The sequence below is a fragment of the Vibrio limimangrovi genome (assembly GCF_054064025.1).
The window spans coordinates 1-115343 of record NZ_JBSUGF010000008.1; the positions used below are offsets into that span (position 1 = coordinate 1).

97 protein-coding genes, 5 pseudogenes, 1 CRISPR repeat array, 1 riboswitch and 1 other annotated feature (1 of these 105 running past the window's edge) are annotated in these 115343 nt (G+C 44.3%); of the genes and pseudogenes, 64 read left to right on the top strand and 38 right to left on the bottom strand.

The window, feature by feature from the left end:
- The 7 genes and pseudogenes from ACWYU8_RS10770 to ACWYU8_RS10800 form a co-directional block, all read left to right on the top strand.
- Positions 1-365, top strand: a pseudogene (locus tag ACWYU8_RS10770) (hypothetical protein); the annotation flags it as partial.
- Between the two features lie 82 nt (positions 366-447).
- Complete coding sequence (locus tag ACWYU8_RS10775) at positions 448-1053, top strand: hypothetical protein (RefSeq protein WP_457519574.1); 606 nt, start codon at positions 448-450, stop codon at positions 1051-1053.
- Between the two features lie 31 nt (positions 1054-1084).
- The gene (locus ACWYU8_RS10780) at positions 1085-1342 is read left to right on the top strand and encodes a hypothetical protein (protein WP_457519575.1); all 258 of its coding nucleotides are present in this window, start codon (positions 1085-1087) and stop codon (positions 1340-1342) included.
- A gap of 55 nt (positions 1343-1397) precedes the next feature.
- Positions 1398-1625, top strand: coding sequence for a hypothetical protein (locus ACWYU8_RS10785; RefSeq protein WP_457519576.1), 228 nt, complete (start codon positions 1398-1400; stop codon positions 1623-1625).
- 102 nt (positions 1626-1727) lie between these two features.
- Positions 1728-2492: a hypothetical protein gene (locus tag ACWYU8_RS10790; RefSeq protein ID WP_457519577.1), complete on the top strand. Its 765-nt coding sequence runs from the start codon at positions 1728-1730 to the stop codon at positions 2490-2492.
- A 132-nt stretch (positions 2493-2624) separates the two neighbouring features.
- Complete coding sequence (locus tag ACWYU8_RS10795; RefSeq protein WP_457519578.1) at positions 2625-3638, top strand: phage integrase SAM-like domain-containing protein; 1014 nt, start codon at positions 2625-2627, stop codon at positions 3636-3638.
- A 194-nt stretch (positions 3639-3832) separates the two neighbouring features.
- Positions 3833-4147: pseudogene (locus tag ACWYU8_RS10800) on the top strand (NYN domain-containing protein); the annotation flags it as partial.
- A 259-nt stretch (positions 4148-4406) separates the two neighbouring features.
- Here the strand turns inward: ACWYU8_RS10800 and ACWYU8_RS10805 are convergent.
- Together ACWYU8_RS10805 and ACWYU8_RS10810 are read right to left on the bottom strand one after the other, a co-directional pair.
- The gene (locus ACWYU8_RS10805; protein ID WP_457519579.1) at positions 4407-5501 is read right to left on the bottom strand and encodes a hypothetical protein; all 1095 of its coding nucleotides are present in this window, start codon (positions 5499-5501) and stop codon (positions 4407-4409) included.
- Positions 5498-6550, bottom strand: a complete 1053-nt coding sequence (locus ACWYU8_RS10810; protein ID WP_457519580.1) for an alpha/beta hydrolase — start codon at positions 6548-6550, stop codon at positions 5498-5500. The genes ACWYU8_RS10805 and ACWYU8_RS10810 overlap by 4 nt, the downstream gene beginning before the upstream one ends.
- A gap of 506 nt (positions 6551-7056) precedes the next feature.
- Between ACWYU8_RS10810 and ACWYU8_RS10815 the strand changes: the two are divergent.
- From ACWYU8_RS10815 to ACWYU8_RS10830, 4 genes and pseudogenes are all read left to right on the top strand, one after another.
- A pseudogene (locus ACWYU8_RS10815) lies at positions 7057-7892 on the top strand (ISNCY family transposase); the annotation flags it as partial.
- 301 nt (positions 7893-8193) lie between these two features.
- Positions 8194-8535 (top strand): DUF1353 domain-containing protein, encoded by a 342-nt coding sequence (locus ACWYU8_RS10820; protein ID WP_457519581.1) that lies wholly within the window; start codon positions 8194-8196, stop codon positions 8533-8535.
- A gap of 377 nt (positions 8536-8912) precedes the next feature.
- A pseudogene (locus tag ACWYU8_RS10825) lies at positions 8913-9100 on the top strand (type I restriction enzyme subunit R domain-containing protein); the annotation flags it as partial.
- 342 nt (positions 9101-9442) lie between these two features.
- Positions 9443-10117 carry a hypothetical protein gene (locus ACWYU8_RS10830; protein ID WP_457519582.1) on the top strand — a complete coding sequence of 225 codons (675 nt, stop codon included), beginning with the start codon at positions 9443-9445 and terminating at the stop codon, positions 10115-10117.
- Positions 10118-10223: 106 nt separating this feature from the next.
- Here ACWYU8_RS10830 and ACWYU8_RS10835 read toward each other — a convergent pair whose 3' ends face one another.
- The 3 genes from ACWYU8_RS10835 to ACWYU8_RS10845 form a co-directional block, all read right to left on the bottom strand.
- Complete coding sequence (locus ACWYU8_RS10835) at positions 10224-11561, bottom strand: uracil-DNA glycosylase family protein (protein WP_457519583.1); 1338 nt, start codon at positions 11559-11561, stop codon at positions 10224-10226.
- Positions 11562-11571: 10 nt separating this feature from the next.
- Entirely contained in the window at positions 11572-11925 is a 354-nt protein-coding gene (locus tag ACWYU8_RS10840) for a hypothetical protein (RefSeq protein WP_457519584.1), read from the bottom strand.
- 118 nt (positions 11926-12043) lie between these two features.
- Complete coding sequence (locus tag ACWYU8_RS10845) at positions 12044-12796, bottom strand: hypothetical protein (protein WP_457519585.1); 753 nt, start codon at positions 12794-12796, stop codon at positions 12044-12046.
- Positions 12797-13197: 401 nt separating this feature from the next.
- Here ACWYU8_RS10845 and ACWYU8_RS10850 point away from each other — a divergent pair, with 401 nt between their 5' ends.
- The 5 genes from ACWYU8_RS10850 to ACWYU8_RS10870 all read left to right on the top strand — a co-directional run bounded on the left by ACWYU8_RS10850 (position 13198) and on the right by ACWYU8_RS10870 (position 18463).
- The gene (locus ACWYU8_RS10850; protein WP_457519586.1) at positions 13198-13374 is read left to right on the top strand and encodes a hypothetical protein; all 177 of its coding nucleotides are present in this window, start codon (positions 13198-13200) and stop codon (positions 13372-13374) included.
- A 303-nt stretch (positions 13375-13677) separates the two neighbouring features.
- Positions 13678-13872, top strand: coding sequence for a DUF6538 domain-containing protein (locus tag ACWYU8_RS10855; RefSeq protein WP_457519587.1), 195 nt, complete (start codon positions 13678-13680; stop codon positions 13870-13872).
- 177 nt (positions 13873-14049) lie between these two features.
- Complete coding sequence (locus ACWYU8_RS10860; RefSeq protein ID WP_457519588.1) at positions 14050-14700, top strand: hypothetical protein; 651 nt, start codon at positions 14050-14052, stop codon at positions 14698-14700.
- The gene (locus ACWYU8_RS10865; protein WP_457519589.1) at positions 14693-15454 is read left to right on the top strand and encodes a DUF3307 domain-containing protein; all 762 of its coding nucleotides are present in this window, start codon (positions 14693-14695) and stop codon (positions 15452-15454) included. The genes ACWYU8_RS10860 and ACWYU8_RS10865 overlap by 8 nt, the downstream gene beginning before the upstream one ends.
- A gap of 285 nt (positions 15455-15739) precedes the next feature.
- Positions 15740-18463: a hypothetical protein gene (locus ACWYU8_RS10870; RefSeq protein WP_457519590.1), complete on the top strand. Its 2724-nt coding sequence runs from the start codon at positions 15740-15742 to the stop codon at positions 18461-18463.
- A 46-nt stretch (positions 18464-18509) separates the two neighbouring features.
- Here ACWYU8_RS10870 and ACWYU8_RS10875 read toward each other — a convergent pair whose 3' ends face one another.
- The 8 genes from ACWYU8_RS10875 to ACWYU8_RS10910 all read right to left on the bottom strand — a co-directional run bounded on the left by ACWYU8_RS10875 (position 18510) and on the right by ACWYU8_RS10910 (position 31173).
- On the bottom strand, positions 18510-19658 hold the full coding sequence (locus ACWYU8_RS10875; protein ID WP_457519591.1) for a Card1-like endonuclease domain-containing protein: 1149 nt from the start codon (positions 19656-19658) through the stop codon (positions 18510-18512).
- A 196-nt stretch (positions 19659-19854) separates the two neighbouring features.
- Positions 19855-20233: a CRISPR direct-repeat array (repeat unit 35 nt; unit sequence GTCTCAACAGCCTAAGCGGCTAGTGCCATCGCGAC).
- 194 nt (positions 20234-20427) lie between these two features.
- The gene (gene cas2 / locus ACWYU8_RS10880) at positions 20428-20703 is read right to left on the bottom strand and encodes a CRISPR-associated endonuclease Cas2 (RefSeq protein WP_457519592.1); all 276 of its coding nucleotides are present in this window, start codon (positions 20701-20703) and stop codon (positions 20428-20430) included.
- Complete coding sequence (cas1, locus tag ACWYU8_RS10885) at positions 20700-23525, bottom strand: CRISPR-associated endonuclease Cas1 (protein ID WP_457519593.1); 2826 nt, start codon at positions 23523-23525, stop codon at positions 20700-20702. The genes cas2 and cas1 overlap by 4 nt, the downstream gene beginning before the upstream one ends.
- 7 nt (positions 23526-23532) lie before the next feature.
- On the bottom strand, positions 23533-24081 hold the full coding sequence (locus tag ACWYU8_RS10890) for a 3'-5' exoribonuclease domain-containing protein (RefSeq protein WP_457519594.1): 549 nt from the start codon (positions 24079-24081) through the stop codon (positions 23533-23535).
- A gap of 11 nt (positions 24082-24092) precedes the next feature.
- The gene (locus ACWYU8_RS10895; RefSeq protein ID WP_457519595.1) at positions 24093-26264 is read right to left on the bottom strand and encodes a TIGR03986 family type III CRISPR-associated RAMP protein; all 2172 of its coding nucleotides are present in this window, start codon (positions 26262-26264) and stop codon (positions 24093-24095) included.
- Entirely contained in the window at positions 26257-27693 is a 1437-nt protein-coding gene (locus tag ACWYU8_RS10900; RefSeq protein WP_457519596.1) for an RAMP superfamily CRISPR-associated protein, read from the bottom strand. The genes ACWYU8_RS10895 and ACWYU8_RS10900 overlap by 8 nt, the downstream gene beginning before the upstream one ends.
- Entirely contained in the window at positions 27690-29561 is a 1872-nt protein-coding gene (locus ACWYU8_RS10905) for an RAMP superfamily CRISPR-associated protein (RefSeq protein ID WP_457519597.1), read from the bottom strand. The genes ACWYU8_RS10900 and ACWYU8_RS10905 overlap by 4 nt, the downstream gene beginning before the upstream one ends.
- Positions 29539-31173 carry a hypothetical protein gene (locus tag ACWYU8_RS10910; protein WP_457519598.1) on the bottom strand — a complete coding sequence of 545 codons (1635 nt, stop codon included), beginning with the start codon at positions 31171-31173 and terminating at the stop codon, positions 29539-29541. Before ACWYU8_RS10910 ends, ACWYU8_RS10905 begins: the two co-directional genes overlap by 23 nt.
- 678 nt (positions 31174-31851) lie before the next feature.
- Here ACWYU8_RS10910 and ACWYU8_RS10915 point away from each other — a divergent pair.
- Together ACWYU8_RS10915 and ACWYU8_RS10920 are read left to right on the top strand one after the other, a co-directional pair.
- Entirely contained in the window at positions 31852-32466 is a 615-nt protein-coding gene (locus ACWYU8_RS10915; protein WP_457520181.1) for a class I SAM-dependent methyltransferase, read from the top strand.
- Between the two features lie 3 nt (positions 32467-32469).
- On the top strand, positions 32470-33597 hold the full coding sequence (locus ACWYU8_RS10920; RefSeq protein ID WP_457519599.1) for an HNH endonuclease: 1128 nt from the start codon (positions 32470-32472) through the stop codon (positions 33595-33597).
- A 503-nt stretch (positions 33598-34100) separates the two neighbouring features.
- Here ACWYU8_RS10920 and ACWYU8_RS10925 read toward each other — a convergent pair.
- Entirely contained in the window at positions 34101-36746 is a 2646-nt protein-coding gene (locus tag ACWYU8_RS10925; RefSeq protein WP_457519600.1) for a S8 family serine peptidase, read from the bottom strand.
- Between the two features lie 346 nt (positions 36747-37092).
- Here ACWYU8_RS10925 and ACWYU8_RS10930 point away from each other — a divergent pair.
- A pseudogene (locus ACWYU8_RS10930) lies at positions 37093-37240 on the top strand (IS110 family transposase); the annotation flags it as partial.
- A gap of 176 nt (positions 37241-37416) precedes the next feature.
- On the opposite strand, the gene ACWYU8_RS10935 reads toward ACWYU8_RS10930, so the two are convergent.
- A complete protein-coding gene (locus tag ACWYU8_RS10935; RefSeq protein WP_457519601.1) occupies positions 37417-38325 on the bottom strand; it encodes a LysR family transcriptional regulator in 909 nt (302 codons plus the stop codon).
- 139 nt (positions 38326-38464) lie between these two features.
- On the opposite strand from ACWYU8_RS10935, the gene ACWYU8_RS10940 reads away from it, so the two are divergent.
- The 7 genes from ACWYU8_RS10940 to ACWYU8_RS10970 all read left to right on the top strand — a co-directional run bounded on the left by ACWYU8_RS10940 (position 38465) and on the right by ACWYU8_RS10970 (position 46257).
- The gene (locus ACWYU8_RS10940; RefSeq protein ID WP_457519602.1) at positions 38465-38935 is read left to right on the top strand and encodes a nucleoside deaminase; all 471 of its coding nucleotides are present in this window, start codon (positions 38465-38467) and stop codon (positions 38933-38935) included.
- A 36-nt stretch (positions 38936-38971) separates the two neighbouring features.
- Complete coding sequence (locus ACWYU8_RS10945; RefSeq protein ID WP_457519603.1) at positions 38972-40339, top strand: nucleobase:cation symporter-2 family protein; 1368 nt, start codon at positions 38972-38974, stop codon at positions 40337-40339.
- A 101-nt stretch (positions 40340-40440) separates the two neighbouring features.
- Positions 40441-41505 carry a S8 family serine peptidase gene (locus ACWYU8_RS10950; protein WP_457519604.1) on the top strand — a complete coding sequence of 355 codons (1065 nt, stop codon included), beginning with the start codon at positions 40441-40443 and terminating at the stop codon, positions 41503-41505.
- Between the two features lie 264 nt (positions 41506-41769).
- Complete coding sequence (locus ACWYU8_RS10955; RefSeq protein WP_457519605.1) at positions 41770-42975, top strand: hypothetical protein; 1206 nt, start codon at positions 41770-41772, stop codon at positions 42973-42975.
- 5 nt (positions 42976-42980) lie between these two features.
- Entirely contained in the window at positions 42981-43424 is a 444-nt protein-coding gene (locus ACWYU8_RS10960; RefSeq protein ID WP_457519606.1) for a hypothetical protein, read from the top strand.
- A complete protein-coding gene (locus ACWYU8_RS10965) occupies positions 43387-44973 on the top strand; it encodes a diguanylate cyclase (RefSeq protein ID WP_457519607.1) in 1587 nt (528 codons plus the stop codon). Before ACWYU8_RS10960 ends, ACWYU8_RS10965 begins: the two co-directional genes overlap by 38 nt.
- Positions 44974-45312: 339 nt before the next feature.
- Positions 45313-46257, top strand: a complete 945-nt coding sequence (locus ACWYU8_RS10970) for a LysR family transcriptional regulator (RefSeq protein ID WP_457519608.1) — start codon at positions 45313-45315, stop codon at positions 46255-46257.
- Here ACWYU8_RS10970 and ACWYU8_RS10975 read toward each other — a convergent pair.
- Positions 46252-47376 (bottom strand): AraC family transcriptional regulator ligand-binding domain-containing protein, encoded by a 1125-nt coding sequence (locus ACWYU8_RS10975; RefSeq protein WP_457519609.1) that lies wholly within the window; start codon positions 47374-47376, stop codon positions 46252-46254. The genes ACWYU8_RS10970 and ACWYU8_RS10975 overlap by 6 nt on opposite strands.
- A gap of 215 nt (positions 47377-47591) precedes the next feature.
- Here ACWYU8_RS10975 and ACWYU8_RS10980 point away from each other — a divergent pair, with 215 nt between their 5' ends.
- Positions 47592-48998 carry an aspartate aminotransferase family protein gene (locus tag ACWYU8_RS10980; RefSeq protein ID WP_457519610.1) on the top strand — a complete coding sequence of 469 codons (1407 nt, stop codon included), beginning with the start codon at positions 47592-47594 and terminating at the stop codon, positions 48996-48998.
- 60 nt (positions 48999-49058) lie between these two features.
- On the opposite strand, the gene ACWYU8_RS10985 is transcribed toward ACWYU8_RS10980, so the two are convergent.
- Complete coding sequence (locus tag ACWYU8_RS10985; RefSeq protein ID WP_457519611.1) at positions 49059-49979, bottom strand: LysR substrate-binding domain-containing protein; 921 nt, start codon at positions 49977-49979, stop codon at positions 49059-49061.
- Positions 49980-50213: 234 nt separating this feature from the next.
- On the opposite strand from ACWYU8_RS10985, the gene mdcA reads away from it, so the two are divergent.
- The 7 genes from mdcA to ACWYU8_RS11020 all read left to right on the top strand — a co-directional run bounded on the left by mdcA (position 50214) and on the right by ACWYU8_RS11020 (position 57963).
- A complete protein-coding gene (gene mdcA, locus ACWYU8_RS10990; protein WP_457519612.1) occupies positions 50214-51866 on the top strand; it encodes a malonate decarboxylase subunit alpha in 1653 nt (550 codons plus the stop codon).
- 54 nt (positions 51867-51920) lie between these two features.
- Positions 51921-52832, top strand: a complete 912-nt coding sequence (locus ACWYU8_RS10995) for a triphosphoribosyl-dephospho-CoA synthase (protein ID WP_457519613.1) — start codon at positions 51921-51923, stop codon at positions 52830-52832.
- Positions 52833-52867: 35 nt separating this feature from the next.
- On the top strand, positions 52868-54025 hold the full coding sequence (locus ACWYU8_RS11000) for a biotin-independent malonate decarboxylase subunit beta (RefSeq protein WP_457519614.1): 1158 nt from the start codon (positions 52868-52870) through the stop codon (positions 54023-54025).
- Positions 54018-54818, top strand: a complete 801-nt coding sequence (gene mdcE, locus ACWYU8_RS11005; protein ID WP_457519615.1) for a biotin-independent malonate decarboxylase subunit gamma — start codon at positions 54018-54020, stop codon at positions 54816-54818. Before ACWYU8_RS11000 ends, mdcE begins: the two co-directional genes overlap by 8 nt.
- A gap of 5 nt (positions 54819-54823) precedes the next feature.
- Entirely contained in the window at positions 54824-56296 is a 1473-nt protein-coding gene (locus ACWYU8_RS11010) for an amidase (RefSeq protein ID WP_457519616.1), read from the top strand.
- A gap of 50 nt (positions 56297-56346) precedes the next feature.
- The gene (locus tag ACWYU8_RS11015) at positions 56347-56970 is read left to right on the top strand and encodes a malonate decarboxylase holo-ACP synthase (protein ID WP_457519617.1); all 624 of its coding nucleotides are present in this window, start codon (positions 56347-56349) and stop codon (positions 56968-56970) included.
- Between the two features lie 63 nt (positions 56971-57033).
- The gene (locus ACWYU8_RS11020; RefSeq protein WP_457519618.1) at positions 57034-57963 is read left to right on the top strand and encodes a malonate decarboxylase subunit epsilon; all 930 of its coding nucleotides are present in this window, start codon (positions 57034-57036) and stop codon (positions 57961-57963) included.
- 92 nt (positions 57964-58055) lie between these two features.
- Here the strand turns inward: ACWYU8_RS11020 and ACWYU8_RS11025 are convergent, their stop codons facing one another.
- Genes ACWYU8_RS11025 through ACWYU8_RS11035 form a run of 3 tightly spaced genes read right to left on the bottom strand, consistent with a single transcriptional unit; the run spans position 58056 to position 60467 of the window.
- Entirely contained in the window at positions 58056-58730 is a 675-nt protein-coding gene (locus ACWYU8_RS11025; protein ID WP_457519619.1) for a DUF1028 domain-containing protein, read from the bottom strand.
- A 16-nt stretch (positions 58731-58746) separates the two neighbouring features.
- On the bottom strand, positions 58747-59157 hold the full coding sequence (locus ACWYU8_RS11030) for a RidA family protein (protein WP_444492265.1): 411 nt from the start codon (positions 59155-59157) through the stop codon (positions 58747-58749).
- A gap of 59 nt (positions 59158-59216) precedes the next feature.
- Complete coding sequence (locus ACWYU8_RS11035) at positions 59217-60467, bottom strand: flavin-containing monooxygenase (protein ID WP_457519620.1); 1251 nt, start codon at positions 60465-60467, stop codon at positions 59217-59219.
- A 198-nt stretch (positions 60468-60665) separates the two neighbouring features.
- On the opposite strand from ACWYU8_RS11035, the gene ACWYU8_RS11040 reads away from it, so the two are divergent.
- Positions 60666-62171 (top strand): aldehyde dehydrogenase, encoded by a 1506-nt coding sequence (locus ACWYU8_RS11040; protein ID WP_457519621.1) that lies wholly within the window; start codon positions 60666-60668, stop codon positions 62169-62171.
- A 74-nt stretch (positions 62172-62245) separates the two neighbouring features.
- On the opposite strand, the gene argE is transcribed toward ACWYU8_RS11040, so the two are convergent.
- From argE to ACWYU8_RS11070, 6 genes are all read right to left on the bottom strand, one after another.
- The gene (gene argE / locus ACWYU8_RS11045) at positions 62246-63415 is read right to left on the bottom strand and encodes an acetylornithine deacetylase (protein ID WP_457519622.1); all 1170 of its coding nucleotides are present in this window, start codon (positions 63413-63415) and stop codon (positions 62246-62248) included.
- A 96-nt stretch (positions 63416-63511) separates the two neighbouring features.
- Entirely contained in the window at positions 63512-64378 is an 867-nt protein-coding gene (locus ACWYU8_RS11050; protein WP_457519623.1) for an ABC transporter ATP-binding protein, read from the bottom strand.
- Positions 64366-65169: an ABC transporter permease gene (locus ACWYU8_RS11055; protein ID WP_457519624.1), complete on the bottom strand. Its 804-nt coding sequence runs from the start codon at positions 65167-65169 to the stop codon at positions 64366-64368. Before ACWYU8_RS11055 ends, ACWYU8_RS11050 begins: the two co-directional genes overlap by 13 nt.
- Positions 65170-65183: 14 nt before the next feature.
- Entirely contained in the window at positions 65184-66176 is a 993-nt protein-coding gene (locus ACWYU8_RS11060; protein ID WP_457519625.1) for an ABC transporter substrate-binding protein, read from the bottom strand.
- Positions 66177-66498: 322 nt separating this feature from the next.
- Positions 66499-67491, bottom strand: a complete 993-nt coding sequence (locus tag ACWYU8_RS11065) for an ABC transporter substrate-binding protein (RefSeq protein WP_457519626.1) — start codon at positions 67489-67491, stop codon at positions 66499-66501.
- Between the two features lie 259 nt (positions 67492-67750).
- Entirely contained in the window at positions 67751-68290 is a 540-nt protein-coding gene (locus ACWYU8_RS11070; protein WP_457519627.1) for a helix-turn-helix domain-containing protein, read from the bottom strand.
- Between the two features lie 100 nt (positions 68291-68390).
- Here ACWYU8_RS11070 and ACWYU8_RS11075 point away from each other — a divergent pair, with 100 nt between their 5' ends.
- The 4 genes from ACWYU8_RS11075 to ACWYU8_RS11090 all read left to right on the top strand — a co-directional run bounded on the left by ACWYU8_RS11075 (position 68391) and on the right by ACWYU8_RS11090 (position 74998).
- Positions 68391-69584, top strand: a complete 1194-nt coding sequence (locus ACWYU8_RS11075) for a benzoate/H(+) symporter BenE family transporter (protein ID WP_457520182.1) — start codon at positions 68391-68393, stop codon at positions 69582-69584.
- A gap of 443 nt (positions 69585-70027) precedes the next feature.
- Positions 70028-71167, top strand: coding sequence for an efflux RND transporter periplasmic adaptor subunit (locus tag ACWYU8_RS11080; protein WP_457519628.1), 1140 nt, complete (start codon positions 70028-70030; stop codon positions 71165-71167).
- A gap of 2 nt (positions 71168-71169) precedes the next feature.
- The gene (locus ACWYU8_RS11085) at positions 71170-74325 is read left to right on the top strand and encodes an efflux RND transporter permease subunit (RefSeq protein WP_457519629.1); all 3156 of its coding nucleotides are present in this window, start codon (positions 71170-71172) and stop codon (positions 74323-74325) included.
- A 199-nt stretch (positions 74326-74524) separates the two neighbouring features.
- Positions 74525-74998: a MarR family winged helix-turn-helix transcriptional regulator gene (locus ACWYU8_RS11090; protein ID WP_457520183.1), complete on the top strand. Its 474-nt coding sequence runs from the start codon at positions 74525-74527 to the stop codon at positions 74996-74998.
- A 49-nt stretch (positions 74999-75047) separates the two neighbouring features.
- On the opposite strand, the gene ACWYU8_RS11095 is transcribed toward ACWYU8_RS11090, so the two are convergent.
- Positions 75048-76004: an AEC family transporter gene (locus tag ACWYU8_RS11095; RefSeq protein WP_457519630.1), complete on the bottom strand. Its 957-nt coding sequence runs from the start codon at positions 76002-76004 to the stop codon at positions 75048-75050.
- Between the two features lie 267 nt (positions 76005-76271).
- Between ACWYU8_RS11095 and ACWYU8_RS11100 the strand changes: the two genes are divergently transcribed.
- Complete coding sequence (locus ACWYU8_RS11100) at positions 76272-76517, top strand: hypothetical protein (protein ID WP_457519631.1); 246 nt, start codon at positions 76272-76274, stop codon at positions 76515-76517.
- Between the two features lie 55 nt (positions 76518-76572).
- Here ACWYU8_RS11100 and miaE read toward each other — a convergent pair whose 3' ends face one another.
- Together miaE and ACWYU8_RS11110 are read right to left on the bottom strand one after the other, a co-directional pair.
- A complete protein-coding gene (gene miaE / locus ACWYU8_RS11105; RefSeq protein ID WP_457519632.1) occupies positions 76573-77343 on the bottom strand; it encodes a tRNA isopentenyl-2-thiomethyl-A-37 hydroxylase MiaE in 771 nt (256 codons plus the stop codon).
- Positions 77344-77465: 122 nt separating this feature from the next.
- Entirely contained in the window at positions 77466-78230 is a 765-nt protein-coding gene (locus ACWYU8_RS11110; RefSeq protein WP_457519633.1) for a DNA repair protein, read from the bottom strand.
- Between the two features lie 397 nt (positions 78231-78627).
- Here ACWYU8_RS11110 and cysB point away from each other — a divergent pair, with 397 nt between their 5' ends.
- Both cysB and ACWYU8_RS11120 read left to right on the top strand, forming a co-directional pair.
- A complete protein-coding gene (cysB, locus tag ACWYU8_RS11115) occupies positions 78628-79602 on the top strand; it encodes an HTH-type transcriptional regulator CysB (RefSeq protein WP_457519634.1) in 975 nt (324 codons plus the stop codon).
- Between the two features lie 250 nt (positions 79603-79852).
- Positions 79853-81049 carry a methyltransferase gene (locus ACWYU8_RS11120; RefSeq protein WP_457519635.1) on the top strand — a complete coding sequence of 399 codons (1197 nt, stop codon included), beginning with the start codon at positions 79853-79855 and terminating at the stop codon, positions 81047-81049.
- 92 nt (positions 81050-81141) lie between these two features.
- Here ACWYU8_RS11120 and ald read toward each other — a convergent pair whose 3' ends face one another.
- On the bottom strand, positions 81142-82266 hold the full coding sequence (gene ald / locus ACWYU8_RS11125; protein WP_457519636.1) for an alanine dehydrogenase: 1125 nt from the start codon (positions 82264-82266) through the stop codon (positions 81142-81144).
- Positions 82267-82422: 156 nt separating this feature from the next.
- Between ald and lrp the strand changes: the two genes are divergently transcribed.
- The 5 genes from lrp (at position 82423) to serS (ending at position 89621) form a co-directional block, all read left to right on the top strand.
- The gene (gene lrp / locus ACWYU8_RS11130; protein ID WP_444492282.1) at positions 82423-82917 is read left to right on the top strand and encodes a leucine-responsive transcriptional regulator Lrp; all 495 of its coding nucleotides are present in this window, start codon (positions 82423-82425) and stop codon (positions 82915-82917) included.
- Between the two features lie 152 nt (positions 82918-83069).
- A complete protein-coding gene (locus ACWYU8_RS11135; protein WP_457519637.1) occupies positions 83070-86162 on the top strand; it encodes a DNA translocase FtsK 4TM domain-containing protein in 3093 nt (1030 codons plus the stop codon).
- A 75-nt stretch (positions 86163-86237) separates the two neighbouring features.
- Entirely contained in the window at positions 86238-86864 is a 627-nt protein-coding gene (lolA, locus tag ACWYU8_RS11140; RefSeq protein WP_457519638.1) for an outer membrane lipoprotein chaperone LolA, read from the top strand.
- Positions 86865-88220 carry a replication-associated recombination protein A gene (locus ACWYU8_RS11145; RefSeq protein ID WP_457519639.1) on the top strand — a complete coding sequence of 452 codons (1356 nt, stop codon included), beginning with the start codon at positions 86865-86867 and terminating at the stop codon, positions 88218-88220.
- Between the two features lie 93 nt (positions 88221-88313).
- On the top strand, positions 88314-89621 hold the full coding sequence (gene serS / locus ACWYU8_RS11150) for a serine--tRNA ligase (protein WP_457519640.1): 1308 nt from the start codon (positions 88314-88316) through the stop codon (positions 89619-89621).
- Between the two features lie 82 nt (positions 89622-89703).
- Here serS and bioA read toward each other — a convergent pair whose 3' ends face one another.
- On the bottom strand, positions 89704-90981 hold the full coding sequence (bioA, locus tag ACWYU8_RS11155) for an adenosylmethionine--8-amino-7-oxononanoate transaminase (protein ID WP_457519641.1): 1278 nt from the start codon (positions 90979-90981) through the stop codon (positions 89704-89706).
- A gap of 130 nt (positions 90982-91111) precedes the next feature.
- On the opposite strand from bioA, the gene bioB reads away from it, so the two are divergent.
- From bioB to bioD, 4 genes are read left to right on the top strand one after another with little or no spacing between them, the layout of a single operon-like run.
- Positions 91112-92164, top strand: a complete 1053-nt coding sequence (gene bioB / locus ACWYU8_RS11160) for a biotin synthase BioB (protein WP_444492288.1) — start codon at positions 91112-91114, stop codon at positions 92162-92164.
- Positions 92151-93302 carry an 8-amino-7-oxononanoate synthase gene (gene bioF / locus ACWYU8_RS11165; RefSeq protein ID WP_457519642.1) on the top strand — a complete coding sequence of 384 codons (1152 nt, stop codon included), beginning with the start codon at positions 92151-92153 and terminating at the stop codon, positions 93300-93302. The genes bioB and bioF overlap by 14 nt, the downstream gene beginning before the upstream one ends.
- The gene (gene bioC / locus ACWYU8_RS11170) at positions 93302-94108 is read left to right on the top strand and encodes a malonyl-ACP O-methyltransferase BioC (protein ID WP_457519643.1); all 807 of its coding nucleotides are present in this window, start codon (positions 93302-93304) and stop codon (positions 94106-94108) included. The genes bioF and bioC overlap by 1 nt, the downstream gene beginning before the upstream one ends.
- Positions 94105-94788: a dethiobiotin synthase gene (gene bioD, locus ACWYU8_RS11175; protein ID WP_457519644.1), complete on the top strand. Its 684-nt coding sequence runs from the start codon at positions 94105-94107 to the stop codon at positions 94786-94788. The genes bioC and bioD overlap by 4 nt, the downstream gene beginning before the upstream one ends.
- An 88-nt stretch (positions 94789-94876) precedes the next feature.
- On the opposite strand, the gene ACWYU8_RS11180 is transcribed toward bioD, so the two are convergent.
- On the bottom strand, positions 94877-95044 hold the full coding sequence (locus ACWYU8_RS11180; RefSeq protein ID WP_457519645.1) for a hypothetical protein: 168 nt from the start codon (positions 95042-95044) through the stop codon (positions 94877-94879).
- A 312-nt stretch (positions 95045-95356) separates the two neighbouring features.
- Between ACWYU8_RS11180 and htpX the strand changes: the two genes are divergently transcribed.
- The 9 genes from htpX to ACWYU8_RS11225 all read left to right on the top strand — a co-directional run bounded on the left by htpX (position 95357) and on the right by ACWYU8_RS11225 (position 102548).
- Positions 95357-96226 carry a protease HtpX gene (gene htpX, locus ACWYU8_RS11185; RefSeq protein ID WP_457519646.1) on the top strand — a complete coding sequence of 290 codons (870 nt, stop codon included), beginning with the start codon at positions 95357-95359 and terminating at the stop codon, positions 96224-96226.
- A gap of 200 nt (positions 96227-96426) precedes the next feature.
- The gene (locus ACWYU8_RS11190; protein WP_457519647.1) at positions 96427-96846 is read left to right on the top strand and encodes a nuclear transport factor 2 family protein; all 420 of its coding nucleotides are present in this window, start codon (positions 96427-96429) and stop codon (positions 96844-96846) included.
- Entirely contained in the window at positions 96843-97568 is a 726-nt protein-coding gene (locus ACWYU8_RS11195) for an SDR family oxidoreductase (protein ID WP_457519648.1), read from the top strand. The genes ACWYU8_RS11190 and ACWYU8_RS11195 overlap by 4 nt, the downstream gene beginning before the upstream one ends.
- 12 nt (positions 97569-97580) lie before the next feature.
- On the top strand, positions 97581-98873 hold the full coding sequence (locus ACWYU8_RS11200; protein WP_457519649.1) for an NAD(P)/FAD-dependent oxidoreductase: 1293 nt from the start codon (positions 97581-97583) through the stop codon (positions 98871-98873).
- A 1-nt stretch (position 98874) separates the two neighbouring features.
- Entirely contained in the window at positions 98875-99690 is an 816-nt protein-coding gene (locus ACWYU8_RS11205; protein ID WP_457519650.1) for a DUF1365 domain-containing protein, read from the top strand.
- The gene (locus ACWYU8_RS11210; protein ID WP_457519651.1) at positions 99684-100940 is read left to right on the top strand and encodes a class I SAM-dependent methyltransferase; all 1257 of its coding nucleotides are present in this window, start codon (positions 99684-99686) and stop codon (positions 100938-100940) included. Before ACWYU8_RS11205 ends, ACWYU8_RS11210 begins: the two co-directional genes overlap by 7 nt.
- A 6-nt stretch (positions 100941-100946) precedes the next feature.
- The gene (locus tag ACWYU8_RS11215) at positions 100947-101459 is read left to right on the top strand and encodes a DUF2878 domain-containing protein (protein ID WP_457519652.1); all 513 of its coding nucleotides are present in this window, start codon (positions 100947-100949) and stop codon (positions 101457-101459) included.
- Positions 101419-102015: a chalcone isomerase family protein gene (locus ACWYU8_RS11220; RefSeq protein ID WP_457519653.1), complete on the top strand. Its 597-nt coding sequence runs from the start codon at positions 101419-101421 to the stop codon at positions 102013-102015. Before ACWYU8_RS11215 ends, ACWYU8_RS11220 begins: the two co-directional genes overlap by 41 nt.
- A gap of 29 nt (positions 102016-102044) precedes the next feature.
- The gene (locus tag ACWYU8_RS11225; RefSeq protein ID WP_457520184.1) at positions 102045-102548 is read left to right on the top strand and encodes a DUF3833 domain-containing protein; all 504 of its coding nucleotides are present in this window, start codon (positions 102045-102047) and stop codon (positions 102546-102548) included.
- 117 nt (positions 102549-102665) lie between these two features.
- Here the strand turns inward: ACWYU8_RS11225 and purB are convergent, their stop codons facing one another.
- The 3 genes from purB to mnmA form a co-directional block, all read right to left on the bottom strand.
- The gene (purB, locus tag ACWYU8_RS11230; protein WP_457519654.1) at positions 102666-104036 is read right to left on the bottom strand and encodes an adenylosuccinate lyase; all 1371 of its coding nucleotides are present in this window, start codon (positions 104034-104036) and stop codon (positions 102666-102668) included.
- Between the two features lie 150 nt (positions 104037-104186).
- The gene (hflD, locus tag ACWYU8_RS11235; protein ID WP_457519655.1) at positions 104187-104804 is read right to left on the bottom strand and encodes a high frequency lysogenization protein HflD; all 618 of its coding nucleotides are present in this window, start codon (positions 104802-104804) and stop codon (positions 104187-104189) included.
- A 10-nt stretch (positions 104805-104814) separates the two neighbouring features.
- Entirely contained in the window at positions 104815-105939 is a 1125-nt protein-coding gene (gene mnmA, locus ACWYU8_RS11240) for a tRNA 2-thiouridine(34) synthase MnmA (protein WP_457519656.1), read from the bottom strand.
- Positions 105940-106129: 190 nt separating this feature from the next.
- Here mnmA and ACWYU8_RS11245 point away from each other — a divergent pair, with 190 nt between their 5' ends.
- On the top strand, positions 106130-106399 hold the full coding sequence (locus ACWYU8_RS11245; RefSeq protein ID WP_457519657.1) for a hypothetical protein: 270 nt from the start codon (positions 106130-106132) through the stop codon (positions 106397-106399).
- Positions 106400-106516: 117 nt separating this feature from the next.
- Positions 106517-107821 (top strand): inosine/guanosine kinase, encoded by a 1305-nt coding sequence (locus ACWYU8_RS11250; protein WP_457519658.1) that lies wholly within the window; start codon positions 106517-106519, stop codon positions 107819-107821.
- A gap of 128 nt (positions 107822-107949) precedes the next feature.
- On the opposite strand, the gene ACWYU8_RS11255 is transcribed toward ACWYU8_RS11250, so the two are convergent.
- Positions 107950-108357: a DNA-binding protein H-NS gene (locus ACWYU8_RS11255; RefSeq protein ID WP_457519659.1), complete on the bottom strand. Its 408-nt coding sequence runs from the start codon at positions 108355-108357 to the stop codon at positions 107950-107952.
- Positions 108358-108937: 580 nt separating this feature from the next.
- A riboswitch (Lysine riboswitch) is annotated at positions 108938-109118 on the top strand.
- A gap of 109 nt (positions 109119-109227) precedes the next feature.
- On the opposite strand from ACWYU8_RS11255, the gene tet(35) reads away from it, so the two are divergent.
- Positions 109228-110829: a tetracycline efflux Na+/H+ antiporter family transporter Tet(35) gene (tet(35), locus tag ACWYU8_RS11260; RefSeq protein WP_457519660.1), complete on the top strand. Its 1602-nt coding sequence runs from the start codon at positions 109228-109230 to the stop codon at positions 110827-110829.
- Between the two features lie 102 nt (positions 110830-110931).
- Here tet(35) and ACWYU8_RS11265 read toward each other — a convergent pair whose 3' ends face one another.
- On the bottom strand, positions 110932-113283 hold the full coding sequence (locus tag ACWYU8_RS11265) for a hypothetical protein (RefSeq protein ID WP_457519661.1): 2352 nt from the start codon (positions 113281-113283) through the stop codon (positions 110932-110934).
- 175 nt (positions 113284-113458) lie between these two features.
- A complete protein-coding gene (locus tag ACWYU8_RS11270) occupies positions 113459-114412 on the bottom strand; it encodes a sigma-54 interaction domain-containing protein (RefSeq protein ID WP_457520185.1) in 954 nt (317 codons plus the stop codon).
- A gap of 364 nt (positions 114413-114776) precedes the next feature.
- Positions 114777-114912 (top strand) — a sequence feature (His leader region).
- A 53-nt stretch (positions 114913-114965) separates the two neighbouring features.
- Between ACWYU8_RS11270 and hisG the strand changes: the two genes are divergently transcribed.
- On the top strand, positions 114966-115343 hold the start of the coding sequence (hisG, locus tag ACWYU8_RS11275) for an ATP phosphoribosyltransferase (protein WP_457519662.1). The gene runs 519 nt beyond the window's last position; 378 of the gene's 897 nt are visible here — the first part of the coding sequence; it begins with the start codon at positions 114966-114968; its stop codon lies beyond the right edge, outside the window.

Here is a 115343-nt window from a genome sequence, read left to right on the forward strand (position 1 = left end):
TACTGATCACAGTCGGTGCTGTGATTTTGCTGACGGGTGTCTATATGCCGTTAAGAGCGATAACACTGTTCCGTTGTCTTGGAATGGGCAGGACAAACGCTATCGGTGAAGTCTTTGACGAACACAATAAAGACACGTATTCCTCGTTGGCGATACCGCCGCTGCCGGTGAGTATCATGATGTTAGTGATGATGTGTTACTCACTGACTGCTTTTAGTACTTCGAATGCGCCAGAAGGGGCTAACTACCTGCTTTTCTTCCTGCCAGAAATTACCGCAGCTTTAGACATTGCGTACGTCTATCGAAACCGTACAAAGGGTGGCCCTCATTTTCACCTTAAAGACCCTGCAGCCCCACAGGCATGAACGCCTGAATAGTTTCTGAATTCGAGTGCGTGGGCCGTTCTCCCTCGCACTAGTTAGCGTTTTAAAAAAACAGGAGGGCATCATGCTTTTGGTACTCCGTATAGGGTTGACTCTCTATTGTTTTCTCACCGTGGGCAGCGTGTCTGAATGGTTGGCCATCTCACTCAGTGGCGTGCTGACGGTGCTGATTTCGCTTTTCATCATTGTGCCCAGTTTTAAGCTGTCATTTTGGCGAACCCTCCGGCAACTGGCTTGCAGTCGCCTTGTGCTGACTGGCATCAGTGCATTTGTCATCGCAACGTTTTTTTATGGGCAACTGACGCTCTTAGTCGAACTCAACCAACCTCTGCTAAAGGGGCTTCATCGTCCAGACTTTCCGGATTATTGGGCCGCAGCCCGGGCCTACGATACCTTTTTCGTTTGGGTTGGATTGTTCCTGGTCTTAACAATTTTGCTGGAAGAGTGGCTGGTACTGTTTTCCCGCCCGCCAACGTTTAACTGGTACTACTTACAGGGTGTGTCGGTAACGTTGGCGTTTGCCGTTGTGGCGTGCGGAGAATACCTCGGGTTAGCCACACAAGCCTGGTTGAGTGCGGTCGTCTCTTATGTCGTCATTGTTTTATTTCATATTGGCGGTTTTAGGTTTGAGCACAAGCAACTGAAACGAAACACACGCTGGCTGGTTTAAGCCGTTCGGTTTTTAACAAGAGAGACAGAATATGACTACGGACAGAAAAGAGACAGAAGTGCAACCAATCAAACCAGGCATCGAAATAATGGCGATTACGATACTCACGATACTGACGGTTATTTTCCTGTTAGCGAACCACATATCTGAATCAACCTTTCAGGCTCGCTGCCGGGGTCATGAAGAGCGGATTGAAAAGTCACTGAAACAAACGATGGCCGGTGAGGATGAACGTCATTTAATTCAAACCAATTTCCAGCAATACAAAAAAGATTGCAGTGCGCATTAACAGGGTGTTCGGGCGGACATGAACGAAGGTTAAACACGACAGAAGGGGAGTTTACATGACAGAAGAAGAGAAAGCGGAAGTGAAGAAACTCATCAATGAGCAAAACAAGGCTATAGACCAACGTATTGAATCACAGGAAAGAGAACTCGATGCGCTGCTTAACCGGGCACCATGGTGGCACTGCTTTTTTAACGAGACGCTTGATGTAATTTTGGCCACGCTCTGCAAAGGCATCATTTTGGGAATACTGGTGTTCTACCTGCTGATCAACCCAATTATTTAAGGTTAAAGGCGTGGGCGATAAGAGAAGCCTCGTGTTTTCTGCCTGGAAAAGAGGCTATTCGGTAAACGATGAAAGCGACCAACGTGTCGATAAGGATAGCAAATGGGACAAGGTATAACTTTAAATCGCAGCGTCTATCTGTGCCTGATAGTGCTGATACTGTTGGGTTGTAAAGTTGAGCACATAAATAGCGATTATGTATGCTTCAATGCGGATAACCACTACATTGATGGCAGTACCGGAACGTCGGCGGTATTCCGGGTCGACAGCGGGCAAGGCACCCAGATAGGCTACAGTGCAAACGGGGGACTGGTTCTGCACAGTGAATGTGCCGCCGCCCTGACCATCAGGGATGATGGTTCAACCACTTATGCCTGGTTTGAATATGGCCGTGAAGTTGAGTACGACAGTATTCAATCCCTGCGCTTTTTTACCGCGAATCAGCGCATCAACCTCCACGCACGCAGAAACATCAGACCAGGGATACCAACCGAAGAGTACTCGGAGCGAAGCTTTGATTATAACAGTCGACCACAGCGTACGCGGACGGTGTTTTATGGCGAATTTCCGTATTCAGAAATCGATGTTCGTGACCACTATGACCAGGGATCAATTCGACAAGTCTCAGCTTCAATTGGTTCAGCGTCAAAAGTCTATCGATGGAACGATAATACCGACCAATTTGATTGTCTGTATACGTCGCACACTGATACGGCATTTGATATTGGGTGTCAAAATGAAGCGAGTTTAGACCATAAATTTCTTGGTTTAAGAACGCCGCTTGAGGATTATTTTCAGTCACTGGCCGAACCATTTCTGTATGAAACGGAGGAGGCTGAAATCCAACGTCATATCGACCGTTATTAATCAAAATTCATCTTAGACGATATCCTCAATCTGTTCGATGAAGCATGCGCTCATGTTGCTCCCAAATAGTCACTGAACACAATTGTTCGTTGTGTTCTTTGCCTTACTTCCTTCCCGAAACAGGAGTAAGTCATGAGAAAAAGAAATTACGTTGGTCATCTGGCGAAGGCCCCAAGAGACTTTAATAAGCCGAATTTTAATCTGGGGTCGAGAGACATGGTTAAAGCGCTGATTAATGCCAGTTTTGAGAATCAGGGCGGCATGGTCACCAACACACACAGAGCCAGGTTGCCCGCTCTGAAGCACTTTATCTCTTTCATCAAAACCCATAAGCCTGTCAAACGGTTAAACGAGATAGAAAAGCAGCACGTGGTTAGCTTTGGCGAGTTCCTGAAAAACAACGCCGACGAAGAATTGTTATCTCCAGCAACCGCCCGCGATTATCTTTCTCATGTCAATCGAGCGCTGGCACAAGCGAGAGGGGATGAAGCGTGTGTAGTGAATGCGACACGGGATTTGGGTTTTACTCCAAAATCTGGCATTGCCACCTTAGATAGCTCAGTCAAAGAGGGACTTCATGAAAAAGTGCTACCACAGGTCACCCCTGAAGTCGGCTTTGTGATGCAATTGCAGCGTACTTTTGGTGTCAGGTTCAGGGAAGGTGCGCTTTTAGATGCGTCGAGGGTTTTAGAAGAGCTATACAGAGGACGGACACCGATGTTGCTATGTGGCACGAAAGGTGGTCAGCCGAGGCCGTTACCTGTGGACTCGGAAGAAAAGTACCGGTTGCTGGTGAGAGTTGCGGCATTTCAGCAGTCACTTGGGCAGGATTCACTTATCCCTTCCCACTTGTCCTTTAAATCTTTTCAGAGCGATGCGTGGCGACAAACCAAGCAAGCAGATACCTCTTATCTGAGCCACGGCGAACGCAAACACTTTGCTTGTGAGGCGTACTATCAGCTTATGGGCGTCTGTTGTCCGGTTAAGGCCAATGTGGCGCATGGAAAAAGGCATCATCAGTACATTGCGAGTACACTTAACATCAGCGAAGCAGAAGCGAAACAACGTGATTATGATGTTCGTCTAAAGATCTCCAAGCTACTTGGCCACCATCGAGTGAGCATCACCAATGCTTACTTGGGATAGGGGAGTTGCTGTAGTAAGTTCGAGATATACAAAAGACTTATAATCTATGTCAGTGGTGATTATATTTATTTTTCTTTGGTATTTAACAAACTATCGGCCATAAATGATTTAGTTTAATCCCACTAAATCATTTATGGCCGGTTAGTAAAAGTGGACCGCCACCGATTTCCTAGACAAATTTCGCCTATTCTTGAAAAAACTGGACAGACTCATTGAAGATAATAGACGCATTGGACCTCTTGTATAGTCAAAGGTTTGATGCTTTTGCTTTGATCTCCAGTGATAGTGACTTTACAAGTCTTACTACGAGATTGAGAGAGTCGGAGGTACACGTCATCGGTGTTGGAAAAGCGATGACACCGACTTCATTTAAAAACGCTTGTGATGACTTTGTAGCTATCGAGAACTTAAATGCTGATGCTGATATTGGAGAGGCACAATCAAGCTCTAGACACGACGCAGAACGTGAATTATGTCGATTAATGCATCAAGCTTGGCAAAATTATAAGGCTATGTTCCTCTTAAGTGTTGTTAACTTCTTTTAATTCAGTCTTTTATTGAACTCACTTACCCTAACTTGGCCAGGCTATCCTTGCTGGATGAATGAACAGTTCTGAGGCGGAATGTACGCAGGGATGAAACTGAGAAATTGGACTTTTTCAGACAGTGCCTGTCACTCCAAGGCACCTTACCTCAAGGTCCTAGCCAAATGGCTAGGACTTTGTAAGCAGCCTGATATTTCAGGCCGTTTGTTTATGCCAACAGGCGTCAGGACTGAGGCAGTTTGTCTCTCAAAGCCCTGATCTTCGCTTCCGTCTCTCGGTACTTTCCCGCTTTGTTGGTCAGCCATTCCGTCAGGTTCACATCAAAATAGAAACCATCTCCGTGTCCTCGAAAGTTATAACCAACGCTAAACGCATTGTAAAAGTGCAGAGTAGGACCATAACCAAAATCACTCACACCAACTCTGTCTGTATACACCACCGTTGCTGACATACCAAACGGTACCTTCCAGTCCCACATATTAAAGCCAATCACTTCCACACCCAGACTGAATTCCGTGCGGTGCCCTTTAACCGCATCTGGCACATTTTCGACTAATAGTGATGGGTGCAAAAAGAAGTACTGAACTTTGGCAGGCCCCGATATCGCAGACTGGGTGTAGTGTGACTTATTGAACTGGTACGATACAAACTCATCAAGAATGGTTTGTGCGCGCCCCTTTTCGTAGTAACGCTCCCAACGGGCCATCGTACCTTCCACCCGAGCATTAAGTTTTGCACTTGCTAGAACTTTCTGAGTGTTGGCATAGCCGTTGATTGCCTCACCAATTGCATCAAACAGTCTTTTGCAGTTCATTCCCATTTGCTCTGAACATGCAAAGAAGTCTACTTCTCCAGAAGCATCCCCCATCGTCAAGGTCAGCACACCATCATTTGCGGTAGAGTGAAACTCTTCAAGACGTCCCTCGGGAAAGTCAGAAAGAGAGGCAGACCATGAATTAAACACTGAGACATAGTCACTGATTGGAACCGCGTTAGAGGCATTTTCCCCAATGATTGCCTCTTGTTGTGCCAGCAATGCAGAGACTTTCCCCGGTAAAGCGCTCGCAAAGTCCCTCACGCTATCTTCATAAGAACCTTTATTTTGCCCTGTTGAGAGATACTGACTTGTACATATTGCCTGCTCAGCTTCATTGGCAAGAATAGCTATCGACTTCAAGTCAGCCTGAAGGGTCAACTCATTGTTAAAATCGGGAAACGTATTTTCCTCTGAAGGGTGGCAGCTTAGGTCTGCCGCATTTACCATATTGGCAGCAAGGAACATCAGAATCAGGGACGATTGCATGAGTCGTTTTTTCATGATGCCTCTCCCGCCTCTTTCAACGCTTTCACTGTCTCTTCGATCAAACGATATATCTCTTCGATGGATTTAATGATCTCTTCCACTTTTTCCGGTGTTTGATCATCGATCTCCAACTCTTCGACCATCTGGCGCACGTTATCAAACTTGTCGTTGATAGAGCCTACACGGTACTTGTCCTTCGCATCTTCATATTGACGGTCATAGATGAGGGGAAGCGAAGTAAACAGGTTTGTCATAAACCAGCGAACAAATTTGGGGTGAGCAACATATTGGCAGAAGTCATGAGGATTGGTGCTTTTTTGTATTCCCTGCCGTTGGTTATACACATCCCCTTTTTGGTGCGAACGGAATGGGAATGGAAGCGTGAACGGATCCAGTTCGTTATAAATATTAAGGTGTGTTGAACCAATGGCACCATTCGACTGATTATGTACATGGCTTTTCACTGGACTCACCCGTCCACTCAACAGCGACGTTAACCGCCCAACATTGGCAAACGTAATAAAATTATCGACTGCTTCGAGTCCTTTATGGCCAAATTGCCCATACATTTTGTCCAGCGCATCATGAGCAACAGCCGCCCCAAGAGAGTGTGCAATGATGGTAACTCGATTCGACTTTCTGTTTAACCTTTCGAGAACGCAAGCCAACTTCTCAGAGGTTTCCACACCTTTTGGTGTTAAACAGTAGATGATGACATCCAGCCAATGAGTATAGAAAAAGCCGTCTTTGTTTAGATCTGTGGCTTCATGAATGATATTTGCCATGATATTTGCCCATTTGGGGCCTTTTACCAGCAATTCTGCAATTTGATCTTTATCCTGTGCTTCAGAGAGTTTTTCCCTGTGTTCATCAAAGTCGTCACTGTAATTAAACTCCTCAATTACAAAACCACTTTGCTTAGATATATCGAAGTTTTTTAACTTTTCGATACCAAAAAGAGGAACCGTTTCATTAAAACAGCTAATGAAATTCTTCTTCATCTCTTCTTTTTTATGTGTCCCCATGCCATGCACAAGGAGGATGGTGTGTTTTCCTTCAGCCACAAAAGACCTCGCTATATTATATTTAAGCAATCCCCTAATAATGGAAAAGACTTTGCCTGTTAATTTGCAATTAAATCTTATCCACCATTTGCATTGAAAATTGATTCACATAATTAAGTCTATACTAGACTATATTTTGTAATATAGGTGCTTTTTGGTCCTCTAAGTATGTTATCCATACTGTAAACGTAGGGTAAGGGTTAATTAATACAGCTCCAATGCTATTTCAAATAAGCCAATACGTAATCTGCTTGCGATTACTATAAATACTGTTTCAACGATGAAAAGAATTCGTCCATAACTTTCACAGTTGGTGCTTCTCTTTGTAACGCAAAAATGTCCAGAGGTGAGTTGAGTCGGGTGAGTGGGTAGTGTGATCACCAAGCGATTCTGTCGTCCCTTAATTACCAAGCGACTTTGTCATTGCAATAATTACCGAAGGAAATTGACGGAACTCTTTAGCGTACCTTTTAAAGTAATTAAATCAGCTTTAGAGGGTGCTAAGGATGTTCTACATGGATTCAAAATCACAGTTTACCGTCGATATCATTAGCAAAGTCTTTGATGCCAAAATCACTATAAACTATAAATAGTGTAACTCAATTGCTTCAAAAATCTCGAAGAACCGTTGAGCGTTACTTAAGTCGCTATCGCAAGGAAGGTATTCGGTTTATCTTTCACGGTAACACCGGCCGTGCCCCCATCAATAAAACCCCTGAGTCACTCAAGAAAGAGGTTCAGAACAAGTACTACGACTTTAATCTTCAGCACCTCCCAGAGTTCCTGAGCGAAAATGAAGGGCTGTCTATAAAGCGTGAAACGTTACGCTCTTGAGCTCATGATATTCCCCATGTGAAGCGTTCTAAACGCCGTAGAACTCGAATAAGAAAGTATCTAGAGCGTATGTCGTCGCCTGGGCTTATGCTGCAAATGGATGGCAGTCCTCATCGCTGGTTCGGTGATGAGCGCTCATGTTTGATAGCTATCATTGTGATGCCACGAGTGATATTTATGCTCAGTTCTTCCCATCAGAGACCACGGAAGGCTGTATTAAAGTAATGCGAGCTAATATCGAAAACAAGGCATCTTCAAAATCCTTTACGTAGACGGAGCAGGGATCTTTGGTGGATTTAAACGCATTAACCTCTCGCAGATGCAGCGAGCTTGTGAAGAGCTCGGTCTCGAAATTATGTTCTCACATTCGCCTCAATGTAATGGGCGTATAGAGCGTTCTTTCGATACCTTCCAAGGTAGGCTAGTGCCAGAGCTTCGATTGCATAAGATCGCGGATACGGAAAATGCGAATCGGTATTTACAAGAAGAGTTCATTCCAAACTACTGGGTAAAACTTTTACAATGCTGCTACATTTGTACTAGAAAACTTTATGAATACTGGTAAATAAGTATATAAGTAAATATAGCGATCCAAAAATTGGTAAGTGAGTTTTAGACAGAACTCATGTAGTCGTTCGTTTTAAGGAGACTTCCCAATGGTTAAGCAATTTGATATGCCAGTGATGGTTCCCGTACCTATCAAAACGAAAGGACACTTAACGCATATTCAATTGTGGCGATGGATATCATTTGTACGCCGCTGGAGGCTAGCAGAGAATTGGTATTATGAATACTAAGGGCATCGATATGTGATTCCCAAAGGTTTTGAGTTCGACGGTGCTTCTATCCCAAAGCCACTGTGGTTTCTTTTGTCACCAACAGGTCTGCTTTTAGTACCGGGATTACTTCATGACTTTGGTTATAGATATATGTATCTTTGGGAGGTAGATAGTTCGTCTCCTACAGGATTTAAGAGAGCTAATCAGAGTAGGGATCGTTTAGAGTGGGATGCACTTTTTCATAGTGTAAGTATTGACGTCAATGGAATGTCAATAATCAGCGGGTTGGCGTTACTGGCGCTAAAAGTTGGAGGTGGGCGTGCATGGCGGCAAAATCGTGCCAAGAATAGTGATGATATATCCCCTCAGTAACCGCAATAATTCGATTTTTATACAAGTATGTCTAATCCGAAACAACTCTTATGCATTGATGACGCCAACGCCTTTCTGTCCAGAGACATCTCACGACGCCTAGTTTGGGGACAAAAGCGAGTTAGTGACGCCACACCCATTTTTATTTATTTGAGCGTTGTAACCCGATTACCTAAGCTAAATGATCTAACTTCATAAGACAGCGAGGCGTCGATTTTGACAATATTTCTTATTGTTACATTGTTTATGCTGATTTAAGCGTGGATATGTTCACGCTATAACTGGTCAAAATCTGTAATTCAACAAGCAGAACGGTTTGACGTCTGGTTAGTGATAATAGGTATAGTCATGTTTTATTATGCGGATACCGAAAAACGGAATTGCAATTGGTTATTGTGCGCGATATGTGGTTAACAGGTTTTGATGCACCTTGCTGCCTACCATGTATATCGACAAGCCAATGAAAGGTCATAATCTTATGCAAGCGATAGCTCGTGTAAATCGTGTGTTTAAGGATAAGCCCGGAGGTTTGGTTGTTGACTATATTGGTATTGCCAAAGGGCTTTGTTGCGGAATTCAACTTGAGAGCGAACACTAGCAAAATCGTTTAAGAATTAAGCATGATGGGGAGGGCATGCCTTCTCTCTGAATTAAGCAACAAAGCCACGGAGATCTCCAAACCTGTTGTCCGTCTTAAGTGTGACTTTAATACGTTTACCGTTTAAAGGCTTTAAAGCGGTTAGGCCACTATCGGGTAGCAAGCTTGCTGGCCCTTTTTACTAAAAATTATAATATTATAATTTTCGGCTATTATTTTTAGAACCGTATGGTTCAGTTCTCATATTCAAATTTGAAAGAATATTTTTCTTAACCATACTTTTATCAATGTAATTTTTGGAATAGCACTATGGTAAAGAAAAAGGATAATATTGATAAATCAGAACAACCACTTAGTTTGTGGCAGGTATTTAAAAATCTATTGCGGAGATTAGAAAACCAATGGACAAGTTATAGCTTACTTGAAAAGCTTATTTGGATTTCATCTGGAACAATAGGTGTACTAGGTATAGCTGATCTTTGGGATAAATTCGTCAAAGTTAAAGGTTATTTAAAACAAGCTGTTGAGCTCTATCATGACTATCAAATTACCATGATCTTAGCGTTAGGGGTGGAGCCTACTCCTTTTGTTATTATGAATGTAAAATTAATTTGTTTGTACTTATCTACTCAGGTATTGACCTTCAATGCCATTAAAAGCACATTGAGTAGAGAAAAAAGAAATACAGAATCTATTTTTTCTAGAGATAATAAAAAAGTAAATATTCTATTTGGGATAGTTTTTGGTTATATATTTTGGCTTTGTTTAGCGCAATTTTTTTATCAAGAGTATATACCTAGTATTCAAGAGTTCTTAGAAAGCACTCCATGGTATATTAAATTATTTGTATACTTTGGTTTGATTTATATTTCCATTGGGATTATAGATAGTGAACGCCTATTTCTTTCACTGTTTTTTGGGAATGTTGCGATATTGTATTTTATTATGATCATTATTAGCATAGTTAGTGAAAAAATAGGGTAGTTATGACAGTAGTTTGTGCATTTCCCTACATTAGATTGCTGTTGTCTAGTTGTCTAGTTGTCTAGTTGTTAGTTGTCTGCTTAGGACTTTCAGTTAATCATCAGGTTTATTTAACTTCAAGGTACTGTCTAAAAAATGAAGCTAACGGATGGTAACCAGCTGACACGTCAATAATATAAGCGATGGCAATATGCTCATTAGTTTTAATCTCAGTAGAGAACCCTTTGCTCTTAAAGTCTCGATAGTTTGAGCTTGATATATAACGAGAATCTCTACCAACCTTAATGGTCACATTTTCTAATTGTTGTACTCGGCTATCCATCTGGTTTTTATATTTTGGATGTAGACAGATGGTTAGTTTGGCGTCTTTGAGTCCGGTCAACCTACTAATGTATGCCACAACAGTGCCACCCGACGTTACGGCAAGTTCTTTCGACTGCCGTGACTTGATAGGGTTAGTGGTTAGACCTAGTTCAGACAATAACGCCCTCAATTGCTTTTCTACATCGTCTCTCATAAATCTATCATTTGGAGAACGTAGATCGCTCATTTGTTTAGCGCAGGTTGAAGTGTTCATGGTCTTTATACCTTCTGTGGGAATTAAGTTAATTTGTTTGCTCGGATCTACTTGGCTAGGTCTGGTCGTCAAGTTACCTGTATATTCAGCGCGAGGTACTTTAACTCCAAGATCTGTTAGTTGCTGGAATAACGCCGCTTTCATCTCATCCAATGTATTACTATTGGTTTGGCTCGACAGGTTTTGTTTGTCTTTTCTGCCCATGTAGTAGGCTATCCTTTCAGCGTTGGCACCTGATGGGTGCGGAATTCCAGTTAAGATCTGCTTGTGTCCAATGTAGCCCTGTTCAGCTAGATAACTAAGGATCTCTGCCGTTCCTTTGCCAAGCGGAATATACAAGACATCGGAGGATAAGGTCTGGCACTCACTCGCCAGATAGGTATCGACCATTGATTTTAAGATAGGGTGTTTAAGCCCTTGCTGCGCGGAGCTGATAGGCTCACCATTAACCAATACTGGGTAGCGAAAAACGGAAGTGCTATGCAGTAGATGTTGGTCTGTTGTAAATAACTGGCTTGCGGATGTTAAGCCCCAATGTTTGCTCAGTCCAATGTAGTCTAAAAGCGCAACCAGGTTGTTACGAAGCGTACCTGAAAAGCTAGCGGTATTTTTGGCATTCTCTAGGATCGTTGAGGTTGACGCTCCACGATTTAGCCACTCGCACGCGCACGCATTCGCATTATCAGCTTGCGTTTTCCCAGGCGATATCCCAACGATGCATATCTTGGCTCTTGGGTTTACCGCATCAAAGGGAGAGTAGTAAACCTCGATCGGTCCGTCACTCATCATTTTTAATTCAGGAGCGAAGGGGTAATTTTTGCTGTAATTCAATAAGTACGGTTTGTATGCTTCAAATTGATTTTTCATAATGTCCTACTTAGTTTCGTTTAATTTTGCCGCTAAAGTAATAGCCGCATGTAATCATTGAATTACCTTCTTCGCAGATGATTAGATAAGGAGGATGCTTTGCGCTGAGCTTATCGATTAGGTGTCTAATTGCTTTCTGTTTGCGTTTTTTAACTCTTGATGGGATTTCGTTTGAACTCCGCAGGTAGTTAAGAGCTTCCTTGAGTGCGTTCAACCACCGGCTTTTTTCTTTCTGGGAGATGGTGCAAAGAGCTGTACCTCCTTTTTGATAGAAATCCTGGCCTATGGAAGACAAAACATTAAGTTCATCTTCACTAAAACCGCGCTGGTTGGCTCTAATGCTTCCGTGCTTAGTTGTACGCATCTTGGTTCTCCTATTTTAGTCCTAGGGCTCTTAAGATAAGTGCGGCGTCTTTTGAGACTTGCTTGCTTGACGTTTGTTGTTTTGAATTAGCCATAAGTCGTTCCTGTCATAATCAGGATTACTTGCGGTTTAAGCTGTTTAGCCAACGAATTGTTTCTTCACGCGTTACGAACGTTGACCGGCCTTTTTCTTTCTTTACGACGGCAAGTTTTCGATGCTCTGGGGTTGAAGGCGAGGCGAGGTTTCTGACTGCACGCTCGGTCTGGTAGCCGCTCAATAGCGTTAGTTCACGAAAGCTAAATAATTCAGTATCGAGCCCTAAGCTTTCTACGTGTTCACAATGAAAAAACGTTTCAGGAAAATGACCATTTATGCCGTAATCTATTGAGCCATAGATAAGCTTTAAGTTCGCAAAGAACGCGATCAGCAGGCGGTGGATTTTATTGTCATCATAGTAATCTTCCATGATCCCGTTTTGGAGAAGGGATTGATAGCACAGGCATGCTGGTATTGTGTCTGCAATAAAGTCATTTAGTCCGCCAAGTACTCCTTGCGGAATGGTTGACTTCTCCAAGTAGCTCTTTTTGTCCTCTGCAATAAAACAGAATTCATACATTTGTAGAAGTCTTGAATGGAGTGAGCAGTCAGCATATTGAATGTGTTTGGTATTTTCAGGCTGAAATGGTGCCACATCCATATCTGAGCCGCTTTCTGGGTCTTTGAATAAAGACTCTGCATGCAGGTAGCCACTATTGACCACTTCAAGATAGCGATGCAGTGTTTGTCTGACGTAAAACGCCATTTCAGCTATGTCATTTTCATTAAATGCTGGATTTTCGGTGATTTCATTAACGTGTATTTTGAAAGCCATGCTAACCTCTAACAAATGGTTACATTAAGAATGTAATCTTATGATAGGTTACATTTTTAATATAATGCAAATTTAAATTACATTAAAAATGTAACTTCATAGTAAATATGTGTTTTGTATAGATAAATTATTAAAATAAAATGCGAAGGTTGGTGAATGCATTTGGGTTAAAGACCGTGACACAACCTATTTGACAGTTTACTTTTGATAGAAAATGATTGCCGTGGGGCACTGGTGAGTCAGCGTAGGTTTTGCTAATGACACCAACTAGCTCGACCCAAAACCATGTCAAAGCGAAAATAAAGCGTTACACGTTTGCTTGTTCAGTGGTTTGGTCCTAATACAGTTGTCACCTTCACTGGGAGGGAGATATTTGATAACAAACCATAAAGGGATCTAATATGAACAACAAAAAGATTTACATTGAATTGCTAAAAATCAGCATCAAGCTCGACGCGTTTACTCAGAGTATTAATGAGGAAGTTGGTCGTTTGAAAACGCTGGCGGAATCGCAAGAACCTGAGCCTCAAAAGGTAAAACCAAGGGATAAAGAATTCTACGGAACAAATATCTTATAGTTACAATTAGCACTTGCAAACTGTCCTACAAGTTCAGCGATAAGTCGAACGTAAAGGCAGGGGAGATGGTAGCCTGGATAGGTTATTTAGGGATAAATGTGAACGTAATAACAGAAATGAAATTGTATAAAATGGCGTAGAAAATAATTTAAAAATCGCCACATTTTCCTTTAAATTCAAAATCTTATTTGGTCGTTTGACGTTATCATCGCCACATTCCGTAAGCCCTTGTAGTGTAAGGAAACCTTATGCTACAGGGGCTTAGTTGTTTCTGGCGTAGCAACCTACTGGTACAAAGGGTAGGTGCAATTGAGCATTCTGACGTCTCCATACAAACACTCTCAAACGGGAGTCTATTACTTCCGTATTGCTGTTCTAAAAGCCTTAGTCCCCTTAATTGGGAAGACCGTCTTCAAGACCTCCTTAAGAACTAAAAACCTCCGTGAAGCAAAACTCCTTTTTGGTAAATCCACTGCCAGCACCACAGTATTGTATTAGTGGTGACAGCCAAGTTGGGGTCCTGACAAGATCCATAAACGTCTTCTGCCTAAATGATTAATCCCTACCCATTAGCCAAAATTGGCTAAATTTCTATTATTAGCCGAAAATGGCTAAATTTGCATTGTTAGCCAAAAATGGCTAAATTTGCATCTACGTATAGAAAGGAGTTCCAATGTGGAGACTACATATAAACCTATCGCCGTGATCAGTGGAGATATTGTTAACTCAACCAAGTTAACCTCTGAACAGTTTGAACAACTACTTAAAAGGATTAAAGATATTCAAAAATGGATCACTGAAGGACACTCATCAAATGCGCACAGTATTGAGCGTGGAGATGAGTTTCAGACCGTGATACATGATATTGAATGTGCGCTGAGATACACCATTGTTTATCGGGTTGGCATCAAAGCACTTGGCAAAGAGTTTGATAGTCGCATTAGCTTTGCGATAGCGTCTAATGCCGATCTACGTGAATCGGTCTCTGAATCTATGGGGGAAGCATTTGTCCTTTCTGGCCGTGGCCTAAAAGCTATGAAAAGTAGTAGGTTGCTTTTTACCTCGGACCGTATTGAACTCAATGAGCGCTTTGATTTGCTCTTTAAGTACCTCGATAGACAGCTAACTGACTTAACCTCACGCCAATGTGAAGTAATGCTTCCAATGCTCCGAACCAACGAAGGTTTGTCGATTACAGAGTTAGCAGAAAATCTTGATGTTGCTGACGCCACTGTCAGTAAGTCACTCAAAGCTTCAGGTTGGCCGCTGATCAGTGAGCTAAATTGTTACTTTATCAACCAGGTAACGGGACTAAAACATGTTTGATTTTTTTGGTGCTCTGATACCGTTCTTACTGATACACATCATTTGTGACTTTTACCTCCAACCAAATCGATGGGTAGAAGCAAAGAAAGAGAATACTTATCGCTCTCCTGAACTGTACTTTCACTCACTATTGCACGGTGTCGCACTCATCGTTCCTGCTCTAGCGTTGGGGATTGATTGGCAGTCAACAATTTGCTTAGTAAGCATCGTATCGGTCAGTCATTTTGCTATTGATCTGTGGAAGGCAACCACACCTAGCGGTGATAAGTTTACCTATTTTGTGATTGACCAAGCATTACATATATCGGTACTCGCGACCATAGCTTTTCATATGACAGATCGCGTAACGATTGTTGAATTGTTACAGCATGAGAAGTTCTCGGATAGTGTTATGGTGGTTTTTGCTTATTTACTCATTCTCAAGCCGACTTCGGTTATGATTGGAAGCATCTTAAGAAAATATCCAATATCAAGCACCATGGATGATGACACTAATGTTTGTGGGCTTGTCGCTGGTGGCGAGTTAATCGGTTACTTAGAGCGAGTGTTAATACTGACCTTTACGCTTGTAGGAAGCTATGCAGCGGTGGGGTTTGTATTGGCAGCTAAGTCAATATTTAGATTTGGTGAACTGAATAAATCAGATGACCGAAGTATGACTGAGTATGTGTTGATTGGTTCGTTGGTATCGGTAGTAATAACGACACTGGTAGGAACCTTAATATCTCTTGGTTTAGATGTAAAAATTAAGTGAGCCCAAAAGGTATATAGTTGTTTGTTCTTTTGGGGAGCAAATGATGCTTGCCAGCGGAACGTGCCAAACATAAGTTAATGCATACAGTTCCTCCTTCTCCCTATGACTAAAAAGTTAACAGTTGTTATTTCCAATTTATTTATAAAAAGCAAAGTCTTATAAAAGCCACTCATGCGGTGTAAATTGAACAGAGAGTTTAGACGTCAAATAGAAGCGTTAAGTTGCATATAATTAGGGATGAGTGGATAACAGATAATCTAGGTGGGGACGATAATGATAAACAACATGGATGTTGCGCTGATAGTGCCTCTTAAGACTCTTACTGGTATTGACGCACTTCATATTGCAGAGAGGAGCCGATGGAATGTACAACTCTATGCCATAGATGAACAATGGGACGCATCCTTAGATAACAGCACCATCTATCGCGTTGATCCAAACTCAATACTCTCTCGCCAGGAAGAAGCATCGAATAATGCCAAAATGCGTCTTGAATCTGTCGAGCTAGAAGATATTACTAGTCATATCATATTGAATGGTGTTCTTAATGGCACTCTTGTCCCGAAAATATGGCTGGCACAAGGCAGAGAAGTTGTTCAGCTTGCCAACGACGGGGCTATTTCACAGGCTGTATCCGATTGGCTTGCGGAGCCCTTAACTGCCGAGGAAAAAGCCGCAGCAATTTTTGAACGCGATTATATTGCTGGGCTGTCCGTCGAAGGGCTATCTTTCGAAAAAGTGCAGAAACTCGTTAATAGAAATAACTCTCTGATGTCAGTGGATGGGCAGCAAATAACCAAATCGCCAATCGATTTTCACTGCATCGACTTAGGGGATGAAATCTCACTTTATCTTGTTGATAGTACATCGATGTCAGAAACGGAATATGAATGGCACAAAAAGACATTGCTTGATGAGATCAACCTCCAACACTGCCAATCGAAAATCCAATCCGACAATGATGTATTCGCCTATGTATCCGCCGCCCATCAGCACGCACCCGTACAGATACCTACGTCCCTAGTATTATTTTGCAAGGCTGCAGATAGAGCATTGGAAGGCGAACCTCTAATGGAGAAACTCAGCCGCATCGAGCTAATAGAGTTTGTTTCATCGCAAAAAGTAGGTACAGGGTTAACGCAAATTGCCACAAAACAGCAGACGCATGGGCTGGCAAAGCTTAATGTCTTTTCAGGGAAATATAGCCACTATCTTAGAGCAGAAATACTGTCACATGAGGCAAATGATACGCGAGCCATCATTGATTTTATCGTCAATCAATTACTCGGCGTGGCACTGAAGGGCAACCGTCCTCTGTGTCATTTCAGCAGTACTTTTTACTTGCCATTTAGATTAAAGAATAGCGATGAGCTTAAAATCACCAGCGGGGAACTCGCAAAGTATGAGCAAACCATAACCTCTGAAGACGACAAAGTCGAAGAAAGCAAAAAAATAGGGGAAGAGAAAGGTGAAATTTTTAATGTTATTGCCAACGAACGAGACAGCTTTCTTTATTTCGACCCTGTTATCCGAGAGCGTTTCTTTGAATCAAATAACGACGGAAAAACACAACCCATCTACGAATGGCGAGCAAAAATTCGCGTTGGAGATGAGTTGGATAATGAGGTAGACAACTACTACTGGTCATTCGCACAGCTCGATAACAGTGGCCAAGAACTGTGGTTTCATGGCCATGTTCGTTCCATCAGACTTCTTAGGTTTTACAACGGCGTGCATATCCTTGCCGTTCAGGTCTTTAACCGATTTTTCAAACAATATAATGAAGACAATAGTACTGGCTGCACACTTACGCGCTCTTCAGATAGCTGGTGGCACGATTTATTTAACTCTGACTACAAAGAAAGAATCGAATCGTCTTACTTCTGGACGTGGTTGGATTATACCAACAAAGTTAGGGAACTGTTTCCTTCTTTCGCGGAAAGAGAGTATGACAAATCGTTTGTTTTTACCTTTGGGAAACGGGACAAAGTAGATACAGCAGGGCGGTACTCATCTATTGGAGCAGATGAAAAAGCACTTGAAAGAGATCGGAGACAACTTGATTTTGGACAGCTTGCCGACAACAAATACCTATTACCCCATGATGTAAAACAGATACTGAGTGAGATTGCCGATGTAGAGAACGTAGAGTTTAAGCCTTTTGTCGATAATCGTATGTTTGTAAGTGCGACTTATGGTTTTGCGGGCAACCCAGACGTGAATGAAACGGCGCGAGCTCATTACGATGCGTTGTTCTCCCTTGCCGCCTACGTTGACAGTAAAGGTTTTGATAGCTTGGGGGGGTACGCCTACGACCCTGATTTTGTCACCTGTCTTCTTGAAGAGCAATCATATACACGCTGGCGAGCGTTGGGAAACCAATATGCGTTTACCAACTATTCGAATGTTTATTTAGGGTGGGGGCGCACTTTTAACGAAAATATCGCACCTTGTCACGTTGCATATAACTATCAGAATATGCTGCTTATCGCGCTGTTTTATCGTGAATCGTTGCACGATTTTAGTCAGCGCGTTAGCGATTTATCAAAAGAAATTGAAACGAAATCGGCCAGTGATTTTAAGAGTGTTAGACAAGACATTATCAAATTCACCAATGTCTCTTGGTTCCAAGAAGTGTCGGCACAAATTCAGGGTAAAGAAATCTTTAGCAAACAACTCCAAGGTCTTGATGTCGAAAAGGAGTTTGAATTTATAGCGAACGAGATTGATGTTGCTTATAAACACTTTCAGGAACAAACCATGGAGCGAATAACGGTCGTTGCTGCTGTTTTGGCTTTGCTATCATTGATTTCTGGGGCGTTTTCAATATCAACTCTTCTTGGATTTGTTTCCATAGTCTTATCTATCATCCTAATTTTAGTGTACTTATTTCTGCCTACACTCGCCTGTGAAGGTATTAGGTTCATGGAGGTGTGGGTCACAGAGGTGAGGGGGAAAATACGCAAATACGATCTATTCATCGCTTTTTTCTTAAGAAAAAGTCGGTAGATACTTATCAAGTGGTACAACAGACAAGTCGGGGGGATGGCGCTCATTACCCCGTAACCTTTCCATTCGCAATGCGGCTCACACTCTGTGCAAGAGAAGGAATTTTTTTAGAATGCACCATACGAAGTCCAACCTCTGCAGCTCTTCCGTTTATGGTGCTGCCAAGGTTCCTTAACGATACCAAAAAGCCATGACAGTTGTTCCCGAGCATGCCCGATATTGAGTCTAATCGGTATAACGCCAACTGACGAGCATCCGTCGACATATTTGAGCCAGTTTTACACTCAATAACAAATAGACGGTTGTTAATGATTGCCATGACATCGAACTCATTTTTGATATGTTGTCCTCGCTGAACGCGCGAGATGATAACGCTATGAGCGACATCTTGAACATCGGTTCGGTTTTCTTTTAATTGCATCATGTACTCAAAACAAGCGTACTCCAACCAAATGCCTTGGCAGAAAGACCTAACATCATGGTCGACAAACTTGATCCTACCATCTGGTTGTTTCTGTGCTAGCCCTCTTTTCAATACATCATTAATGGTTTCTTGAAACCAAGGTGTGTTGGCTTCGCGGCTGGTAATCTGGGGGGTTATTTGTGATGAACACGCGTGAGAAGCTAAACGGTTTAGGGCTCTGAAAGCCAATAAACGTCGGTCGTTCTGCTGCGCCCAATACAGTGCTAATTCGCTTAGGCACGGCGGGCCAGGTAGACTGCGCCTTGCTTGAGAGACCTGCATTCCTTTGAGCGCGAGAAAATCTGGAATGTTAAGTTGGTCTTCAATTTCAAGTGGCGGGTGATCGACAGGTAGAACAAACCGTAATCTGTCAGTGTGAGTGTTGAGCCAAAATGTCGGTTTACCATGTCGCTGAGCCCAAAGTAGCAGCTGGCAGCATAGACCTTTTCTACCTTCAGTAAGGTTAATTGCCACCGAGGTATCGGGAGAAGAGTAATGGGCGAGGTGTTCTTCTATACAGTTTAGATCAGATTCAAGATGTATGATGCTAACCGCAATGCCTTTGCCGGATAGAAAGCGCTCAATAGATGGCAACTGCTTTTGAGTATTAAGCGGGGCCAACAAAACAAGCTGAACACACTTAATTTGCTCGTCAAGTAGTGGCGTAACAATCGGCACTGAGTTTTCTGTTAGTACTGCGATTTGGATATGAGGCTCGGCTAATAAATGCACTATAACTGCTCCGTATTCCGTTTATTAAAGTATGCGCGGAATAGGGGGAATCGGGTATCGACAAACAGGTATTGGCTCTCAAATACAGAATGCAAGATTGTGAGATTACGTCAATTGAAGGTATTTGGACAGCTCCAAACCAGCGGCTAGTGCCATCGCGACAAAATTATTCCATACCTTTTCTTATCCCACGAGGGTCTCAACAGCCTAAGCGGCTAGTGCCATCGCGACTTACTAAAAATTTTCACCGTATCTTTTAATTATTTGTCTCAACAGCCTAAGCGGCTAGTGCCATCGCGACGAAACTAAAAGTATGCGAGCTCTTTCTATACATGTCTCAACAGCCTAAGCGGCTAGTGCCATCGCGACAAACCTGAAACCTCACCAACCAAGGGGCAATGCGTCTCAACAGCCTAAGCGGCTAGTGCCATCGCGACCACTATGCTAACTGTACAAACTCTATCAGAAAACGTCTCAACAGCCTAAGCGGCTAGTGCCATCGCGACTCACTTCTTTCACCATTTCGGAGAAATGTTATGAGTCTCAACAGCCTAAGCGGCTAGTGCCATCGCGACAGCCCCTCCACAATGCCATGAATAGCAAGGTATGTAACCCCTGTTTTCGCCGTTTAGTGAATTTCAGAATATTTCACTAGTAAAAATCTTACATCCGCCTTAAATCTGGTGTGGTGTCGCGATATAAGGCGATGTTCTATAGCGGTTTCGCCGGACGAATCAGCCTGTTTACAGGTTATCAATAACTTAGCATTTTAGACAATGATGGGCGAACTGGCATCACCGGGTTTTTCTATCGACCCCATCGCTTTATGAATACAACGTTCACACAATGGATAGAATCTTATGTCATCGCCATCTTCCACTATTGCGTCAAGCTCTTCAAAAACACTAGAAGCTTCATTATTGTGTTTGAATACTACTTCAAACACTGATTTTTGGACCCGATTGCCGTATTCACCCAGTTTGTTGCCGACTTTACGGCGGATTTTGTCATCTTCAATATCAAAACAAGCTAGGACTAACATCATATTTCCCACGGAGCAAAGGGCGTGTCGTTACTCATTGCTCGGATGAGGCTTAAGTTTTGTCTGTGAATATGCTCAACGAAGGTGCCAGTTTGCCCATCGGTCTTCGATTTTATTTCTCGCATAAACTGTGCGGTGAGTTTTTGTAAATACCATTTCCTTGCTTCCTTTTCTAATGAGCATGCGCCTGAAGATTGGGTAAAGAAATGAGCATTAGTGAGTTGTTTCTTCACCAATAAAGTGGCAGCTAGTCTCTCGACTTCGTGGCGAAACGGTTCCATTAAATCAGAAGCCAAAGCCGCATGGCCCGAGCGCTCTTTATGGTAGAAACCGAGCCAGGTATATAAACCGTCGGCTCTGGCGATGCTGTCACAATAACCAAACAATAGCGTGTAACCGAGAGACAAAAGCGAGTTAAACGGATCGAGAGGAGGCCGGCGATTTCTACCGTCAAAGTTTGCCCACTCAGGCAGCAGGGTTGTGAAACTTTGAAAGTATATGTGTGAGGCATTTCCCTCTATACCATTGAGCGTTTGGCTGTTATCCGCTCTAATAATTTCATCTTCGATCCCCTGTAATGCAGAGATATCACACTTGCGTTTTCTTAGCACTTCACGTTGATTGCGTATACGGGCGACCATTAATCGTTTAGCTAAGGTCAGCGCCACTTCAGGATCGTTGAACTGTTCAATTTGTCTCTGCCAAAGCAACGGGCCATGAGGTGGTCGGCCATTTCCTGCTGTACCTATATATTGGCCCATCGTGCTCGCGAAGTGTACGGCGACGTTGTGCCTAAGTGCGGTCGTGATTGCAGGTGTGGTGATGTGATGATTACCGAAAATAATCAATGAGCGAACTTGTCGCCAAGGAACACTAGCAAGCAGTTCTTTGTCCCTTTTTATATCAAGCCTCTGGTGGTCGCATCGCAATACGCTTCTCTCACCTGCGATGCACACCATTCTCGCATGGGGAGTAAAAGTGTTGTTGTTGTTGTGCGAATGAGGTAAAGATATGGAAGGAGGTACATCATCGACTCTTGGTTTGGGCTGCAAGGTTGTATCGGTTCGCTGATATGAAGAGGACGGCTTTTCTTGTTCAATTGCGAGATCATTAAGGAAAAGGTAACCGAGAAAGTGAAAGCCTTTCTCGGCAGGGAGGATGCGAGTCTTATTCTGATTGAGTTGAAACCCATGCTCTATAAGTGAAGCTCTCGCGGCATTGAGACCTCGCTCTGCGCTGGCTTGGCTTTTACACAAGATGACAAAGTCGTCTGCATAACGAATACACTGGAAGCCTTGGTTTTCCATGTCATTATCAAAGTCATCTAGAAGCAAGTTAGCCATAAGTGGGCTAAGTGGGCTTCCTTGAGGCAGTCCTATTTGTCGTGGCGTTGGATTTTTTTCTCCGTCAATGGGGGCGCTCATCCATGCCATGATAGATTGTGTTAGCTGCTCATCATGGAATATTCCGTTGACTCGCGATCTTAATTTTTTATGGTCGACAGTATCGAAGAAACGTCGGATGTCAGCTTCCACTATCCATTTGTGCCCTTTACGAATAAGGTGGCTGATCCTGTCGCGCGCTGTAAGACGAGAACGTCCCGGTCGGTATCCGTAACTGTGATGACAAAAGAGAGACTCGCATATTGGTGTCAGTATTTTGGCTACGGCGCGTTGAAGTGCCCTGTCCTCTATGGGCGCAACCAATAACTCGCGGCTCTCTTTTCCCTCTTTATTGAGCGCAAAGCGGGTTAACACAGGTGGTGTGTACTCATTGTTCAACAAGCGGTTAGCATTGTTTTTTATTTTTTCGAGTTGTGATGTTACCGATTCTTTTAATTCTATGGGGGTGGTGGTTTTTCCTTGCCGCATATGAAGCCACGCGTCCTCAAGTAAATTGTCATCTCTGAGTTCACTCAATATGGAGTGTGCGGCTAATGGCCTACGAAAGCTTATGGCATCGTCGTGTGTTATCAATATATAGCGTCCCCAACCAAAAGAGCGGCGTGCACCTATTCCAAGGTATTGACCCAAGACAAGAAAGGGTAACCAGTCGTCTGAAATTCCTTCGAAAGGTATACTGCCGAGCAGTCCGCCCATTTTGTTGTTTTTGCCGTTGCCGTCGGTGTAGTTTACGTCCACCCAGAAACACTCACTGTGCTGTGTGCTTGAGGGAAGTGGATAGGGTATTTGGTAGGGGGAGTCTGCGCCTATCTGCCGCGTCAAATTGCTGATGGCGTTGTATACTCGTTCAACAAACAGTGACGCATCGAGATGTTGTCTGTCTCTGCAATAACGAGCTTTCCCTTTGCTTTGGTCCTTTATGCTTTTTTGGCGAGTCAACCTTGCGGGGCTTAACCACTCAATTCTAAATGACTGATACTGCCAAAGAGATGCTTCTGTTAAGAGGGTATCTTCATCGTATTCTGAAAGTTGGAAAAAGTCCTCAATAGGTTGGTCAGTGAACATGTCGTTGATAGAAATCACTGTCAGATTATCGCGGAAAGGAAGTTTGGGGCCTTTTCTTGGTGCACCAAGAGGCAGAGATGCTAGCTGTTCCATCAAATGATAGAGCGAATTGTCAGCAGGGGAAAAGGCAATGACATTAAACCGATAGTAATCCCCCGCTTTGTAGTGTATGCGAGGAGATTCGGGGCAATCGATAACCAAGCACTCATTGAAAGCGGTTTTTGCTTCGATCAATGAGCGTAAGAAAGCACTTAATGCTGGTTGGTGAAAAGGTTTGATATTTGTGTCACTTAGCCAGCGCAAAGTAACACTGATTCCTTTTATCGGTAATAATGGGCGAAGAGGGGCTACATCCATAGTATTATTAGTCCAATATTAAATTCACACATGCTTTTAGCAGCTTTGCATCGTACATGGCGTTATGCAGCACGCCAGACGGGTGCTGGTTATCGGGCAGCAGTGCAAGTCTTTCGATGTCAGGGTCGAGCCCTTTCACACGAAGCAGTGTCGCCAGATCAAAGACTTTATAGTTGACGTTTTTTGGTAGATTGAGCGAGCCACCAAAAAGCTCACAGAGCAACACCCAATCGTAAGCAGGACAATCTGCCCAAATCTCAGTACGGTCGTATACGGAAAGCCATTGGGTTAACTGCGTGGCGATCGTTTGCACGTTATGGTAAACCTCGGTGCGGTATGAGGTGGGTTGCTGTGCCTCAAAGGTTTTTTGATCTGGGTCTTTCAGCCAGTACATGTTTGAGATCACATGCTCACGAATCCAAGGGTCAAACGCCGAAGTTTGTTCACTGGCTACCTCTGCATAGAACTCGCGCCCGTTTTGGTCCACAAAAGCGAGGCTAAGTAGCCTTGCTTGTTGTGTCAAAGAGGTAAATTCGGTATCGAAATAGAGTTGCATTGGAGTCCTTATTAACGATGTTTTTTCGGTGGTGGTGTGTTGGGTATCAATGTTTCTGCACCATCCTTTGTTAGCGGTTTTAGGTACTGGCGATTAGCGTTATTACGATTGTCGTTATTGACGAACCACTTGAATAGCTCCTTTTCCGCGTGATTCCCTCTAGCGTCTATTGGGTAATGAATTGGCGTACTTACATCCTGATTTTTTAATGTCACCACCGCTAAATGGATTTGTAAGGCATCCTGATTTAAAAGTCGGTCGTCAATTTGCCATTGAATTGACGCTGTTTCGCTGACCGCTTTTGCTTCGCTAGGGAATGCGCTAGGCCAGTCACTATCACCGAGTCCATCCCCTGGCGAAAACTGGCTAAATCGATGAGTGTTTTCAAAGGCGTGGTTACTATAACGTTGTTGCCTATCGATAAAAAATGTCGCAATGATGGTGTTTTTTGCCGAACCTAGCCCCAATGGTTTTCCCAGCCCCAATTTGACCAATGCCTTCTCTTCGGGCTTGAGTTCATGATCGGTAAGGGCGGAATTGGGGTCTAACGCCGTTTTTAACAGTGTCAGCTCTGCAGTGTTTAAGTTTTCAAAATCGACAGTGTAGTAAAATTTCGCTCCAGGGTTAATCAAATTGGTTTTAAGGTGCTGATTTTTTTTTGGTTGTTCACGATCTGATTGTTCAAACAGGCGAGTACGCCAATTTGCGCTTTTATCATAACCATGCTTTTCAAACTCTTGTTCATGGTGGAGATACACTTTACGTCCGTTGGCGGTAGGCTTTTTTTGAACAAGATCGTTTTTTGCGATATACCCTGTCGCACCGGAAAAATACATTGAAGGGCTTGGAGGTTTGGGCGAGTCGAGCTTTTTCAAAACCACGCCTTTAGACAGCGAAGGCATGGACTGGGCCAGACCATCAGAAAATGTGATGCGTCCCTTTAACCCTTCATCTTTGTTCAGATGACCAAAAAGCGCTTCTGCTGGGCTAAGGAGATTGTCGTTTCTTTCTGGTAGGTAGCTGCTAGGGAACAAATCATGAGCTGTGTTGGAGAGCGTTTTTCGCCACACTTGAGAATAACTGATCTCGGATATTTGCCCATGATGGATATTAAACAGCACCAATGAGCCATCTATTGGTAAGGGTCGGTTTAGGTTATCTCGCTCCAGTTTGTAACCATGGGGTAAAGGTACGTTTTTGGATCTTTCTTCTGATTGCAACATTGCTGCACTAAATTGTTGCACAACATTTTGGGGGATATCGCGCCAGTCACTGCGTGTTTCGTGAGATTCAGGAAATGGAATAAACCAGTCATACTTGTTTTGATTTCTATTAAATTTCACGGATCCACAACGTAGAATGCCCCTCACATTACCCACGGTATCGGTTTCCTTAGGGGGCTCATATCCATCTTTCATTAGTTGTCCTAAAATAAAAAAATGTCTGTCAATTACTTCTCTCCCTCTTCTTTTTTCCTTTGTTTTTAAACTGTGTAGGAATGAATTTGATCCATTACGTGCGTTATCTTTAAGCAGATCTTTGAGGGTTTTACCCTGCAGTTGGCTATCGGCTTTGTAGTAAAATTGACGAAGGTTAGATAGGTAAGAATCTTTGTGTTTCTCATTGCAATAGCATTTAAATGCATGCTCTAGGGGGTAGTCGTCACCAAAAAAATCTACCCAGTGTTTGAGCTTAGGATCTCTGTTCCGTGTCAATGAGGGTAGTGTTAACGGCAGTAACTGCCAATGGTTGCCATCTGGTGTGCGGCGAATAAGACCAACGGCAGAAAGTGCTTGTTGGGGCTGGCTGCGCACTGAATAAAAACTGTCTTCGAGTATACGCAGTGGTGAGTCGCTAATGGCTTCTACGTTTGCGGATGTCATGCCTTTTAGTGATGTTGATGGTAACGAAACCCACTCAGCACGGTCGTCTGTTTGCATTGGGCTGATATATAGACTATTCGAACCAAACTCGTTTTCCGAACCTTGAGTGGAACTGGCAGCGATAGCTAAAGGTGTTACGTTTTCTAGTACGCACAATATGCGCCCACTGTATGCTTCTTGTGCCCAATAGTCGTGCCGTGCGGTCTCGGCCTTGTTACCGGTTTGTTGAGCATGTTGCATACTCGACGACTCTGAGTTCAGAGGAATAAATTGATAAGGATTGAAAAAAGGTTTAACCATGCTGTTCCTCCGGCGAGTCAGTTGGCAATTCGTTTGAGGCTCGAGTTGTTACTTTCTCTAGCAGCGCAGTGAAGTAATCCTCTAGGTTAGCTTTACCTACTTTTTCCACTAATGCCTGCCAGTTATCGATAACTGTGCTGTCGGGAAATATGCTAGATGCGACAAAACGCCCGTACCCTTTGGTTTGCCCCCAACCGAAGGTCACATCGCCTTCCATGATGTCTCTGAGTGTGAAATACCAAATTGCCAGATGTTCTGGCTGTGTGAAGCCTCCGCTAATATGCAGCTGAAAAGGTTGAGTTAAGGCAGACGTTGCGTTGAACAAGGCACCTTTCTTCGCTCCACCCGTGAATCTGTCTATGGCTACGAAGGTTTGATGATGTTCTTTTTTCTGTGTTAGCTCTGCTTTAATATCGCTAAAGCTGACTAATGAGGCTTGGGTATGGTCACCATACATTTCGCTTATAAGCGCGTCGGTTATTGCTGTTGCCTTTTCGGGCTCTAATGGCATGTTCTGTCGGGTAATGGTCAAGGTGATCTTTCGGCTGCGTGCTCTAAAAAGGCCTTTTGATGTTGTTCCTGGTATCAGAAGGCAATCGCCCCTTTGCATGTAATTGTGGTCTGGCCCTTCGTTGTCTTCAGATTGGGATTGAGTGCGGGCAGCATCGTTAATCAGGATAGGAGCAAGTGGTTTTACGTGTAGTTTCCATATCGGTTTTTTTCGTGCGGTATACGTGACTTGAGCGGGGGCTGGGAGCTCTTTAAATAGCGCTGAGAACTCTAGTGAGCTAACACTATCACTGAGAAGCCATGTTTTTAAATCGGTGTAGGTAATGCCTTGACGAGAAACAATGTGGATGCGCCCTTTACCATTGCCAGTAGTTTTGTTTCTTCCTAGTTGAAAGGGTTCTTCTCCTAGGTGGTTTAACAATGCGTCAAAGTGGTTAATGATGTTTTGAGTGGGCTTTTCAAGCTCAAGGGTAAACTCAAATACTGCACCAGCGTAAACTATCTCTTCGCAGTATAATGCGCCACTTTTTGCTGTGGCTGTTACGTCATTGATTGCGGTGCGCGTTCGTTTGCTGAGAGTATAATCTGATCGGCTCATTCCGTCGGACACTAGGAGAGGGCTGGCCGTTGTTTGCGTTTCTTCTGCTTTGGCTTTTGCTGCACCAAAAATGGCTTCATGGTTTGGGCCTTGGAAGTGTGCTGATAGAAGTCCGCGAAATGTACTTGAAGGAATAAAAGGATTGCCATTGTTATCGCGCACAAATGTCGAAATGTTGACTGGTTCAGTGTTAATGGCCCCATCACTGTCAGTATGATTTGTTGCATGTTGTATGTTAGTGGTGCCATCACCAATATGAAGATCACTTTCCGTTGTGAACTTTAGAGTGTAGCGTACTCTTGCATAGTGTTTTTCACTCATATCTCAACTCCTTCCACTGGTTGTACCCCTTTGAACTCTCGCAGTAAGGCAACTTCCCCGAAGCCATTACGATTGATGTAGGGAGAACGCCGCCAATGGCGGTTTTTTGGATCGTCCGATGTTGTGTTAGGGAGCGGTAAACCTACTTTGAGCCAGTGGTTAATGAGTTGTGCGACGTCGTTGTGATCGTGAGAGGAATACTTCAAGGTGAATACACTGCCAGGTTGTGTCATCCAATAGGGTGTGTATTCACCATGGTTATCATTCCCAATAAAGCGATGATAAAGGTAAGCACCACCACGTAGCGCTTGATCGGCAAAGTAACTTGATAAGGTTAGTTTTTTACCTGATACGTTTTGCCAATATTCATCGTAAAGTTTTGCTAGTTGTATTGAGCCTGCGGTTGGGGCGATGGAGTTTGCATTAATAAACAGTTGTGCTTCTGTTTGCAGCACAAGACTCACGGTTCTTGTTTCTGAATTATCATGTGTATTTTTGTTGCATTCTGAAAGGGTATCTAATCTTGATGTGGGTAATGCTAGCGCGGCGCACTCGACCGCGGCAGACGTTTTGCCTAACCCCCAGAGAGGGGCCTGAATTATCTGTTCTATTTGTTCGATGGCAAGCTCGAGTTCCTGTTGAGATAACAGGGAAAGATCTATATCTCCAAGCCAAACAAACCCTTCCGGGTCAATAAGCTCCATCGAATACAATCCTTCGTCTTCGCTTTGTCCGGTTTCGGCATGGATGGCGGTATGAAGTTGTAGCAACTTATTGGGTGCGTCAGGGCTTGCACCGATCAAGGTATTAATGGCTTGGTCGTCAGCATATTTCCAATCAACACTGAATGTTGGGAAAAGTAATGTTTCTTCACCGTTTGCCGTTTTAACGAAGGGGAGTTCGTTATACTTTACACCAGCAGCATCAAACCAGTTAGAATCCAGTTTTACATCGATGCCTTGGCCTTTAAAAATGCTGCATTGTCGGACGTAAGGCTTCGCTGATACTTGGCTTTCCCTTTTAACGGGTTTTGCTTGAGTGAATACCCAATCATCAAATCCAATGCGGTTTAAATGATCGCTCGCACTTTCTGGGTATTGTTCTCTAATTCGTTCGGCAAACAGAGCCTTTAAGCTGTTGCCACTGATGTCTTCTAGTGCCTCAAAACGGTTTGAGTTTGGTAGATGCGGTTTGGCTATACAAAATGGTGATTGCGGCAAGTACATGAAACCTATACGTGTGGTGTTAGGTTCGATTGGTATCGATTCAGCTGAAGTCGTTTCGAACCCCACTTTTTGGATTTCAGTGTTACGGATGTTACCAAATCCAATGCTTTTATATGCACCGATGGCCGGTAAGAAGTCCAGTGCTTTGTTCAACCACTTGATGCACAGATCGAGCTCTTCTTCATCTTTATGCTTCAGTACAACATGACCAACAAATTCGATCAGCTCGCCAGTTGGGTAGGGCGTATCTATGATAAGCAGACTACCTGTTTGCACAGCACCATTTTCGCCAATAGCGATACGATTTCGGCGGTGGTCACTTGCATTGTCACCGATGGTTTTACTTGCTACCCAGTGATGACCGAAAGTTAGTGTGGCTCTTTGTGGTAAAAAGCTACCTTCTTCACTGGTTTTACCAAACCACTGCGTTGAGTGTGTCCGTAATGTGGTGTCTTCGTCGCCAAGGATGTGGATAAAATCGTTAAAGACATGGCGAATAGCTCCTTTGATAAGCGTGCCTGGTAAGCACTGTTTACCATTTCTGTCGATGATGCCGGCATCTGTACCAAAGGCTAGAACGCCGGGTTTTTGACTTAAAACTGGAGCCTGAATCTCAAGTTTAACTCTTAGTTTGGTTCTCATGGTTTCCCTCCGGCAGATAGTCCCAAAACTCGATCAGATTTAACCAAGGCAAGGCTTGGTCGGTAAATGTCTCGCTGCTATCACTTGCTACGTCATCTGAGCGCTCTTTATGAGTTGCAATGTCTTTAGCTATGTCATCTTCGTTATTTCTAACCACTTCAAACGCTGATTTGACGTAGTCAATCAATGCATTGGCGTTTGATACCTCATGCACTTTCATAAAGCGTTCGAGTTGTGTATCAAAGTGGTTATGTGATGAGGAGGTTCTGAGTGCGGCGTGTACTATTTGATAGAGTTGCGCGCGGGGAAGCGCTGATTTGATTAGGCGGATGGATTCCAACCATTCAGAACCTTTAGGTTTGAGCGGTGATCGAGCAGTGCCAAGTTCTTTGTTGTAATGTGCTTTCCAAAAAGTGCGTATGTCTTCGGTGGGGTAGTCGATTGATTCAAGTACAGTTGCGTAGAAAAGGTTGGAACGAGCCTGGCTTCCACTCAGCCAGTTTTTGGCTTCTTCGGCCAATTCGTGTGCGAGCCTTTGTATTGCAAGCAAGGGGGTTTTAGCATTGCAAAATACCAGTCCTGATGCATGCGTTAGCGATATTGACTTTTCATGGCTGGTAATGCACCAATTAGCTGATTGCTCGTAAAACAAATTTAGTACTTCGAACCCCAACTCGGCAGGCACTACTATATAGAATTCGTCTCCACCCCACATGAGTACTTCTAATGGCAACGTCACATTAGTATCTGAGTTAAATGTTCTAACATGCTCTTCTACTTTTTCTATCAATGCAGCTAGGAACTCAGTACGATAGGTTTTAACTTGTTTGTCGAAGTGTACTTGAGCCTGAATTTTGTCTTGAGCACTATCAATGAGTTCTTTCTGTATTTGACCAAACTTGTTGCCATCGCTATAGAAAAGCGCGATTTTTCCTTTCAAAGGGGTGTTGGCAATACTGGCAAGTGTTTCAAGGTCATCGGTAAACGAAATGGACTTGTTGATATCCGAAAGTTTATCTTTCAACGTATGTTTGAAGCGTGAGTGTTCTGGTAGGTGCGAGAGTTCTTTGAAATAAAATGATTGGCGCTTGTCGATGCCAATTCTCCGGCGTGTTTCAACAGAAGGGCTAGTCGATTGATTATGTTCTGTTGGGTATAAGCCACTTAACTCACAGATTTGATGGGATGTTTGCTGCGTAACTTTCGGCGAAAGTCGTAAGCTTGTTTGCTGTGCAATACGGGATTTCGCGAGTAAGATTTCTTTCGCTCGATCGAATGATTGCTGTGAAGTGTGGTGAACAACAAAGGTAAAAAACTGAGTGGGTAGAGCGTCACCCAACACAGTAAAGCCTTGATTAAGGTCATCTGTAATGTCATCTATTAACTTTTGAGTGTTTGAGGGCTGGCTATTGTTTAGTCTGATTTGAAATATCCCTTCTGACGCGCCAGTTGAAATAGGCTTTAAAGTGTCCTCATATTTTGTGGCTATTCCATCTATCGCCTCTTTTAGCGTAAAACTTGCGCCTCTGGTGACACTCACCTTTGTTGTGTCGAATAGCACGCTATTTAGGTTTACCCCAGATATATAAATATATTCCAACGTTTCGGGCATTGGCTTCCTTCTCCTCAGCTCGGTCACTTGATAAGTATTCATTAAATCTAGATATAAAAACCTCAAAACACGAATATATATGATAAAGAGGAGACCATCCTAAGAAGAAGGTGAGGGCTATATTATCAATAAATAGTGTAACTATTTATATTGTGTAGTGTGAGAGATATTAGATGCACAGCTTAGTTGTGCTGTTTACAGTTGTTTGTTTGGCGATGATGTTTCAGTATTGTAAAGTCGCTTAGTAAAGTGTTTAGTCTGACCAAAAGATAAAGAATTCTACGGAACAAACATCTCTGATTTATAGTTACAGTAAGCACTTGCAACCTGTCCTATGAGTCCGGTGATAAGTCGAACTTAAAAGCAGAGGAGATGGTGGTCTCGATAGGTTATTAAGCGATAAATGTGAACGCCATAACAGAAATGAAATTGTATAAAATGGCGTGTAAGAAAATTTAAAAATTGATATATTTTCTTTTAAATTCATATGCTTAATATGGTCGTTTGACGTTCTCACTCTTTTTTTGTGTCTGAAAATCAGAAAGTCACTACGTAGCGCAACCTATCTCGATAACTTATTGTGACAAAAGTCACAATAACTCATTATTTCTTAATACTTAATCGCCTTATGCAACCAAGCTAATTATCATCATAGAGTGGTGTACGATGGCTTGGTTTATGTCGGTTAATATCTCTTATTACAATAAAAATGCTGTTGAGTTAGCAGAGCAATACGACTCTCTTTCATTTGAGTCTGTACACAATTCATGGAAACAGTATTGGCCAGAAAAAGGCGCGAATGTTCTCGATGTTGGCGCTGGTTCTGGGCGAGACGCTCAGTGGTTTTCTAAGCACGGTTGCTTTGTTGTTGCTGTTGAGCCTGCTAGTGCTCTTCGTCAATTAGCTATCTCAAACTCCTCGGAACAACTTTTATGGGTAGAGGACTCACTGCCTGATTTGGTCAGTGTTTGTGAATTACCGCACCAGTACGACCTTATTTTGTTGTCTGCAGTTTGGATGCACTTAAATACTGCTCAGAAGGTCGAATCTATGAAGTCTTTGTCGCAACTATTAACTGAAAAAGGAAAATTGGTTATTACGCTGCGTCATGGAAGTTTTAGCGATGGAAGAAAGACATACGGTGTATCTGTGACTGAAATAGAAAAGGTAGGTAGAAGCCTAGGTCTCTCTGTTTGCTATATAGCTGACGGTGAAGACTCACTAATGCGAACAGAGATTACGTGGCAAACCGTTATTTTAGAAAGCAGCAACGTTATTAACGTTGGAAGGTAAACGATGGCGCTTGAGTATTATTTAGAACGTTTCCAAAATTTAAAAATGAATAGTACTGGTGGTAAAAAGAGCCCTCATAAAGTATGCATGCTGTTAACCGTAATGGATCTTATCCAAGCAGGGCATATTGTTTCTAATAAGATTAAATTCAATAAAATACTTAAAGACCAATTTACTCGCCACTTCAACACTTTTGCACAAGATACGGATAAAAATACACCGGAAAACCCTTATTTCCATCTGAGAAGCGAAGGCTTTTGGCACTTATCTTACAATGAAGGATATGACGTAACGACCACAAGCCGTTACTCATCAAAGGCCGTAGCGTATGCATCTATCGATGAAGAGCTGTTTACATATATGAAAAGCTCTATTGTTTCTAACGAGCTTAAACAAGCACTGGTTTCAAACCTTTCAGATTTAGCATCGCTCTTTCGCCAATGGTTAGTAGATATCGGAAAGTCTGAGAAGACAGCGGTTAACTACCTTGGAGCTATTCGTGGCTCAATGTCTAATTGGTTAATTGAGGCAGGGGAAATTGATGAACCACTAACCAATATTAATTCATACCGAAAATTTCTTGATTACGAAAAAAAGGTAAGGAGGTTAGAGGCTTTTCAAGTTCGCGACGCGAAAGGGAAAGGGATGTACAGTGCCGCGCTCTCTCATTACCACAAGTTTCTCGCTGACTTATCTCAAATCGATATTAATGCTGATATTAAGCAAGTCATGTCGGACAAGACATTATCGGAAACAGAAAAAACGATTCTAGTAAATACGAGAATGGGTCAAGGGCAGTTTAGGTCAAAGTTAATTCAAATGTGGGGCGGGTGCGCTGTCACCGGATATAGAAACACACAAATGTTGTTGGCTTCTCATATCAAGCCTTGGCGTGATTCCAGCAATAAGGAAAGGCTGGACAAGTTTAACGGACTATTGCTTTTAGCTAACCTAGATAAGGCTTTTGATATTGGTTTTATTTCTTTTGATGATAGAGGCAAGGTTCTCATATCAGATTATCTCGAAGCACCTGAAGTGATAGGATTGCGAGAAGATATGTCATTCAACATTTTAAGTGAGCATAAGTCATATCTTGGTTATCATCGGGAACAATTATTTAAAGGTAGCTAAGTACTTACTATGTGTTCATAGCGATAACTCGTTTACCGAAGAGACAGTGGTGTCTTAAGAATTTTATTTGCTGATAGAGAGGAGTGGGGTTTTAGATAAAAGCCCACTTTCTGTTTTTTACAAAACATGGTCGTAACTTCTTGAGGTGTTGATCGTCATACATCCAATGAGTCCACCAGCCACATATAAAGTAACGAGTTTTTAGACTGTTTTGCCACCATTTTACTTTGACGAACAATTGTCGGTAAGAATTATTCCTTGTGATCTCGAGAATGATGTTTGTCAGATAATGGAAGCTACGGTGTTGCTATCTGGGCTTTCGAGCTAAGTCTCTCAGATAACTACCATTGGGTAGTACGTCAGTCGAGATGCATGAAAGGTCATCGGAACATTTATCGAGTATGAGTTTTATTGGTAAATCCACGTTTGAGTCACGCCTCATTTTTGGGGTCATTAATAAAAACGCCCGCTAATTCACGGGCGTTTTCACAGCTTAAAGGTAATTACCTTTTCAATGTGATTGGATGCGATTCCCAAGTTTCGATGTCTGGTGACATGTCGTTTTCACCAAGTAACTTATGGAATTCTAGCTTGATGATGTACTCTCCTGCTGGAGCATCGGTTCCATCTTCGAGTTTGCCATCCCAAATACCGAACTCTAAACCGGTACCTGCACCACTAGTACGTACCATGTACTGAACATCTTCCATCGTAACGCCTTCAGGCATGCTGCGCCAACCTAGATGAGCAATAGTCTTGCCATTGTGGTTTAGCACTTTTGCTCTAAATTTTCGCAACATAGGGAAGGCTTGTGACATCCCCATAAACACCATATCGTCTTTTGCACTGTCATTAGTAAAGTCTAAAGTTACAGGTACATCTGCACCATATGATGGCCCACAAGAGCCTGCAATATCAGCTTGGCTACAACATGGAGATTGATTCCAAGCCGGACCAGAACAATTTGGAATTGCTTCTGGACGCGTAAAGAATGAGCTCATGCTTGGGTTAATTTCGGTCATTGTCTCATTTTCTACAGGTAAGGCGTGATAGTCACCTTTCAGACCTAAATAAGGAACACGAATGATTTGCCCCGTCTCAACTGCATCAAATACGATCCAACCTGAAATCACTGAACCGTCTGGCACTTCTGTAGGCTCAGTAATACTAAAATAGACTGTACCGTTACCACTTGCAGATACTTCAATTTGATCAACGTTAAACGTTACTTCAGCAGCTTCTTTCCTTGCAATCCATCGCTGAGTCATAGGTGGCGCTGCGGTTAATGCTGCTTCATGATGAACATTGAACGTTAATGTTTGATCAGATTCGTTATTTAGCTCAATTGACCCATCAAAGCTATGTCCGTTCAAATCACCGATAGCAAATTTAGCAGGTAACGCAGTAACTTCTGTTGTCAAAGCTTGAATAGCGTTGACCATACCAGCGCCTTGCAATGCTGTTGATGCTGGTCCAACTTCACCAGTCCAACCAATGACTTGTGGCTGTGCAGTGTTCATAAGGATGTTACGAATATCGCCGGGATTAAGTTTTGGATTTGCCGACTTCATTAATGCTGTAATACCTGCTACATGGGGTGAAGCCATTGATGTTCCGGTTAAAAAGCCGTAATGAGCATACTGGCTTGGCATCGCAGAATAAATTCGTTCTCCCGGAGCCATTACTTCCGGCTTGAAGTCTAACTCGTGCGTAGGACCCCAAGTCGATGTAATTGAGGGAGTATTGGCCTGAGGGTTATCTATAGATACATAGTCACCCCAAATCACCGTTGTGTCTCCAGCTTCAATTTTGGCCTCTAATGCTGGTACATCAATAGGTCTGATCTTCGCAACGGGAATCGATAGATTTTGTTTATATGGAATCATATTGCTGGCCCAACGATACAACCAAAAGTCTGTATCATACAGCGGTTCATCCCACCAAATAATTGCCCCAGCACCTTCCCTTGCAAACAAAGCAGCCTGCTTAGAGGTACATGAATAAGGAATAGATCCTTTCGGCTTTTTAACTAGTACTGTTTTGCCTTCAAAAGGACCAACAGGTTCAACATCACAGTCGAATGCGCCATAGTTAATAACTTCGCTTTCACCACCTAGAGGAGCAGCTGAATTATTTGCAATAACAAATGGTACCTTTACGTCATCTACTTTAAACGCTAATGCCGCGTCATAGTAGCTACCAATAGCAGACGCTACCGCTGTCGACTTTTTCGCAATTGCTGGAGCTGCAGGAAGGAAAGGACCTGCTGACGCATTACCAATAGATATGACCGGCGCTATACCTTTTACCGCTAATTTATCAACCGCTTTAGGTAAAATCGACTTTTGAATAACACCACCAGCCATTGAGCCTAAACTCATGTTTACGACATCACAATCATCAGTAACAGCTTGCTCTAGCGCATTCAAAATCGTTGATGTATAGCCCCCGTATTCACCGCCAAATACTTTATAAATACGTAATTTAGCATCGGGCGCTACACCCACCATATTAGGACCATTACCAGCAAGAATACCCGCGACATGGGTACCATGGTAGCCAGAGTCTGAGTAGTCAGAATCTTCTTCGGCAAAGTCATAACCACTTAAAATTTTACCAGCGAATGCCGGATGTTCGGTATCAATACCAGAATCCACTACACAGGCAGTAATACCTTTACCGGTAAAACCTGCAGCATGAGCCTCTGGAACACCCGTAAGGTTGGTTACCGTTATGGTTTCACGGGTAGCATCAGGTACAGCTTCTTCGATTTCTTCGCCTGAGTAGTACACGTATTCAGGGTGAATAGCTTTTACCATTGACAACTTTTCAATAGCCTTAATCGTTTCAGAATTGGCTTCAATTGAAACACCATTTACCAATCGGTTAAATTTTGAATATTCTTTAAAATTAAGTTTCTTTTTCTTCGCTTCGTTACGAAAAGCGTTTTGTTCTTCTTGTATAGCTTCTAGGAGAGAGCTTTCATTCGCATCGATAACATCAGCAAGTGACTTACCTTTAAACTCGATGATATAGCGATCTTTTACACTACTATCACTGGCTATTTGATTCGCTAATGCTGTTGTTGAGCAACAAGATAGTGCAGCTATACAACTCGCTAAGCTAGCTTTAAAACTAAGACTTTCCATTTATTTTCCTAATCCATTAGTTGTCGTAATTTTGAGACCTGGGCGTAATTTTCACACCAAAGTCTATTTTTATGCTAAGGCGATATGCTAAGCCATTCAATGCATTGGAAATAAATACGTAGTGTTATGACGTAACAAAATGAGCGTTATCACAGAGCTCGATAGTGATTGCAATATGTTGCTTTAATGTAATGAACGCACCTCTCTACTAACTTTGGTGTAACAAATTACAACCAAATGAAAGTAGGATCAGCCAGCATGTCTATTAAAGTTGTTGGTATTGGAATCCACTCATCTTTCGGTCGAGCTACACTTTAGCGAGATATTTAACAAAAAGGATTTCACTATGCTGACTAAAAAAATCGTAGGTATTGCTCTAGTAAAAAAACACATTGCGGGTTTGTCATATAAGCATTCATGCTGAACTTCTCAGTAATAAAGCTATGAGTCGGCAAAAAGTAAAAGAACTTTTGGCTAAAATGAAACCGTCAGTCACCCCAAAGCGTTGAGTAGGGAGTTATTGTACTTGCGCCAGTTATTGGTTTTGCAACGAGACTTTGGCATGAAATTAAAGTAAGTGAATTAAGGGCTTAGTTGTTTCTGGCATAGCTAGCTACTGGTACAAAGGGTAGGTACAAGTGAGCATTATGACTAACTAAAAGTTGGACGATCAAGTTGATGTTTTATCAAACTGAGTCACTTCAAGAATACTTTCAATCACGGAACTGGTTTGATCATTCATTCTGATCGCCGATGGCAAGCATACACAAAGTTCTTCTACCAGACGTTTATCTTTCAGTGGCGTGAACGCCAACTCACCGTCATTCACTTGCTTTTCAATGTCATACCAAGTCATAAAGCTGACGCCCACCCCATCCCGAACCAGATTGGCAAGTAAGTTAAATGAACTACTTGTGGAAACGATATCGAAGCTACTGTTTTGCCTTAGAATCTCCGAGTAGAGACGAGTATGAACAGATAAATTCATGTCCGGAAAACAGAGTGGCCATTTGAGGCACTCTTGCAGTTCTATGGATTGGATATCTTTATCTATCAGATCGGGAAGGTGAACAAGACCAATCTTGCACTTTTTCCTCGCAGCAAAATGGATTTTTTCATTTCTGACGACGTTAAATGCAATGATGAAATCCAGTTGATTGCTCAGCAACAAATCAGTCAGCGACTGTGTATCTCCTGTCTTGAAGTGAATTCTTACGTTGCCGAATTTGGATGCGAGTGTGTGGTAAAGTTTCGGCAAAACGCTGTTACTTAGACACTCAACCGCACCGATTCGGAGCTGAATTAAATGCGGTCGGTGTTGTTCTTTTAAGTTTCTGCGAAAACGATTCTCTTCTGCAATCCATTCTCGGGCTTTCTTGTACAACGCTTGCCCTTGTTCTGTGAGTTCAATGCCATTAGGTAGCCGAAGCAAAAGCTGAGTTCCGAAATCTTCTTCAAGAATATTCATCTGACGGCTGAGAGCAGATGCTGCGATGTGCAGTTTTTCTGCTGCTTTTCGCACAGATCTTTCATCTGCAATGACAACGAATGAGCGAATTTCTTTGCTTAAAGCGGACATGGTTAATGACTAGAAGAGGAATGAGTGTTCTAAATTTTAGCACACAGTTAACTAAACGTTCTAGTTTAAACAACAGTAACTCTCTCTTATAGTGTTCATCAGGAAAAGGATCCCAAGGCATAAACAAACGGAGTTGCTTATGAAAAACGATATTGAACATTTGAAGATCACGATTAAGTTAGCGAAAGAGAGCGTGGAGAGTGGTAATCATCCTTTTGGTGCGATGCTGATTGGCCCAGATGGCGAAACTCTGATTCGCTCTGGTAACACTTATAAACAAGACAAGGGCGTTGGCCATGCTGAATCTAACGTTGCTCGTCTTGCTTCGCGCCAATACGAACCGGAATTTCTCGAGCAGTGCACGCTAGTAACTTCTGTTGAACCTTGCTGTATGTGTTCTGGTTCAATTTATTGGGCGGGCATCGGTAGCGTGGTTTTCGGCCTGACAGAAAAACGCCTCGCCGAGCTGACGGGAGATAACCCGGAAAACCTAACTTTAGATCTGGCTTGTCGGGATGTATTTATTGCCGGACAACGCAAGGTTGAAGTCCGCGGGCCGTATGCTCAATTGGAAGAAGAAATTGCCGCAGACCATATTGGGTTTTGGTAAGTAGACATATTTGGTGACAAACGGGGGAAAACCGATATGACTGCTATTTTTGATGATAAATGCGTCCAAGACGTTAACAAAGAGATCCATCCCGTTGATGAAGTGCCAGCGCTATCTCGATTAATACTGCTCGCTCTTCAGCATGTGATGGTGATGTACACCGGCGCTATTGCTGTGCCATTTATTATTGGCGCTGCGCTTGGTCTGTCCCAGCAGCAGATTGCTTATCTTATTCAGGCTGATTTGATTACTTGTGGTATCGCTACTCTAATCCAGACTGTAGGGATTTGGCGATTCGGTAGCCGGATGCCGATGATGCAGGGGTTAACTTTTGCCTGTATTTCTCCGGCCATCGCTATCGCCAGTGATCCCACACTGGCAGCAGGTGGCGTTGAAGATGGTTTACGAGCAGTTTACGGAGCTGTGATTGTTTCCGGACTGTTTGGTATTGCCATGGCACCCTTTGGTCGTTATATGGTGCGCGCTTTCCCACCGGTTGTAGTGGGTTCGGTTCTGACAGTTATCGGACTGAGTCTTTTACCTGTTGCCATCCAATACTCTGCAGGAGGCTATGTTGCAGATGCTGGTGAGCCTAAATACATTGCAATGGCTTTTACTGTGCTCGGTATCATTATTGCGGCAAACATATTTGGTAAGGGGTTTATTCGCAATATTTCCGTTTTAATCGGTATTGTTTCGGGTGTTTGTATTGCAGCTTCCGTGGGGATGCTGGACATATCCAGTGCTGCGAGTGCAGAGAGTTTTGCTCTGGTTGAACCCTTCTATTTTGGTACGCCGACATTTCATTTAGTGCCGATTCTGACCATGATTCTGGTGATCTCGATTACTTGGGTTGAATCGGTCGGTGATGCCATTGTGATTGGTGAGATGGTAGGTAAAAAACCTGATGCAGAAAAAATTTCCAGACTGATAAGAGCTGACGGTCTTTCCAGTGTTATTGGTGGTATGTTGAATTCTTTCCACTACACTGCGTTTTCAGAGAATGTAGCGTTAGTAAGTATCACGCAGGTTAAAAGCCGTTGGGTCGTTGCTTTGGCGGGTTTGTTTCTAATCTTTCTTGGGATGTCACCATGGATGGCGGCGATTGTGTCTTCGATTCCTAAAGCGGTAATTGGTGGGGCGGGCTTTATGATGTTTGGTAGCTTAGTTGTGGTGGGTATCAAGACGTTGAGTAAGATCGACTTTGAAACTAGTTACAATAACTTTGTCGTTGTTGGCCTCAGTGTTTCAATGGCGATGATCGCAATTCTAAAACCAGACTATTTCGCTTTCATGCCTGATTGGTCGCAACTGTTCTTCAAATCCCCTGTGATTATGGGAGCGCTGACCGCCATCATTCTGAACTTCCTACTCAACGGACTAGATAAGAAGCTTGCACTCTAAAGTAAAGTGGTTTCAAGTTCTTAAATCAAGGCTGGTTTACCCAGCCTTGGCCTTTAATAAACCGTTACAAATAAAAATCAAAACACTCCTAAAAGGTGCTATTGGCAAAAAGTGGCCACTTATTTGTTGCTGCCGCGGGGAATAGTGGTAGCAATAACGGTTCGACACCCGATTATCCTTCATCATTTGATTTACCTAATATCATTTCGGTCGCTTCAACGAATGCAAACGACGGTCTGTCCTCTTTTTCAAACTATGGCAGCATTGATGTTGATCTCGGGGCTCCGGGCGAAGATATCGTAAGCACATATACGATAACCGGGAAATATGAATTAGCGTCTGGCACTTCCATGGCTGCGCCTCATGTTGCTGGTGTTGCAGTATTGATAGCAAGCGAGCATTCAGGGTGGGGCTACGCAGAGATTAAGAACCGTATCTTGAGCACGACGCGGCCGCTGTCGTCTTTGTCTGGGAAAACCGTTACCGGCGGCATTCTTAATGCCTTCAATGCGGTTCAAGAACCCACCACGGCACCCGCTGCACCAAGCGCACTCTCTGCGACGGCTGTCTCCGATACAGAAATTCTGCTTGAGTGGGAAGATAACTCGGGCAATGAACAAGAGTTCCGTATAGAGCGTAATAGTGAGTATCTTGCTACTGCTGGGGCAAATGTCACTTCCTACAGTGATACGGGTTTAGCTCCTGATACCTCTTACAGTTATCAAGTCATCGCCTATAACGAATTTGGTTCCTCATATTCGAATATGGATACAGATACCACGTTTAGTGCATCTTCCGTTACGGAGCAAACCACGGTAGCCAGCAGTGAAATATTTGGTGCGGGTACAGTGAGCGGCACTTATGAGGATACTGCTGAAGCCGATGGTGTGAAAGTTCAAACCATTACCGAGCGTTTGTCCGGAAGAAAAGTAGCTTCTGTTGAGAATCAATACGTCTCTCGTGGTTGGCACAATGTTGATCTGAGTTGGGACGATCCAGAAATGAGCGTGGATATTTACCGAAATGGTGCGAATATCGCTCCTGGAGTATCTGGTGGTACTTACACCGATGCCAACATAGGTAAAGGCGGCGCTGAATATACTTATGAGGTTTGTGAAGCTGGTGGTACGGGTAAATGCTCGAATGTGGTAGTCGTGTCTTTTTAATGAGTTAAATCCATTTCTTTAATATCACGCAGAAAACCCCAGTAGCGATACTTGGGGTTTTCTTGTTTCATCAGTTTTCACGCCATAACGCAAGGCAGTCACCTGAATAATTGTACAAAAATTGTATTTATATCAGGTTGACACTCTTTAAATTTGCATAAACTAATGTACTATTTGTGGTTTTTTTATAACCGATACTTATAGAATGGTATGTCTGACCGATTTGAGGTTTGAAAGTGGTTCTAATGGGATAAGGGAGTGACCATGACGTTACCGTTACGGGGATTGCTACTTGGGGCATTGATAGTCCCATCTCTAGGCTATTCCGGTACTGATATGGTGGAGTTTCGAGGTTTTGGAACGTTAAGCGGAGCCTATTCTGATTCAACAACGTTAGGCTTTCGTCGTGATATCACACAAGAAGGTAAAACCCGACAGTTCAGCTTAAGTCAAGACTCTCTCATCGGATTACAGACCGACATACAGATCACAGATGCATTGAAAGCCTCCGTACAAATCGTAGCTAAAGACAGGGTAAACAACAGTTTAGATGAAGCTCTAACCTGGGGATACCTCAGCTATGATTTCAATAACACTTGGAATGTACGCGCTGGACGAATTGGCAGTGATTTAACGCTCATTGGTGACGTTGGGAATATCAGCTACGCCTACGATTGGGTGCGCCCGCCCGTTGAATTCTACGGTACGATTCCTTTTTATCATTATGATGGTGCAGAGATTCTGTATCGCCGCTCGCTTCAAAATGGTCACTTTTCTGCAAAAGTTTTCTATGGACGTTCGGGCAGTACCTTCAAATACGAGACTGGCGAGTCTGAGTTTGAGCTGGTTCCTTTTACAGGCGCTTCATTTCGTTATGAAAATGGTGGTTTCACTTATAGAGCCGGGTACGCCTGGACAGAGCTGGCATCTGCCCGCAGTTCTGGCGTGGATTTAAGAAGTTTCCTTGCAGAAAATTCTCATTTGCCAGGAATGCCTGAAACTATGGCTCAGTTCGCACTTGATCGCTCGCCGATACAATACTTTACCACCGGATTTGAGTATCGAAATGCAACTTGGAAATGGTTGGCAGAAGCCTCTTATATGGAGCTTGATTTAGCCACGATATTACCTTCTTTTGCTGCTTATACTGGCGTTGTCAAACGTTTCGATAATATTGCTTTTTATGGGTTAGTCGCTCACGCGCACTCGACGCATTCTCCCGAATATGCGAATCCTCAGTTGCCTGAGCCTCTGCGTCATTACCTACAGATAGGTCTGAGCGAAAGTGACGTTGAGCAAAGTTCGGCTTCACTGGGTATTCGTTGGGATGTGGCGACAAATGTTGCCATAAAAGGTCAATGGGATCATAGTTGGGTGTCGGCGGGTAAATCTGTGTTATGGGAAGGTAGTGATAGTACGAGTGACGAGCAAATAAACGTATTCACCCTGGGTGTGAATTTTATATTTTGATGCCAATGAAAAAATATCTCACTCTACTACTCATCATCTTAAGCAGCATTCCATTAAAGGGGTGGAGCCAGGATTTGGTTGTTATCGTCAATAAGGAAAACCCACTTAATACGCTCACTAAACACCAGCTCATTGATCTGTTCATGGGACGTACGCCATATTTTCCAAGTGGTGGTGCAGTGGTGAAACTGGATGCGCCAAGTTCGTCTGAGGTCCGTAAAGCGTTTTATCATTCTCTGGTGGATATGTCTCTGACGGAAGTGAATGCGTATTGGGCGAGGCTGATGTTTAGTGGCCGTGCAACGCCCCCGATGCAGGTACCTCAAGAGCAAGATATCGTCAAACTGGTGGCGAATAACTCAAACGCGATTGGTTATGTCCCCAAGGGCAGCTATGGAGAGGGGAATAACGATGTCAAAGTTGTTTTCGTTGTATCAATGGATCAATAGCCGTCTTGGGTTCAAACTGATGGCAGCGATTCTCGCTGTTGCGATCATTTTTATTCCTATCACTAGTTTTATCAGTTACCAGTATACCTATGGCGAAGTGCAGCAACTGGCCAAGGAGCGAGTGCATAGACTGGTGATGATGATCAAGTACAACGCTTCTATGGCGGCGTATTTGTCGGATACTGAATTGGCCTTGGATGTGGCTTCCAGCCTTGTTGTTAACCCGGAAATTCAGGGAGTGCGCTTTAGTGTCGATAATGACATTCTCATTGTTAAGGGGAACATCCCCCGAGACCAGAGTGACTTATTAGAAATACTCACCCCTCCATTTGGTGATGCAAAAATAGGCATGCTTGAGGTGTTTCTTAATCGCTCTTTTATTCACCAGCAGGCTCGGGACCGAGGGACCTCACTGGTTATTTGGCAATCGTTCTTGTTGGGGACGATCCTATTCTGTGTGTTCGTCATTTTTCGTCAGCTTATCTCGCGTCCGCTCAATCTACTTATCGAGCAAATTCGACATCTTCCTGTTGATAGTGGTCAATCAGAGCATGCTATTCAAATTCCATCTCGTGATGAAATCGGCTTTCTCGCCAAAAATACAGAAACTTTGATGAATCGGATCCGGCATTTTTATCTCAGTGAAGCAGAGAAAAATGAGCAAATTATTCAGTTGGAACGTCAGTTTCGAATCATCTTTGAACACTCCCATGCGGGTATTGCGCTCATTGATGACAATAATCAAATCTATCTGGCAAACCAGTCGTTTAAATCGACTTTTCAGTACGATGAGTCTTTGCAGGGCCAAGTTGTACTACCAGAGCTGTTTGACGATAAGGAAGAGTTTGAGTCATTGCTGAAAGAAGTGCGTGAAGAAAGCACCAGTTCGTTTAAAGATTTCCGTTTACATAACAAAGAAGATGTGTGGTTAAGGGTGATATGTTCTCGCGTAGCGCATCGGCGCAACCGAGAGTTAGAACGATTTATTGAGCTGGTGGTGTACGATATTTCAGATCGCGCCCACAAAGAAAAAACGTTTGTTTACAACGCCACTCACGATGCCTTGACTGGGATTTATAACCGACGTGGCGGGGATGCTCGTTTTAAAGAACTGTGTACCCAAGCCCAGAGAAAAGGCGCGCATCTGGTGATGATTTGGCTCGATTTGAATGATTTTAAGATCGTGAATGATGAGCACGGGCATGAAGCTGGCGATATCGTGTTGAAGGAATTGAGCTCTCGCTTAAGAAGTATTTCACGTCCAAATGACGTGATCGCTCGTTGGGGCGGAGATGAGTTTGTGGTTGCCATCAAATTGATGGACTTGTCTATTTTGCCTAATATTCTGATGGATATCGAACATGCTTTTACCCAACGTATTGAAATCAATGATGACCTGTCCGTTTCCGTTGGAGCCAGCATTGGTGTCAGTACATCATTAAATTCGGGCTATGATGTCGAGAAGTTACTTGTCCGAGCCGATCAGATGATGTACCGGGTCAAACGTGAAGGGAAAAACGGCACCATCGTGGATGACTTACCAATTTAGCCGATACCGTTACGTATCTTCTCCCTACACAGAACCCCAAGCCAGATGCTTGGGGTTATTCATTTTTCCCAGCTAGCTAGAGATGTTTGGGACGAACTCAAATTTAGATTCCTGAAAATGACGTTAGATGAATGTCTTTTATAGTTGGTCACTATATCGGGACATATTGCAGCATAAGTGCATCAAATTGGTGCAATATGCGAAAGGCTTTTTGGTAAAAATGAGCTATTGCATAGCTTTCGGCTATTCAATTGTGTGGCAGGGATTTTGCTTATTTGTTAATAAAATATTAATGTATCGTTTAAAGGACTGAAGTAAAGCCATCAAGGAAAATAATAAATGACCACTAAATTTACCTTAAAACAACTGAGGTATTTTGTTGTTGCAGGGGAACATCAGAGTGTTACTAAAGCAGCCGCGTTAATGTTTGTTTCTCAGCCTTCAATCTCTTCTGCGATTCAACATCTTGAACATGTTACTGGGCTACAATTGTTTGTCCGTCATCATGCTCAGGGGTTATCGCTTACGCCTCAGGGCTATCGGTTTTTCAATAAAGCCAAATCACTTCTCAGTGACGCTGACGATTTGTCTCGTTTTGCTGAAACTCTGGGAACAGAGATTTCAGGTGCCCTCAATGTCGTTGGGTTTCCGACGTTCACGTCATTGATGATGCCGTCGATGATCAAGCGATTTGTGGAAAAATATCCCGCAGTCGATGTTCAGTGCGACGAAATGCATCAACAAGATATTATTCAGGGCTTAAGTAACTGCAAATACGAACTTGCTGTCACTTATGATATGCAGTTACCTGAGAGTATCGAATTCATACCATTGATGGTGATGCCACCTTATGTAGCGGTCAGTAAACACCACTCGTTAGCAAGTCGCTCATGTTTATCGTTAGAAGAGTTGGCTGAGCATCCTATGGTGATGCTAGATTGGCCGATGAGTAAAGAGTATTTTTGCTCTTTGTTTTATAGTCATGGCATCGAACCAAAAGTGGCTTTCAAAGCTCACTCCTTGGGTATGGCGCAGGGCTTGGTAGAAAATGGGTTAGGGTACTCTCTTCTTAATACACCAATGCGTGGTGAAGACGGAGTTAACAGCAAGCTTGTTTCTATTCCCCTGAAAGGAAATTTACTGCCTTTGACCATGGGAATTGCGAAACTGAAGCAATCTCGCTTATCCCCGGTAGGAAATGCATTTGTGGAAGTTTTGAAGGACTTTAACTCTACCATTCAAAAGCAAACGCCATATTCCGTTATAACGTCACTTGCTTCATAATTCCTTCTGTTTGAGTTTTCTGAACTCGGTCGGGGCTAGCCTCGACCAACGTTTAAACGCATGACGAAAACTGGCGGTATCGCTGTAGCCTAGTTGCTCTGCGATATCTGCGATGTGGGTATCGGTCGTTTCCAATAATGTTACAGCTTTCTGGTAACGTACTTGATTAACCAGCTTTTGGAAGCAGATTCCCTGTTCTTTTAAACGTCTCCTTAGCGTTCTTTCTGTCATCCAAAGCTCTCTGGCTACGTTGGTCATAGAGTAAGATGCGGGCTCTTGCGAAACGAGATACTTGATTTTGGATGCCAAATCCTGAGAAGCTCTGGCGTGCCATTCACTCTCTTTTATCTCACATTGTCTGTACAGATCTTCGAAACTCACTTTATTCGCAAGCGGGCAGAGACTTAAGAAAGTACTCAGTTCAAACGTAATCCCATCGTATTCGCAGGGCTCTACATTACAGCCGAGAAAGGTCGCAACTTTTTGAAGATGCGGTATTGAGGAGCAGGTGAGTCTAACCGCCACAGGCTTCACTGTGTGACCGAGTAAATCTTCAATTAATGTCAGCACAGAAGAGAGCGCCATCTCGATGCTAAACTGTTTCAATTTATCTGAATAACAGTAGTCACTGATTTTAAGCGTTACGGTTCTCTCATCTGGTTCCAGCTCAATGTTGAAGTACCATCCAAGTGATAGTGGGAAAGCGATCAAACAGGATATCGCCTGAGCTACATTCTCACTGACCAACATGGCGTAACCGGGCAGGCCGAGACAGGATACTTTAATCGACCTTCCTATTTGTAAGCCCAGGATTTCACTCTGGGTAATATCCAACAGACTTTCAAACGTCGATATCTCCTGAAAACGATTGAATTCAGTTTCTGGCAAATAAAGTGATTCGCCAGTCAGGCCCGCGCTTGCTAATACATCTTGAGTGCTTATCCCATTCTGTCTCGCAAGTTCGATGGCGATAGCAATGACATGAGATGTCGCAGGTATTTGTCGCGGGTCAGTTTTGTTGATTAATACATTTTTCTCCGTATGAACATTACTCAGCATTAGCGGTGCTGAGTCTGGAGATTCCTTGTAATAGTTGATGATGACGATTCCTTTTATCACGTTGATTTCAATTATTGGGGAGCCAGTTCCTTTGAGTCCCTGTGTATTTTGTCAATATCGCATATTGTCCGAAATTATCCCATTTTTGTCCTGGTTTTGTATGACGAGATGAGCGCTAACGCAAGTATTGTGGGGGTGTTGGGTCGTTAATTTAGGTCGGTGGCTGAAATTACCCCTTGACCGGAAACAGAACATGAAAGCTAGGAGAAATTGATATGGATATTGATATGCAGTCTATGCAAAAAAACAACGAAGAGCTGCAACGTCTGGCTAAAGAGCACCTGTTGATGCACTTTACGCCGCGTAAGTACTACCATGAAAAAGCATTAACCGTGATGGATAAAGGTGAAGGCTGCTGGATATGGGATACAAACGGTAAGAAATTTTTTGATGCGTTAGGCGGGTTGTTCTGCGTGCAAGTTGGTTACAGCCATGGCGAAGAGATTGGTGAAGCCGTTAAACGTCAGATGAGTGAATTGCCTTACTTTACTAACTGGAGCGTTGCGCATGAGCCTTCCATCCGTCTGGCATCAAAAATTGCTTCTCTCGCTCCCGGTGATCTAAATCGCGTGTTCTTTACTTCCAGCGGTTCGGAATCGAATGAAGCGGCTATCAAACTCGTACGCCAGTATCATCAGGCGAAGGGTGAACCTTCAAGAAGAAAGTTTATCGCCCGACGTGTGGCATATCATGGCACCAGCTACGGCGCTCTGTCTCTGAATGGTATGACTGACCTGCGCAAAGACTTCGAACCTTTGATGTCCGGGGTTCGCCATGTGTCTAATACCAACCGCTATCGTCGTCCTGAAGGTGAAACTGAAGCTCAATTTACGGCATTTCTTTTAGAAGAAATCGAGTCTCTAATTATTCAGGAAGGTCCGAGTACGGTAGCGGGCATTTTTATTGAACCGCTACAAAACGCGGGCGGCAGCTTCACTCCTCCTGCGGGATACACCAAGGGATTACGTGAGATCTGTGACAAATATGGTGTGTTGCTTATTGCTGATGAAGTCATCTGTGGCTTCGGTCGCCTGGGTGAGTGGTTTGGTTCTAGTCGTTACGGTTTAGAACCAGATGTGATTACTTTTGCAAAAGGCGTCGCTTCTGGTCATATCCCTCTAGGGGGCGTGATTACTTCAAATAAAGTGATGACACCGATCCTTGAGAACGGCGCACAGATGTTCCTGCATGGGCTAACTTATGGTGGCCACCCTGTTGCTTGTGCCGCCGCGCTTGCGAATATAGAAATACTTGAGCGAGAAAATATCGTTGGCAACGTTAAGGAAAACTGCGAGTACTTTAAAGAGTCACTGCAGACCTTACGCAATATCGAGCTGGTTGGCGATGTACGTGGTGATGGCTACCACTACTCAGTGGAACTCGTGACTAACCAGCAGAAGTGCAGTTGGGAAGGTTCATTGACGGTAGCTGACTTTGTCGCCGAATATCTGGAGCCTGCGTTGTACGATAAAGGTCTGCTGTTCCGCGTTGCGATCGACCAGCGTGGAACGCCATTAATCCAAATGTCGCCACCATTGATCATGAAGCGCGAAGAGATCGATTGGTTGGTATCGGAGCTCAACCAAGTTCTTTCACAATTAGCGAAATTGGTCGCAGTGTAGATAGTATTGCTAATAACAAGCGCGCCTCTTTTTGATGGTGCGCTTTTTGGTTTTTGGACTCTAAGACTTATGACTGAGTGCATACAAACGGCACTCTGCGATACAACTCAAAATCCCAATTTCACGCTCTTTGGTTTTTAAGCAAACCAGCGAGACGGTTTGAGGTTCGGGCTCCGGATGGAGAGTATCGATATCAACGAACGTAACGTGTGGCTGGTATCTCTCTTTTAACCGTTCAGGAACGATGGAGTAGCCAACGCCGGATTGTATCATGTTCATCAGCGTGAAAATGTCTTCTATCTGCATGCCGATGACAGGCTTAAGGTTGTCTCTTTCAAAGCACTTGATGCAATGCTCGTAGGTTGCGAAGCCCGGAGATAGGGTGATGAGCTTTTCATTGGCTAATTCTTCCAGCGCTATTTTCGGCTTTTTTGCAAGCGGAGAGGCATTGGAGAGCGCAATCACCATATTATCTTGATAGATCGGCATGATCGTATACGTGCTACTGACTCCGGGATGAGGCAGTGCAATCAGCGCGACGTCTATTTCCATTTTGTCTAGTTTCTGTAATAGCGCTTGGTTCGAGCCTTGAGTAATTGAAACTTGCAGCTCAGGTCGTCGCTTCTGCAGCCCTGAAACGACAGTCGGAACAAGGTCGTAAGTCAAAGAGTACAAGCTACCCAGTGCCAGCTTATCGGACTGAATCCCCAACTGGTCTTTGGCTTCTTTGATGGCGGAATCCAGCTCGGCCAATAATTTTGCTGAATACGCGTAAAAAGTTTCCGCGCTTTTCAGCGGACGGAGAGAACGGCCTTGAGTTTCGAACAGTGGGCATTCCAGCGCTTCTTCCAGCGAATGCAAAGCTTTATGCACACTAACGACACTGATATCTAATTTCTGTGCAGCATCTTTCATACTACTATTTTTCATAAACTCATGAAAAATAGTGATTTTCTTTAAAGTGACACCGTCGTTAATCATGTTTATTCGAATCCGTTTCAATAATATAGCAACATTATCATTGTTAACTTTGGGTTAATAGTGTGACTAGTCAGTTAATTGAATGTGATCTCATTCGCGAGTAGTTTGAAGGTATGGAGCATTTCAGAGCGTTGTCACTGACATGAGTTCAAGGAAAGCAATGCCATGGAATAGCAGGTTATTTTTAAATCGTAAAAATAACAGCGTGATTGAAATATATCGTGAGGCACTTTTATGACCGAAAAAAAGAAGTGGGATATTAAGCGCACCTTAAAGAAGGAGCGAATTAATTCAGTTAACTCAGTAACGGAAGGTAAAGTGATTCCAACTTCAAATATTGTTGAAGTGATGGAAAAGATAATCCGACCGGGTGATCGAGTTATTCTCGAAGGTAATAACCAAAAGCAGGCTGACTTCTTAGCCCGTAGTCTGGAAAAAGTGAACCCAGATGTTGTCAATAATCTCCATATGATTATGCCGAGCGTGAGCTTGCCAGAGCATATGAATATTTTTGAAACGGGAATAGCCAAAAAGCTCGATTTCGCCTACGCCGGCAAACAAAGTGTGCGTATTTCTCAGATGCTCGCGGATGGGATACTCGAAGTCGGTGCCGTGCATACCTATATTGAGCTCTATTCGCGTCTCTATTGTGATTTGATTCCGAATGTGGCACTCGTTGCAGGTTATACCGCAGACAAAAAAGGCAACTTATATACCGGCGCATCAACGGAAGACACGCCTGCGCTGGTGGAAGCGCCCGCTTTTAAAGATGGTATCGTCATCGCTCAGGTAAACAAGATTGTGGACAGTGTTGATGATCTGCCCCGTGTCGATATTCCCGGAGATTGGATCGACTTTGTCGTCGAAGCTGATAAAGATTTCTTTATCGAACCTCTATTCACTCGCGATCCGCGCCTGATTAAAGATACGCATATTTTGATGGCGATGATGGCGATTAAAGGGATTTATGCCAAACATAAAGTCCAAACGTTAAACCACGGTATTGGTTTCAACACTGCAGCTATCGAATTGCTATTGCCTACCTACGGCGAAAAGCTGGGGCTGAAAGGCAAAATTTGTAAGCACTGGACATTGAACCCTCACCCGACACTTATTCCGGCAATAGAATCTGGCTGGGTTGAGAGTGTGCACTCGTTTGGTGGCGAATTGGGTATGGAAGAATACGCTCGTCATCGACCAGATGTGTTCTTCACAGGGTCAGATGGCTCTATGCGTTCGAACCGAACCATGTGTCAGATGGCTGGCCAGTTTGCAGCAGATATGTTTATTGGTGCAACGCTGCAAATGGATGCGGAGGGCAACTCCTCAACCGTGACTCATGGTCGTCTGTCAGGCTTCGGTGGCGCGCCAAATATGGGACACGATCCCCGCGGACGTCGACACGCCAGTGATGCATGGCTGGATCTCATTACCGATCACGACAAAGACATCCTCAAAGGTAAAAAGCTTGTGGTGCAAATGGTCGAGACATTCCAAAGCGGTGAAAAACCAACCTTTGTCGATAAGCTTGATGCCGTTGACGTTGGTCAGCACAGCAATATGCCCATTGCCCCTGTCATGATTTATGGCGATGACGTTACTCACGTATTGACCGAAGAAGGTATTGCTTACTTATACATGGCTAAAGATCTGGAAGAGCGTAAACAGATGATCGCAGCGGTTGCTGGTGTTACCCATTTGGGGCAAACCGTAACTAAAAGTCAGATTGACAAACTTCGAGCCGAAGGCAAGGTCGCCACACCTCAGGATCTGGGGATTAAACGCTCTGAAGCAACCCGGGATTTATTGGCCGCGAAAAACATGAATGAACTTGTCCAGTGGTCTGAGGGCCTATACGAGCCGCCAGCGAAATTCCGTAGCTGGTAGGTTCCCTGGTCTATAACGAGATCCGGAGCAGGTAAATAGGAAGAGGATTATTCAATGTTGCACATCGCTCAGCAAATCCGCCCAAATTGGCAGGAGTATGCACCGCTTTCCCCATTGGCGGATCAGATTGGTTTATTGGCTCGCGATGCACTTATCGCAGAAGTGATGCTATCGCCAAAACCTGGCTTAGTTGACCAGTGGAATACGGGATCACACCGCGACCTGACTGTCGACTTGATGGTGCGCTCGGCCAACTGTCTGGCTCCTTATTTTGCGCAAATGGCGGCTGAAGGGCAAAGACATCAATCTCGTCAGTCGTTGGATTCTTTAATCCCTTTAAGAGAGCAAATCGGCCACATTGGCCGGGAAGCCGAGTCCCAAATGATGAAAGTGACAGATGGTGTGAATACGCATCGTGGTGCGATTTGGGCGCTTGGTTTGCTTGCTACATCCGCTGGGATGCTGGGCGAAAACGCGACTTCAAATGATCTGTGTACTGTCGCTGGACGCATTGCTTGTTTGCCGGATCAATTCGTCAAACAGACGTGGAGTAAAGGACTTAAGGCGACTCGCCAATATCAAGTCAATGGCGCTCGGGAGCAAGCTCAGAATGGGTTTCCTGCTATCGTCGATATCGCGCTTCCTGCTCTCCTCTCTAGCAGACAGAAGGATCACTCTGAATCTCATGCTCAGTTGAATTCGCTAGTGGCACTAATGGCAAATCTGACCGATACGTGCGTGTTATCCCGAGCAGGTATGGCGGGGTTAACGCTCATGCAACAAGGCGCGAGTGACATCATTCAGGCCGGAGGTGCTGCAACGGAAGTCGGTTTCAGCAAGCTTATCGAACTAAACAAAAGCATGGTTGCTATCAATGCTTCACCGGGAGGCGCAGCAGATCTGTTAGCGGCGACACTCTTTGTCGATGCAGTCGCAAATCGTAGCATCATTTTGGTTGATCAATGATTCATTTCATTGATGTATAAAGGAGATTATTGGCAATGGAACAACTGCAATTTACTTATCCTGGCCAGCACTCAATTTCGAAAAACGTGCGGGTGGGGAATGTGGGGTCTGGCGACTTAGAAGTTTTGCTACAACCAAACTCAAACTCACAAATTGACGTGAATATTTCAACCTCAATTAACCATCGCCATGAAGTATGGCTGGTGATCTTATCTCGTGCGTTTGAAGAGGTAGGTGAAGCAATGAGTGTCACCATCAATGATTTTGGTGCGACACCAGGAGTGATTAACCTCAGATTGGCACAAGCGTTAGAACAGTTAGAGGAACAGCAGAGTCTTGCTGCTGGAGAGATCACGCCTTTTGGTCGCTCATTCGTGGAAATGTCGGTCCGTCAGCGCTGTCAGTTCCTGTTTGATGAAGGCTCCGCTCAGGAGCTACTCGGTTGTGAAGCTCAGCTCACTTCACCATGGTTACCTAAGCAAGGCATCGTCGCTCAAAGTGATGATGGCGGTATTGTTATGATCGGAAAGATCGATGGTCAGCGCGCCGTTGTGCTTGGTATTGAAGGTGGTTTCCAGGGCGGTGCTATCGGTGAAGTTTCTGGCGCAAAAATGGCTGCAGCGCTCGATCTGGCTCTGCAAGACAATCAACGCGGAATTAACACGCAAGTTATCTTAGTGCTGGAAACTGGTGGCGTTCGATTACAGGAAGCTAACCTTGGACTTGCTGCCATTGCGGACATTCACTCTGCCATTATTTCACTCAACGAGTATGTCCCAGTGGTCGGTATTGTTGCCGGAGCCGTTGGCTGTTTTGGCGGCATGTCGATAGCCGCAGGTCTTTGCAGCAAGCTTATTGTCACCCGTGAAGCGAGATTAGGCCTGAATGGCCCTGCTGTTATTGAACAAGAAGCGGGCATTGCAGAATACGATTCGTCTGACCGACCTTTTATCTGGGGAATCACGGGCGGAGAGCAGAGATATCGTAGCAAGCTGGTGGACCATTTAGTCGAAGATGACGCAGGTTCGATCAAATCTCAGCTTGTTGACGCTCTTCAGTCAGGTAAGCCAGAAACCACCAGAAGTGAGCAAGTTGAGCATTATTTATCGATTTTGAATCAGGTGGATACCTCTGTTCAGGCAACGCCTACGCAGGTATGTTTAGATTTAGCAGGAGGAAAGGCTGATGAGTAAACGAGGTGATATTTGGATGAAGTCGCTGGCTTCTGATGGTCAGGTTGTTGCTGGATTTACGCCATCAGTACAAGTTGTTGACGATCAATTTAATGGTCTTCCGGTTCGTTATATTAATGTGACTCAAGATAGCAACAATGCTTTCCCGCGAGCGAGAAATGGTGAAGTCGGGTTGCTGGAAGGGTGGAACATCGCGAAGGCGGTGAATGAGGTCGTCGAACGCGATAAAGACAGCCACTCAAAGTCTATTATCGTGGCGATTATCGATGTTCCTTCACAAGCGTATGGTCGTCGTGAGGAAGCTTATGGTATTCATTTATCTTTGGCGGCAGCGGCTAATGCGTATGCTCAGGCGCGTAACGCTGGCCATCCTGTTTTAGGCTTGATTGTTGGCAAAGCGATGTCAGGAGGATTTCTTGCACATGGTTATCAGGCTTCTCGACTGATTGCACTGGATGATGAGCAGTGCAGCGTGCACGCGATGGGTAAAGCCTCTGCGGCGAAAGTGACACTACGAACAATAGATCAGTTAGAGTCACTGGCAGCCGAGCATCCGCCGATGGCGTACGACATCAACAATTACAATACACTGGGACTACTTTGGGAAATGGTCACCGTGGAGAATGCCGACCAGCCTACCAATCAGGATATTGACCGAATCCGCTCTCTCTTTTCTGCTGCATTGGAAGACATCAATATCAAAGGGAATGAATGGTCACATCGTTTGCAAGGCGAAAATCGACGTGCGACACGTGATATTCGCGAGCAGATGCAAAAAGAATGGATTTATTAGGACTTATGGATAAGAAATTGAATTCAATCGTAAAGCTTAACGCCACCGAACTGTCTGAACAGATTCACAATGGGTCATTAAGCTGCGTTGAGGTAATGAACGCATATTTATCTCACATTAAACATATTAATCCGAAGGTTAATGCTATTGTTGGGATGCGTGATGAAGCGTCTCTGCTGCAGGAAGCAAAAGAGAAAGATGAATTGTTAGCGCAGGGCATCGACCAAGGCTTTCTGCATGGATTCCCCATGTCGGTCAAAGATCTCGCGCCAGTAAAAGGGATGCGAACTTCAATGGGGTCGCCAATATTTGCAGACTGGGTTCCGGAACATGATCAGATACATGTAGAGCGAATGAGAGAGGCAGGAGCAATCTTCATTGGTAAAACCAATGTCTCTGAATTTGGTCTGGGGTCACAAAGTTATAATCCGGTTTACGGCACAACCAAGTCGGCGTATGACACCTCGAAAACTGCAGGCGGCAGTTCTGGCGGCGCGGCTGCTGCGGTAGCGGCTAAGTTAGTGCCGGTCGCTTGTGGTTCCGACATGATGGGTTCGTTAAGAAATCCTCCTGCTTACAACAATGTGTACGGTTTCAGACCTTCGCAGGGGCGAATTCCTTTTGGTCCCGCAGGCGAAGTCTACTATTCGCAGCTTGGTATTGAGGGGACTATCGGGCGCAACGTTAAAGACATCGCGATGTTATTGTCTATTCAGGCTGGCTATGATGCCCGGGCTCCGTTATCTATTAAAGAAACCGGAGAGCAGTTTAGGCAGGATCTGGCGGCCGATTTTAAAGGCGTGAAAGTTGGCTGGCTGGGTAACTTCAGCAACCGAATAGAAATGGAAGATGGCGTTTTGGATCTTTGTGAAGAATCGCTGGAGGTGTTCGAAAAACTAGGATGCCAGGTTGAAGCGGTTGACGTTGATTTTGATCTGAATGAACTGTGGCAAAGTTGGCTGCATTTGCGCAACTTTAATGTCGCTGGTTTGCTCGCGCCTTTTTACCATGACCCGGTTCAACGTGAGTTGCTGAAGAAAGAAGCGGTTTGGGAAATTGAAAGCGGCCTGAAATTATCTGCGATGGATGTGTATCAGGCATCGGTGATTCGCTCCAAATGGTATGCCTACGTATCGTCTCTCTATGAGCAGTATGATTACCTGCTGCTGCCAAGTGCTCAGGTCTTTCCTTTTGATTCGAATTGTCACTGGCCGCAAAGCATTAATGGCAAACAAATGGATACCTATCACCGCTGGATGGAGATCAGCATCATGGGGACATTGGCGGGTTTACCTGTCATGAATGTACCGGTTGGATTTAGCGATAGTGACTTGCCGATGGGGTTACAGATCATGGGACCGTATCAGCAAGACCTTTCAGTGCTGAAATTGGCCTACGCGTATCAGAATAAAACGCAGTGGCATGAAGTAGAACCTTCGATTCTGTTGTCCAAAAGTGAACTGGCTATTGCTGACTGAAATAGCCTAAAAGCTTCACTTTCTGCAACTGGATAACAAGGAGTCTGTTTATGTCCTATAACGCTCATGATTTACTGTGGGTCGATGAAATAACCCTGGAAGGGAATGATTCTCCAAGCTGGTACGCACGCCACAATAATTCACTGCCTGTTGTTGTCCGTCGGGCTAACCGTCACACCCTAATTCCTGTTGGTGTGAGAGGCAGAACCCGCAGCGAGCGTTTGGCTGCGTGGGTATGTAAATCATCGGTCGTGAGATCTGTGACGCCCAGACAACTTGCTCAGTCCAAGCATTCTCGGGCCTATTGGCAGTCGAGTGATTTAGTGTCATTTCAAACTCTTACGGATGTCGCCACGATATGTCAGACGCACGGTATTGAGTGGGGTGTGACAGGAAGCCTGGGCTATGAACTTGCGACGGGAATGGAATGTGCTCATCAGGACAGTGATATCGACATTACCGTTTACTTGCCGGAGCCGTTACCAATTAGAGTGTTAGAGTCCCTAAACCATCAATTAGATGATTTACCTTGTAGGGTCGATACGCAGATAGATACGCCATCAGGCGCTGTAGCGCTAAGAGAATGGGTCTCGCGTCGTGGGCAGTCTAAAGTATTGATAAAAACGGACACCGGTCCACAACTTACCGGTAATCCTTGGGCATGCAGCCCTTAATTTAATCCTCTTATCGCCCAGCTAAGTCTGTTTGGCTGGGCTTTCACTCGTAACAGAGAAAACATGATTATGAGTATTCTAATGACATTTCCCGGGCAGGGAACACAACGTCCAAACATGATATCTCAGTTACCTAGTCACTCCGAAGTAGAGTCTGCTTTGCAGCAGATTGAGGCGATATTGGGTTACTCTCCTACTAAATTCGATGATCTTGATGAGACTAGTTCTAACAGAGATGTTCAGTTAGCACTTACTATTGCTGGATATGTGCAGTATCGCTACCTCAAAGCGCATGGTGTGAAGCCTAACTATATGATGGGGCTGTCAATTGGTGGTTTTACGGCGGCGATTTGTAGCGGCATTTTAGATTTAGAGCAAGGGCTCAATATTGTCGCTCTCAGAGGCGAACTGATGGCTCAGGCTTATCCACACGGCTATGGCATGGCAGCGATAATTGGCCTGCCACTAAATCAGGTTAACGAACTGGTATTACATGCGAGAGAGCAGGGATACAGTGTTTACGTTGCTAACATCAATTCAGAGAATAAAACCATTGTCTCGGGCAAGATAGATGCTCTGGAATATGTATGCCAACAAGCGATAAAAGTACAGGCTCACAGTGCGCGACGACTCAATGTTTCGGTACCTTCTCATTGCGATTTACTCGCCTCTCAGGCAAACGTTTTGTATGAAGCTATGCAAAAGGTGACCTTTAACCGACCTAAGTGTGTCTATGTCAGTGCGAATCGTGCTCGGGTGATGAATGATGTTGATAGTATACGCCATGACTTAGCATTCAATATGAGTCAAACCGTTAACTTGTGGGACACCTTGTCTATGATGGGGCAGCGTGGTGTGAAATTAGCGATGGAATGTTCTCCGGGTGCGGTTCTCACGTCACTTTGCCAATCATCAATGAACCAGACTCAATGCATTAGCTTAGACAGTACCAATTTGGACAATACTCTGGAATGGGTAAAACGGGCGAGTTAACTCACGGTCCCTTTTAAGTAGGGTCGGTAAATTTAGTTAAAAAAGCCAGAGGGTCCACACTCTGGCTAAATACAGGAAGAAATAAAGCCCAACTATTCGTTGCCAGGCACTCCATAATTGGGTGCATTGTCTGGGGCATCGGCTCGTAAAATGTAGTCTTCAATCTGGGGCTTATATATTTTCCAGGCTTCTTTAAGTGCCTGAATGGGAGATTCGTTCCAATCAACTCTCAAATCAACTTCCGGCCAAGAGTGATCGATACATACCATTAGGCCGGCAGATTTAAGCTCTCCTAATTCTCCCCCTTGCTCAACGCCTGCACTTAGGGCGTGGATAAGTCGAGAGCCCAAATCCATGTCAGCACTGGACTCAAACGCGTCAATCATAGCTTGAGGCACTTGCTCATTTGCCAGCAAATTGCCCATGGCGATGCAGTCATTTCCTTGGCTGGTACTAAAAATACCAAGCGCTTGTTTCCCGCTGAAGGTTGCCCCGTTTCCGGACGCATCCAACACTCCAAGCTGACGGTACTCAATATGATCATCGGCAAGTTTGAGTTGTTCGAGGGCTTGTGACGCAGTCGCTCCCTCGCTAAGTAGCAACAGGCCTAGCGGGCCCAAAGCCGGATTGGTGACATTTTGCGTTAATGTTACACCGGTCTTGGCTTTTACAAAAGCGCAGCGGCTTGCCACGCTGATGCTCGATGAGGAAATAGCACAGCCAAACGTTCCAGTTTTGGCGCAGTAACCTGCTATTGAAATGGTCATAAACTCTCCTGTGCCATTATTCTGGAATGACGGCAATAACATCAATTTCCATTAGCCACTCAGGTTGCGCTAATCCAGCAACCACAAGTCCGGTAGAAATTGGGTAAACGCCTTTCAACCATTTACCGACTTCGCGATAAACAGGTTCACGGAATCGAGGGTCGGTAATGTAGGTGGTGGTTTTCACGATGTGGGTCAGGTCTGAACCACATTCTTTTAGGAGCTGTTCCACGTTATGCATTGCTTGTCGTGCTTGTGCTTCTGGGTCGCCAAGTCCGACGAGCTTACCTTCGAAATCAGTACCTACTTGGCCACGAACATAAATGGTATTGCCAGCAATGACCGCTTGGCATAAATCGTTATCAAGCGATTGATTTGGGTATGTCTCTTTGGTGTTGAACATGCGAATACGAGTATGTGTTGGCATAGATAAATTCCTTTTTATTTCTGGTACTTATTAGACTTAATTTTATTTAACGAGTTGATTTACAATGCGTAATCTTCGTAATTACGTTGGGTGTCGATATGACCGGCAATGTATTTTGCATCATGCCAAACACCCCAGATAAAGCTTGAACCTCTGCGAGATAGCCAAGGCAGACCAAGGAAATATACGCCTCGAACCGGAGAAATACCTCGCTGATGAACTGGGTAACCCCGTTCGTCTAGTACCTCACATTTGAGCCAGCTGTAATCGACGTTGAAGCCCGTCGCCCAGATGATGTTGGTAATGCCGTTTTGCTTTAAATTGAGCGACACAACGGGGTTTGTCATGCATTCAGGATTGGTTAAACGAGTTCGTGCCTCTGGTTCTTGTGGAAAGTCCAGACCGTTTCGCTCGATGTAGGCATCCGCTTCGTCCAACAACGACAGGTAGTTTTCGTCACCTTGAGCGATGTTTTGATTTAAGTCACCAGCAAAGGTGAGTACGCCATAGTCGAACGATTCGGTTCTGCCTAACAGGGTGATACCGTCGTGGGCTAGCTCGCGGAAATCAACCGTCTTACCACCTTCAGCGCCACTCACTGCAATGGTTACGTGCTCCAGACCTGGTTCCATGGCTGCTTGATCCCACTTACCAAGTACGCCAAGCCACCATACAAAGTCCTTTCCTCTGTACGCACGCGGTGGGCGATCGTGAGGGCCAACAGAAAGGAATACGTCTTTCCCTGCCTGTCGTAACTCTTTGGCGATTTGAACGCCAGAGGAGCCCGCACCAACAACCAGTACGGCACCGTCATTTAGTTGCTCTGGGTTTCGGTACTGAGAAGAGTGTATCTGTTCTACTTCTTCATTCGGCACAATAGCTGGGATAGATGGCAACTGAAATGCGCCTGTAGCAGAGACGACTCGCTGGGCAATGATGTTGCCTTGAGATGTCTCGACCAAGAAGCCTGGTGAGCTTTTCAGCGGGGTTACTTGGGTGACTGTAACTCCTGTGTGTACTGGTGCCGAAAATTTTTCCGCGTACTTTTCAAAGTAAGCTGCAATCGCGTCTTTGTTAACAAAGCTGTCTTTGTCGGCATCACTAAACTCAAGGCCTGGAAATCGGTCATGCCAGGCTGGACCATTTGCAACCAAAGAGTCCCAACGCTGTGTTCTCCAGCGTTCAGCAATTCTGTCTCGCTCAAGAACTAAATGGGAAATATCGAGCGCACTCAAATGTTCACTCATTGCAATGCCAGCCTGACCGGCACCGATGACTACCGTATCTACGTTTGCATTTTCAAATATCACTATTCAATCCTTTTAATGACTAGGCTTTCTCCATGGGGAAATAGTAGGGCAGTCATTTAGAGTGATAAAATAATATAAATTAAACCTCTACATAAAAAAATACTATCCAATAAAGTCATCGGTTAAGTTTAACTAATACTCTATTTACGGTATTAATAATAAGCGAGAAAGTACTGTTGATATTTCAGTTTTAAAGGAATGAACGAGGAGAATATCTTGGATAAATATACCAAAGGCTACTGGACGGATAAGCTATTAACTATTGAATTAAAAAATAAAGCCTATATTAACGGAAACTTTGTCGATGCGACTGATGGTGGCACTTATGAAGTGGTTAATCCTGCAACCGGACGAATATTGGCAGAAGTGACGGCGTGTACATCACAAGATGTTGATGCTGCAGTTACAGCAGCACGTCAGGCATTTGAGCAAGGTGTCTGGTCAAAAAAATCACCTCGTGAACGGAAGCAGGTCATTAAAAAACTGGCTGAGTTGATATTAGAAAACCGTGAAGAACTCGCGTTGCTGGAAACACTTAACGTGGGCAAACCAATCATGGATGCATTCAATGTTGATATCCCCGGCGCGGCAGGTTGTTTTGAATGGTATGCAGAAGCGGTGGACAAAATCTATGGTGAAGTCGCGCCAACCGATGGAAACAATATTGCCATGATCACGCGCGAAGCCATCGGTGTCGTCGCCGCCATTATTCCGTGGAATTTCCCGTTAGATATTGCCGCGTGGAAATTAGCGCCAGCTTTGATTTCAGGTAACTCAGTGGTACTTAAACCTGCAGAACAGTCACCGCATAGCGTGTTACGTCTTGCCGAGTTGGCTCAGCAAGCGGGTTTGCCAGATGGTGTACTTAGCGTAGTGACGGGGACTGGTGAAGTGGTTGGTCAAGCGTTAGGACGACACAATGACATCGACAGCTTAACGTTTACTGGTTCTACCGCAACGGCAAAGCGTCTGATGTCTTACTCTGCTGAATCGAACATGAAACCAGTATGGCCGGAGACTGGTGGTAAGAGCCCAAATTTAATTTTCTCTGATTGTGATTTGGATGCGGCAGTGCAACATGCTGCTGCAGGTATTTTCTTTAACCAAGGTGAGGTTTGTTCGGCTAACTCCAGAATTCTTGTCGAACGCAGTATTCAAGAGGCGTTTACGCAGAAATTTATCGAATATACTCAAGAGATGAAGCAGGGCGATCCACTGGATCCGCAAACCCAGATTGGTGCGTTGATCAGCAAAGAGCACGCACAAAAAGTTCGTAGCATGGTTGCAGCAGCCGTAGATGCGGGCGCAACATCGGTTTGTGGTTTTGAGAAAGCGGATGTCACTAGTAACTTTGTTGAGCCTACTATCCTAACCAATGTTACGCCAGAGATGACCATCGCCAGAGAGGAAGTCTTTGGTCCGGTTGTAGTGATCATTCCGTTTGATACGCAAGAGCAGGCAATTGAGATAGCGAACAATTCAATTTATGGTTTGGCTGCATCGGTATGGACAAAAGATCTAACGCGAGCGCATTCGGTATCAAAAGCGTTGAGAGCCGGAACCGTGTCAGTGAACACCATGGATGCGTTAGATTTCTCTACGCCTTTTGGCGGTTATAAACAGTCTGGTTTTGGGCGTGATCTTTCGCTGCATGCGTTTGATAAATTCACTCAGCTAAAAACAACGTGGATTAAATTAAATTAATTCAACGTGTAATAGTTAATAAAAAGGAAGCATCTCAAAAGTGCTTCCTTTTTTAATTTCACTTCATTGAATGATTAAATGAAATTATCATTAGATAAAGAATGAGCAAGCGAATGAATAAATGCTTCAGCTTTCTCTAATTGTTCATATGTAATATATTCATTTGGTTTGTGACCTTGCTCCATATTACCAGGCCCACAAACTAATGTTGGTATTTTAAGCTGTTGTGAGAATAAACCACCCTCAGTGCCGAAATTGACTCGACTGATTTCAAAGTCCTGAGCGAGATTTTGTACATAAGTAATCAGACGAGTATTTTCAGATGTGTCCAAACCTGGGTATTCGGTCAGAATATCGATACTGATATCACACTCTTCGCTCACTTTACGCATTTCTACCACCAGTTGCTGCGCATACGTCTGAAACTCACTGAGTATTTGTACTGGATCGTCGCTGGCGATATTTCGCATTTCAAAATCGAATTGGCAAAGATCTGGGACGATATTCAGAGCTTGACCGCCATGGATTGTCCCAGTGTGAATCGTGGTATATGGGATTTCATACTCAGAGTTAAATGGACCGTGGTCTCGTTTTGTCAGCGCCATATTCTCCAACCAGTTAACCAGCCGAGCTGCATAGTTGACGGCGTTAACGCCATATGGAGCCATACCCGAGTGGCAAGATTTACCTGTTATTGTTACTTTTGCCGCCAGTTTTCCTTTATGGCGAGTGGCGACTTTCATTGAGGTTGGTTCACCGACAATACAGGCTGCAGGCTTGATGGTCAGGTGCTGAAGCTGTTCAATTAATCCTCGCACGCCCAGGCAGCCAATTTCTTCATCATAAGAAAAAGCAAAATGAACCGGGTAGTGGAGGGGACGAGCTAAAAAGTCGGGAATCGCGGCTAAGACTACAGCGAGGAATGACTTCATGTCAGTTGTACCACGGCCAAAGCAGCGTTCGCCGTCTATGACTAGTTCGAACGGGTTTGTATCCCATTGCTGGCCTGTCACTGGCACGGTATCGGTATGTCCGGATAGCATAATTCCGGCTTTGTCTTTGGGACCGATAGATGCAAATAAGTTGGCTTTGTTTTTGTCGTGATTAAAAACTAACGTTGATTCGATTCCGTAATCACCCAAATAGGTTTGAATGTAATCGATAAGCGGCATGTTGGAATGTGCGCTGGTGGTATCGTAGCTAATAAGGGTAGAGAGAATGTCCAGTGTGTTTTGATTTGGCATAGAAAATACAACTCGCCTCCATGTGATGAATATTGGTATAAGGCGAAACCCCATGATACCCAACGAGCAGGATATCATGGGTTGAAGAGAAAAAAATTAATGTACTTCGAGCAAGTCGTCGTGCAGCAGTGACAATATTTCTTTCTTCAATGTCAGGAATTCGGGTTCCATCGCCATATCAAGTGTTCTTGGATGGGGGATATTTACATCCAGAATTTTTTGTATACGGCCAGGCTTCGAACCCATTACAAACACTCGGTCACCAAGCATGATAGCTTCATCAATATCGTGAGTAACGAACACAACGGTTTTTCTGCTTTTTTCCCAAACTTTTAATAGCAGTTGTTGCATTTGCAAGCGTGTCTGGCTATCCAGTGCACCAAATGGTTCATCCATTAGCAGGATTTGTGGGTCATTAGCCAGTGATCGGGCGATGGCAACGCGTTGCTTCATCCCACCAGAGAGTTGCTTGGGAAAATGGTTGGCGAAGTTTTCTAAACCGACTTGCTTGATGTAGTCATCAACGATTTTCTTACGCTCACTTGTCGGCATTTTCTTTTGCTTCAGGCCGAATTCAATATTCTGTGCAACGGTTAACCAAGGGAAGAGGGTATAGCTTTGGAATACCATACCGCGTTCAGCGCTTGGACCTTCAACTACTTTTCCGGCAACTCGTATTTCACCCTCTGTCGGGTTATTCAATCCGGCGGTTAAGTAGAGTAAGCTCGATTTACCGCAACCTGACGGTCCAACAATTACCACAAACTCTTCATTTTTTACTTCTAATGACAGGTTTTCTATTGCTGTGAATTCTCCGCCATCTTTGCTTGGGAATTTCAGCGTAATATTGTCAATGTGCAGTTGCGTCGGTTGATCTGATACTGATTTTAAACGTCTAAGTGATTGCGTATCGCTGCTCTCAGTGTCATGGAGAGGCGTCGTCTTTGTTGCTATTTGTCCCATGCGCTTAACCTTAATCGTAAAACTTTAAAAAATTGGTCCGTGATTAGGCCGAGTAGGCCGATGATAACAATGGCAAGGAAGATAATGTCGACCTGGAATCCTCGCATTGCTTTTAGGCTGATGTAGCCTAGGCCACTGTTTGCGGCGACAAGCTCCGCGACCACCAGGTAAGTCCACGCCCAACCGATAGTTACTCGAAGTGCATCCAGTACGCCTGGTACTGACGCTGGCATAATGATTTGTGTGAGTATCTTTTTACGGCTGGTACCCAATGTGTATGCCGCGTGAAGCAGGTCTTTGGATACACCGCGAGAGACGTCTGCAATCATGACCACTTGCTGGAAAAACACACCGAAGATAATCACCGTCACACGTTGTTCGATACCGATACCAATCCAAAGGATAAAGAGTGGTACGAAAGAAGTGACCGGTAAATAACGGATGAAGTTAACAAGCGGATCTAAGAATGCCTGTACGATACGGAAGCTACCCATAAGCAGACCCAGTGGGATTGCAACCAGTGATGATATCCAGAAGCCAATGATGACAACTTCTAAACTGGACCAGATATGAGTAAACAGAGAGCCATCTTCTGCTAAACGCATGCCGGTTTTAAGTACGTCTAGTGGCGAAGGCAGGAACATACTTGGTACCCAACCGGTATAAGAGAGAAGTACCCAAGCGGTCAGCAACACTATCCAACTGATAGCGCCAGCACTGATGACAACCTTGTTAGGTATGTCCTCTTTTGGCGCAGTTAGCTGATATAAAGAGAATGATTGATTAGCCACGATAGATACTCCACTTATTGCTTAACGAATCGGTTGTCGACTAATTCTTCAAACGTCACCTGATAGTCTTCTTTCTTAAGTTGGCTCCAGGTTTCATTGGCCAGTTTTATCACAGGTGCGATCTCGCCTTCTTTGCCCAATTCACCAAGGAGTTTGGTACTCATATCTTGGTCATAGAAGCGCACGGTCGCCGCTGCTGCTGCAAGATCTTTTGGATCCGATAAGTAACCACCAAGCTGTTTCGCCATGATTTGATAAGCTTTTTCTGGGTTGTCTTTGGTGTACTGAACTGCTCGATATAAGCCATCGACCAACGCAGCCACGTCGTCAGGTTGGTTTTCAATCACATCACAACGCAAGTTAACTACGTCGACGATAACGCCCGGCGTTTTACTGCTATCGATGAGTATATGTCCGACATTTTTCGAGCGAGCGTAAGACAGGTTCGGTTCCCACGTCACTGCTGCAGGAACACGACCAGAAATAAAGGCGCTGGCAGCGTCATCCGCTGTCATGTTTTGTACCGTGATGTCAGACATGGTCATGCCTGCGTCTTTTAGAAGGTTTGACAACCAAAACTGAGAGACAGAGCCTTCGTTTACCGCGACAGTTTTGCCTTTTAAATCTTGAATGGAATTGATACCGTCCTGCACCAAGATTCCGTCACCACCGTAGCTATCATCCAATACAGCAACGGCTTTAAAACAGAATTTTGGACGATATTTTAATATTTCGTCGATTGTCGAAGCGGAACCATCAAGGTGACCAGATGCCGTTGCCGCCATATACATAGACGCTTCTTCTATGGTCTGAAGATCAACTTCTAATCCTTTTTCTTTGAAGTATCCCAACTCATCAGCAAGATAAAGTGTGCCGTAACCGACCCAGGTCGTCATCCCGATAGAGAGCTTTCCGGCTTGAGCTACCTGGCTAGAAAGCGCGAGTACAGACAGCACTTTCGCTGCTGTTTTGATATGTTTTTTTACCGAACTATCCTGTTTATGCATATTCAAATTCCTTTTGAACTGAAAGGTTTTTATTGAGCAGTTTCAGTAAAACATGAGTGTAATTTGTGAACAATTATTAAAAACTTGGCTTTTGGATAGCTTTTATTAATGCACAGTTTATTGTGGTTATATTTTTGATTTCATTGATATTAATTTGAATTGAGCAATGAAATTATGCCAGGTGAGTGGTAATTATCGGCTGTTTTATTGAGGCGAAAAAAATGAGCCAACGATTTCTGACTAGTAAGTCTCGTTGGCTCACTTTATACCTTCATTTCTCAGCTACATGAGCTGTATGACACCTATCAACGGATTGTTTGGGTTATTGCTTTATAAATCGATTGTCGACTAAATCATCAAATGTCACTTCAAACTTTTCTCCCTGCAGTTGACTCCAGGTTTCATTAGCCAGTTTGATAACGGGGGCGAGTTCACCCTCTTTACCATTTTCCCCCAGTAGTTTGACGTTCATCTCTTGGTCGTAGAAACGCACAGTAGCAGCTGCTCCAGCAAGGTCTTTTGGATCGGACAGGTAGCCCCCTAGTTTTTTCGCCATGATTGCGTATGCTTTTTCTGGGTTTTCTTTAGTGTATTCAACGGCACGGTATAAGCCATTTACGAGTGCAGCAACATCATCAGGTTGGTTTTCGATGACATCACAACGTAGGTTTACAACATCGACGATAATACCCGGAGTGCTAGTGCTATCGACCAGAACTTTGCCAACGTTGTTCGTGCGAGCGTAAGTCAAGTTTGGTTCCCAAGTCACAGCAGCCTGTACACCACCAGAAATAAAGACGCTTGCGGCATCGTCAGCGGTCATGTTTTGCACGTTGATATCAGACATGGTCATGCCAGCTTGTTTCAAAAGGTTAGATAGCCAGAACTGAGAAACAGAACCCTCGTTCACCGCAACAGTTTTACCTTTTAAATCTTGAATTGAGTTGATACCGTTTTGGACTAAAATGCCATCACCACCAAAGCTGTCATCCAGTGCTGCAACAGCTTTAAAACAGAATTTAGGACGATACTTGAGAATGGCATCAATCGTAGAAGCGGAGCCATCAAGATGTCCCGATGCTGCGGCTGCCATATAGGTAGAGCCTTGCTCAATCGTCTGAAGATCGACCTCTAATCCTTTTTCTTTGAAATATCCCAGTTCATCAGCGAGATACAAGGTGCCGTAACCGACCCACGTAGTCATTCCGATGGATAGCTTACCTGCATGTGCGAGTTGGCTAGACATCGCAAGTACTGACAGGACTTTAGCTGCCGTTTTTACATGTTTTTTTACTGAGTTTTGCTGTGTTCGCATATTCAATTTCCTTTTGAAAATAGTGGGCTTTAGTTGAGCAATTTCAGTTAAACATGTGGGTAAAAAGCGAACAATTATTAAAAACTTAGCTATTGGATAGGTTTTTCTTATTAATTGAATTTATAAGGCGATAGGGTAAGGACATTGCGCGTAGATAGGATAAATGTTTGTCGGATTAAAAGGGCGAGGGCTAATTTAGGAGCAATAAGCCTCTGCTTTATATAAGCATCAGAGGCAAAGTGCTTTGGCTAATTTGGGACTACCTCGGATAACAGACAATATTTTGAAACGTGGTTGTCTCGGTTGCGGCTTCGTAACCATGTGGCTGATCACTGAAAAAGCGAGTACTGTCTCCGGTTGTCAGATGGTGCCATTTATCATCGAAAAAGACATTCATTTCACCGCTTAGCACGTGGATATGTTCAATCACACCGACACCGTGAGGTGACGACATTTGCCTGTGAAAATTGGTCAACGTGATCTCAAACATTTCCAGACCAGAGTCCGCTTTGTAAGGGAAAAGTGTGTTCACTTTCATTTTGGAGTCATCCGGGAACGTAAATTCAGCAGATCGTAGCTCTGGCGCATCGGCAAAGAATGCAGAGAACGACGTTTCCAATCCACTGGCGATCTTCCACAGCGTTGAGATGGTCGGGCTTGATTCTTGTCGTTCTATTTGTCCCAGCATTGCTTTTGAAACGCCTGTCAATTTGGATGTTGCATCCAGGCTCAATCCTCTCTTTTTCCTCTCTGATTTCAGGTGTTGAGCGATCTCAGATTTAAATGCAGATTCATTCATAACCAAATACCCTGTTGTGCGTTATTACGCACAGTGTTATCTTTCCGTTGTATGTTATAGCGCACGCGTAATCTTATCACAAATCAGGGAAGAGCGAATGATGAAAAAGTTATTCAATTTAAGCCACATATCCGCCGGTTTTACGGCCGTGTTGGTTGGTTATACCAGTTCGGTCGTGATCATCATTCAGGCGGCGACGTCTGCTGGAGCAACACCGCTACAAATAGAAAGCTGGTTGCTGGCATTAGGCGTCACAATGGGTTTGACTTCCATAGCGTACTCCTGGATTTATAAAACACCGATTTTAACCGCGTGGTCAACGCCTGGTGCGGCTATGTTAGTCATCGCTTCTCAGCAGTATGAATTACCAGTCGTCATCGGTTCCTTTATTATCTCTGGTGTACTTATCTTATTAACTGGTCTCATTACGCCGTTGAGCCGGGCGCTTGAACGCATTCCACCCCAATTGGGAACTGCAATGCTGGGCGCGATTTTGCTCCCTTTCTGCCTGAATAGTTTTAAAGCGGTGAGCAGTGCACCTGTAACCTTTTTGCTTATGTTTGTCGGCTTCTTAGTCGCGAAGAAAGCAATTCCCAGATACGCGATGTTGGCGCTTCTTATCATTGGCGTTATTTGTTCTATCGGCATTGAAGATTCGGTGATTAATGTTACCGAATTATCTGTCGCTGCACCTGCGTGGGTTACGCCAAGTTTAGATATCAGTGCCATGCTGAATTTATCCATTCCGCTGTACATCATTACGATGCTTTCGCAGAATTTGCCTGGTATTGCGATGATGAAAAGCTACCAATATGACACACCGGTGAAACCCATTCTCATCGGTACAGGTATCACCAATATTTTTTCAGCGCCATTTGGAGGTTTTAGCGTCAACCTTGCCGCGATTTCTGCAGCAATTTGTATGACACCGGAAGTGGATCCTGACAAATCACAACGCTACCGCGCAGTGCTATGGGCTGGGGTGTTTTATCTGATTGCAGGTATATTCGCGACAACAGTTGTGGCGATCTTTTTGTCTTTACCTGACGAAGTAACAAAAATACTGGCTGGTTTCGCCTTATTAGGTACGTTGATGATGTGTTTGCAATCGGCGTTCCACGATGAGGGATACAGAGAATCTGCACTGTTTACTTTTCTCATCACCTTGTCTGGGATCAGTTTTCTTGGTGTGAGTGCAACATTATGGGGGTTGTTGGTGGGAGTGATGCATTTACGTTTAACCCGTAAGGTACGTCAAACAGCAGTCACAGCCGGAAAAGAAACAGCTTGCTAGTTTGATCCTGAAAAGGGTTCTGAAACTAAAAACAACAAAGAGCGCGAAATTTGAGTCATTTTTTGAGCATTAGCTAGCATTACCTGTGGCTATCTATGAGTTGTTTTTTAATCATTTAACAAATAAATGTGGACTTGGGATCAAATTTTTGCACAAATGGTTGATGTTTTCGTCATCGCATTGGCTGTTTTTTGTGCGATGTTATTGCTCACAGAAAAATGTGATTTCCAACGCAAAATAATCAATTCTGAGATCTAAAGCACACCTTGCAGACAAACGTTTACTGTGAGCGTTAGGAAGTGTAAATGTTGTTGTATGTACAACACAGGGTAATTATGATTCTAAGTAATTTTTGAATATAACTTCATCAATTATAACCACATTTTTTAGGTGTTTTTACGAGCCTAAATGGTTTTTAGAAAAAGTAAGAAGAGAGATGTTTAATGAGACGTAAAACCACGCTATCGCTGTTGATTGCGTCAAGCCTGTTTATGGCCGGATGTCAACCAAGTCAAGAAGGAACGAAGCAAGGCGGTGGTGCCGCTCCAACGACAGAAGTCGAAGTGATGACTGTTGAGCCCGTTCGTCAGATGTTAACCGTAGAATTACCGGGACGTAGCCGTGCGTTCAAAGAGGCTGAAGTGCGTCCGCAGGTTAGCGGTATTGTCTCTGAGCGTAACTTTGCAGAAGGTGGTGTTGTTGAACAAGGCCAATCTTTGTATCAGATTGACGATTCAACTTATCAAGCGGCTCTGCTTAGTGCTGAAGCAGAGTTGATCCGTGCAAATGCGACTGAAGAATCAACCTTTGCGACGGTTAAGCGCTACCGTGCCCTCATTTCGAAAAAATCAATCAGTCAACAAGATCTTGATGAAGCCGAAGCGGCTTATAAAGAAGCAAAAGCTCAGGCATTAGTCGCTAAAGCGGCAATCAATACTGCGAAAATCAATTTGTCATACACTCAGGTTAAGGCGCCTATCAGTGGTGTTATCGGTAAATCGAGTGTCACGGCAGGTGCTTTGGTTACCGCAAACCAGTCTGACACGTTAGCGACGATTCAACAGCTTGATCCAATTAATATCGACATCGTGCAGTCATCAGCTCAATTGCTGCGTTTGAAATCTGCTCTGGCGGAAGGACATATCCAGCAGGATGAGTCAGCCGAAGTGACTTTGGAATTAGAAGATGGTTCGACTTATGCCCATAAAGGCACAATGAAGTTTGTCGAAGTGAATGTCGATGAGAGCACCGGGAGCGTCACGCTTCGTGCGGAATTCCCTAACCCTGATGGACTGCTGTTACCGGGGATGTTTGTTCGCGCCACAGTCATTACGGGTGTGGACCCTGAAGCGATTCTTGTTCCTCAAAACACCGTCACTCGTGACGCAAGGGGACAAGCGACTGTTATGGTTGTTGACGCACAGAACAAAGTCGTTTCGACTCCGGTATCGACAGCGGAAGTGATTGATAATCAATGGCGTATCGTTGACGGTTTAAAAGCGGGCGACAAAGTGATCACGGCGGGTCTGCAAAAGGTAGGGCCGGGCAGTTCTGTAAGCATTCAAACTGGTGAACAGGAGTAACCATGGCACGATTTTTTATAGATCGTCCGGTCTTTGCTTGGGTTCTGGCTATTCTGACCATGCTGGCGGGGATCATGTCCCTGATGAATTTACCAGTATCGCAGTATCCAACCATTTCACCGCCGACGGTCACTATCTCAGCTCGTTACCCTGGGGCATCTGCAAAAACGGTTGAAGATTCCGTTACTCAGGTTATCGAGCAAAACATGACGGGTCTGGATTACCTGCGTTACCTTTCATCAAGCAGTGATGCGTTTGGTAATGCGACGGTAACGCTGACATTTGATAGCGAAGCTGATGCGGACATTGCTCAAGTTCAGGTTCAAAACAAATTACAGTTAGCGCTGACCTCACTACCGAGTGAAGTACAGAGTCAGGGTATTGTGGTTGAGAAATCGAATACCTCTTTCTTGTTGGTTGTTGCACTGTATTCCGAAGATCCAAACTACACGCAGAATGACATCGCTGACTATGTGGTATCCAATATTCAAGATCCAATCAGCCGTGTTTCTGGTGTCGGTAAGGTTCAGGCATTTGGTGCTCAATATGCGATGCGTGTCTGGTTAGACCCGTTCAAGCTGGCTCAGTTTAATTTGACTGCAATTGACGTTGCCAGCGCGATCAGTGAACAGAATGCTCAGGTCTCGTCAGGTCAGCTTGGCGCAGCACCGGCACAACAAGGGCAACTTTTGAATGCGACCATCTCTTCTGCAAGTCGTTTGAGCAGTGTTGAAGAGTTTGAAAATATCATTCTTAAGTCCGATACCAGCGGCGCGAACGTGTATTTAAAAGACGTTGCTCGTGTTGAACGTGGTGCGGAAAGTTACGATATCAGAGGGCAATTCAATGGTTACCCTGCATCTGGCTTAGGTCTGTCTCTGGGCACCGGAGCAAACGCGCTTGAAACTGCAGCAGCGGTAAAAGAGCGATTGGCGCAATTGCAAGAAAACTTCCCTGCTGGTTTGAAGATTTCTTATCCATTTGAAACCACGCCATTCGTTGAAGCATCGATCCATGAAGTAGTGAAGACGCTACTGGAAGCGATTGTTCTGGTGTTCTTGATCATGTATTTGTTCTTGCAGAACTTCCGAGCGACGCTTATCCCAACCATCGCGGTTCCGGTGGTATTGCTTGGTACGTTTGCAGTTTTGTATACGACAGGCTTTAGCGTCAACACCTTAACCATGTTTGCTATGGTTCTGGCAATCGGCTTGCTGGTGGACGATGCCATCGTAGTAGTAGAGAACGTTGAACGTGTGATGCACGAAGATGGGCTCGAACCGAAAGAGGCGACCAAGAAGTCTATGGGGCAGATCACTGGCGCACTGGTTGGTGTCGGTTTGACCTTGTCTGCGGTATTCGTACCAATGGCATTTATGACGGGCTCGACCGGGGTTATTTATCGTCAGTTTTCGATAACGATCGTTGCAGCCATGACGCTTTCTGTACTGGTTGCGATCATCCTGACGCCAGCTCTATGTGCGACCTTGCTGAAGAAAGGCGATGCAGAACTGTCTGAGAAAAAAGGTTTCTTCGGCTGGTTTAACCGTAAGTTTGATTCTTTAACCTCAAAATACGAATCGGGCGTAGCAAGACTACTCAAGCGCACGGGTCGTATGATGTTGTTGTTTTTAGCGTTGTCCGCAGGGGCAGGTTGGTTCTTTACTAATCTGTCGACGTCTTTCTTACCTGATGAAGACCAAGGCACTATCTTCTCTATGTCGATTTTGCCTCCGAATTCAACGCAGGAACAAACCGAGAAAACGCTCGATAAGATGCGTGAGTACTTCCTTGAAGAAGAAAAAGATGCAGTAAACTCGATATTTACCGTGGCTGGCTTTAGTTTCGCTGGTCAGGGACAAAATATGGGTATGGCATTCATTAACTTGAAGGATTGGTCAGAGCGTAAAGAGCCAGGAATGGACGCCGCGTCATTAACGGGCAGAGCGATGGGGTACTTCTCTACCATCAAAGAAGCCATGGTTTATGCCTTTGCGCCTCCGGCAATCCAAGAGTTAGGTAACGCCACCGGTTTTGATTTCTATCTTCAGGACTCGTTAAACCAAGGGCACGATGCATTGGTTGCAGCGCAAGGCCAGTTACTTGGTATGGCAGCACAAAACCCTAACTTGGTTGGCGTGCGTCCTAACGGTCAAGCGGATGCACCGATGTACCAAGTACATGTTGACCACGCAAAGCTACGCGCTTTGAATGTGAGCATTGATGACGTTAACCAAATCCTGTCTTCGGCATGGGGTGGCGCTTACATCAACGACTACATTGACCGTGGCCGTGTTAAAAAGGTGATGCTACAGAGTGATGCTGAGTTCCGTATGCAGCCTAAAGACTTTGATTCTTGGTACGTGCGTAACTCCAATGGTGACATGGTGCCATTCTCTGCGTTTGCTCATGGCGAATGGACGTACGGTTCTCCTCAGTTACAACGTTTTGATGGCCTGCCTGCGATGAACATTCAGGGGGGCGCTGCTCCGGGTGTCAGTACGGGTGACGCAATGGCAGAGATTGAAGCGCTGGTGAAACAATTGCCAGAAGGCTTCCAGGTGAAGTGGACGGGCATCTCTTATGAAGAACGTCTATCTGGTAACCAGGCTCCAATGCTATACGCGTTGTCGATCCTCGTAGTGTTCCTTGTTCTGGCTGCACTTTATGAAAGCTGGTCAGTTCCGTTTGCGGTTGTATTGGTGGTGCCTCTGGGTGTGCTTGGTGCGGTGCTTGCGGTGATGGGTCGAGGCTTGGATAACGATGTGTTCTTCCAGGTAAGTCTATTGACAACCGTCGGTCTGGCGACTAAAAACGCGATTCTGATTGTTGAATTTGCCAAAGAGTACTACGAGAAAGGCGCAGGGCTTATCGAAGCGACGTTGCATGCGATTCGAGTTCGTCTCCGTCCGATCATTATGACGTCACTGGCGTTTGGCCTGGGTGTTGTCCCACTGGCAACCAGTTCTGGTGTGGGTTCTGCGGGTCAGAACGCCGTAGGTACAGGTGTACTTGGTGGTATGGTCAGTGCGACCTTGCTAGGTATTTTCTTTGTACCGATTTTCTTTGTTGTAGTAGAGCGTTTATTTGATCGCCGAGCTAAAAAAGAAGAAAAAGTTGAACAAATTGAAACTGCCGCCAAGGAATCTGAATCCTGACAGTAAGACTTAACGGTTCTAACTAAGTTATACTACCGATAATTACGGTAATAAAAGAGCGCTTCGGCGCTCTTTGTTTATGCTCTCAATGTGACACAGCACCAACTCACTTTAGCTATCCTTAAAGTGACGAACCTCTTCTAATAAGAGCGCCATGTTCAGAAAGCATGAACCTAAGCTACAGAACGAATACACGACCATGAAAGACAATAAGATTTCTCCCATCACGATTTTGGATCAAAGTCCAATGTTTGTTTGTGGTGTCATGCAGAGAATGTATCGAAATCGCGCTCAGACAGAGTTATCTCGCCAGAATTTAATTACTTTAGAAATGGCGACTGCGTTAGCGGCAGTGGAAGAGTTTGAACCCATGTGCCAGCAAGAGTTAGCGAATGCAGTGCTGAGTGAACGCAGTGTGGCTAAACGCATGGTGGATAATTTGGAAAAGCGAGGTTTAGTCCAGGTCTCTAAATGCGAGACAAACCGAAGACTTAAGATGCTAAGCATAACGCCTGAGGGTAAAGCAGCGGTGCGGCAGGTACATCAAATCATGACCGAACTGCAGCGAGAGTTCCTTTCGAGTTTATCCAAATCAGAGTCGACGGAGTTCTTTCGCTTGGTGAGAAAGTTAACGCTTGCCAACCATGTTTTGTGGGGAGAGAACGGCCATTAACCCTAATCTTTACCGTCGGCAAGCGTGAATATACATGAGCCTAAGAACGCTATATCAACGCCAAGTAACTCAATACAATAATTCCTAAAGTACAGGTAAGAGTAGACAGCACCGTTGTCATAGCAATGATGTTTGCTGCCAGTACCGAGTTGCCACCCATAGAGCGAGCCATTACATAACTTGCCGCCGCCACCGGTGAAGCATTCATAAAGAATAAAATACCCAGCTCAATTCCACGAAATCCAACCAAATAGGCTCCCAATGTAATGACAAGTGGGGCGACGATCAGCTTGTAACTGCTGGCGAACCAGGATGGTCCTTTCTCTTGTTTCATCAATCGAAAATCTAACGAACCTCCCGTGCATAACAATGCCAAAGGTAACGTCATTCTCGAAAGGTAATTCCCTGCATCGATCGCAATTTGAGGTACCGGGATGGACACCATATAAAAGAGCATCCCCAGAACAATAGAAATAATTAACGGGTTTTTCGTCAGCGTGCGTACCATTAATTTCGCTGCTTGTGAGAGGGATGTTCCCCCTTTAGGCGATAAACAAATCACCGCTTGTACGTTGTAGATAAAGGTCGTTACCGCAACGTAAAGTGCAGCTAACGCAACACCTTGTGAGCCATAGGCGCTCGATACATAAGCGATACCAATGATGCCAGTATTCGCTCGATAGCCACCTTGTATCAGTACGCCTTGATCGGCGGACGATGGAAATATTAACTTCACGGAAATGTAGGTAAAAACAAAAAACGAAATGCTGGCAATGACGCCGAAATTAACGAAATTACTGGCTGAAGCGAAGTCATGCTCTGAAGAGACAATGCTGATGAATAGCATGGCTGGAAGCGTCACTTTAAAGACCAGTTTTGATCCCACATCGATAAAATTATTATCAATAATGCCAATTCTTTTAAAGATGACGCCAAGTACGAGCATCAAACAGATAGGGCCTGTAATTGATATAGAGAATTGCAACTGATGTAAAACCGAGTCCATTAGGTGTCCGTGGAGATATTGTTATTGTTCATCTATTAAGCCACAACTTAGGGGGTGGAGAATAGGGATGTGATGCAAATATATTTAAATTAATCATTCGGATGTAATTTGCATACCAAGGTGCGGTGAATATCTCAACGTTTCAGCAATGCTATTTGACCTCCTCTCATAAACCCTGCTCGTGCAATAACGCTGTCATGTTCAATCTATAAGGTTTGCGACGGAAATGACCGCCCCCAACCAAAAACAAATACAGATTGGATTATCATGGCACGAGCAGTAAACCCAGCCGACAAAGTCATCATCAGATTGTTACAACAGCATGGCCTAATCAAAAGTGAAGCGGAAGCGCGTTTAAAGCGTGACATTTACCGCTTACAACCAAGTGAAGTAGAAAAAGTCAAAAACTACGCTCAGCACTTTGGTATTCATGCGAAAGAGCAATTGATTGATGAAATCCTCGAACTTCGCCGTGAATCATTAATGGCGAAACTCACTCTGCAATCGAAGTAAAAAAATGCCGAACACGAATGGTTCGGCAATTCCGTTTTTTATTAGCAAATAGCCTTTAAACAGGTATACCACTGTGGAATTTGAAGTCAGTGTCAGGTGTTGAGACAAGGTCTGCTTCTACACGTCCGAAGTAGGCGATGCGTTTACTGATGTCTTTGCCTGCGATCTGCTCTGCTAATACTAAGTAATCTTGGTAGTGTCGTGCCTCTGAACGCAAAAGAGAAATGTAGAATTTCGCGATGTCTTCTTCCATGTGAGGCGCAAGCATTGCAAAGCGTTCGCATGAGCGTGCTTCGATATACGCGCCAATGATGAGCTTGTCGATGAGCGTTTCTGGCTCATGCGTTTTCATATGTGAAATAAGCCCTTTTGCGTAGCGACTGGCCGGAATATTGACATATTCGATGCCCCGGCTATCCATGATCTCGAGCACTTGATAAAAATGGTGTAACTCTTCTTTTATTAACAGAACCATTTTATCGATCAACTCTTGGCTGTAAGGAGAATTGGATTTTGCCATGATCGCTTTAGAAATATTGCTCTTACCTTTAAGTGTTTCCAACGAGCCTATATTACGGTACGCGAAATCTTCATAGGGTTTGAACCAGTCGAGCAATGCATGTGAGCTGCTTTGATCGATGGCGTATTTGCGAATCAAAAACATCGCTGATTGACCCGCCTTCAGCTCGCAGAGTAGGTGGTCTGTCAATATGGTTTGAAGGTTTTCTGGTTTCTTCGCTTCCTCAACCCACGCATCTGGGGTACGGCATTGGAGAAACTGGTTGATAGGAGTAAGAAGATCTTGGTAAGCGTCGAGATTAATCATTTTAATTCTTGGTACTTTACGTTCAAATTTGTGTTATCCAATCACTTCTCAATTTGAAGTGGATAGAAAAAAGGCTGCAAACGCAGCCTTTCAACAGATATTGGGGAATGCTGGTGGAGATATTACCACTTTTTCTTCTCACCGAAGAGCACTTGCATATCATTGTCACGCTCTCTGTTGGCCAATTGCTGCATTTCAGTGTTGCTCTGATCCTGACGTCTCTTGTCTAAATCACCCAGCATTTCTTCAAGTTTTTGCTTTGCCTGGATCGAATAAGCGTCATTTTTACTACTGAGTACGTCGATACCTTTACGCAGTAATTGCAGAGCGGTACCTGGCTGACCACGAACGATCGAGTCATTGGCTCTTTTAATCACGTTTTCAATGTTGATACGGACTTGGATTGTTTCTAATCGCGCATTCTCTGCCACGTAAGTTTGAGTGTCTAAGCGGCCTTTATTATGCTCGTTGCGAATGGTGTCTCGCAGGCGTTTGACTAGCTTAAGCATTGCGATGGCTTGCTTATCGCTGTTTGGCATTTTGAACGTTGTGCTCTCACCAGCGTGCTCGTTTATTTTTAATTGCACGATTTGCTGTTTTAAGTTGGCGATACGTTGAGCTAGCTGTTTATTTCTTGGGTCAAACTGCTGCATATTTTCTAATGCATCAAGAATGCGATTGTTCAGGCATAGCAGAAGCTCATAGCTGAAGGGGATACGGTCTACATGGCCTAATAGTTCTTCAGCACTGTCAATCACAGAAACGTAACGGGAAGATTCCTGTTTTCTGGCGGTTTCTATTTTGACCTTGTATTGCAACATGATGTTATAGCCAAGGATCAATACCAATAAAACGGCGACCAACGCGATTATTAAACCAATACTCATATCTTTGCATTTGCTTTTATTTTCTACGACTAGCTGTCAAGAATACATGAATCTCATCTTCCAAGGCAGCTTATTTGTCGGAATATTATGCCTAACGCGCGTTTTAATTTATATCGTTATCAATATTCCCAAGAGATAGGAAAACTTAAAATTCAACCATGTGCATACTCATGAGCCTTCGCGTTACATACGGGAGACTTCCTGTTTCACCCGATGTTTTTCTTGAAGTCACTCTAGTGGCAATACAAGAAATCTGACGACTAAAAGTAATTTAGGTATATGTTAGAAATTACTGTTCATTTTGCAGTTGTAGCGTTATAACTAATAATTATATCGCTCTGCAGAGTGATCAATTTAGTTACTATTTTAGTGTCTCGCGAACGAGTAAGGGATTACGATGAAACTGCAACAACTGAAGTATATTGTTGAGGTTGTAAACCATAATTTGAATGTTTCTGCTACAGCAGAGAGTTTGTACACTTCTCAACCGGGGATCAGCAAACAGGTCCGGTTGCTGGAAGATGAGTTGGGTATCCAAATTTTTGAACGTAGTGGTAAACACTTAACCCAGGTGACACCAGCTGGTGAAGAAATTGTACGCATTTCTCAGGAAATTCTTGGGCGTGTAGAGAGCATTAAAGCCGTTGCGGGAGAGCATACGCATCCAGAAATGGGGACGCTGAATATCTCAACGACACACACACAAGCCCGTTATGCATTGCCTGACGTCATAAAAGGGTTTACGACTCGTTATCCAAAAGTATCTCTGCACATGCATCAGGGGACGCCATCGCAGATGTCAGAAGCGATTGCGAAGGGCACAGCAAATTTTGCGATAGCAACCGAAGCACTGCATCTTTATCAAGATGCTATCATGTTGCCTTGTTACCACTGGAATCGTTCAATTGTGGTACCTAAAGATCATCCACTAGCGAAGAAAACCCATGTCACCATTCATGATTTGGCTTCTTACCCATTGGTGACTTACGTATTCGGTTTTACTGGTCGTTCTGAACTTGATACCGCATTCAATCGCGAAGGACTGACGCCGCGCGTGGTGTTTACGGCGACGGATGCTGATGTCATCAAAACCTATGTAAGAATGGGCATCGGTGTTGGCGTGATTGCAAGTATGGCAGTAGATGAAAAACAAGACAGTGATTTAGTTGCTATCGATGCGAGCCATCTGTTTGGTGCAAGTACGACGAGTATTGGTTTCCGTCGTGGCACTTTCCTTCGTTCTTATATGTTTGACTTTATGGAGCGTTTCGCACCACACTTGACTCGCCCGGTCGTTGAGCGTGCGATTTCTCTGAAATCGAATGCGGAGATCGAAGAGATGTTTAAAGATATCGATCTGCCAGTCAGATAACGATTAATTCCATGTACACTAAAGCGGAGTGTTCCTGAAAGGTCTGCTTACGTATATAATTCGCCCCCGCTAGTGTGGTGGGGGCTTATACCAATTTCAGCAATTTATCATCATTCTTGCTGGTTAAAATCGCCCATAGCTGCGTTAGAATTTTTATAATTAGAACCACTAGTTACTGCAAACTCTGCCTTGCTCTAAGCGATTTTTCCTGTGCAATTTTTTGATAATTAAATGACTGATATTGGTATTAATGAACACTCAATTCCAATTTATTAATGACTGCTTGATTGAACACCAATCGTTATGGCGATTCGATCCATTCCAAAGCAGTATTCATTCAGCATTACCCTGGCAAGAGCAGTACCCCAATCTTTGTCAGTGGTTAGCGACGCTTTCTCCCCTGCAAATTGAACGTTTAAAAACAAAGCCGGAACAAGCTTTGGCTGAAATCAGCCTTTATTTACCAGTACTGCAGAAACTAGCAGACTGCACCCAACTGGATGCCATATCGCTCAGTGGTTTAGAGCTCGAAAGAGGGTTAGACAGCGGTATTCCCGGACGTAAACTTGAGCAAATTGTTGCGATGGGAGAAGCGGCCATCTTGAATCATCGCGGTGAAGAATGGCTTGAGTGGTGTTCAGGTAAAGGGTATCTAGGGCGAATTCTCACCACGCAAACGGAGCAGCCGGTTACTAGCTTTGAATATCAGCAAGCGCTATGCGATTCAGGTCAGCAGATTGCGGATGAGCATCACTGGAAAATGGCCTTTATTCAAGGCGATGCATTCCACGCTTCAGCGAAAGCGGTATTTAAGCCAACACAGCATGCCGTCGCTCTGCATGCCTGCGGTGACCTGCATGTGCGTTTGCTCCAGTATGGTTGTGAAAGTGGCGTCGCGGCAATGACCATTTCTCCTTGTTGTTACCACTTGATTCAAGGGGTGGCTTATCAGGCACTGTCTGAAGCTGGTCAAACTTCAACGTTGATTCTCTCCAAACAGGAGCTTCGCATCCCGCTGCAACAAACTGTGACGGGCGGTGAAAGGGTACGCCGTCATCGTCAACGAGAGATGGTTTTCAGGCTGGGTTTCGATTTGATCACTCGGCAGGTACTGGGTTTTGATGAATATCAGCCTGTACCAAGCATTCGTAAATCGCAATTGAGTGAGGGATTTGAAGCTTTTTGCCTTTGGGCTGCTGAGCAAAAAGGAATCACGATGAATCGAAAAATCGACTTCGATCAGTTTGAAGCATTAGCTGAAGCACGTTTTTGGCAGATGGAAAGAATGAGCTTAATTCAACTGGTGTTTCAGCGACCTTTAGAGATCTGGCTTGCTTTAGATAAAGCACTTTATCTTGAAGAACGAGGTTATCGTGCCAGATTGCTGGAGTTTTGCGCTAAATCTGTTACTCCTCGAAATATTTTGCTTTGTGCATATAAGAAATAGTTATCTGTTATAGCTAAGGGTTCTATATGAAAAAGCCCACTCGGCGGTGGACTTTTGTAAACAAAACGTGACAAAGTTGATTTATTTGATCATTAACTGAACATGGCAATCGCTTGCTCTGGTTCTACGTACTCTAGACCAAAACCTTCAGCCACTTCTTTGCATGTTACTTTACCGTGGATCACGTTTAAGCCTTCAAGGAAGCCTTTATCGTCTAGAAGAGCTTGTTGGTACCCTTTGTTTGCCAGTTTCAGAATGTAAGGCAAAGTGGCATTGTTTAGGGCAAAAGTTGAAGTACGAGCTACTGCGCCAGGCATGTTGGCCACGCAGTAATGAACGACTTCATCAACGATATAAGTGGGGTCCGCGTGAGTGGTTGCGTGCGAAGTTTCAAAGCAGCCGCCTTGGTCTATAGCGACGTCAACCACCGCGGAGCCTGGCTTCATCTTTGCAATGTGTTCTTTTTTAACTAACTTAGGAGCTGCAGCGCCGGGTATTAAAACCGCACCAATGACAAGGTCCGCTTCCAGAACATGCTTCTCTATAGCGTCTTCTGTAGAATAAATCACTTTCGCTTGACCGTGGAATTCTTCATCCAGTTTACGCAGTGTATCTATATTACGGTCAAGAATTGTAACGTCAGCACGTAGACCCAGTGCCATACGAGCAGCATTCGCCCCAACGACACCGCCACCCACTATGACCACTTTTGCTGGCGCAACTCCGGGTACTCCGCCAAGCAGTAAACCACGACCGCCTTGAGATTTTTCCAACGTTTGTGCACCAGCCTGGATAGACATCCGACCTGCTACTTCAGACATTGGTGCTAACAGTGGCAAACGACCCATATTATCTGTTACAGTCTCATAGGCTATACAGACAGCTTTGCTCTTGATTAGCTCATCAGTTTGTGGAAAATCTGGTGCTAGGTGTAAATAGGTAAATAAAATTTGCCCTTCGCGGAGCATTGCTCTTTCGATTGCTTGGGGTTCTTTTACTTTTACTATCATATCTGCTTGCGCGAAAACGTCAGCAGAATTCGGGAGAATGGATGCGCCGACAGCGATGTAATCATCGTCTGAAAAACCAATGCCGGCACCTGCGTTGGTCTCAACTAAAACTTGGTGACCATGTGAGATGAGTTCTCTCACGCTAGCTGGGATCATGCCCACACGATACTCGTGGTTTTTGATTTCCTTAGGTACGCCAATGATCATCCTGAATCCTCTTTACATAATGGTTGTATTAACTGTTTGTAGGGTGTTATTGTCGAATTAATAACTAGTATAGTTATAGATTTTCAATATTTGGCACCAAATATTAAAAAGTTGTAGTATATTTCTTTGCAAGGAAGTAATAAGGTGGAATAAAAAATGGCAGACAACTATAAAAAGCCGTCCAAGGATCTAGACCGTATCGACCGCAATATTCTGAATGAACTTCAGAAAGATGGTCGTATTTCAAACGTAGAACTTTCAAAACGTGTTGGGTTATCACCAACACCATGTTTGGAGCGTGTGCGTCGATTAGAACGTCAGGGGTACATCACAGGATATACTGCGTTGCTGAACCCGCAGTTTTTGGATGCTTCACTATTAGTGTTCGTTGAAATTACGTTAAACCGAGGTGCGCCGGACGTGTTCGAGCAGTTTAACACTGCGGTTCAAAAACTGGATGACATTCAAGAGTGTCATTTAGTATCAGGTGACTTTGACTATCTTCTTAAAACTCGTGTATCAGATATGGGGGCTTATCGTCGTCTACTTGGCGATACGCTACTACGTTTACCTGGTGTAAACGACACTCGTACGTACGTTGTTATGGAAGAAGTGAAACAATCTAACCAGCTTGTGATTAAAACTCGTTAATTTCTTGCAAAGAAAGCGGTATATGCTTCCGCTTTCGACAGAGATTCATTGGGTTTTTCTCTTTGATATGGTTAAATCAATTTACCGAGCGGCTAGATGCCGCTCGGAATGTTTTGCAAATTCCTAATTCATTTCCATATTCAAGTTGATTTATGTTCAGAGAGAACGCAAAGAAAGTCGAAACCATCATCAAAACCAGTGAAGAGCCTCAGTCTTCACGTTTAAGTGGCTTCCAACGCTTAAAAGAGTGCTGCTTTATCGTTGGCGTTCTAAGCTCGATATTGCTCGCTGTCGCGTTGTTTACCTTTAGTCCGGCCGATCCTTCCTGGTCCCAAACTGCGTGGGGGGGAGAGATCGATAACGCTGGCGGCCTGTTTGGCGCATGGCTCGCCGATACGCTATTTTTTACTTTTGGCTCACTTGCCTATCCTGTGCCTTTCCTATTGGCCGCAGCTGCATGGGTAATTTGTCGCAAACGTGACGAAGATGAGTCGATCGATCTCATGTTGTGGGGTACCAGACTACTTGGCCTCACGATTCTTATCATGACCAGTTGTGGACTAGCAGATATTAACTTTGATGATATCTGGTATTTCTCATCGGGTGGTGTCGTGGGCGACGTGCTTACTAGCTTGGCACTTCCGACGCTCAATGTGTTAGGTACTACGCTTGTCCTGCTGTTTCTTTGGGGAGCTGGTTTCACCTTGTTCACGGGTATCTCTTGGTTAAATATTGTCGAGTGGTTGGGAGACCGTTCGCTAGGTATTATCAACGGGATCGCCAATACACTGCGAGGCTCTAAGCAGGAAATACTAGAACCGCAGCTTGATGCGCTTGTCGAAGACAAAGTTGTTACTAAACGCACCCTAGATGAGGTGGATGAAGAGCAACTCCCACATTTGACGGCGTATGATATTGATGAGTCGAAAGAAGAAGCGGTTCCACACGAGTATCCTATCTATATGCCACAAGCTCAAACTGAGAAACCGGTGGCAAAACGAGTCGTTGATTCGACGGTACCTATTGAAACCGCAGTGGCCGCACGTATGGCCCCTGTTTTTGCTAACACTGAGCCGCAAGTGCAGGCCATCAACACCAAAAATGTTGATCCATTGGTCGACCGCACTAAACAGCTCAATGTGACGATCGAAGAGCTTGAAGCCGCTGCTCAGCAAGCGGACGATTGGGCGACAGAGGAGCAACCCGCTCAACCATTCACTCAGACTCTTTCCTCTTATGCTGAGCCCGTCAACTCAGCTACAGAAGAAGAGACCGGAAGCGAATCAACTCATATCGAGCCTGATTACTCGCAATATGCTCAATTTGCTGCTGAACAGGAGCAGGTATCTCAATATGAAGCAGTGGCCTATGATGAGCCGATGATTGATACCTCGGCTTTGGATAACATTTCCGAGCAAACAGAACCTGGTCAGCATATTGAACCAACGATTTCAGACTTTGATCTCCTCGACGACGAAGATGAGTATGTCGCGCCGCAATCTATGCCGTTTATGCAGCCTACGCAAAGCGCACGTACATCAGCGACTCCTCAACATACACAGTATGCTGCTCAACCAGCAGTTCAGCATACGTCGACATTTGAGCCAGATCCGATGGTTGAAGTAGAAGAGGTCGATGAAAGCGATGAGGATGTGGCCGCGTTCCAGCATCTGGTTTCGAACGCACAGGCGAAAGTTGCTGCGACTCAGAACCCGTTTTTGATGAAACAAGAAGAGAACCTGCCAGTTCCGACAGAACCACTGCCGACATTAGAGCTTCTTTACCATCCAGAGAAACGCGAGAACTTTATTGATCGCGAGGCATTAGAGCAGGTTGCTCGATTGGTCGAAAGTAAGCTCGCGGATTACAAAATTAAAGCCGACGTAGTGGGTATTTATCCTGGTCCGGTTATTACACGCTTCGAGCTAGATTTGGCTCCGGGTGTGAAAGTCAGCCGTATTTCTGGACTCTCAATGGATTTGGCTCGTGCACTATCTGCGATGGCAGTTCGTGTAGTCGAAGTGATTCCAGGTAAACCTTATGTCGGTCTGGAACTGCCAAACATGAGTCGCCAGACGGTATATCTTTCAGATGTCATCAGTAGCCCACAGTTTGCGCAAGCTAAGTCGCCGACGACTGTGGTACTTGGTCAGGACATCGCTGGTGAAGCTGTGATTGCCGACATCGCCAAAATGCCACACGTGCTGGTTGCGGGTACGACAGGTTCTGGTAAATCGGTCGGTGTGAACGTCATGATCCTGAGTATGCTTTATAAGGCATCTCCGGAAGATCTGCGCTTTATCATGATTGACCCGAAAATGTTGGAACTTTCGATTTACGAAGGTATACCTCATCTTCTGTCTGAAGTTGTAACCGACATGAAAGACGCCTCAAACGCACTACGCTGGTGTGTGGGTGAGATGGAGCGTCGTTACAAATTGATGTCAACGCTAGGCGTGCGGAACGTAAAAGGCTTTAACGAGAAGTTGAAGATGGCCACAGAAGCGGGACATCCAATTCACGATCCATTCTGGCAAGAAGGCGACAGCATGGATACTGAGCCGCCGTTGTTAGAAAAATTACCTTACATCGTTGTGGTTGTTGACGAATTCGCTGACCTGATGATGGTCGTCGGTAAGAAAGTCGAAGAACTGATCGCGCGCTTGGCTCAGAAAGCACGTGCGGCGGGTATTCACTTGATTCTTGCAACTCAGCGTCCATCGGTTGATGTTATTACTGGTCTAATCAAAGCCAACATTCCAACGCGTGTTGCATTTACCGTATCGACTAAAACTGACTCGCGCACAATCCTGGACCAAGGTGGTGCAGAATCGCTATTGGGTATGGGTGATATGCTGTACCTGCCTCCGGGTTCGAGCCATACGACACGTGTACACGGAGCATTTGCCTCGGATGATGATGTTCACGCCGTTGTGAACAACTGGAAAGCACGAGGCAAGCCAAACTATATCGACGAGATTATCAGTGGCGACCAAAGTCCGGAAAGCTTACTACCAGGTGAGCAAATGGAGTCAGATGAAGAAGTGGATCCATTATTTGACCAAGTTGTCGAACATGTGGTTCAGTCTCGCCGTGGTTCGGTTTCTGGTGTGCAGCGTCGATTTAAGATTGGCTACAACCGAGCTGCGCGAATCGTTGAACAACTAGAAGCTCAAGGCATTGTCAGTGCACCAGGTCACAACGGTAACCGTGAAGTTCTGGCTCCAGCTCCGCCAAAAGATTAATGAACTTGTCCTACTCACCTCAGTCCAAAAGAGGTGAGTAACTTTAGGTCTTTCGACCCCGTGATAGGTATTTGAATGAAAAAACGATTTTCAGCGAAACTGTTCTCTGCGCTTGTTTTAAGCTTTTCTCTTTTCTCAGCTGCCAATGCAGCGTCTCCAAAAGCGGAGTTAAGTAAGCGTTTATCAATGAATGAAGGGTTTAGTGCTACTTTCTCTCAGCAAGTTATCAGCCCTGAAGGTGAGACGGTAATGGAAGGCGAGGGTACCGTTGAAATTGCTCGTCCTAGTCTTTTCCGCTGGAGCACCACACTCCCAGATGAAAACCTGTTGGTTTCTGATGGTAAAACATTATGGTACTACAGCCCATTTATTGAACAGGTCAGCATTTACTGGCAGGAACAAGCTGCCGAGCAGACACCATTTGTGCTGTTAACACGTAATCGTGCCAGTGATTGGGATAATTACACGGTTTCACAGAAAGGTAACGACTTTACTCTGATTCCTACCGCCGTTGACTCCACACAAGGCCGTTTCCAGATCAATATTGATGCAAAAGGTATTGTGAAAGGCTTCAATGTGATTGAGCAAGATGGTCAGAAAGGTTTGTTCAAGTTCAGCAATGTGAAGCTTGGAAAACCAAAAGCAAACAGATTTACATTCACTATTCCAAAAGGTGTGGAAGTGGATGACCAAAGGAACTAATTGGTCGTGTCAAATTACACATTAGATTTCTCAGGGGACGAAGATTTTCGTCCCCTTGCTGCGCGTATGAGGCCCCAAACCGTGGAGCAGTACATCGGGCAGCAGCATATTTTAGGTCATGGAAAACCATTGCGTCGTGCGTTGGAAGCGGGGCATATCCACTCGATGATTTTGTGGGGGCCTCCAGGAACGGGCAAAACTACGCTAGCTGAAGTTGCTGCCAATTACGCCAATGCAGAAGTAGAGCGTGTTTCTGCCGTTACTTCGGGTGTGAAAGAAATCCGCGCTGCGATTGAAAAAGCGCGTGAAAATAAAATGGCAGGTCGCCGCACTATCTTGTTTGTCGACGAGGTGCATCGCTTCAACAAGTCTCAGCAAGACGCGTTCCTACCTCATATCGAAGATGGCACCGTTACCTTTATTGGCGCGACAACTGAAAACCCTTCGTTCGAACTCAACAACGCTTTGTTATCACGGGCTCGTGTCTACAAGCTCACCTCATTAGACAAAAGTGAAATCTTGCTCGCGTTAAATCAGGCGATAGGTGACAAGCAACGAGGGTTAGGCGATATACCTGCTCATTTTGCCGATAACGTTCTAGAAAGGCTTGCCGAGTTAGTCAATGGTGATGCGAGAATGTCGCTCAATTACCTTGAACTGCTCTACGATATGGCGGAAGACAATGCTCAGGGTGAAAAAGAGATTACGCTGAAGTTGTTGGCTGAAGTTGCAGGCGAAAAAGTTTCTCGCTTCGATAACAAAGGGGATATCTGGTACGATTTGATATCTGCGGTTCATAAATCGATTCGTGGTTCCAACCCGGATGCGGCGTTGTATTGGGCTGCGCGGATGATCGCAGCAGGCTGTGACCCGCTGTACATTGCGAGACGATTATTAGCGATAGCTTCGGAAGATGTCGGCAATGCGGACCCTCGTGCTATGCAAGTGGCGCTCTCTGCATGGGACTGTTTTACTCGTGTTGGTCCCGCTGAGGGGGAGAGGGCGATTGCTCAAGCGATCGTTTACCTAGCCTGTGCGCCTAAGAGCAACGCCGTATATGTGGCTTGGAAGCAGGCATTATCAGATGCGCATAACTTGCCAGAATACGAGGTGCCTCATCATTTGCGAAATGCACCAACAAGTTTGATGAAAGACATGGGTTATGGCGCTGAATATCGCTATGCTCACGATGAACCTGGCGCATACGCCGCTGGCGAAAAGTATCTGCCGCCGGAAATGGTGGAACGTAAGTACTATCAGCCGACGAATCGCGGTCTCGAAACCAAAATCGGCGAAAAGTTAGATTACTTGGCTAGTTTAGACGCAAATAGCCAACAAAAGCGCTATGAAAAGTAGGCGTTTTTGGATACATTTATTCGGTAAATTTTTATAGCGTACCAGCAAGATGTTGGCACGCGATTTCACAACTACAAAAGCATAGGATTAACAATGCTGGATTCTAAATTACTTCGAACTGAGCTGGATGAAACAGCTGCAAAACTTGCGCGTCGTGGCTTTAAGCTAGACGTAGAAACTATTCGTAAACTTGAAGAACAACGTAAGTCCATTCAAGTAGAAGTTGAAAATTTACAATCCACGCGTAACTCCATCTCCAAGCAAATCGGCCAAAAAATGGCGGCTGGCGACAAAGAAGGCGCAGAAGAGATCAAGAAGCAAATCGGTACACTAGGTAGCGATCTTGATGCGAAAAAAGTTGAACTTGACCAAGTAATGGCTCAATTAGACGAGATCACGCTTTCTGTTCCTAACATCCCTGCGGATGAAGTGCCGGATGGTAAAGATGAAAACGACAACGTAGAAGTTGCTCGTTGGGGTGAGCCGAAGACTTACAACTTTGAAGTAAAAGACCACGTTGACCTTGGTGAAATGGGTGATGGCCTGGATTTCGCAAGTGCAACTAAGATCACTGGCGCTCGTTTCATCGTCATGAAAGGCCAGTTTGCACGCCTACACCGCGCAATTGCTCAGTTCATGCTAGATCTTCATACAGAAGAACACGGTTATACTGAAATGTACGTACCATACTTAGTAAACGCTGACAGCCTGTTTGGTACAGGTCAGCTACCTAAGTTTGGTAAAGATCTGTTCCATACTGAGCCGCTAGCTGAAAAAGTAAGTGATGAAGAGCCACGTAAATTGTCTCTGATCCCTACTGCAGAGGTGCCAGTAACGAACCTTGTTCGTGACACTATCACTGATGAAGCTGATCTACCGCTTAAAATGACAGCGCACACGCCATGTTTCCGTTCAGAAGCGGGTTCTTACGGTCGTGATACTCGTGGTCTGATTCGTATGCACCAGTTCGACAAAGTTGAGCTAGTACAAATCACTAAGCCAGAAGATTCAATGGATGCTCTTGAAGAGCTAACTGGTCACGCTGAGAAAGTGCTTCAACTTCTGGAATTGCCTTACCGTAAAGTGGTTCTGTGTACAGGCGATATGGGCTTCGGTGCTCGTAAGACTTATGACCTGGAAGTTTGGGTTCCTGCTCAAGAAACTTACCGTGAAATCTCTTCATGTTCTAACATGTGGGACTTCCAGGCTCGTCGTATGCAAGCGCGTTTCCGTCGTAAAGCTGAGAAGAAACCTGAGCTTGTACACACGCTAAACGGCTCTGGCCTTGCGGTAGGTCGTACAATGGTTGCTATCCTTGAAAACAACCAAGAAGCAGACGGCCGCATTGCGATCCCAACTGTACTTCAAAAGTACATGGGCGGCGCAACGCACATCGGTTAATTCATTAACCAATAGAACATCAAAACCCAGCTTTCGAGCTGGGTTTTTTAATATTTAGTGATCCAAAACCGCTGTGTTGTGGTTATACAAAGCAGTTTTCATTTTGAAGCGCCGCTTCAATCGCATTCACCAGTTTTTCAATGTGCTGTGGTTTGCTGATAAACGGCGGCATCATATAAATCAGTTTGCCAAAAGGACGAATCCAAACCCCATGCTCAACAAACAGTGCCTGAATCGCTTCCATGTTGACGGGGCGGTGAGTTTCTACAACGCCTATTGCTCCGAGCCAACGAGTATTTTTTACCAAATCGTATTGCTCCAACTTGGGTAACAATTCAGAAAATAGTGTCTCAATTTGCTTGGTTTGCTGTTCCCATTCTCCTTGCTCAATAAGTTCCAAACTTGCCGTTGCTACAGCACAAGCGAGAGGGTTACCCATGAATGTCGGACCATGCATAAAGCAGCCAGCTTCACCACCACAAACGGTATCAGCAATATGCTTGGTTGCAAGGGTGGCTGATAGCGTCATGTAGCCGCCAGTCAGCGCTTTGCCAACGCAGAGGATGTCAGGCTGGATTGATGAATGCTCACAAGCAAATAGCTTTCCGGTACGCCCGAAGCCAGTCGCTATTTCATCTGCAATCAATAACAGACCATACCTGTCACAGAGTGCTCTGACACCTTTAAGAAACTCGGAGTGGTAAATACGCATACCTCCCGCGCCTTGTACGATGGGTTCGAGGATCACCGCTGCGAGATCTTGGTGATGCTGAGTGATCTTCTCTTCAAAATCGATCAAGTCGTCTGGATTCCATTCATCCCAATAACCACCGGCCGGAGAGTCTGCGAAGATATGCTCTGGCAAAAAGCCTTTGTATAGCGAGTGCATTGAATTGTCAGGGTCTGTAACCGACATCGCTGCAAACGTATCACCATGATAACCGTGTTTTAGGGTAAGAAATTTGGGCCTGTGTTCGCCTTTCGCATGCCAATATTGGAGGGCCATTTTCAGACTGACTTCCACGGCTACGGACCCTGAATCGGCCAGAAAGACATGCTCAAGGTTTTTGGGTGCAAGAGTAAGAAGCTTTTTACACAAATTGATCGCTGGTTGATGAGTTATACCGCCAAACATGACATGAGAAACTTGGTCAATTTGCTGGTGCGCTGCTTGATTTAAATGCGGGTGATTGTATCCGTGAATTGTTGACCACCAGGAAGACATGCCGTCAACTAATTGGGTCCCATCTTCTAAATTGATATGTACACCTTGCGCGGAAGCGACTGGATAACAGGTCAGAGGTGTAAGTGTCGAAGTGTAGGGATGCCAGATATGCTGGCGGTCGAAGGCTAGATCCATGTGTAGTTCCAATTCTAATGCAGATTAAAAAACAACCATATGTAAACTTTGTTGTTTTTGCTTATGTTGACAGTTTATCTAGACTCAGTAGACTGTCAACACAACAAAAAAAGTGACCTAAGGAATACACGTGGAAGTTCGTCATAACTGGACGCATGCTGAAGTGCGAGCGCTAATGGAAAAACCATTCATGGATCTTCTGTTCGAAGCTCAGCTTGTTCACCGTCAATATCAACAAACCAACCATGTTCAAGTTAGCACTCTGCTATCGATCAAGACGGGCGCATGCCCAGAAGACTGTAAGTATTGTCCTCAAAGTGCCAGATACACCACAGACATCGAAAAGGAGCGTCTGATGGAAGTTGAGCGCGTACTCGACGCTGCACAAAAAGCAAAGAATGCAGGTTCTACTCGTTTCTGTATGGGCGCAGCATGGAAGAATCCGAAAGAGCGCGACATGCCACATTTAACGGATATGATCAAAGGCGTGAAAGACATGGGGCTAGAAACCTGTATGACGCTGGGTATGCTGACTCCCGATCAAGCGAAGCAACTTGCGGATGCAGGTCTGGATTACTATAACCACAACTTAGACACTTCACCTGAGTTTTACGGCAATATCATCACGACTCGTACTTATCAGGATCGATTGGATACCTTGTCTCATGTCCGTGATGCAGGGATGAAAATCTGCTCTGGCGGTATCATTGGCATGGGCGAGAGTGCAAATGATCGCGCTGGTCTATTAGTAGAGCTGGCGAACCTACCCACTCACCCAGAAAGTGTGCCAATCAACATGCTGGTTAAAGTGAAAGGTACGCCGCTAGAAAAAGTTGAAGATGTTGAGCCCTTTGATTTTATTCGTCTTATCGCTATCGCACGCATCATGATGCCTCAGTCGGCAGTCCGTTTATCGGCTGGTCGTGAGAATATGAACGAGCAGATGCAAGCGCTATGTTTCATGGCAGGTGCGAACTCGGTTTTCTATGGTTGTAAGCTACTGACAACACCAAACCCTTCTGAAGATAAAGATATGATGCTTTTCAAGAAACTGGGTATAAACAGCCAGGAAGTTTCTCAGAAGCCAGATGAAATTGAAGAGAACGAATTGCTTGATCGCGTGGTAGAGCGTGTCGCAGCTCGTCCGGCAAAAGACGATCTTTTCTACGATGCTACCGTTTAAATCTCGTATCGAATCAGCGATTTCTCATCGCAAAGAGCAGGGGCTGAATCGCTCGTTGAACTTAGTGTTTGCCGGTAACCAATCTATTCTGGAACACGAAGGCAAACGCTATATCAACTTTTCGAGTAACGATTATCTTGGCTTAGCCAATGATCAAGCACTGGTGCGTGCCTGGCAACAAGGACTAAGCGTGTATGGCAGTGGCAGTGGGGCTTCGCCTATGGTCACTGGCTTTAGTGCAGCACACAGTAATTTAGAAGCTGCACTGACCGAGTGGCTGGGTTATGAACGAGCGATATTGTTTGGTTCTGGATTCAGTGCAAATCAGGCATTGCTGTTTACCTTACTAGAAAAGTCCGATGTATTACTGCAAGACAGACTTAATCACGCGTCTTTGATGGAAGCCGGGGCTTTGTCTCCGGCCAAAATGAAACGCTTTAAACACAACGATCTTAATCACCTTAGCTCACTTCTCGATAGGGGAAGTAATCATCTCGTGGTGACGGAAGGCGTCTTCAGTATGGATGGTGATTACTCGCCCCTTGAAGAGATTGCAAAACTCACCCAAGCCAATGATGCCTGGCTGGCTGTGGATGATGCTCACGGCATTGGTGTTCTAGGTGATACTGGTGGCGGTTCCTGTGAACGCGCTAACGTAAAACCTGAAATTCTGGTTGTCACATTTGGTAAAGCATTTGGTATGTCTGGTGCTGCAATCTTGTGTGATCGAATGACAGGTGATTTTCTGACGCAGTTCGCAAGACATCATGTGTATTCGACGGCAATGCCGCCAGCACAAGCTTTTGCGTTAACGCATGCAGTCTCTATCGTGCAACAACAAGGTTGGCGACGTGAAAAACTGACCGAGTTAAGTGATTACTATCGTGAGTGTTTACAAGACATCGAAGGTTTTGTTGATACGCTGACACCGATTAAACCTTTTATCATTGGTGAATCGGAGCAAGCGATGCGCGTAGGCGAGTCTTGTCGGAAAAATGGCATTTGGGTCACGGCTATTCGACCGCCTACGGTACCGGCAGGTACGTCTCGTTTACGTATCACTTTGACGGCTAACCACACCAAAGATCAAATAAAAACACTGTCTCACGCACTTAAACAAGCATTGGGAGCGCAGTAATGGAATATGCAAAACAGATAGCATCTGATCTTGAGGTGCAAGATAAACAAGCTATCGCGACGTCTTTTGGAAAAGCGGCTGAGACTTACGACAAGCATGCGGCTTTTCAGCGAGATGTGGGACATCGATTATTAGCAAAACTTCCAGTCGATTTATCAGGACAGCGTGTGTTGGATCTTGGTTGTGGGACGGGATATTTTTCAGCGTTACTGCAACAACGTGGTGCGGTCGTGGTTTGTGTTGATATCTCACAAGAGATGTTAAACAAAGCTCAGCAACGCTGCGGAGATGACAGGGCGAGCTATGTCTTAGCAGACGCAGAAAACTTGCCTTTTGAGAGTGGAAGCTTTGATTATGTCTTTTCAAGCCTGGCGCTTCAGTGGTGCTGCGATTTAAGCTATCCGTTGAGCGAAGTACGCCGAGTTCTCAAAAAAGGTGGGGCTGGTTTGTTCTCTACTTTAATTGATGGCTCACTTTATGAGCTACGTGATTCGTGGAAAAAAATTGATGCATATCAACACGTCAATGACTTTATCACTATCAATCAGGTAAAAATTGCGTTGGCGCAATCTCAATGCCAAAACCATCAACTAGACTTGACCTCCATCACAGTTTGGTACGACTCGGCGTTTTCTGTAATGCGAGACCTCAAGGGTATCGGTGCAACTCACGTTAGTGGGCGTTCACCCGCACTGACGAGTCGCCGCATTTTATTACGCGTTGAGCGCGAGTACCAAAATTTTAAAAACAATAAAGGTCTTTTACCTGCAACTTATCAGGTTTGTTTTGGAGTAATACATCTATGATTGATGCTTTTTTTATTGCTGGTACGGATACTGATGTAGGAAAAACGGTAGCGTCTAAAGCCATTCTGCAAGCGTTAGCGGCAAAAGGGTTAAACACCATTGGTTACAAGCCAGTGGCAGCAGGAAGCGAAAAGACAGAACAAGGTTGGCGTAACTCCGATGCCTTGCATTTACAAAAAGCAGCGACGGTAGAAGTTGCTTATGACGATATCAATCCATACCCGCTGGAGTTGCCAACGTCACCACATATAGCAGCAAAGCACGAGCATGTTGAAATTGATTACGATTTGTTAGCTGAAAAATTGGCCCAGCATAAAGAGCAAGCAGACGTTGTATTGGTGGAGGGAGCCGGTGGTTGGCGTGTCCCTGTATCTGATACAGATTTTCTCTCGACTTGGGTGAAACAAGAGCAGCTTCCAGTCGTGTTAGTGGTCGGTATTAAACTCGGTTGTTTAAGCCATGCGTTGTTAACTGCAGAGGTTATTCGGGCTGACGGTTTAAATCTAGTCGGGTGGGTAGCTAACCGCGTGAATCCGGGTACTGAGCATTATGCTGACATCATTGAGATGCTGGAGGCACGATTAGATACTCCGAAATTAGGTGAAATTCCTTACGTTCCGAGCGCTAAGCGTCAAGAACTAGGCAAGTATATTAACGTCGAACCTTTGCTAAAAATTTAATCTCCCAATATCAACAATGTTAGATACCGAAAGGGCTGCAAAATTTAATTGCAGCCCTTTTTGATTTCATCTTCAACCTGAGTTCGGTTTACTTTTCGTTACTAAGTCCCATTAGGGCTTGTTGCGTTTCCGCGATACGCTTAGTCATGTGATCTTCTGTCGAAATGCCAAGCTGTTGTTTTGCCTCATCCTCTGAGATACCTAGGTGACAGCGTAGTAAATCAATAGCCATTTGATAGTCGTTAGTTTCCGCCATGGTTTTTCCCTCAAGACATGGAAGTTTCAAGCTACTCGGCTTCGTTAAGCTCTTGGAGTAGGCTTTGTATCGTTCATCTGACTTGAATTTAGCACGCTGACACACGGGTACAATAAGACCAAAGTCTAAAATCACGCTAATATACTGTTTTTAAGCTATAAAAATATACGAGTTATTTCATTGGAGAAAACAAATGTTGCAATTTATTGCTTAACCTTGTTTTTAACCTAGTTAGACTATATCTATAACGCAACGAAGCTCGAAACCCAGTGGGATCGGCTTTACAACAATAAGCTTCCTCGGAGAAAAGTAATGAAGCGAATTATGTTATTCCTAGTAACTAACCTGGCTGTCGTTCTAGTCCTTAGTGTTGTTCTGAATATTGTTTATGCGACCACCGGAATGCAGCCTGGAAGTCTGTCAGGTCTGTTGGTAATGGCGGCGGTCTTCGGATTTGGTGGTGCATTGATTTCGTTAATGATGTCTAAGGGTATGGCACTGCGCTCGGTTGGTGGCATGGTTATCGAGAGTCCGCGTAACGAAACAGAACACTGGTTATTGGAAACGGTTAGCCGTCAGGCTCAACAAGCGGGAATTGGTATGCCAACAGTGGCGATCTACGACTCGCCAGACATTAACGCTTTCGCGACAGGAGCAAAGCGTAATGATTCTTTGGTTGCTGTTTCAACGGGCCTGTTACACAACATGACTCGTGACGAAGCTGAAGCGGTTTTAGCCCACGAAGTGAGCCACATTTCGAATGGTGACATGGTCACAATGACGCTGATGCAAGGTGTCGTGAACACGTTTGTTATCTTCTTATCGCGTTTTATCGCTAACATTGTTTCTTCAAACGATGATGAAGAAGGTCAGGGCTCAAACATGATGGTGTACTTTGGCGTGTCGATGGTACTGGAATTGGTGTTTGGTTTCTTAGCGAGCTTTATCACTATGTGGTACAGCCGTCATCGTGAGTTTCATGCAGATGCAGGCGCAGCGCAATTAGTGGGTAAAGAAAAAATGATTGCGGCACTTGAGCGCTTGAAAATGAGCCAAGAATCGAAGCTAGATGGCACAATGATGGCATTTGGCATCAACGGTAAGCAGTCTCTTACAGAGCTACTAATGAGCCACCCGCCACTAGATAAACGTATTAACGCGTTACGCAATCAACAGTACTAATCGAATTTCGAACAATTTTCTGAAAAGGCTTGGTTTTTACCAAGCCTTTTTTTCGTCTGTCTGATCGTTACCTTTCTCTATCACGTATCAATCTGAAGTAACAAAGTTATACAAAATATTTTTTGTACAACTTTGTGCTATTGAGCTAAGTTGTACGTAAGATATTTTTGTATAACTTTGACTAGAGTAGGAGCCAAGGAATGGAGATAGGGACTGTTGTCGATCTTTACCATAAGCTCGACAAACATAACTTACACCTGCTTAACGAGGTGTATCACCCTGAAGTGGTATTCGAAGATTCAGCTCACAGGCTAGAAGGCAGGCGTGCACTTTGCGAATACTTTCAGACACTGTATGTCAACGTAACCAAGTGTGAGTTCATCATTCATGAACAGCAACAGGTCGGAGACAGTGGGTTCATTACGTGGTCCATGGAACTCCAGCACCCCAAGCTTAAAAGCAACCAACCGATATTGGTTAATGGTGCTTCTCATCTCAAATTCTCTCAGGAGCAGGTTGTTTATCACCGGGATTACTTTGATATGGGTGAGATGGTTTATGAAAACTTACCTCTGATTGGAGTATTGGTAAAAGCTGTGAAACAGAGGTTAGGGCAATGAGCAGTGCAGTTTTGATCACCGGAGCCACTTCTGGCATAGGCAAGCAGCTTGCTCTGGATTATGCACAATCAGGCTGGCATGTGATTGCATGTGGGCGCAATGAGAGTGTGCTGGAGGAACTTAGCAATCAGTCATCACTTATCAGTCCGCTGCGATTTGACGTAACAGATTATGATGAAACTATGCGTGTTCTTTCATCGCTGAACGTTGTACCTGACATCTGGATTTTCAATGCGGGCGATTGTGAGTATATGGATAACGGCGAGGTAGACGCGAAACTCATGGCGCGCGTACTTAACGTCAATGTTGTCGGGGTAGCGAATTGTGTTGAAGCTTGTCAGTCCCGATTTAAGCGCGGACACCGAGTCGTGATTGTAGGTTCTATTGCGTCCGAAGTCGCATTACCAAGAGCGGAAGCATATGGCGCATCGAAAGCGGCAGTGAGTTATTTCGCGAGATCACTTCGTATCGATCTTCAAAAGAAAGGCATCAAAGTAGTGACAGTGTTTCCTGGTTTCGTGGAAACGCCTTTGACAGACAGAAACACTTTTGAAATGCCAATGATTATCTCTGCAAAGCAGGCGTCAGAATCGATAAGAAAGCAACTGTCGTCCAATAAAAGTTACATCTATTTCCCTGCAGGATTTACCAGAATTCTTCGCTTCATTTCATTGTTTCCGTACAGCTGGCAAGCTCGCTTAACGCGTAAACTCGTGTCGTAAAGAGGAATAAATATGAAAATCGCAATTGTAGGCACTGGAATATCCGGACTGACGTGCGGTTATTATTTGCACAAAGAACATGACGTCACCTTGTTTGAGGCCAATGATTACATCGGTGGTCATACCGCAACCGTTGATATCACTGTTGATGAAAAAGACTATGCAATCGACACGGGATTTATTGTTTATAACGACCGTACCTATCCTAACTTTATCAAGATGATGAATGAGATAGGTGTTGAAGGCGTACCGACTCAAATGAGTTTTAGCGTCCGTAACAACGGGAACGGGTTAGAGTACAATGGACACACGATTTCTACACTGTTCGCGCAAAAGCGTAATTGGTTAAATCCAAAGTTTTATCACTTTATCTACGAGATACTTCGTTTCAACAAATTAGCGAAAGCCTTCACCAACAATGAAAACGCAAATTTGCAAACGCTTGGCGAATTTCTCGATGAACACAAATTTAGTGAGTTCTTCACTGACAATTACATTCTTCCTATGGGCGCGGCAATTTGGTCTTCTACGCTCGCAGACATGCGCCAATTTCCGTTGATGTTCTTCTTACGCTTCTTCCTCAACCACGGCTTGTTAGATGTAACAAATCGTCCTCAATGGTATGTAATTAAGGGAGGCTCTCGCGCTTACATTCCTCCACTTACAAAGGGGTTTGCTGAGAATATTCGCTTAAACAGTCCGGTTGAAAGTGTCACACGAAGTAAAGGTCGTGTTCTATTGCATGTGAACGGTACAACCGAGTGGTTTGATGAGGTGATCTTTGCCTGCCACAGTGATCAAGTAATAAAAATGATGGGTGATCCTAGCCATGAGGAGCGAAGTATTCTCGGTGATATGGCTTATCAAGCAAATGAAGTGGTGCTTCATACCGACACCAACCTGCTTCCGAAACGCAAAGCCGCTTGGGCATCCTGGAACTATCTGCTGGAAGGGCAAGCTGATGAGCAACAGCGCTTACCTTCGCTGACTTACAACATGAACATCCTTCAGCAGGTGCAATCTAAGCACATTTTCTGTGTCACCCTGAACAGTTCGGATCAAATAGACAAGAGCAAAGTTCTGCGCACGTTTACTTATCATCACCCGGTATTTACGACGCAGTCTATCTCAGCCCAACAGCGAAAAAGTGAGATTCAGGGAGTATCAAATACGTGGTTTTGTGGCGCTTACTGGTACAACGGATTTCATGAAGATGGGGTACGCAGTGCATTAGATGTGGTAAAAGCGCTGGATGCAAAATACCAGCAGCGCGATGTGTCCACGTTACAAAAAGGGGCGGCGTAATATGGCTAGTACGTTGAACAGTCGGTTGTTCATTGGCAACGTTCGTCACCGCCGTTTCACCCCAGTGTTACATGAGCTGAATTATTCGTTGTTTATGCCGGCTATTGATGTTGACGAGATTGATCAACTTGAGAATCAAGTTTGGGGATTCGGTACCCGCTGGTGGCATTGGGCTCGTTTTAAACGAAGCGATTACGTTGGTCAAGGCAACTTAAAAAACGCGGTACGAGACAAACTCGCTGAACTTACTGGTGTCCGATGTAACGGAAAGGTGATGGCAGTTTGTCATCTGCGCTATCTCGGCCTCTATTTTAGTCCGGTTAATTTCTACTATGTGTATAACGAGCAGGGAGAGTGGAAATATTTGCTGGCGGAAGTGAGCAATACGCCATGGAATGAGCGTCATTACTATGCAGTAGCCGCAAATCAAGGCGATGAACACTTTGGTTGGAAGCAAGATAAAGCGTTCCACGTTTCTCCGTTTAATCCTATGGATCAACAGTATTTATGGAAGCTTAAGCCGCTAACGGACAAACTCAGTATCCATTTAGAGTGCCACAAAGGAGAAAAACATTTTGATGCCACCATGGCAATGAAAGCGAAAGCATTGTCGGGCAAGAATCTATTAAAGTGTTTGATCGTAACGCCAATACAAACCATAAAAGTGGTTTTTGGCATTTACTGGCATGCTTTGAAGCTTTGGGTAAAAGGAGCGCCTTTTTATTCTCATCCTAAATATTCAAACCCGGATGTGAATCCCCCCCAACCAGAACAGAAAAATAAGGAAAGTAAGAATAAGGAGAATTCTGCATGTTGAATAGTGGCGTTATAACGTTACCGCGAGTACTTACTACGACTCAAAAAGCGGCTCGCAGAGTTATCTTTCAATGTTTAAAAAACATGGAAGTCGGCAATTTAACCGTGATAGAAACCTATGCTACGGAAAATAAAGACACCAGCGAACGCTTTTCCGCACCAGTTGCAATGTATCAGGGAAAGCCTGTAGTGGCGACGATTGAAGTGAAGCATCCTGATTTATACTCACGGATGTTGCGTGGCGGTAGTATTGCGGCTGGAGAGGCATATATGGATGGCTGGTGGGACAGTCCGGATCTAACGGCGTTGATGAAGTTAATGGCGTTGAATATGCGTGCTTTAGACCAGATTGAAGATAAGGGAAGTTGGCTGACCAAACTGTTATATAAATTCAGCCATTGGGCCAATCGCAACTCTGAGAATAAATCCCGGCAAAACATTCATGCACACTATGATTTGGGAAATGCGTTGTATGAGTCATTTCTTGATACCAACATGCTTTATTCTTCCGCTCTCTATCGACAAGATGATGAGTCATTAGAACAAGCGCAAATTAATAAAATGGCGCGCTTGTGTCAGCAGCTCGATCTTCAACCCACCGATCATGTTATCGAAATTGGCACAGGTTGGGGGGCAATGGCGATATACATGGCGGAGCAATATGGCTGTCAGGTAACCACCACCACCATTTCAGACGAGCAGCATGCTTACGCTAAACGTAAGATTGCAGAGAGAGGCTTATCGGATAAAATCACGTTGCTCAAAGAGGATTACCGAAATCTGTCTGGTACATACGATAAACTGGTTTCTATTGAGATGATTGAAGCGGTGGGGAAAGCGTTTTTACCGTCTTACATCAAGAAGTGTGAATCACTGCTTAAACCGGGCGGCTTAATGGCTATCCAGGCGATCACTATTGCCGATCAGCGTTTTGAATATTACAGCAATAACGTCGATTTTATTCAGAAGTACATTTTCCCAGGTGGATTTTTACCTTCTGTGACCTCTCTGACTCAAGCGACAACAAAGTACAGTGATCTTGTCGTGCGAGACCTGTTCGATATCGGCCTAGATTACGCAAAGACACTCAATGAATGGCATCGTCGATTTAATCTGGCTGAAACAGAAGTTCGCGAGTATGGCTATGATGACAAATTTATTCGTATGTGGCGTTACTACCTGAGCTACTGTGAGGGCGGGTTTCTGGCCCGAAGCATCAGCACCGTACACATGACGTTTCAGCGTCCATAATTCGTCATGAAAGTGTTGCTTGCTTCAACTTGGTTTCAAGTTTGCTGGTTTGCTGCGGTACTAGGTACTTATCAGTGGCAATGGTTTACCCTTGGTTTTACGTTGGTCACTATTGCCTATTGTGCCTTACTGGATGCTGCTTCACTAAAAGTCATCACTATCGTCACCCTTGTCGGGCTGGTTTTAGATAGTTTGAATCAACAATTTACTCTGCTTATATTCCCATCGGTATGGCTGCCTGTATGGCTTCTTTGCCTTTGGTTTGTCTTCGCCTGGTATGCCTGTCAATTAAAATCAGTTTTGTATCGTTTGCCAAAAATATACGTATCAATAATCGGTGGTATTGGAGGCGCGGCGAGTTATTTCGCTGGGTACAAACTCCAGGCTGTTGAATTTGGTTACGATGTCTATTTCACACTGATGGTTTTATTCGTGGAATGGTTCGTCGTAACGTTACTGATACTCAGGGTGTATGGAAATGCAAAGCTTACAGGGAAAGTTAACCAAGAATTTAATTAGCGTGTTACTCCTTTCTGGGCTAATCGTGCCGATTCCTCTGTATGCACAGAGTGTGGGTGCGGACACCACACATGTGAGTACAGCCGAATGGCGTCGATGGAAAACGGTCGGTGAAGCAAAACTGACTTGGTTTATCTTTGATATTTATGAGTCACGGTTAAGAGCACCGGATGGACGTTATCAGGTTAGTGCTGACGTATCGCCTCATCCAATTGCGCTCGAAATTTATTATCAGCGTGACATCACTAAACAGCAGTTGCTTGAAGTAACCGATGAGCAGTGGCAAAAGCTGGGAATAGAGAGATCCCTTCGTCAACAATGGATCTCTGTTCTGAAAATGATGTATCCAAGCATTAAAAAGGGCGACGAACTTGCCTACGTAACAGACGGCAAAACGGGGCAACTTTTTTATCGTCGTTCTGGAGATGCTTATCCTCAAACGGTTGGCTATGTCAAAGATGAAGCATTAAACGATGCTTTCCTCTCCATTTGGTTGTCGCCTAAAACCGAGTTTCCGAAACTTCGTAAACAATTAATAGGGCAGGTTACGCAGTGAAGAGCTTCAAATTGTTCATCGTTTTGGTGATGAGCGCCGTTACTATACTTATTAGTTCCTGCTCGGCAGAACTAGACAATTACCAGACGACGAAGCCCAGCTTTGACTTATTTGGCTATTTCGATGGCAATGTAAAAGCGTGGGGAATGGTACAAGACTACTCTGATAAACAAACCAGACGATTCGAAGTAGAAATTGTTGGCACGGTACAAGGTAATAAATTAACACTGGTTGAAGATTTCTTGTTTGATGATGGCGAAGTAGACCAGCGAATTTGGGTGATCACCAGACAAGACAACAACCGTTATGAGGGCAAAGCAGACGACATTATTGGCGTGGCAACCGGTCAGGAGAAAGGTAATGCATTACAGTGGCAGTATGATTTTGAGTTGAGAATGGACGACTCCATCATCACGGTTGCATTTGATGACTGGCTTTATCGTCAAGATAACAGACACGTGTTTAACCTGACTAAAATTAAGAAGTTTGGTGTCGAAGTAGGGACCATAACCTTATTCTTTAAAAAACAATAAGGTTTGGGCTCTTTATAGTCTAGATCCAATAAAAAAGGCTGATGTTCTCACATCAACCTTTAGCATTTTAGAACCTAGAACCTAGAACCTAGAACCTAGAACCTAGAACCTAGAACCTTACAGCTTGTCAGTCAACTCGATTGCTTGACCGATGTAGTTCGCTGGTGTCATTTCTTTCAGACGCGCTTTCTCGTGCTCAGGAAGCTCAAGACCGTCGATGAAGTTACGCATCGCTTCGCCATCTACGCGCTTCCCACGAGTCAGCTCTTTAAGCTTCTCGTATGGTTTTTCGATGCCGTAACGACGCATTACTGTTTGTACTGGTTCTGCTAGTACTTCCCAGTTCTTGTCAAGTTCAGCCAGAAGCGCATCGCGGTTAACTTCTAGCTTGCTGATGCCTTTTAGCGTTGAAGTGTATGCGATTACGGCATAGCCAACACCAACACCCAGATTACGTAGAACTGTTGAGTCAGTCAGGTCACGTTGCCAGCGAGAGACTGGCAGTTTTTGCGCTAGGTGGCCGAATACAGCGTTCGCAAGACCTAGGTTACCTTCAGAGTTTTCAAAGTCGATTGGGTTAACTTTGTGTGGCATCGTAGAAGAGCCGATCTCGCCAGCAATGGTTTTTTGCTTGAAGTGGCCTAGTGCAATGTAACCCCAAACGTCACGGTCGAAGTCGATTAGGATGGTGTTGAAACGTGCAACAGCATCGAATAGCTCAGCGATGTAATCGTGTGGTTCAATTTGAGTTGTGTATGGGTTCCAAGTTACGCCAAGAGATTCAGTGATGAATTCTTCAGAGAACTTGTGCCAGTCTAGTTCTGGGTAAGCTGACAGGTGTGCGTTGTAGTTACCTACTGCGCCGTTGATTTTCGCTAGGATCTCAACGTTTTCGATCTGCTTGTATTGACGTTCCATACGGTACGCCACGTTAGCCATCTCTTTACCCATTGTTGATGGAGATGCAGGCTGACCGTGTGTACGAGACAGAAGTGGAATATCACGGTACTCAACAGCAAGCGCTTTGATTGCGTCGATTAGGTTGCGGATTTCTGGAAGAATAACGGTTTCACGCGCTTCTTTAAGCATTAGAGCGTGTGAAGTGTTGTTAATGTCTTCAGAAGTACAAGCAAAGTGGAAGAATTCGTTTACTGCGTGTAGTTCAGGAACATCAGCCACTTTTTCTTTTAGGAAGTACTCAACCGCTTTTACGTCGTGGTTAGTTGTGCGCTCAATCTCTTTGATTCGGCGCGCGTCTTCTTCAGAGAAGTTTGCAGCAAGGTCGTCTAGGAATTGGTTAGCTTCTGCGCTGAATGCTGGCACTTCTGCGATTTCAGCAGTTGCAGCAAGCTTTTGTAACCAGCGGACTTCAACGATTGTACGGTATTTAAGCAGACCGTATTCACTGAAAATTTCGCGTAAAGCAATCGTCTTACTTCCGTAACGGCCGTCTACTGGTGAAACAGCAGTCAATGCTGACAGTTCCATGATGTTCTCCTGAATTGGGTTTCTAAATTTCGCGAGCGTTATACCAATAACTGTGGCATTTGTCACGAACATTGCGCAAACGTTTGCGCGAGGGTTATTTTAATCTAAAAAAACGAGCTCGCGATAAACGCGAGCTCGTAGTGGTGTCTTTTACAATCGAGCCAACAGGATTTGAGCCTGTTCGACCATCTTTTTGCGTCCAAAGATTAAGTGGCGACGTTTACCACCAACCTGACGCCAAAGTACGGCACAACGGATACCAGACAGCAGCAGAGCTCTGACCTTATGCTGAGTCGAGGTCTGTTGCAGTACCGCCGGAGTGCCAGTGACTTGGATACGAGGGCCAATAGGGCTGACAACATCCAAATAAATACTCGCCAGGTTGCTGATCATTTGGTCGTCCATCAGCTCAAAGTGCTCAGTCTGGCGTTTTGCCATCTGGATACGGTCACCCAGTTGCGACATCGCATCGTTACGAGCGGTTAATTTACGCTCTAATGCCATTAAGCTAATGATATAACGAGTAATCTCGCTGCCAGATGGCGTGCTGTCAATACCTTCTACCAGGCATTCTAGGCCTAGTTTTAGGTCCGCTTCGCGACCGAATACGCCAATGGTGTTGGCTGGATTCGTGTTCAAAATAGCGTTAATGGATGTTTCAAAGGCATCTTGATCACACTGTCCGTTTCTCGCAACTTGTTGAACCAAAGCAACAGCTTGGCAAATGCCTGCAAATGCGATAGTGCGGTCATAAAGTGTATTCGCCACGTAACAACTCCTAAGCTTGAGAATATTTAATGCGTTGTTCGATGATACCGCCACCTAGGCAAACGTCATCTTTATAGAACACGGCAGATTGACCCGGAGTCACTGCAATTTGTGGCTCGTCAAAGATCACTTTAATGTTCTCGTCATCGATTGGAATGATTGTACAAGGAATATCTTGTTGACGGTAACGAGTTTTTACCGTGCACTTCATAACATCGCGAATTGGCTCACGATCTACCCAGTGCAGTTGTGATGCAAGCAAGCCTTCGGATTTTAGCATCGGGTGATCTTTACCTTGAACGGCAATCAATACGTTACGCTTAAGATCTTTTTCACCAACGAACCATGGATCTTCATTGCCGCCGCCACCTTTACGGCCACCAATATGCAGACCTTTACGCTGACCAAGCGTGTGGTACATCAGGCCCTGGTGTTGGCCAATGACTTCACCTTCTGGTGTTTCAATGTTGCCTGGCTGAGCTGGCAGGTAACGTCCAAGGAAGTCAGTAAATTTGCGCTCTCCGATGAAGCAGATACCAGTAGAGTCTTTCTTCTTCGCTGTGATTAAGCCTTGCTCTTCTGCGATACGGCGTACTTCTGGCTTTTCTAAATCACCTACCGGGAACAGGCTACGCGCCACTTGCTCATGGCTTAATGTGTATAGGAAGTAGCTTTGGTCTTTGTTGCTGTCCAGACCGCGAAGCATCTGCGGTTTTTCTCCTTTTTCAGGAAAAGAGCGGCGCACGTAGTGGCCCATCGCAATGTAATCTGCATCTAATACTTCGTCAGCAAATTCAAGGAACGCTTTAAACTTAATTTCTTTGTTACAAAGAATGTCTGGGTTAGGCGTACGGCCTGCTTTGTACTCCGCAAGGAAATACTCAAATACGTTGTCCCAGTACTCTGCAGCAAAGTTGATGGTGTGTAGGTGGATGCCAAGCTTGTCACATACTGCCTGAGCATCGGCTAAATCTTCTGCTGCTGTGCAATATTCTTCGTTGTCATCTTCTTCCCAGTTCTTCATGAACAGGCCTTCTACTTGGTAGCCTTGTTGCTTGAGAAGATACGCAGAAACAGATGAATCAACGCCGCCGGACATACCGACGATGACTTTCTTTTGGCTGTTATCAGACATTACTAAACACCACTTAAATAAACGGGACGCAGATTCTAACAGAAACCACAGACCGGTGACAGATCCGAGACGGAAATCACAATTCGTTTTTGCTGCCTTTTTCAGCAACAAAAACAGCAACTGGTAATTTCACAAGTATAGAGGACTTATATATGGCATAGTTGGCCAAAATCCAAGAGGTAATATAAAGATGACTGACGAAAACCAATTCATGCAAGAAGCTGAGTTAATTGAGATTGTTGAAAATCAGCTGGAAGACGGGAATCCGTTAAAAGTGAAAGAAACACTGATGCGATTAATGATGACGGGGACGCCACGTGATGAAGCGGTTGCAATGATGGCTTGCGCAATGTCGATTGAAGTGTTCGATGTAGTGAAAAATGAGGGCGAATTTAATCTCAAGCGTTATATCGAGCACCTTAATCAGCTGCCAGATCTGAGCTTTATGGAAGGTGAATAATCCCCGATAAATAAAAAAAGAGAAGGGCAAACGTTTGCTATAATTGCCTTTATTGCTGCGTGATTGTTAGCGGTATAGAATCCGTTCTCTTTTTCATCCCTTACTCAGACTAACAATATGAAATTTCCTGGACAACGCAAATCCAAGCATTATTTTCCTGTTCATGCTCGTGACCCATTGGTGAGTCAAGCACAAGAAAGCAAGAAGATGACGCGTACTCACATCATTGGTATTGACCAAACTTTGGTGGATATTGAAGCAAAAGTTACCTCGGATGTGATTGAAAAGTACGGTTTGAGTAAAGGACACTCATTGGTGATTGATGATGTTACGGCGGAAGCCTTATATCAGCATCTTAAACAAGAGAACCTGATTACCAATGAGTACGCTGGTGGCACGATAGGTAATACGCTGCACAATTATTCTGTTCTTGCGGACGACCGTTCAACGCTGCTAGGTGTGATGAGCCAGGAAATTAAAATTGGCAGCTACGGTTACCGCTACTTATGTAACACTTCAAGCCGTATGGATCTTAACTACCTTCAAGGTGTTGATGGTGCTATTGGCCGTTGTTTCGCACTTATTACTGAAGATGGTGAACGTACTTTCGCGATTAGCGAAGGCCAAATGAACCAACTTCATCCTGATAGTATTCCAGAAAAAATCTTTAAGAATGCTTCTGCGTTATTATTGACGTCTTACTTAGTGCGATGCAAAGACGGTGATCCAATGCCTGAAGCAACAATGAAGGCGATTGAGTTTGCGAAAAAGTATGATGTGCCAGTAGTTCTGACATTGGGTACTAAATTCGTTATTCAGGACGATCCGAAATATTGGCAAGAATTTATTCGCGAGCACGTTTCTGTTGTTGCGATGAATGAAGATGAGGCAGAGGCGCTGACTGGTGAGTCTGATCCTTTAGCGGCATCAGATAAGACGTTGGACTGGGCAGATTTAGTACTTTGTACCGCTGGTCCTGTTGGTTTATTTATGGCCGGGTATACTGAAGATAGCGCAAAACGTGAAACGACTTTGCCATTGCTTCCTGGATCAATTGCAGAATTCAACCGTTACGAATTTAGTCGACCTGCTCCAAAAAATGCCTGCGAAACACCTATTAAAGTGTATTCTCATATTTCACCATATATGGGTGGTCCGGAAAAAATTAAGAATACAAATGGTGCTGGTGATGCGGCTTTGTCTGCCGTCCTTCATGATATGGCTGCAAATAAATACCACAAAGAAAATGTGCCTAATTCAAGTAAGCACAGTAATGAGTATTTAACTTACTCTTCTTTCTCGCAAGTTTGTAAATATGCGAATAGAGCAAGCTATGAAGTTCTAGTTCAGCACTCTCCGCGTTTGTCGCGTGGACTACCTGAACGAGAAGATAGCCTGGAAGAGGCGTATTGGGAACGTTAATTTAGTCTCAGGTTACAGTTTATTTACAAATGTAAAAATGGCGCATTATGAAATGCGCCATTTTTTATTTATTTAATACAAACAAAAAGACTCCCTAAGGAGCCTCTTAATCGTATATAGAAAGCAAATTAGATTAGGAAATCATCCAGTGATTTGCCTGCATCAAGCTGTTCTTGGATTGCAGAAGGAGTACGACCTTGGCCTGTCCAAGTTTTTTCTTGGCCATTTGGATCAATGTACTTGTATTTCGCTGGGCGAGGTGCACGCTTAGATTTTGCCTTAGTCTTAGTTTCGCCTGACAGCGCATTAATAAGAGCCTCAACGTCGATGCCGTCTTGTGCAATTTTTTCTGCGATTTCAGCTAATTTAGCTTCTTGCTCAGCTAGTGCTGCGCGTTCTGCTTCTTCCGTTTCTTTGCGCTCAGTTACAACAGTTGTTAGTTTATCTAGAGCTTCTTCCAATTGTTCTAGAGTCAGCTCACGAGAAAATGCACGAAGGCTACGGATATTTAGAAGTGTTTTAGTCAGCTCTGACATAACGATTCCTATTAATAGGTGAAAGTGTATGGCATCTCTTATCGTTACGATCAAATAATGCCATGCTATAAATAAAGCGGTAAGTCCTTATATTTAACTTTATCTTTTACTGATGTGCAAATACTAAATCGTGATTTCGATTAATTTTGTCTAATTTTTTATAAGAAATGAATATTAGAGCGATATAAAAGTATTACATGGAAGTTTGAGGTTAGCCGAAATATTTTAATTACTTCGATTGTGAATTCACATTTATAAGTGACAGGGTGTTTCCACTTGAACAAAGAGATAAAGTAGTGCGTGCTATTTGTTGTCACATTTGTTTTATTTATCAATAAAAGTCAAATAATGATTTTTATTGAGTAATAATAAGGTTTCATAAAATGGCAATGATAATGATTGTAGTTGCATACTATCGGCATTTAGTTCTGAAACTAAACCGCTCTGTTTTGGGAGAAATATAAGTGTAATTTAGTTTGATGTGTTGCATTGACTCTCGTCATAAGTACAATGACGCCTCCTGATGCAATATAACAGCTAGATTGTTGCCATTATGTATGTCTAATGGTCAATTGTTTGTTATTGCCGTAGAGGCGCAGTCTCGAAGAGTAGCTATTATTGGGGTGATGCCAATGAATAATAGTGGAAGGCGAAGACTGCCGAAGCAAGTGGTCGATCAATATTACTTGCTGGGGTTGTATCCGAAAGGAACAACACTGCCATAGTATATTTACATTAAACTATGGAGCGCTACTGTAGGGTTGGGTGGAGTGTTCGCTTCCCTGTCGCTAAGTTCAACATGAGTTCGTTTTTATAAAGACGTGACTTGTCTGCAGTAGATCTCTAGCCAAACTTTGGTTTTTGAAGATCATGAATTTAATAGATTTTTCTAGTTCTCCTGTTTCATTATTGCCACCGCTTGTCGCTTTGACACTGGCGATTTTGACACGACGTGTATTAATTTCTCTTGGAGTAGGTATCGTACTGGGTGCGGTTCTACTGAACAGCTGGTCAGTTGGTGATACCGCTGGCTATGTTGGTACCCAAGTCTCTTCTGTCTTCGTTGAAGATGGTGGCCTTAACACTTGGAATATGAGCATTGTTGGCTTCCTTATCTTATTGGGGATGACAACCGCATTGTTGACGCTCTCTGGTGGTACGCGTGCATTCGCAGAGTGGGCACAATCTCGTGTTAAAAGTAAGCGCGGCTCTAAACTTCTTGCTGCCTGTTTAGGCGTATTCATTTTTGTCGACGATTACTTTAACAGTCTTGCCGTTGGTGCAATTTCTCGTCCAGTAACTGATCGCTTCTATGTATCGCGCGCTAAATTAGCGTATATCCTCGACTCAACCGCAGCGCCAATGTGTGTAATCATGCCTGCATCGAGCTGGGGCGCGTACATCATTACCATTATTGGCGGCATCTTAGTTTCGCATGGTATTACCGAGTACTCAGCTCTGGGTGCATACATTCGTTTGATTCCGATGAACTTCTACGCGGTATTCGCATTACTGATGGTATTTGCTGTTGCCTGGTTCGGTTTAGATATCGGTAAGATGCGCGAGCATGAAATCTCTGCGTCTCAGGGGCGTGGTTTTGATAAAGACAATGAAAACGATGCCCCTGAAGCTCATGAAATTAACGAAGAGCTTGATATCCGCGAGAGCGATAAAGGCCAGGTTTCTGACTTAATTCTGCCTATCGTGACACTGATTGTGGCCACTATTGCTTCTATGCTTTATACCGGTGGTCAGGCTTTAGCGGCTGACGGCAAAGCGTTTGCTTTACTAGGCGCATTCGAGAACACCGATGTTGGTACTTCTCTGATTTACGGTAGCTTACTTGGTCTTGCGGTTGGTCTATTTACTGTGCTTAAGCAGGGCATTCCAGTGGCTGAGATCATTCGTACGCTTTGGATTGGTGCAAAATCAATGCTTGGTGCGATTTTGATTCTGGTCTTTGCGTGGACGATCGGCTCTGTTATCGGTGACATGAAAACAGGTTCTTACCTATCGACGTTGGCACAGGGGAATATCGACCCACACTGGTTGCCGGTTATTCTGTTCTTGTTGTCTGGTTTAATGGCATTCTCGACAGGTACGTCTTGGGGTACTTTCGGTATCATGCTGCCAATTGCTGGCGATATGGCTGGAGCAACAGATGTCACACTTATGCTGCCAATGCTAAGCGCCGTGTTGGCTGGTGCGGTATTTGGTGACCACTGTTCACCGATTTCAGACACCACCATTTTGTCGTCAACAGGCGCTCGTTGTAATCACATTGATCACGTATCAACCCAGTTGCCTTATGCGTTGTCTGTGGCGTTAGTGTCTTGTATCGGCTTCATTGTACTCGGTATGACGACGTCAATCGCGATTTCGTTTGCAGCTGCATCACTAGCCTTCATTATTCTGTGCGCGGTACTTTCGTGGATGTCTAAAGCTAAGATGGCATCATACCAAAACGTATAGTGAAATTGAGTTGATAAAAAAGAGGAAGCTCCGCTAGAAATAGCGGAGCTTTTTTTGAAACGCGATTTAGGTGAGGGGGGCAATCGCGTTTTTTGGGGTTAACTAATCCACTGGATAAGGTGCAGGACAATCCTCAGGTGAGGCAACGAAGACTTGAACATGATCGTTGTTGTTCATATCATCCAGTAAGGTTTTAACCGTATTGACATTAGTAGAAGTACTCCACGCATTAATTGCCATTGCAATGATGTCTGCGACAGGTGTCCACTCTCCATTAAACATTATTGTGCCGTCAGGATTATTTAATTGATGACGAGTATTAAAGATAAACGCGAGTAATTGTTGCGCTAACTGTTCTCTCGGGTCATCAATGCTCTCAGTCAAGAAATGCGAGATTTCAGCCTGCCAAGTCCCTGCTTCCCATACATCTGACTCGTTTTTGAAGGCAGATTTAACTGGGATTACACCACCCGTAAAGTATCCATCGAATGGCTCATCACCTCCGACAAAATAGCTACTAGGAGTCGCGTAAGGGGCTAGGCTATTAACATGATCTACATCGGCTTCAGTTAAACGAGGTAGACCAACTTTGTTGTGCCAGTAGCCTTTGGTATTAAAGTCTGCTTCGGTTGTACAAACGTTGTTAAAGTAAACTTGGTTACCGTCGTTACCATCACTACGGTTTCGAACCACACCTTTTACCACAGGCGCACCATTCTCTTCGCTCAATACTGACTCAACATCAAAAGTGATGTTATAAGCACTGGTATTCATCCACGTTGGGGTAAGACTCGCTACATCCTCGCTGATTGAGTATGGTGCTGGGTCGTCGCCTCTTACGTTAGGTACTAGAACATGGAATTCAACACATCCATCGCTGCCGGTTGTTTTGCGAACTGAACCATCGGCTTCCACTGGAGTTAAGGTTTCTCCGGCTTCTAAGTAACCTGCATCAAGCAGTAATTTTTCTAGGCGTTCAAATTCATCATCGTCGTAGTTGCCAACTATACCGTCTGGAGCGAATGGTTTTGGTACAGGCACACTGTCTGGAATGACGAGCGTGACTGGCCAGTCAGGGATAAGTGTTTCACCTTCATCATGTGCACCATTACCATCTGCATCGAATGATTTACACACTTCTAGACTAGCGATACCAATAGAACCGAAGCGAATGGTTAGCACTGGATCATCATCAAAGGTTGGCTCAGCCCACGCACTTGGGATAAAACCAGTATCACTTTCTTCTTCGCCACTTGCTTCATCCGTATCCTCACCAGCGGAGCGTCGAACATTACCAGTAATGTTGTCATGACAAGCTAGTGCATTGGCAAAGCCAATATGAAGGTCGCCGTCTGAGAATGTTGGTGCGAAGTCACGTAGATCGGCAAAGGTGGTGAAGTGCGTAAACGGCGTATTCATGGCAGAAAAACCTACGCTTTGAGCCCACCACATAAACTGGTCAACACTCCAAGGTCGGTCTTCAACACCGAATACGCTGAATGTAACTGGTTCATCAGGAGAGTCATTAGACAGTTTAGTATTGCGCATGTTTGGATCCATGGTTAGATCACGAAGACCAAACTCCCAATTCGGAATAATTTCATCAACAAGTGGGTCGTATTGACAGTTGAGGTTTTTATCGTGGAAAGAGCGAAGTGCAATATCAAAGTTAGGTGGTTCAGGAATCACAGATTGCGCTTTGAAGTTATCCGTTTTCGAGTTACGAGGTATGAAACCAAAGAAACCATCACAGTTTTCACCAGTTTCAGTGCTGCCAAGGTCAGTACCTTCACAGGCTGCCTCTACACTTTCTGCAGTGGATACCCAAGCTTTGTAAACACCACCTGAATTCGGTGTATTCGCAAATGGGAATAGTTGTATGGTTTCACCATCAGGCATTTCAGCCGGGTTAATATCTAAGTACTCGCTGCCTAACTGGTGACTACATTCTATCTCTACCGATTCTGGTACCATCTTACCGCGAACCCTTACTTCTTGAGTAATAGTTACGAAATCGTTTATAAAAGTCACACCATCTTCGCCATCAAAATAGAAAAGACGACACGCTAATGGTTCTGCATAAAAGGCATCCGCGTTTTTAGCATTTTTGCCTTTGAGTTTAACATCCTCAAAGCAAGTACCACCATTAGTGTCAGCACTGCCTGGCACACTTGATAATAAACATTTACCTGATGGATCGGTTACCTGGAAGTAATATAGACCAGCGGGAAGTGCGGCTGCCGTTCTTGGTGCATTTGGCCCAGGGCCGCCATCTAAAAAGACTTCTTCTTTAGATTCATAGCGGACATTCTCATTGACGATATCGCCTAATGGTGTCGTCGTGAATATAGCGCCATCTAATCTAGCAAAAGCTGACATTGAAAACGTGAGAGCTAGTGAAGATACCGCAAGAGTCGCTGTCCTTATTGTGGAAAATTTCCTGTTGGTGTTCATTTTCTGCTCCTGTGTCATCGTATTGAATGACTAAGAAGCAAAGGAGCAAAGAGCGTGCCTATTTTAACTTGTTGATTTATATAGGCCGAAATTCAAGCTTTTGAGGCTAAAGTTTTAAGTAAATGATAATAAGAGAGTTTGCTGTTACACAGTGTCACGTTACAGCTGTACAGTGTTAAACACTCAAATTGTATTTCTTCATCAGGCGATAGAGTGTCGTTCTGGATATACCAAGATCGCGCGCAGCAGCACTCATGTTATGTTTATTTTCTTCAATGGCTTGCAATAGATAATCGAGGTCAATTTGATCCGCTGATGGGAGTAGTTGCCTGTCGTTACAATCAAGCCCAAGATCATCAACGAGTAACGTGTTGTCTTCGCACATGACGATCGCCCGCTGGATAACATTGCGTAATTCACGAACGTTGCCTGGCCAGCGATGTTTTAAGAGCATCTCTTGGACTTCTTCGGACATACTACTGACCTGACCGCCAGATAGCTTTGTTAAAAAGTGCTCTGACAGCATAAGAATGTCCTGACCTCTTTTTCTTAATGGAGGGATGGTGAGCGGTAATATGTTAAGTCGGTAAAATAGGTCTTCGCGAAACTCACCTTGTACTACTTCACTTTTTAGATCGACGTGGCTCGCGGCGATGACACGACAATCTACATCGATAAACTTATCGGCACCAACTTTGTGTATTTGCTTACTTTCTAAGAAGTGCAATAGGTGGATTTGCAGATCAGGAGGCATGTCGCCGATTTCGTCTAAAAACAGCGTGCCTTTGTGAGCTTTTTGAATAAACCCGATACGGTCAGAGATAGCGCCGGTAAATGCCCCTTTCTCATGACCAAATAATTCAGATGCGATGAGTCCGCTAGGAATAGCGCCGCAGTTTACCTCGATAAAAGGCCACTGACTTCGTTTCGACAGTTGGTGGATAAGTCGCGCACACAATCCTTTACCCACTCCGGTTTCACCTTGAATGAGCACTTCCGCGTCACATCGAGCGTATTTTTTTATGGCGTTACGAAGCTCTTGGATACAGGCGCTATTGCCGATCAATGGATATAGATCAGCATTACTGAGATCCACAGCTTGTTTAGCACTACTGTTATGCAGTTTCATCATTTATCACTATTTTTGCCCCAATAAAATAATAGTTTTTAATTAGTTGGCAGATGGGCGAGCGAGTGTCTTTTTATTGAGAAAGGTATTAATTACGAATGATATAAATTACTAACCATTTGTTTAAAAAGAACTTTGATTTGTGCACATTTTTTGCTAGGAAATTTGTTGTATAGCTACATTTTTCATTGAAATTGAGGTCTGTGCCTTAAAATAAAAAAGATTTAAAAACAATAGCTTAAGAAAAAAGATAATAAATGACTAAATTTAGTGTTGAAAAAAATAGAATCCTTAGTTAGTGTGGTCATCAACAAAACAACGAAATAGAGTTTTAAATAAGTATGCGCAATTTTGTAATGAACATTCATCACCATCATCACCCAGTCTAGTCTTTCGGGAGATGTGCGCATACCCGGGAGACAGAAACTCCCGGCGGTTAAAATCAAAGCATTTCAGATTTAAAACCCTCGGGAGAAAATATCTTCCGAGGGTTTTTTCGTTTTTGGCTTAAAAAATTAACTTAGATTTCAATATCTTGTACAGGGACATAGCAATGCAAACACAACGCTTAAGAATCGCAATTCAGAAAAAAGGTCGTCTAAGCAAAGAGAGCCAGGCTCTACTTAAACAATGCGGCGTAAAATTTAATCTAATGGGCGAGCGTCTTGTGGTTCACTCTGAAAATATGCCAATCGATTTGCTTCTAGTCCGCGATGATGACATCCCTGGACTGGTTATGGATGGTGTTGTTGATCTTGGCTTTATCGGTGAAAACGAGTTAGAAGAAGTTCGTTTAGACCGTAAAGCGAAAGGCGAACCGTATGAATTTGTGCAACTTCGTCGCCTGGATTTTGGTGGCTGCCGTTTGTCTATTGCCATCGACAAAGACCAAGAATACAAAGGCCCACAAGATTTAGCTGGCAAACGCATT

What these genes read in the sequence shown, in the direction of transcription:
- ACWYU8_RS11255 (WP_457519659.1), bottom strand. Translation starts at nt 108,357, where the DNA reads ATGTCAGAGCTGACTAAAACACTTCTAAATATCCGTAGCCTTCGTGCA.
- ACWYU8_RS11265 (WP_457519661.1), bottom strand. Translation starts at nt 113,283, where the DNA reads ATGAACACCAACAGGAAATTTTCCACAATAAGGACAGCGACTCTTGCG.
- ACWYU8_RS11085 (WP_457519629.1), top strand. Translation starts at nt 71,170, where the DNA reads ATGGCACGATTTTTTATAGATCGTCCGGTCTTTGCTTGGGTTCTGGCT.
- ACWYU8_RS11060 (WP_457519625.1), bottom strand. Translation starts at nt 66,176, where the DNA reads ATGCATAAACAGGATAGTTCGGTAAAAAAACATATCAAAACAGCAGCG.
- cysB (WP_457519634.1), top strand. Translation starts at nt 78,628, where the DNA reads ATGAAACTGCAACAACTGAAGTATATTGTTGAGGTTGTAAACCATAAT.
- ACWYU8_RS11250 (WP_457519658.1), top strand. Translation starts at nt 106,517, where the DNA reads ATGAAATTTCCTGGACAACGCAAATCCAAGCATTATTTTCCTGTTCAT.
- ACWYU8_RS10845 (WP_457519585.1), bottom strand. Translation starts at nt 12,796, where the DNA reads ATGGCTTTCAAAATACACGTTAATGAAATCACCGAAAATCCAGCATTT.
- lrp (WP_444492282.1), top strand. Translation starts at nt 82,423, where the DNA reads ATGGCAGACAACTATAAAAAGCCGTCCAAGGATCTAGACCGTATCGAC.
- ACWYU8_RS10795 (WP_457519578.1), top strand. Translation starts at nt 2,625, where the DNA reads ATGAGAAAAAGAAATTACGTTGGTCATCTGGCGAAGGCCCCAAGAGAC.
- ACWYU8_RS11245 (WP_457519657.1), top strand. Translation starts at nt 106,130, where the DNA reads ATGACTGACGAAAACCAATTCATGCAAGAAGCTGAGTTAATTGAGATT.
- ACWYU8_RS11095 (WP_457519630.1), bottom strand. Translation starts at nt 76,004, where the DNA reads ATGGACTCGGTTTTACATCAGTTGCAATTCTCTATATCAATTACAGGC.
- bioF (WP_457519642.1), top strand. Translation starts at nt 92,151, where the DNA reads ATGCTACCGTTTAAATCTCGTATCGAATCAGCGATTTCTCATCGCAAA.
- ACWYU8_RS10895 (WP_457519595.1), bottom strand. Translation starts at nt 26,264, where the DNA reads ATGGTTAAACCTTTTTTCAATCCTTATCAATTTATTCCTCTGAACTCA.
- ACWYU8_RS10830 (WP_457519582.1), top strand. Translation starts at nt 9,443, where the DNA reads ATGGTAAAGAAAAAGGATAATATTGATAAATCAGAACAACCACTTAGT.
- ACWYU8_RS11010 (WP_457519616.1), top strand. Translation starts at nt 54,824, where the DNA reads ATGGATAAGAAATTGAATTCAATCGTAAAGCTTAACGCCACCGAACTG.
- ACWYU8_RS11110 (WP_457519633.1), bottom strand. Translation starts at nt 78,230, where the DNA reads ATGAGTATTGGTTTAATAATCGCGTTGGTCGCCGTTTTATTGGTATTG.
- ACWYU8_RS11040 (WP_457519621.1), top strand. Translation starts at nt 60,666, where the DNA reads ATGAACGAGGAGAATATCTTGGATAAATATACCAAAGGCTACTGGACG.
- ACWYU8_RS10780 (WP_457519575.1), top strand. Translation starts at nt 1,085, where the DNA reads ATGACTACGGACAGAAAAGAGACAGAAGTGCAACCAATCAAACCAGGC.
- argE (WP_457519622.1), bottom strand. Translation starts at nt 63,415, where the DNA reads ATGCCAAATCAAAACACACTGGACATTCTCTCTACCCTTATTAGCTAC.
- cas2 (WP_457519592.1), bottom strand. Translation starts at nt 20,703, where the DNA reads ATGATGTTAGTCCTAGCTTGTTTTGATATTGAAGATGACAAAATCCGC.
- ACWYU8_RS11195 (WP_457519648.1), top strand. Translation starts at nt 96,843, where the DNA reads ATGAGCAGTGCAGTTTTGATCACCGGAGCCACTTCTGGCATAGGCAAG.
- ACWYU8_RS10805 (WP_457519579.1), bottom strand. Translation starts at nt 5,501, where the DNA reads ATGAAAAAACGACTCATGCAATCGTCCCTGATTCTGATGTTCCTTGCT.
- htpX (WP_457519646.1), top strand. Translation starts at nt 95,357, where the DNA reads ATGAAGCGAATTATGTTATTCCTAGTAACTAACCTGGCTGTCGTTCTA.
- ACWYU8_RS10835 (WP_457519583.1), bottom strand. Translation starts at nt 11,561, where the DNA reads ATGAAAAATCAATTTGAAGCATACAAACCGTACTTATTGAATTACAGC.
- ACWYU8_RS10775 (WP_457519574.1), top strand. Translation starts at nt 448, where the DNA reads ATGCTTTTGGTACTCCGTATAGGGTTGACTCTCTATTGTTTTCTCACC.
- ACWYU8_RS11015 (WP_457519617.1), top strand. Translation starts at nt 56,347, where the DNA reads ATGTCCTATAACGCTCATGATTTACTGTGGGTCGATGAAATAACCCTG.
- purB (WP_457519654.1), bottom strand. Translation starts at nt 104,036, where the DNA reads ATGGAACTGTCAGCATTGACTGCTGTTTCACCAGTAGACGGCCGTTAC.
- ACWYU8_RS10900 (WP_457519596.1), bottom strand. Translation starts at nt 27,693, where the DNA reads ATGAGTGAAAAACACTATGCAAGAGTACGCTACACTCTAAAGTTCACA.
- ACWYU8_RS10865 (WP_457519589.1), top strand. Translation starts at nt 14,693, where the DNA reads ATGTTTGATTTTTTTGGTGCTCTGATACCGTTCTTACTGATACACATC.
- ACWYU8_RS10915 (WP_457520181.1), top strand. Translation starts at nt 31,852, where the DNA reads ATGTCGGTTAATATCTCTTATTACAATAAAAATGCTGTTGAGTTAGCA.
- ACWYU8_RS10955 (WP_457519605.1), top strand. Translation starts at nt 41,770, where the DNA reads ATGACGTTACCGTTACGGGGATTGCTACTTGGGGCATTGATAGTCCCA.
- ACWYU8_RS11090 (WP_457520183.1), top strand. Translation starts at nt 74,525, where the DNA reads ATGAAAGACAATAAGATTTCTCCCATCACGATTTTGGATCAAAGTCCA.
- ACWYU8_RS11270 (WP_457520185.1), bottom strand. Translation starts at nt 114,412, where the DNA reads ATGAAACTGCATAACAGTAGTGCTAAACAAGCTGTGGATCTCAGTAAT.
- ACWYU8_RS11080 (WP_457519628.1), top strand. Translation starts at nt 70,028, where the DNA reads ATGAGACGTAAAACCACGCTATCGCTGTTGATTGCGTCAAGCCTGTTT.
- ACWYU8_RS11000 (WP_457519614.1), top strand. Translation starts at nt 52,868, where the DNA reads ATGGAACAACTGCAATTTACTTATCCTGGCCAGCACTCAATTTCGAAA.
- cas1 (WP_457519593.1), bottom strand. Translation starts at nt 23,525, where the DNA reads ATGGATGTAGCCCCTCTTCGCCCATTATTACCGATAAAAGGAATCAGT.
- bioC (WP_457519643.1), top strand. Translation starts at nt 93,302, where the DNA reads ATGGAATATGCAAAACAGATAGCATCTGATCTTGAGGTGCAAGATAAA.
- ACWYU8_RS10945 (WP_457519603.1), top strand. Translation starts at nt 38,972, where the DNA reads ATGACTGCTATTTTTGATGATAAATGCGTCCAAGACGTTAACAAAGAG.
- ACWYU8_RS10980 (WP_457519610.1), top strand. Translation starts at nt 47,592, where the DNA reads ATGGATATTGATATGCAGTCTATGCAAAAAAACAACGAAGAGCTGCAA.
- ACWYU8_RS10920 (WP_457519599.1), top strand. Translation starts at nt 32,470, where the DNA reads ATGGCGCTTGAGTATTATTTAGAACGTTTCCAAAATTTAAAAATGAAT.
- mdcA (WP_457519612.1), top strand. Translation starts at nt 50,214, where the DNA reads ATGACCGAAAAAAAGAAGTGGGATATTAAGCGCACCTTAAAGAAGGAG.
- ACWYU8_RS11030 (WP_444492265.1), bottom strand. Translation starts at nt 59,157, where the DNA reads ATGCCAACACATACTCGTATTCGCATGTTCAACACCAAAGAGACATAC.
- ACWYU8_RS11120 (WP_457519635.1), top strand. Translation starts at nt 79,853, where the DNA reads ATGAACACTCAATTCCAATTTATTAATGACTGCTTGATTGAACACCAA.
- ACWYU8_RS11050 (WP_457519623.1), bottom strand. Translation starts at nt 64,378, where the DNA reads ATGGGACAAATAGCAACAAAGACGACGCCTCTCCATGACACTGAGAGC.
- ACWYU8_RS10890 (WP_457519594.1), bottom strand. Translation starts at nt 24,081, where the DNA reads ATGCAACTCTATTTCGATACCGAATTTACCTCTTTGACACAACAAGCA.
- bioA (WP_457519641.1), bottom strand. Translation starts at nt 90,981, where the DNA reads ATGGATCTAGCCTTCGACCGCCAGCATATCTGGCATCCCTACACTTCG.
- ACWYU8_RS10850 (WP_457519586.1), top strand. Translation starts at nt 13,198, where the DNA reads ATGAACAACAAAAAGATTTACATTGAATTGCTAAAAATCAGCATCAAG.
- ACWYU8_RS11100 (WP_457519631.1), top strand. Translation starts at nt 76,272, where the DNA reads ATGGCACGAGCAGTAAACCCAGCCGACAAAGTCATCATCAGATTGTTA.
- ACWYU8_RS11075 (WP_457520182.1), top strand. Translation starts at nt 68,391, where the DNA reads ATGAAAAAGTTATTCAATTTAAGCCACATATCCGCCGGTTTTACGGCC.
- ACWYU8_RS11135 (WP_457519637.1), top strand. Translation starts at nt 83,070, where the DNA reads ATGTTCAGAGAGAACGCAAAGAAAGTCGAAACCATCATCAAAACCAGT.
- ACWYU8_RS11215 (WP_457519652.1), top strand. Translation starts at nt 100,947, where the DNA reads ATGAAAGTGTTGCTTGCTTCAACTTGGTTTCAAGTTTGCTGGTTTGCT.
- bioD (WP_457519644.1), top strand. Translation starts at nt 94,105, where the DNA reads ATGATTGATGCTTTTTTTATTGCTGGTACGGATACTGATGTAGGAAAA.
- mdcE (WP_457519615.1), top strand. Translation starts at nt 54,018, where the DNA reads ATGAGTAAACGAGGTGATATTTGGATGAAGTCGCTGGCTTCTGATGGT.
- ACWYU8_RS10910 (WP_457519598.1), bottom strand. Translation starts at nt 31,173, where the DNA reads ATGCCCGAAACGTTGGAATATATTTATATATCTGGGGTAAACCTAAAT.
- ACWYU8_RS11225 (WP_457520184.1), top strand. Translation starts at nt 102,045, where the DNA reads ATGAGCGCCGTTACTATACTTATTAGTTCCTGCTCGGCAGAACTAGAC.
- ACWYU8_RS10925 (WP_457519600.1), bottom strand. Translation starts at nt 36,746, where the DNA reads ATGGAAAGTCTTAGTTTTAAAGCTAGCTTAGCGAGTTGTATAGCTGCA.
- ACWYU8_RS10985 (WP_457519611.1), bottom strand. Translation starts at nt 49,979, where the DNA reads ATGATTAACGACGGTGTCACTTTAAAGAAAATCACTATTTTTCATGAG.
- ACWYU8_RS11220 (WP_457519653.1), top strand. Translation starts at nt 101,419, where the DNA reads ATGCAAAGCTTACAGGGAAAGTTAACCAAGAATTTAATTAGCGTGTTA.
- miaE (WP_457519632.1), bottom strand. Translation starts at nt 77,343, where the DNA reads ATGATTAATCTCGACGCTTACCAAGATCTTCTTACTCCTATCAACCAG.
- ACWYU8_RS11210 (WP_457519651.1), top strand. Translation starts at nt 99,684, where the DNA reads ATGTTGAATAGTGGCGTTATAACGTTACCGCGAGTACTTACTACGACT.
- ACWYU8_RS11205 (WP_457519650.1), top strand. Translation starts at nt 98,875, where the DNA reads ATGGCTAGTACGTTGAACAGTCGGTTGTTCATTGGCAACGTTCGTCAC.
- ACWYU8_RS10905 (WP_457519597.1), bottom strand. Translation starts at nt 29,561, where the DNA reads ATGAGAACCAAACTAAGAGTTAAACTTGAGATTCAGGCTCCAGTTTTA.
- ACWYU8_RS10940 (WP_457519602.1), top strand. Translation starts at nt 38,465, where the DNA reads ATGAAAAACGATATTGAACATTTGAAGATCACGATTAAGTTAGCGAAA.
- ACWYU8_RS11180 (WP_457519645.1), bottom strand. Translation starts at nt 95,044, where the DNA reads ATGGCGGAAACTAACGACTATCAAATGGCTATTGATTTACTACGCTGT.
- serS (WP_457519640.1), top strand. Translation starts at nt 88,314, where the DNA reads ATGCTGGATTCTAAATTACTTCGAACTGAGCTGGATGAAACAGCTGCA.
- ACWYU8_RS10840 (WP_457519584.1), bottom strand. Translation starts at nt 11,925, where the DNA reads ATGCGTACAACTAAGCACGGAAGCATTAGAGCCAACCAGCGCGGTTTT.
- mnmA (WP_457519656.1), bottom strand. Translation starts at nt 105,939, where the DNA reads ATGTCTGATAACAGCCAAAAGAAAGTCATCGTCGGTATGTCCGGCGGC.
- ACWYU8_RS11020 (WP_457519618.1), top strand. Translation starts at nt 57,034, where the DNA reads ATGATTATGAGTATTCTAATGACATTTCCCGGGCAGGGAACACAACGT.
- ACWYU8_RS10870 (WP_457519590.1), top strand. Translation starts at nt 15,740, where the DNA reads ATGGATGTTGCGCTGATAGTGCCTCTTAAGACTCTTACTGGTATTGAC.
- ACWYU8_RS11200 (WP_457519649.1), top strand. Translation starts at nt 97,581, where the DNA reads ATGAAAATCGCAATTGTAGGCACTGGAATATCCGGACTGACGTGCGGT.
- ACWYU8_RS10785 (WP_457519576.1), top strand. Translation starts at nt 1,398, where the DNA reads ATGACAGAAGAAGAGAAAGCGGAAGTGAAGAAACTCATCAATGAGCAA.
- ACWYU8_RS10960 (WP_457519606.1), top strand. Translation starts at nt 42,981, where the DNA reads ATGAAAAAATATCTCACTCTACTACTCATCATCTTAAGCAGCATTCCA.
- ACWYU8_RS11190 (WP_457519647.1), top strand. Translation starts at nt 96,427, where the DNA reads ATGGAGATAGGGACTGTTGTCGATCTTTACCATAAGCTCGACAAACAT.
- lolA (WP_457519638.1), top strand. Translation starts at nt 86,238, where the DNA reads ATGAAAAAACGATTTTCAGCGAAACTGTTCTCTGCGCTTGTTTTAAGC.
- ACWYU8_RS10970 (WP_457519608.1), top strand. Translation starts at nt 45,313, where the DNA reads ATGACCACTAAATTTACCTTAAAACAACTGAGGTATTTTGTTGTTGCA.
- ACWYU8_RS11025 (WP_457519619.1), bottom strand. Translation starts at nt 58,730, where the DNA reads ATGACCATTTCAATAGCAGGTTACTGCGCCAAAACTGGAACGTTTGGC.
- ACWYU8_RS10995 (WP_457519613.1), top strand. Translation starts at nt 51,921, where the DNA reads ATGTTGCACATCGCTCAGCAAATCCGCCCAAATTGGCAGGAGTATGCA.
- ACWYU8_RS10790 (WP_457519577.1), top strand. Translation starts at nt 1,728, where the DNA reads ATGGGACAAGGTATAACTTTAAATCGCAGCGTCTATCTGTGCCTGATA.
- ACWYU8_RS11070 (WP_457519627.1), bottom strand. Translation starts at nt 68,290, where the DNA reads ATGAATGAATCTGCATTTAAATCTGAGATCGCTCAACACCTGAAATCA.
- ACWYU8_RS11065 (WP_457519626.1), bottom strand. Translation starts at nt 67,491, where the DNA reads ATGCGAACACAGCAAAACTCAGTAAAAAAACATGTAAAAACGGCAGCT.
- ACWYU8_RS10935 (WP_457519601.1), bottom strand. Translation starts at nt 38,325, where the DNA reads ATGTCCGCTTTAAGCAAAGAAATTCGCTCATTCGTTGTCATTGCAGAT.
- ACWYU8_RS10965 (WP_457519607.1), top strand. Translation starts at nt 43,387, where the DNA reads ATGTCAAAGTTGTTTTCGTTGTATCAATGGATCAATAGCCGTCTTGGG.
- ald (WP_457519636.1), bottom strand. Translation starts at nt 82,266, where the DNA reads ATGATCATTGGCGTACCTAAGGAAATCAAAAACCACGAGTATCGTGTG.